The 115,343-nt window shown below is 35.5% G+C and carries 102 protein-coding genes, 1 tRNA gene and 1 pseudogene (2 of these 104 running past the window's edge); 64 read left to right on the forward strand and 40 right to left on the reverse strand.

Annotated features, from left to right (window positions below):
* The 3 genes from OZX61_RS04915 to OZX61_RS04925 form a co-directional block, all read left to right on the forward strand.
* On the forward strand, positions 1-1,048 hold the 3' portion of the coding sequence (locus OZX61_RS04915; RefSeq protein ID WP_277095483.1) for an MFS transporter. It extends 140 nt beyond the left edge of the window; 1,048 of the gene's 1,188 nt are visible here — the last part of the coding sequence; the start codon falls outside the window, past its left edge; the stop codon is at positions 1,046-1,048.
* Positions 1,049-1,095: 47 nt separating this feature from the next.
* A complete protein-coding gene (locus OZX61_RS04920; RefSeq protein WP_195772054.1) occupies positions 1,096-1,380 on the forward strand; it encodes a DUF1330 domain-containing protein in 285 nt (94 codons plus the stop codon).
* Between the two features lie 106 nt (positions 1,381-1,486).
* Positions 1,487-2,320, forward strand: a complete 834-nt coding sequence (locus OZX61_RS04925) for a helix-turn-helix domain-containing protein (protein ID WP_277095484.1) — start codon at positions 1,487-1,489, stop codon at positions 2,318-2,320.
* A gap of 52 nt (positions 2,321-2,372) precedes the next feature.
* Here OZX61_RS04925 and OZX61_RS04930 read toward each other — a convergent pair whose 3' ends face one another.
* The 11 genes from OZX61_RS04930 to tssH all read right to left on the reverse strand — a co-directional run bounded on the left by OZX61_RS04930 (position 2,373) and on the right by tssH (position 17,718).
* Positions 2,373-3,071, reverse strand: a complete 699-nt coding sequence (locus OZX61_RS04930; RefSeq protein WP_277095485.1) for an acetolactate decarboxylase — start codon at positions 3,069-3,071, stop codon at positions 2,373-2,375.
* A 9-nt stretch (positions 3,072-3,080) separates the two neighbouring features.
* Positions 3,081-3,374, reverse strand: a complete 294-nt coding sequence (locus OZX61_RS04935; protein WP_277095486.1) for a putative quinol monooxygenase — start codon at positions 3,372-3,374, stop codon at positions 3,081-3,083.
* A 590-nt stretch (positions 3,375-3,964) separates the two neighbouring features.
* Complete coding sequence (locus OZX61_RS04940; protein ID WP_277095487.1) at positions 3,965-6,697, reverse strand: type VI secretion system Vgr family protein; 2,733 nt, start codon at positions 6,695-6,697, stop codon at positions 3,965-3,967.
* A 67-nt stretch (positions 6,698-6,764) separates the two neighbouring features.
* Positions 6,765-8,435, reverse strand: coding sequence for an alpha/beta hydrolase (locus OZX61_RS04945; RefSeq protein ID WP_277095488.1), 1,671 nt, complete (start codon positions 8,433-8,435; stop codon positions 6,765-6,767).
* Positions 8,428-9,516 carry a T6SS immunity protein Tli4 family protein gene (locus tag OZX61_RS04950; RefSeq protein ID WP_277095489.1) on the reverse strand — a complete coding sequence of 363 codons (1,089 nt, stop codon included), beginning with the start codon at positions 9,514-9,516 and terminating at the stop codon, positions 8,428-8,430. The genes OZX61_RS04945 and OZX61_RS04950 overlap by 8 nt, the downstream gene beginning before the upstream one ends.
* Positions 9,517-9,659: 143 nt before the next feature.
* On the reverse strand, positions 9,660-10,739 hold the full coding sequence (locus OZX61_RS04955) for a T6SS immunity protein Tli4 family protein (RefSeq protein WP_277095490.1): 1,080 nt from the start codon (positions 10,737-10,739) through the stop codon (positions 9,660-9,662).
* Between the two features lie 3 nt (positions 10,740-10,742).
* Complete coding sequence (locus OZX61_RS04960; RefSeq protein WP_277095491.1) at positions 10,743-11,651, reverse strand: M15 family metallopeptidase; 909 nt, start codon at positions 11,649-11,651, stop codon at positions 10,743-10,745.
* A gap of 130 nt (positions 11,652-11,781) precedes the next feature.
* Positions 11,782-12,585 (reverse strand): type IVB secretion system protein IcmH/DotU, encoded by an 804-nt coding sequence (icmH, locus tag OZX61_RS04965; protein ID WP_195772384.1) that lies wholly within the window; start codon positions 12,583-12,585, stop codon positions 11,782-11,784.
* Between the two features lie 9 nt (positions 12,586-12,594).
* Positions 12,595-13,959 carry a type VI secretion system baseplate subunit TssK gene (gene tssK, locus OZX61_RS04970; RefSeq protein ID WP_277095492.1) on the reverse strand — a complete coding sequence of 455 codons (1,365 nt, stop codon included), beginning with the start codon at positions 13,957-13,959 and terminating at the stop codon, positions 12,595-12,597.
* 20 nt (positions 13,960-13,979) lie between these two features.
* On the reverse strand, positions 13,980-15,071 hold the full coding sequence (gene tssA, locus OZX61_RS04975; protein WP_277095493.1) for a type VI secretion system protein TssA: 1,092 nt from the start codon (positions 15,069-15,071) through the stop codon (positions 13,980-13,982).
* A gap of 1 nt (position 15,072) precedes the next feature.
* Positions 15,073-17,718, reverse strand: coding sequence for a type VI secretion system ATPase TssH (gene tssH, locus OZX61_RS04980; RefSeq protein WP_277095494.1), 2,646 nt, complete (start codon positions 17,716-17,718; stop codon positions 15,073-15,075).
* Positions 17,719-18,051: 333 nt separating this feature from the next.
* Here tssH and OZX61_RS04985 point away from each other — a divergent pair, with 333 nt between their 5' ends.
* The 18 genes from OZX61_RS04985 to OZX61_RS05070 all read left to right on the forward strand — a co-directional run bounded on the left by OZX61_RS04985 (position 18,052) and on the right by OZX61_RS05070 (position 40,275).
* Positions 18,052-18,621, forward strand: coding sequence for a hypothetical protein (locus OZX61_RS04985; protein WP_277095495.1), 570 nt, complete (start codon positions 18,052-18,054; stop codon positions 18,619-18,621).
* Between the two features lie 16 nt (positions 18,622-18,637).
* Positions 18,638-19,147 (forward strand): type VI secretion system contractile sheath small subunit, encoded by a 510-nt coding sequence (gene tssB, locus OZX61_RS04990; protein WP_195772379.1) that lies wholly within the window; start codon positions 18,638-18,640, stop codon positions 19,145-19,147.
* The gene (gene tssC, locus OZX61_RS04995; RefSeq protein ID WP_195772378.1) at positions 19,140-20,621 is read left to right on the forward strand and encodes a type VI secretion system contractile sheath large subunit; all 1,482 of its coding nucleotides are present in this window, start codon (positions 19,140-19,142) and stop codon (positions 20,619-20,621) included. Before tssB ends, tssC begins: the two co-directional genes overlap by 8 nt.
* Before the next feature lie 39 nt (positions 20,622-20,660).
* Entirely contained in the window at positions 20,661-21,164 is a 504-nt protein-coding gene (locus OZX61_RS05000) for a type VI secretion system tube protein Hcp (RefSeq protein WP_195772377.1), read from the forward strand.
* A gap of 62 nt (positions 21,165-21,226) precedes the next feature.
* Positions 21,227-21,700 carry a type VI secretion system baseplate subunit TssE gene (tssE, locus tag OZX61_RS05005; RefSeq protein WP_277095496.1) on the forward strand — a complete coding sequence of 158 codons (474 nt, stop codon included), beginning with the start codon at positions 21,227-21,229 and terminating at the stop codon, positions 21,698-21,700.
* 13 nt (positions 21,701-21,713) lie between these two features.
* Positions 21,714-23,522, forward strand: coding sequence for a type VI secretion system baseplate subunit TssF (gene tssF / locus OZX61_RS05010; RefSeq protein ID WP_277095497.1), 1,809 nt, complete (start codon positions 21,714-21,716; stop codon positions 23,520-23,522).
* Entirely contained in the window at positions 23,486-24,490 is a 1,005-nt protein-coding gene (gene tssG / locus OZX61_RS05015) for a type VI secretion system baseplate subunit TssG (RefSeq protein WP_277095498.1), read from the forward strand. Before tssF ends, tssG begins: the two co-directional genes overlap by 37 nt.
* Positions 24,484-25,884 carry a hypothetical protein gene (locus OZX61_RS05020; RefSeq protein ID WP_277095499.1) on the forward strand — a complete coding sequence of 467 codons (1,401 nt, stop codon included), beginning with the start codon at positions 24,484-24,486 and terminating at the stop codon, positions 25,882-25,884. Before tssG ends, OZX61_RS05020 begins: the two co-directional genes overlap by 7 nt.
* A gap of 21 nt (positions 25,885-25,905) precedes the next feature.
* Complete coding sequence (gene tssM, locus OZX61_RS05025) at positions 25,906-29,670, forward strand: type VI secretion system membrane subunit TssM (protein WP_277095500.1); 3,765 nt, start codon at positions 25,906-25,908, stop codon at positions 29,668-29,670.
* A 1-nt stretch (position 29,671) separates the two neighbouring features.
* The gene (gene tagF, locus OZX61_RS05030; RefSeq protein ID WP_277095503.1) at positions 29,672-30,625 is read left to right on the forward strand and encodes a type VI secretion system-associated protein TagF; all 954 of its coding nucleotides are present in this window, start codon (positions 29,672-29,674) and stop codon (positions 30,623-30,625) included.
* A gap of 17 nt (positions 30,626-30,642) precedes the next feature.
* Entirely contained in the window at positions 30,643-31,407 is a 765-nt protein-coding gene (locus OZX61_RS05035) for an OmpA family protein (protein WP_195772370.1), read from the forward strand.
* A 403-nt stretch (positions 31,408-31,810) separates the two neighbouring features.
* Positions 31,811-32,518: an AzlC family ABC transporter permease gene (locus tag OZX61_RS05040; protein WP_277095506.1), complete on the forward strand. Its 708-nt coding sequence runs from the start codon at positions 31,811-31,813 to the stop codon at positions 32,516-32,518.
* A complete protein-coding gene (locus OZX61_RS05045; protein WP_195772368.1) occupies positions 32,518-32,832 on the forward strand; it encodes an AzlD domain-containing protein in 315 nt (104 codons plus the stop codon). The genes OZX61_RS05040 and OZX61_RS05045 overlap by 1 nt, the downstream gene beginning before the upstream one ends.
* A gap of 53 nt (positions 32,833-32,885) precedes the next feature.
* Complete coding sequence (gene oxlT / locus OZX61_RS05050; RefSeq protein ID WP_277095507.1) at positions 32,886-34,127, forward strand: oxalate/formate MFS antiporter; 1,242 nt, start codon at positions 32,886-32,888, stop codon at positions 34,125-34,127.
* A gap of 45 nt (positions 34,128-34,172) precedes the next feature.
* Positions 34,173-34,547, forward strand: a complete 375-nt coding sequence (locus tag OZX61_RS05055) for a cation efflux protein, CzcI-like (protein WP_277095509.1) — start codon at positions 34,173-34,175, stop codon at positions 34,545-34,547.
* A 56-nt stretch (positions 34,548-34,603) separates the two neighbouring features.
* Positions 34,604-35,926, forward strand: coding sequence for a TolC family protein (locus tag OZX61_RS05060; RefSeq protein WP_277095510.1), 1,323 nt, complete (start codon positions 34,604-34,606; stop codon positions 35,924-35,926).
* Position 35,927: 1 nt separating this feature from the next.
* Positions 35,928-37,139, forward strand: coding sequence for an efflux RND transporter periplasmic adaptor subunit (locus OZX61_RS05065; RefSeq protein WP_195772364.1), 1,212 nt, complete (start codon positions 35,928-35,930; stop codon positions 37,137-37,139).
* Positions 37,129-40,275: a CusA/CzcA family heavy metal efflux RND transporter gene (locus OZX61_RS05070; protein WP_277095511.1), complete on the forward strand. Its 3,147-nt coding sequence runs from the start codon at positions 37,129-37,131 to the stop codon at positions 40,273-40,275. Before OZX61_RS05065 ends, OZX61_RS05070 begins: the two co-directional genes overlap by 11 nt.
* A 52-nt stretch (positions 40,276-40,327) precedes the next feature.
* Here OZX61_RS05070 and OZX61_RS05075 read toward each other — a convergent pair whose 3' ends face one another.
* Positions 40,328-41,038, reverse strand: coding sequence for a GNAT family protein (locus tag OZX61_RS05075; protein WP_277095512.1), 711 nt, complete (start codon positions 41,036-41,038; stop codon positions 40,328-40,330).
* A gap of 2 nt (positions 41,039-41,040) precedes the next feature.
* Complete coding sequence (locus tag OZX61_RS05080) at positions 41,041-42,231, reverse strand: Bcr/CflA family efflux MFS transporter (protein WP_277095513.1); 1,191 nt, start codon at positions 42,229-42,231, stop codon at positions 41,041-41,043.
* Between the two features lie 156 nt (positions 42,232-42,387).
* Between OZX61_RS05080 and OZX61_RS05085 the strand changes: the two genes are divergently transcribed.
* The 4 genes from OZX61_RS05085 (at position 42,388) to OZX61_RS05100 (ending at position 45,974) form a co-directional block, all read left to right on the forward strand.
* Positions 42,388-43,263 carry a LysR family transcriptional regulator gene (locus OZX61_RS05085; RefSeq protein WP_277095514.1) on the forward strand — a complete coding sequence of 292 codons (876 nt, stop codon included), beginning with the start codon at positions 42,388-42,390 and terminating at the stop codon, positions 43,261-43,263.
* Positions 43,264-43,406: 143 nt separating this feature from the next.
* Positions 43,407-44,450 (forward strand): 2-oxoglutarate and iron-dependent oxygenase domain-containing protein, encoded by a 1,044-nt coding sequence (locus OZX61_RS05090; RefSeq protein ID WP_277095515.1) that lies wholly within the window; start codon positions 43,407-43,409, stop codon positions 44,448-44,450.
* Complete coding sequence (locus tag OZX61_RS05095) at positions 44,437-45,297, forward strand: MetQ/NlpA family ABC transporter substrate-binding protein (RefSeq protein ID WP_277095516.1); 861 nt, start codon at positions 44,437-44,439, stop codon at positions 45,295-45,297. Before OZX61_RS05090 ends, OZX61_RS05095 begins: the two co-directional genes overlap by 14 nt.
* An 11-nt stretch (positions 45,298-45,308) precedes the next feature.
* Positions 45,309-45,974, forward strand: a complete 666-nt coding sequence (locus OZX61_RS05100; RefSeq protein WP_277095517.1) for an NAD(P)H-binding protein — start codon at positions 45,309-45,311, stop codon at positions 45,972-45,974.
* A gap of 340 nt (positions 45,975-46,314) precedes the next feature.
* Here OZX61_RS05100 and OZX61_RS05105 read toward each other — a convergent pair whose 3' ends face one another.
* The gene (locus OZX61_RS05105; protein WP_277095518.1) at positions 46,315-47,178 is read right to left on the reverse strand and encodes a DMT family transporter; all 864 of its coding nucleotides are present in this window, start codon (positions 47,176-47,178) and stop codon (positions 46,315-46,317) included.
* Positions 47,179-47,449: 271 nt separating this feature from the next.
* Between OZX61_RS05105 and dusB the strand changes: the two genes are divergently transcribed.
* Positions 47,450-48,424: a tRNA dihydrouridine synthase DusB gene (gene dusB, locus OZX61_RS05110; protein ID WP_277095635.1), complete on the forward strand. Its 975-nt coding sequence runs from the start codon at positions 47,450-47,452 to the stop codon at positions 48,422-48,424.
* On the opposite strand, the gene pgaD is transcribed toward dusB, so the two are convergent.
* The 6 genes from pgaD to rbsK all read right to left on the reverse strand — a co-directional run bounded on the left by pgaD (position 48,421) and on the right by rbsK (position 56,137).
* Complete coding sequence (gene pgaD, locus OZX61_RS05115; RefSeq protein WP_277095519.1) at positions 48,421-48,882, reverse strand: poly-beta-1,6-N-acetyl-D-glucosamine biosynthesis protein PgaD; 462 nt, start codon at positions 48,880-48,882, stop codon at positions 48,421-48,423. The genes dusB and pgaD overlap by 4 nt on opposite strands.
* Positions 48,875-50,131 (reverse strand): poly-beta-1,6-N-acetyl-D-glucosamine synthase, encoded by a 1,257-nt coding sequence (gene pgaC, locus OZX61_RS05120; protein WP_277095520.1) that lies wholly within the window; start codon positions 50,129-50,131, stop codon positions 48,875-48,877. The genes pgaD and pgaC overlap by 8 nt, the downstream gene beginning before the upstream one ends.
* Positions 50,128-51,924, reverse strand: a complete 1,797-nt coding sequence (gene pgaB, locus OZX61_RS05125) for a poly-beta-1,6-N-acetyl-D-glucosamine N-deacetylase PgaB (RefSeq protein ID WP_277095521.1) — start codon at positions 51,922-51,924, stop codon at positions 50,128-50,130. The genes pgaC and pgaB overlap by 4 nt, the downstream gene beginning before the upstream one ends.
* Entirely contained in the window at positions 51,924-54,308 is a 2,385-nt protein-coding gene (locus OZX61_RS05130) for a hypothetical protein (protein WP_277095522.1), read from the reverse strand. Before OZX61_RS05130 ends, pgaB begins: the two co-directional genes overlap by 1 nt.
* 211 nt (positions 54,309-54,519) lie before the next feature.
* A complete protein-coding gene (locus OZX61_RS05135; RefSeq protein ID WP_277095523.1) occupies positions 54,520-55,008 on the reverse strand; it encodes an Lrp/AsnC family transcriptional regulator in 489 nt (162 codons plus the stop codon).
* Positions 55,009-55,204: 196 nt separating this feature from the next.
* Positions 55,205-56,137 carry a ribokinase gene (gene rbsK, locus OZX61_RS05140; RefSeq protein ID WP_277095524.1) on the reverse strand — a complete coding sequence of 311 codons (933 nt, stop codon included), beginning with the start codon at positions 56,135-56,137 and terminating at the stop codon, positions 55,205-55,207.
* A gap of 403 nt (positions 56,138-56,540) precedes the next feature.
* Between rbsK and OZX61_RS05145 the strand changes: the two genes are divergently transcribed.
* The 8 genes from OZX61_RS05145 (at position 56,541) to OZX61_RS05180 (ending at position 63,309) form a co-directional block, all read left to right on the forward strand.
* Positions 56,541-57,791, forward strand: a complete 1,251-nt coding sequence (locus OZX61_RS05145) for a NupC/NupG family nucleoside CNT transporter (protein ID WP_195771599.1) — start codon at positions 56,541-56,543, stop codon at positions 57,789-57,791.
* Positions 57,792-57,946: 155 nt separating this feature from the next.
* Complete coding sequence (locus OZX61_RS05150) at positions 57,947-58,897, forward strand: nucleoside hydrolase (protein ID WP_195771600.1); 951 nt, start codon at positions 57,947-57,949, stop codon at positions 58,895-58,897.
* 119 nt (positions 58,898-59,016) lie between these two features.
* Positions 59,017-59,091 carry a pyrroloquinoline quinone precursor peptide PqqA gene (pqqA, locus tag OZX61_RS05155; RefSeq protein ID WP_081401732.1) on the forward strand — a complete coding sequence of 25 codons (75 nt, stop codon included), beginning with the start codon at positions 59,017-59,019 and terminating at the stop codon, positions 59,089-59,091.
* A 70-nt stretch (positions 59,092-59,161) separates the two neighbouring features.
* The gene (gene pqqB, locus OZX61_RS05160; protein WP_195771601.1) at positions 59,162-60,073 is read left to right on the forward strand and encodes a pyrroloquinoline quinone biosynthesis protein PqqB; all 912 of its coding nucleotides are present in this window, start codon (positions 59,162-59,164) and stop codon (positions 60,071-60,073) included.
* A 22-nt stretch (positions 60,074-60,095) separates the two neighbouring features.
* Positions 60,096-60,854: a pyrroloquinoline-quinone synthase PqqC gene (gene pqqC, locus OZX61_RS05165; protein ID WP_196337692.1), complete on the forward strand. Its 759-nt coding sequence runs from the start codon at positions 60,096-60,098 to the stop codon at positions 60,852-60,854.
* Positions 60,851-61,129: a pyrroloquinoline quinone biosynthesis peptide chaperone PqqD gene (gene pqqD, locus OZX61_RS05170; protein ID WP_277095525.1), complete on the forward strand. Its 279-nt coding sequence runs from the start codon at positions 60,851-60,853 to the stop codon at positions 61,127-61,129. Before pqqC ends, pqqD begins: the two co-directional genes overlap by 4 nt.
* A complete protein-coding gene (pqqE, locus tag OZX61_RS05175) occupies positions 61,126-62,250 on the forward strand; it encodes a pyrroloquinoline quinone biosynthesis protein PqqE (protein ID WP_195771604.1) in 1,125 nt (374 codons plus the stop codon). Before pqqD ends, pqqE begins: the two co-directional genes overlap by 4 nt.
* Positions 62,251-62,256: 6 nt before the next feature.
* Positions 62,257-63,309, forward strand: a complete 1,053-nt coding sequence (locus OZX61_RS05180; protein ID WP_277095526.1) for a dipeptidase — start codon at positions 62,257-62,259, stop codon at positions 63,307-63,309.
* A gap of 35 nt (positions 63,310-63,344) precedes the next feature.
* Here OZX61_RS05180 and OZX61_RS05185 read toward each other — a convergent pair whose 3' ends face one another.
* The 3 genes from OZX61_RS05185 to OZX61_RS05195 all read right to left on the reverse strand — a co-directional run bounded on the left by OZX61_RS05185 (position 63,345) and on the right by OZX61_RS05195 (position 66,670).
* Complete coding sequence (locus tag OZX61_RS05185; RefSeq protein ID WP_196337693.1) at positions 63,345-63,998, reverse strand: epoxyqueuosine reductase QueH; 654 nt, start codon at positions 63,996-63,998, stop codon at positions 63,345-63,347.
* Positions 63,999-64,143: 145 nt separating this feature from the next.
* Positions 64,144-66,222 carry a TonB-dependent receptor gene (locus tag OZX61_RS05190; protein WP_277095527.1) on the reverse strand — a complete coding sequence of 693 codons (2,079 nt, stop codon included), beginning with the start codon at positions 66,220-66,222 and terminating at the stop codon, positions 64,144-64,146.
* A 70-nt stretch (positions 66,223-66,292) separates the two neighbouring features.
* Positions 66,293-66,670, reverse strand: a complete 378-nt coding sequence (locus OZX61_RS05195) for a hypothetical protein (protein ID WP_277095528.1) — start codon at positions 66,668-66,670, stop codon at positions 66,293-66,295.
* 92 nt (positions 66,671-66,762) lie between these two features.
* Here OZX61_RS05195 and OZX61_RS05200 point away from each other — a divergent pair, with 92 nt between their 5' ends.
* The gene (locus OZX61_RS05200) at positions 66,763-68,133 is read left to right on the forward strand and encodes a PepSY-associated TM helix domain-containing protein (protein ID WP_277095529.1); all 1,371 of its coding nucleotides are present in this window, start codon (positions 66,763-66,765) and stop codon (positions 68,131-68,133) included.
* A gap of 29 nt (positions 68,134-68,162) precedes the next feature.
* Here the strand turns inward: OZX61_RS05200 and lptB are convergent, their stop codons facing one another.
* From lptB to OZX61_RS05225, 5 genes are read right to left on the reverse strand one after another with little or no spacing between them, the layout of a single operon-like run.
* Positions 68,163-68,906 (reverse strand): LPS export ABC transporter ATP-binding protein, encoded by a 744-nt coding sequence (gene lptB, locus OZX61_RS05205; RefSeq protein ID WP_195771610.1) that lies wholly within the window; start codon positions 68,904-68,906, stop codon positions 68,163-68,165.
* Entirely contained in the window at positions 68,903-69,490 is a 588-nt protein-coding gene (gene lptA, locus OZX61_RS05210) for a lipopolysaccharide transport periplasmic protein LptA (RefSeq protein WP_195771611.1), read from the reverse strand. The genes lptB and lptA overlap by 4 nt, the downstream gene beginning before the upstream one ends.
* Positions 69,474-70,022: an LPS export ABC transporter periplasmic protein LptC gene (gene lptC, locus OZX61_RS05215; protein ID WP_195771612.1), complete on the reverse strand. Its 549-nt coding sequence runs from the start codon at positions 70,020-70,022 to the stop codon at positions 69,474-69,476. Before lptC ends, lptA begins: the two co-directional genes overlap by 17 nt.
* A 34-nt stretch (positions 70,023-70,056) precedes the next feature.
* Complete coding sequence (locus OZX61_RS05220) at positions 70,057-70,596, reverse strand: HAD-IIIA family hydrolase (protein ID WP_277095530.1); 540 nt, start codon at positions 70,594-70,596, stop codon at positions 70,057-70,059.
* Position 70,597: 1 nt separating this feature from the next.
* Positions 70,598-71,590, reverse strand: coding sequence for a KpsF/GutQ family sugar-phosphate isomerase (locus OZX61_RS05225; RefSeq protein ID WP_277095531.1), 993 nt, complete (start codon positions 71,588-71,590; stop codon positions 70,598-70,600).
* A gap of 193 nt (positions 71,591-71,783) precedes the next feature.
* Here OZX61_RS05225 and cysS point away from each other — a divergent pair, with 193 nt between their 5' ends.
* The 3 genes from cysS to OZX61_RS05240 all read left to right on the forward strand — a co-directional run bounded on the left by cysS (position 71,784) and on the right by OZX61_RS05240 (position 74,466).
* The gene (gene cysS, locus OZX61_RS05230) at positions 71,784-73,205 is read left to right on the forward strand and encodes a cysteine--tRNA ligase (RefSeq protein WP_277095532.1); all 1,422 of its coding nucleotides are present in this window, start codon (positions 71,784-71,786) and stop codon (positions 73,203-73,205) included.
* Between the two features lie 46 nt (positions 73,206-73,251).
* A tRNA-Gly gene (locus tag OZX61_RS05235) sits at positions 73,252-73,327 on the forward strand.
* A gap of 254 nt (positions 73,328-73,581) precedes the next feature.
* Complete coding sequence (locus OZX61_RS05240; protein ID WP_277095533.1) at positions 73,582-74,466, forward strand: amino acid ABC transporter substrate-binding protein; 885 nt, start codon at positions 73,582-73,584, stop codon at positions 74,464-74,466.
* Between the two features lie 64 nt (positions 74,467-74,530).
* On the opposite strand, the gene OZX61_RS05245 is transcribed toward OZX61_RS05240, so the two are convergent.
* Positions 74,531-75,253 (reverse strand): 4'-phosphopantetheinyl transferase superfamily protein, encoded by a 723-nt coding sequence (locus tag OZX61_RS05245; RefSeq protein ID WP_277095534.1) that lies wholly within the window; start codon positions 75,251-75,253, stop codon positions 74,531-74,533.
* Positions 75,250-75,993 carry an alpha/beta fold hydrolase gene (locus tag OZX61_RS05250; protein ID WP_277095535.1) on the reverse strand — a complete coding sequence of 248 codons (744 nt, stop codon included), beginning with the start codon at positions 75,991-75,993 and terminating at the stop codon, positions 75,250-75,252. The genes OZX61_RS05245 and OZX61_RS05250 overlap by 4 nt, the downstream gene beginning before the upstream one ends.
* 236 nt (positions 75,994-76,229) lie before the next feature.
* On the opposite strand from OZX61_RS05250, the gene OZX61_RS05255 reads away from it, so the two are divergent.
* Genes OZX61_RS05255 through OZX61_RS05270 form a run of 4 tightly spaced genes read left to right on the forward strand, consistent with a single transcriptional unit; the run spans position 76,230 to position 82,135 of the window.
* Positions 76,230-78,383, forward strand: coding sequence for a TonB-dependent siderophore receptor (locus OZX61_RS05255; protein ID WP_277095536.1), 2,154 nt, complete (start codon positions 76,230-76,232; stop codon positions 78,381-78,383).
* Positions 78,384-78,411: 28 nt separating this feature from the next.
* Positions 78,412-79,635, forward strand: a complete 1,224-nt coding sequence (locus tag OZX61_RS05260; protein ID WP_277095537.1) for an MFS transporter — start codon at positions 78,412-78,414, stop codon at positions 79,633-79,635.
* 30 nt (positions 79,636-79,665) lie between these two features.
* A complete protein-coding gene (locus OZX61_RS05265; protein ID WP_277095538.1) occupies positions 79,666-80,781 on the forward strand; it encodes a siderophore-interacting protein in 1,116 nt (371 codons plus the stop codon).
* A 7-nt stretch (positions 80,782-80,788) separates the two neighbouring features.
* Positions 80,789-82,135, forward strand: coding sequence for an MATE family efflux transporter (locus tag OZX61_RS05270; protein ID WP_277095539.1), 1,347 nt, complete (start codon positions 80,789-80,791; stop codon positions 82,133-82,135).
* Between the two features lie 54 nt (positions 82,136-82,189).
* Here OZX61_RS05270 and OZX61_RS05275 read toward each other — a convergent pair whose 3' ends face one another.
* A complete protein-coding gene (locus tag OZX61_RS05275) occupies positions 82,190-83,116 on the reverse strand; it encodes an AraC family transcriptional regulator (protein WP_277095540.1) in 927 nt (308 codons plus the stop codon).
* Positions 83,117-83,418: 302 nt separating this feature from the next.
* On the opposite strand from OZX61_RS05275, the gene OZX61_RS05280 reads away from it, so the two are divergent.
* From OZX61_RS05280 to OZX61_RS05325, 10 genes are all read left to right on the forward strand, one after another.
* Complete coding sequence (locus OZX61_RS05280) at positions 83,419-84,567, forward strand: isochorismate synthase (RefSeq protein WP_277095541.1); 1,149 nt, start codon at positions 83,419-83,421, stop codon at positions 84,565-84,567.
* A gap of 19 nt (positions 84,568-84,586) precedes the next feature.
* Positions 84,587-85,216, forward strand: a complete 630-nt coding sequence (locus OZX61_RS05285) for an isochorismatase family protein (RefSeq protein WP_195771624.1) — start codon at positions 84,587-84,589, stop codon at positions 85,214-85,216.
* Between the two features lie 16 nt (positions 85,217-85,232).
* On the forward strand, positions 85,233-85,979 hold the full coding sequence (gene dhbA, locus OZX61_RS05290; protein ID WP_277095542.1) for a 2,3-dihydro-2,3-dihydroxybenzoate dehydrogenase: 747 nt from the start codon (positions 85,233-85,235) through the stop codon (positions 85,977-85,979).
* A 20-nt stretch (positions 85,980-85,999) separates the two neighbouring features.
* The gene (locus OZX61_RS05295; protein WP_277095543.1) at positions 86,000-88,444 is read left to right on the forward strand and encodes a condensation domain-containing protein; all 2,445 of its coding nucleotides are present in this window, start codon (positions 86,000-86,002) and stop codon (positions 88,442-88,444) included.
* On the forward strand, positions 88,441-91,515 hold the full coding sequence (locus OZX61_RS05300) for an AMP-binding protein (protein WP_277095544.1): 3,075 nt from the start codon (positions 88,441-88,443) through the stop codon (positions 91,513-91,515). The genes OZX61_RS05295 and OZX61_RS05300 overlap by 4 nt, the downstream gene beginning before the upstream one ends.
* Before the next feature lie 21 nt (positions 91,516-91,536).
* Entirely contained in the window at positions 91,537-94,650 is a 3,114-nt protein-coding gene (locus OZX61_RS05305; RefSeq protein WP_277095545.1) for a condensation domain-containing protein, read from the forward strand.
* Positions 94,640-96,256: an AMP-binding protein gene (locus tag OZX61_RS05310; protein ID WP_277095546.1), complete on the forward strand. Its 1,617-nt coding sequence runs from the start codon at positions 94,640-94,642 to the stop codon at positions 96,254-96,256. Before OZX61_RS05305 ends, OZX61_RS05310 begins: the two co-directional genes overlap by 11 nt.
* Positions 96,257-96,275: 19 nt before the next feature.
* Positions 96,276-97,577, forward strand: coding sequence for a SidA/IucD/PvdA family monooxygenase (locus tag OZX61_RS05315; protein ID WP_277095547.1), 1,302 nt, complete (start codon positions 96,276-96,278; stop codon positions 97,575-97,577).
* Between the two features lie 25 nt (positions 97,578-97,602).
* A complete protein-coding gene (locus OZX61_RS05320; protein ID WP_277095548.1) occupies positions 97,603-98,763 on the forward strand; it encodes a type III PLP-dependent enzyme in 1,161 nt (386 codons plus the stop codon).
* Positions 98,764-98,836: 73 nt separating this feature from the next.
* Complete coding sequence (locus tag OZX61_RS05325; RefSeq protein WP_195771632.1) at positions 98,837-99,421, forward strand: GNAT family N-acetyltransferase; 585 nt, start codon at positions 98,837-98,839, stop codon at positions 99,419-99,421.
* A 160-nt stretch (positions 99,422-99,581) separates the two neighbouring features.
* Here OZX61_RS05325 and OZX61_RS05330 read toward each other — a convergent pair whose 3' ends face one another.
* The 5 genes from OZX61_RS05330 to OZX61_RS05350 all read right to left on the reverse strand — a co-directional run bounded on the left by OZX61_RS05330 (position 99,582) and on the right by OZX61_RS05350 (position 102,305).
* A complete protein-coding gene (locus OZX61_RS05330) occupies positions 99,582-100,379 on the reverse strand; it encodes a thiazole synthase (RefSeq protein WP_195771633.1) in 798 nt (265 codons plus the stop codon).
* Between the two features lie 14 nt (positions 100,380-100,393).
* Entirely contained in the window at positions 100,394-100,594 is a 201-nt protein-coding gene (gene thiS / locus OZX61_RS05335; RefSeq protein ID WP_195771634.1) for a sulfur carrier protein ThiS, read from the reverse strand.
* A gap of 6 nt (positions 100,595-100,600) precedes the next feature.
* The gene (locus tag OZX61_RS05340; RefSeq protein WP_195771635.1) at positions 100,601-100,966 is read right to left on the reverse strand and encodes a DUF423 domain-containing protein; all 366 of its coding nucleotides are present in this window, start codon (positions 100,964-100,966) and stop codon (positions 100,601-100,603) included.
* 102 nt (positions 100,967-101,068) lie between these two features.
* Entirely contained in the window at positions 101,069-101,941 is an 873-nt protein-coding gene (rpoH, locus tag OZX61_RS05345) for an RNA polymerase sigma factor RpoH (protein WP_277095549.1), read from the reverse strand.
* 124 nt (positions 101,942-102,065) lie between these two features.
* Complete coding sequence (locus OZX61_RS05350; RefSeq protein ID WP_195771637.1) at positions 102,066-102,305, reverse strand: sulfurtransferase TusA family protein; 240 nt, start codon at positions 102,303-102,305, stop codon at positions 102,066-102,068.
* A gap of 352 nt (positions 102,306-102,657) precedes the next feature.
* Between OZX61_RS05350 and OZX61_RS05355 the strand changes: the two genes are divergently transcribed.
* From OZX61_RS05355 to OZX61_RS05400, 10 genes and pseudogenes are all read left to right on the forward strand, one after another.
* A complete protein-coding gene (locus OZX61_RS05355) occupies positions 102,658-102,870 on the forward strand; it encodes a cold-shock protein (RefSeq protein ID WP_023272199.1) in 213 nt (70 codons plus the stop codon).
* A 105-nt stretch (positions 102,871-102,975) separates the two neighbouring features.
* The gene (gene rhlB, locus OZX61_RS05360) at positions 102,976-104,127 is read left to right on the forward strand and encodes an ATP-dependent RNA helicase RhlB (RefSeq protein WP_277095550.1); all 1,152 of its coding nucleotides are present in this window, start codon (positions 102,976-102,978) and stop codon (positions 104,125-104,127) included.
* Between the two features lie 146 nt (positions 104,128-104,273).
* Entirely contained in the window at positions 104,274-104,852 is a 579-nt protein-coding gene (locus tag OZX61_RS05365; RefSeq protein ID WP_277095551.1) for a nitroreductase, read from the forward strand.
* Between the two features lie 9 nt (positions 104,853-104,861).
* Positions 104,862-105,947 (forward strand): NAD(P)H-dependent glycerol-3-phosphate dehydrogenase, encoded by a 1,086-nt coding sequence (locus OZX61_RS05370; protein ID WP_195771640.1) that lies wholly within the window; start codon positions 104,862-104,864, stop codon positions 105,945-105,947.
* A gap of 24 nt (positions 105,948-105,971) precedes the next feature.
* Entirely contained in the window at positions 105,972-106,436 is a 465-nt protein-coding gene (gene sixA / locus OZX61_RS05375) for a phosphohistidine phosphatase SixA (protein WP_277095552.1), read from the forward strand.
* 137 nt (positions 106,437-106,573) lie between these two features.
* Complete coding sequence (locus OZX61_RS05380) at positions 106,574-107,578, forward strand: quinone-dependent dihydroorotate dehydrogenase (RefSeq protein WP_195771642.1); 1,005 nt, start codon at positions 106,574-106,576, stop codon at positions 107,576-107,578.
* Positions 107,579-107,583: 5 nt separating this feature from the next.
* Positions 107,584-108,060: pseudogene (locus OZX61_RS05385) on the forward strand (CvpA family protein); the annotation flags it as partial.
* Positions 108,061-108,198: 138 nt separating this feature from the next.
* Positions 108,199-109,737: an amidophosphoribosyltransferase gene (gene purF / locus OZX61_RS05390; protein ID WP_195771644.1), complete on the forward strand. Its 1,539-nt coding sequence runs from the start codon at positions 108,199-108,201 to the stop codon at positions 109,735-109,737.
* A 95-nt stretch (positions 109,738-109,832) separates the two neighbouring features.
* Positions 109,833-111,722, forward strand: coding sequence for a peptidase M48 (locus OZX61_RS05395; protein ID WP_277095553.1), 1,890 nt, complete (start codon positions 109,833-109,835; stop codon positions 111,720-111,722).
* A gap of 65 nt (positions 111,723-111,787) precedes the next feature.
* On the forward strand, positions 111,788-112,438 hold the full coding sequence (locus tag OZX61_RS05400) for a hypothetical protein (protein ID WP_277095554.1): 651 nt from the start codon (positions 111,788-111,790) through the stop codon (positions 112,436-112,438).
* Positions 112,439-112,477: 39 nt separating this feature from the next.
* On the opposite strand, the gene OZX61_RS05405 is transcribed toward OZX61_RS05400, so the two are convergent.
* Together OZX61_RS05405 and rpsU are read right to left on the reverse strand one after the other, a co-directional pair.
* On the reverse strand, positions 112,478-112,924 hold the full coding sequence (locus tag OZX61_RS05405) for a GatB/YqeY domain-containing protein (RefSeq protein WP_277095555.1): 447 nt from the start codon (positions 112,922-112,924) through the stop codon (positions 112,478-112,480).
* Between the two features lie 27 nt (positions 112,925-112,951).
* Entirely contained in the window at positions 112,952-113,167 is a 216-nt protein-coding gene (gene rpsU, locus OZX61_RS05410) for a 30S ribosomal protein S21 (protein WP_001136722.1), read from the reverse strand.
* 144 nt (positions 113,168-113,311) lie between these two features.
* Here rpsU and tsaD point away from each other — a divergent pair, with 144 nt between their 5' ends.
* Positions 113,312-114,328 (forward strand): tRNA (adenosine(37)-N6)-threonylcarbamoyltransferase complex transferase subunit TsaD, encoded by a 1,017-nt coding sequence (tsaD, locus tag OZX61_RS05415; protein ID WP_195771648.1) that lies wholly within the window; start codon positions 113,312-113,314, stop codon positions 114,326-114,328.
* 35 nt (positions 114,329-114,363) lie between these two features.
* Here tsaD and OZX61_RS05420 read toward each other — a convergent pair whose 3' ends face one another.
* Positions 114,364-114,585 (reverse strand): DUF1653 domain-containing protein, encoded by a 222-nt coding sequence (locus OZX61_RS05420; protein WP_195771649.1) that lies wholly within the window; start codon positions 114,583-114,585, stop codon positions 114,364-114,366.
* A 36-nt stretch (positions 114,586-114,621) separates the two neighbouring features.
* On the reverse strand, positions 114,622-115,029 hold the full coding sequence (locus OZX61_RS05425; RefSeq protein ID WP_277095556.1) for a GFA family protein: 408 nt from the start codon (positions 115,027-115,029) through the stop codon (positions 114,622-114,624).
* Between the two features lie 143 nt (positions 115,030-115,172).
* On the opposite strand from OZX61_RS05425, the gene OZX61_RS05430 reads away from it, so the two are divergent.
* Positions 115,173-115,343, forward strand: partial view of a YigZ family protein gene (locus OZX61_RS05430; protein WP_277095557.1) — the beginning only. Its footprint extends 420 nt past the window's final position; the window shows 171 of its 591 coding nt (coding positions 1-171); it begins with the start codon at positions 115,173-115,175; the stop codon falls past the right edge of the window.

The raw sequence follows: 115,343 nt of genomic DNA on the forward strand, positions 1-115,343 counted from the left end.
TGTTGCAGGACATTTTATCAGTGCTTACGCACTTGGCGTTTTATTCGGTGCTCCAGTATTTGCGATACTCGGTGCTAGAGTACCACGCAAAGCCTTTTTATTAGGACTCATTTTATTTTATGGAGTTGCCAACTCTGTAACAGCATTTGCACAAAGTTATGAAGCAATTTTGTTTTCTAGATTTGTTGCTGGTTTACCCCATGGTGCATATTTTGGTATTGCCTCTTTGGTTGCAGCAGAATTAGCAGGTCCTAAAAGAAGGGCAACTGCAGTTGCTCGTATGATGTTAGGTTTAACTGTTGCAAATGTCTTAGGTGTACCACTTGCCACATGGATTGGCCAAAATTTTGGATGGCATGCAGGATTTGGCTTTTCTGCAACAATTGCTTTATTAACTGTAATCGCTATTATTTTATGTGTTCCACATGTTCCAACTCATAATGAAGCCAGTATCCGACAAGAATTAAAAGGTTTTAAAAATGTAGATATGTGGCTCACACTTGCAGTTGCAGCTATTGGTTTTGGTGGAATATTTGCAGTCTATAGTTATGTATCTCCAATACTTACACATTATACGCATTTAAAAACTGAAATGATTCCAATTGTATTGGCGATCTGGGGCGTTGGAATGGTATGTAGTAATTTTATCGCAGGTTATTTTGCCGATAAAAACAATACCAAAGCAATTATTGGTATTTTGGTTTGTTCGACTCTCGCTTTTGTACTGGCTTTCTTTATGATGAGTAATGTGTATACCGCCGTCATTGCTCTATTTTTTATTGGTATTACAGTTATGGGTTTAGCTGCGCCGTTGCAGACCAGATTAATGGATGTTGCAGGGAATGCACAATCTTTGGCAGCTTCTTTAAATCATTCTGCCTTTAATTTTGCCAATGCATCAGGTGCTTTTTTAGGTGGTTTGGTTCTAGAACATAACCTAGGATGGCTCTCACCATTTGGTGTGGGAATTTGTCTAAGTTTAGGTGGTTTACTCATGTTTTTTATTGCTTTAAAGGTTCAAAAGAGAAAAAATGAACAGCTTACTTAATTTCTGCTAATATAAGTGAATAAATTTTTCAAAGTGGGGAATATGATATGGCTGGATATTGGATCGCACACGTTAATGTAAAAGATGCAGAAAAGTTTACACGTTATATGGAAATTGCACCTAAAGTTATTCAGCAGTATGGTGGCAAGTTACTTGTGTGTGGTGGTGCTTCAGAGAGCTTAGAAGGGCAAGCATTTCAACAACACGTTGTGATTGAATTTGAAAGTTTAGATGCAGCAAAAGCATGCTACTTGTCTGAAGAATACCAAAAAGCAAAAGCCGTAAGAGAGGGTGCAGGTGAGGTAATGGTTACCTTACTTGAGTCACTTTAAATATTCAGTTTAATTCGCTATATACGTTTTAATCGATGTATATAGCGATCCTATCTATAAGTATCAGCTGTTGAAAGCGTAGCACGTATGTCATATGAGCTAAAATATGGTGCCTCATTTCTTTTATCCTTCTATTGCCCTTAAACAATATATTAGTAAATATTGGTACTGGATTAATATCGATGCTATGCCAGTATTGCCTCCTGGATCAGGTTCTGAAATTTTTATATTTAACAAGAAAATAGCCATTTATGATGCGTCCAGACCAAATAATGTTCATTATGTAGATAGTGTGTTAATTAGACCAAGATATGCACCTATACATTTTTGTTTAGATGAACCTGTCAGTTTTATATCTATACGTTTTCGGCTTGGAAGTATTAATACATTTATAAAAGATTTTGAAGCAGATTATGAAACGATTGTAAACCCTTATGATTTATGGGGGGATGCCATAACGCAACTAAGAGAAAATATTATTCAAACACAGCATCTTTATAATAAAGTAATGTATATAGAGGACTTCTTATTAAATCGTTTACAGTATCAGTGTCGACCAGTAGCTAATAAATTGAGCTTGACCAATGAGTTCTTAAATAGAGTTTACTATGGCATGGAAAGTGTTTCACTAAAGGAAATAGCTCAAGATATTGGATACAGTCAAAGACACTTGCAGAAAACAGTAAAATTAGTAACAGGACTGAGCCTTGTTGAAGTAAAACGTCTTATTCGATTTGAGCATGCGATGAAGCAAGTATTAACGCACAATACAATCTCATTTTCTAATCAAGATCATTTAAACCATTATTATGATCAAGCCCATTTTATTAAAGAGTTTTCTTATTTTACAGAAATGTCACCGAAAAAATTCTTATTAAAAAATAAAACAAGCTCTCATTTTTATAATCGTATTGCTTCAACTTTAGATGATAAACATTAAGTTAAACTACCTATACCATACCTATAAAGGTGATGGATATAGGCAGAATTTTTTATTGTTCAACTTTACGAATAACTTCATCCAAGCCTTCAATATCTATATTAAGGTTCTTAAATGCTGATGTTTTTGGATGGGTAATTTCTATTACATTTTTTTCTTCGCATTGTAAAAGAGCAGAGGAAAAATAGTAGTCTAGAACATGCCCACTCACATATTTGTCTTCACTTAAAAAATGGAAGTGAAAACCTGGTACAGAAATTCTTCCAAACATTTCAGGTGTCCAAAATCCAACAAGATGACCTTGAATTTCTTTGTAAGTTGAAACTTCCTGATGATCTGAAACCTCTTGAACACTTCTTGTTTCAGAGGATGCGTAAGGTCGTCTGAGTGTAAGCTCATGAAATGTCGCTTTAATACGTAGTGCAATAAAATTATTATTTAACGGTATGACTGCTTGAACAAATTGTTCGAGATTTTTTGTTGATGCCTCGCCAATATGATATTCCTGAAAATGATCAAAGCTTGTAACCTGATAAAAGGGTACTTCTAGAGGGGCTTCAGGTGTTTTAAGTGCCTCTTCTGCTGTTGCTGTATAGGGTGTACCGTTCAGGATTGTCATTTCTGCATTTAAATTTTCAGAGCAACCTAAGCCAATACTTGAACATGAGCATACTTTATATATATCTTGATCTGGTGAAAAATACCCAGACATAAGTGCACCGATGGTTGAAAACTGATAGATTTTAGACATTTTTATTTCCTATAGTTCAAATAATGAAAGATTTTTTATAGTGACATCTGTTGCATGTTTATTAACAAAAGCGAAAAAATCTTGAAAGTGCTGAGATGTTTTATGTGTATTCAATGTTGTTTCATCTTCCCATACTTCATAAAAGACGAAACTATTTTTATTTAATTGGTCTTGGTGTAGATCGTATCGGATATTTCCTGATTCTGCACGTGACAACTCAACAATAGATGAAAGCTCGCGATGTAATTCATCTTTATTTACATCCAAAAAATGCATTGTCGCAATAATATAAATGTTATTCATATAAATATACCTTTAAAAATATGGTTTTTTACCAAGTTCAGAGATGGATATTGGGAGAGAATGAATATCAGACTAAATAAGAATCAGAGTTACATATCGCTCCTGTAATACCTCTATCTATATGATGGACTAACTCAATAAAAGCCTTTCTTTTTTATGCCCATCTTTATCTTGAATAGTTAGAGTTCCATGTTATATCCTGCATTTGGATATGGATCATGATGTAGAGGCAGTATTGAGTTCGGTTTTAACTTAAAATGAAGAATGGATAATTCTGGAAATCCATTTGGATATTTGATTTACGATTCCAAGAGTGCTGAGTTTTTAAAAGAACATCTACTTTAGCTGGTTGTGTTTGCTCATAATGAGCATATAAAGGCACGCTGAATAGTACAGTGTATGTACCTAGAGCAAGCATAATTTTTTTCATTTGATATAAACTCAAAAGAGAACATGCTTAGACTATAATGGGTAATTATTTTTATTTATTGTAAAAATACGAACTCGTATCATTAAAAAATACAGCTAGTTTTTTAAATTATACTCACTTAAATCTTATATTTAAGTGAGTAGTTGAGTGTATAAATAACTTATAAAATTTCTAAATGAATTGCTGTCATTGCGTCTTTTGTATAAATATTTGTTTTGCCACTTTCATCAGAAATGCCTTCATGAACCTGACCATCTTCACTAGTCATTCTATATTTAATATTCTTTGCAGGTGTACCATCTGAATAATGCAATATAAAATGCTCGTCATAGCTAGCTTTGTGTTCAGGCATTTTAGGTAGTTGACTCGATAGTGTACTTCCATGAGTAACTTTAACTTGTCCTCCTTTAAGCTCGAGTGTACCTGGACAACCTATTTCAATATTTCCACCTTCTATTTTGATATAAGCATCTTGAGCATTAATAAGAACCCCTTTCCCACTTTCGATACGTAGTAGATCTTCTAATGCATAAATATGCATTTTTCTTCTGGAGGATAGGTTCATGTTCGATTTTTGTGAGCTTATATCAATATCACCCTCACCAGATTTGATTTTTATACCCGCATGTTTTGCAAAAATACTAATTTTATTTAGTGCTTTTGCAACCCAATTTTTACCAGTAAAAAACTGTAAATTTTCAGGTGTACTCATATCAATATTTTTCTTAGAAGATACAAATGTACCTTGTTGACTATCAATAAGAATACCTGACTCACTATGCAGTGCCATTAACCCTTCAGTATTTTTGTCATATTGATTTAATTTTTCATTTAATTGTGTTTGTGTTTCTAAATCTGGTTCATCAATATCGTGAGCTTTTGCTAACTCTTTAAAATGTTCATCAAATTTTGTATGGAACTCAATATTTTTTTTGATTTTATCTCTAGATAGTTGTGCACCTAAGGCTTGCCCATCTCCTTCAGTGGTAAATAGCATTCCTTTAGATGCACGAATCGCCCCCCAAGCATCTGTACGAAGTTCAAAACCATCACCACGACTTTCACTTTCCGAATTTTCTTTAGGATGACTTAAATGGCCTAAGTTTAATTGAGAAGTATTATGGCTACTTTGAATTTGTGCACTAATTTGCCCAGTCGTGTCGTCAAATCTAAGTTGGTTAAATCCTTGACCTAAAACCTCTTTTGAACGTATACCGCTAAGTTTTTTCGTATCGGGAAGTTTTCCTATAGTGTCAAACTGGGTAGGGGAGCGATGTGCCTCATGTAAACGTCCAATAACAAATGGACGATCAATGTTTCCTTCAAAAAAATCTATAGCTACGATTTCTCCTTTACGAGGAAGGAAACGCACACCATGACCTTCACCTGCCCAAGGTGTGAGGACATCGACCCACGCAGAGTCAGTATCGGTATTATTGGAACCTGCACCTCCATCATGTGCATGATCTTCAGGACGTGTAAATAAGAAACGTACTTTAATACGACCCCATTCATCTACATAAATTTCTTCATTGTCAGTTCCAACCACAATTGCACGCTGTATATGAGCAGTAGGGCGATGAACCAGAGGATTATATTCAGGAACTACAGGAATGTGGCGTCGAATGACTGTTAATTCGCTAAACTGGCGCTCTTCTTGGCGGTCTTTCGTGATATGCCAATGACTAAGTTTTAATAAGTGATCTAATTGATCTTGAATATCGGTAGGTAAATTATTTTGGTTATAGAATTTTTTATTTAAAATTAGAAACTCTTTATCGTGTTCGGCATGTTGCCAATTTAATTCAGGATGATTTTCCAACTTAAACCAATAGCCCACTTGCGCATCTCGTACACTGCTATGAGCAGTAAAATACTTAGATTGCAACTCATGTAGCTGAGAAAAATGCTGATTGGTTTTCTCAATTTGTTTATGTGTTGAAGACGTTGCCTGATCTTCTCCTTTTAAATCCGACACCCAAGCTGGAGATATAGACCAAGCTTGTTCTAAGCTGAGTGATACATTATCGAGTTGTTGGCTATGTACATGCGCACTTAAAACACTACCGCTACCATCTTCTTGTAATAACTCATCTGCCTGCCAACGTTGGATATAAGTTGAGGTAGGCTGTAATTCTCGTTGTGAGGTAAAGCTAGTAATGCAATCAAATTTTTCAGTAGCTTGGCTTCTGTTATGGTAGCGAATATTTCTTCTTTTTAATGATTGAAATTGATTATTTTCATCAATTAATTTGAGTTGTTGTGCTTCAATTTGTCGGGAAGCTATACCGAAATGGTTACTTTCGTCGACCAACCAACAAATTGCTTCTTCTCGCAGAATACGGGTAATAAAGTCATAGTCTGTTTCATTGTACTGCATGACAAATGGTCTGATATCATATGTTTTGGTTAGTCCGCTTAGATCTAGTAATAAGCTAGAAGCAAACAACGTACTTTTTGACTGCCATTCTTTAAATAAAATTTGAATAATTTCAGGCACACTTTTACTTACAAAAACACGGCTATTTCTTCTTTTATGCCATAAGCTTGTCGCATCTTGTAAAGTCAGACGATAAACTGCCATTCCACCATCGCTTTTGCCCTGACTTGCACCTGTAATAATGCCAGTAGTTCTTATAAGCTCATTTTGATCTGTAACTTGATCGACAGCAACCCTACAACCAATAAATTGTTTTAAAGATAGAAATGGATTTTTAGATAAACAAATTAATTCGGCAGACAAACCACTGTTAATACGATGCTGACCATGAATACGTTGCAACATGACTTGAGCATTGAGTTCAATATCTGAAAATTGAATTCGGATCGCATGATTTTGAATACCAAACCCAAGTTTGTTTAAGGTATTGAAAATAGTATCTGGATCTAACATGACTGTGACCTATATTTACATAAAATAAGATATGGCATATGCATAATTAACTAAAAGCAGTAAGAAACTATCGGTACTTCGGCTGAATATTGTTTGTATGAATAATTTTAACAATAGAGTAGAGAACCGAGCGTCGAACATGTGCGTTGTTATAAGAACCTTGATGGTCGAAACCTTCTATACGAAATACCTGCTGTACGCCTTTTTTACCTTGTGGTGCATTTGCAGATACGTGCGGTACGGTGCCGTCGCCAAAAGAGTCGGAAGAAGAAATAGAAAAGTGAGCCAGCTCGTCATTACCAAGTGCAATATAGCGTGTACCATTATTTTCCGTACCAAGATCACTGAGGGTTTGAGTTGGAGGTTCTTTATCTTGTTTTATGCTATCAACAAATACTTTAGCTTTTTTATGATAATTCGTTAATCGTTGCTGTAAACTAGCTGGGGGTGAGCACAGTAACTGCGTTTCATTTAAGCCTTTTACGGGTTGGCTCAGTGTCCAAGTTAAGCATTCAAAGCTTTTGTTTTTTTTGTCGTGGCCATAGTGAACATAACTACATGGATGGTAGTGGTCTGCGATTTTTGTATGAAATTTTTGAACCTTGTCAATTTTATTGAAATAAACATCTTTTAATTGTTGCCCTACTTCAAGCTTAATAATCTTTGCAGGGTCAATGAAGTCTTCTTTAACCATTTCCCACCATACCCGATCTGACTTATAAATTTCGCTATATGGGTCTTGTTTAGGTAGGGTAACCGTATAATTGTTTTGGTTGCTGTCTTGACCTTTTAAAAGTAACCAAGGTTTACCTTGGTTGTAGCGTGGGGTAGGGAGCAGCTCTAAGCTACCTGGCGAATTAGCAATCACGGCTGTAGTGTGTTCGGTATTGGGACCCATGACAAAAGAGGGTAAAAAACCAGCATCTCCACACCCCGAAACTATGCGTCTATATGCTAAAGAAGCTCCTTCTGCAGGCATAACGCCATGTACCACACCTGCAATATCTGCCTCTCTGAGTTGTACCAAGCGACGGGTAAGTAGCCCACCCATAGAATGCGTAACAATAATAAATTTATGAAACTTATCTCCCCATTCTTTTTTAATCTTATCTAGTTCTTTTGCAATATTTTGTGCGCCATCTTCATTCGATTGTAGCCAGTTATAGCCTTTGGCATATACGGGGAAATGGAATTTTTTTAAATGTTCAATTTCAGAAGCAGTTATAGGTTGTAAAGAAGAAGTTGTCCCCCAATTTTTCACCTCGTTGTCCTCTAAGAGTCGGACCCATTCTGAAACAGTAGGCTTTTCTAGAAAAATAGCTTCTTTTGTTTCTAAGTAAATATGATTTAATTTATTTTGTAAGTAGACTAAAATATCTCCATAACTTCCCCAATGCACTGTGCCCCAGCCACGGTCTCTCAGCGTTTTGTGGCTTAGGTTGTTATAATAGATATTAATGTCTCCGGTAGGGTCTACTTCTGTTGTAAGTGGGTTGAGCTCGGTTTCTAACTGAGCAGGTGTTTTTCTAGCCTGATTGTATAATGTAGCTGCTATTCCCAAACCATTTCCTAGCTGCCAAACAGGTTTTTTTGTTTTTTTTGTTCTGACATTAGAACCCATAATGCCGGGTATAAAAACAATAGGTATGGTATCTGGGTTTTGTACTTCCACAGGTGTACCAAGCTTATTAGAACTTGGACTGGTTACCGAAGATGCACGAATTGTACTCTCACTCATGAGTCTGCTCCTGTACACGTTTTTGGTTGGGTTCAGAGAGTCGAATACTATCGCGAATAAAATTGTACAAGCGCAGTACCGACTTTTGGCTTACAGTCGAGTTTAAATGTTCACTAGAGGGTGCATATTCACGATGTACCGCACTTTCAAGTTCTAATTGAATGAATGGGTCATTATTATTCTGTAGGTCACCTAAATATTGCCAAGTACCGAGTTCGTAGCCACGTTCAAAGTATCCACGTGTAGAAAGATGTTGAATAAGCTCTTCACCCGCAAAGCCATGAATAGTTTTTTTCTCCTCTTTTAGGGTATTGACCTTCATTAATGCACGAAGAGATAGAGGTATTTGAGCCGTACGTTTTTTAACAAGTTGAATAAGTGGCTCATCTGACTCAAGTCGAACACGATGCTCTAATGTAATATCTACTCGTGGATAGCTTGGAAATCGTAAATAAAGATGGCTACCGCCCCAAACATGATTTAAGGTCATATCATCGAAAATAAAGAAGTCTCCCCAACAGTATCCAGGTTGGTTGCGATTTTCGGCAGTACGTGGGTGAGTATTTCTGAGATTATAGTCTAAGTGATCTAAGACACGACTTAGTAGGTTTGTACTTGCCCCACTTTTAAGAACCAGCATTGTTCCGGGTCTAATATATATATAGGCTTCGATATTATAGATATTTTTGCTATATTCAGTACTACGATAAACAATAATATGGCTATTACTACGTCCTCTATCATCTTTAGTTGGGCCCGCCATTTCTTTGCTGAGTAACGTACCCTCTGTTTCATGCGGTTGGCTTTTAAATTCTTGAATACGGTTGGCAATAAAATTTTGATATTCAGCATAGCTTTGAATATCGGTATTTATACTGTAAGTACTGCCATTGTAGTTAAAATCATCGATAATGACCGTTGTTTCTTGCGGGACATCAATTTCAATTCGTCCTAAACAGAGCGTTTTAGGTTTATCAAAATTCATAGGTTGAATACCTTTTTGCTGTTTTTGCTCATTTGAACATGCAGTGAGAGAGAGTATTGCCATGAAGCAGAGCGTTAAATGTTTAAATCGGTTCATATATAAAGGTCATCTATATCGTTATTCACTTAATGATGCCTATTATCATTAAAGTATTAACTGGTTCACAATTTATTACTTAAATTGTACATTATATATATTTTTATTTGTATTTTTTAGAGTGGTTTTTACAGAAAAAAAGACTATTTGTATTGTTGTACACGTTTTTGGTTGGGTTCAGAGAGTCGAATACTATCGCGAATAAAATTGTACAAGCGCAGTACCGACTTTTGGCTTACAGTCGAGTTTAAATGTTCACTAGAGGGTGCATATTCACGATGTACCGCACTTTCAAGTTCTAATTGAATGAATGGGTCATTATTATTCTGTAGGTCACCTAAATATTGCCAAGTACCGAGTTCGTAGCCACGTTCAAAGTATCCACGTGTAGAAAGATGTTGAATAAGCTCTTCACCCGCAAAGCCATGAATAGTTTTTTTCTCCTCTTTTAGGGTATTGACTTTCATTAATGCACGAAGAGATAGAGGTATTTGAGCCGTACGTTTTTTAACAAGTTGAATGATGGGTTCATCTGACTCGAGTCGAACACGATGTTCTAAGTTGATATTTACTCGTGGATAGCTTGGAAATCGTAAATAAAGATGGCTACCGCCCCACACATGATTTAAGGTCATATCATCGAAAATAAAGAAGTCTCCCCAACAGTACCCAGGTTGGTTGCGATTTTCGGCAGTACGTGGGTGAGTATTTCTGAGGTTATAGTCTAAATCTTTTAATGCGCCACTGAGTAAGTCTGTACTTGCGCCACTTTTAAGAACCAGCATTGTTCCGGGTCTAATATATATATAGGCTTCGATATCATATATAGTTGAGTTAGAAAAGGTTCCTCTTGAGATGATAATATGGCTATTACTGCGTCCTCTATCGTCTTTAGTTGGGCCTGCCATTTCTCTACTGAGTAACGTACCTTCTGTCTTATGAGGTTTGCTTTTAAATTCTTGAATACGGTTGGCAATAAACTTTTGATATTCAGCATAGCTTTGAATATCGGTATTTATACTGTAAGTACTGCTATTGTAGTTAAAATCATCGATAATGACCGTTGTTTCTTGCGGGACATCAATTTCAATTCGTCCTAAACAGAGCGTTTTAGGTTTATCAAAATTCATAGGTTGAATACCTTTTTGCTGTTTTTGCTCATTTGAACACGCAGTGAGAGAGAGTATTGCCATGAAGCAGAGCGTTAAATCTTTAATTTTCATCTATTACTCAACCTCATTTGTCAATTTTTCAGCCATTTCAGCAGTTTTTTGAAGTCCAGGCATACGGTATTCTGTATGTCCGTAGTCATGAAGATTTTTCCAACGACCACCCCATGTAAGTCCAACTGATTCTGCAACTTCACCATAAGCCTGATAAGCTTGCCACGTCCAAGGGTCTCTTTCAGAAATTAAGACTTTTCCATCTTTCTTAAAAGCAATATCTGCTGCTAAACCAAATTGATGATAACTCTGATAAGCTTTAGCACGGGTGGTATTCATATTATTTGAAAGCATACTTTGCCTTTCTGGACTACGGTAGCCTTCAAGCAATACCAGCTCGTAGTTATATCTCTCTTTCATAATTTTAAATACCATCAGCAGTCGCTGTTTAAATCGTGGGTTCATGTGCTCCCACTTACGATCAATCAGTGTTTTACCTGTGGTAAAGCTGTCAAAAGTGACATGTGCATTTGTATTTTGATAACCTTTTTCAATTTGCATGGCTTGTACAATTGCTGCATCAACCAGTTGATCATCTACTTCTGGTGGTGGAGTAAGCATTTCACCATTGAGTAAAGCATATACTTGAGGGTCTACATTCTTTAAATAGCTTGCTTCGGTATGTATCGTATCTACAGGTCGAGTGATAACAAAAATAAGAATACTGAGAATAAGAAAAAGTCCAGCAATTAAAATCCACCATTGTTGTAAATACCAATGGGTTTGAAGCTTATTGGCTGTGGTTGCTTGATTTAATTGTCCGATAAACTGAAGACATTGTTGATAAATATTTTTACTCTGAGGTAAAAAATTTAAACGTGTAGAGAAGATTTTTTGTCGAAGATCTGGAAATAACAGTAAGCTAAGAATACAGATCAAAGCAATAAAACTAATAATAATAAATGTAATCATGTGCTTTTTAGACTGAAACAATGATTGATCAAATGGAAAGCTATGAAAAAGAAAGGTATTTTAATGAATACCTTTCTTAAAGTCGGAAATACGTTCATATAGATAAGCTTCATGGCATCTTTCACTATGCCTAAGGAAGACGTATTGTAATATGTGCTTGTTCAACTGGTGTGCTAATGACATTTTGATAAGGCGTTAAAGCACTTGTACTTTGCTTATTTAATGTAAATTTTAGACCTGCAAATGAAAGGATTGAAAATACAAGTAATAAGACCAGTATCCAAATAAATGGAAGCTCATTGTGTAAAATATTTCTTACTTGGTCAGGTAGGGCTGCAAATGGTGAAAACTCATGCTTTTTCCCTCGGAGAAAATCAATTTCGTCCCCAGTTCTAGAAATAAGATGGTTAATACTGTCTTGAGATGCTATGCGGTATTTACCTTGAAAACCAAGCAATAGGCAGTAATGAAATACTTCTAGTGCTTCTAATCTTTCTTTACCATGCATACGTAACTGTTCGAGTATTTCAAAGAAATGTCCTCCAGCAAGTTGATTACCAAAAAATTTAAGTTGTAATGGATCATTTAGCCAGAAGTTTTGTAAGTCAAAAAATGAACTATCCTGTTGAATCGCAATCGTTTCATCAATCAATGCACAAAATGCATATTTAGCATCTTGTATATCTTGGCTTGCATAATCTAGTTTTTTTGCGTGTTGTTCAAATTTTTCAAGTAACTGTATAACCTTGAATCTAAATTGTTCAGGTTGATGTGGTATATAGCCATTTCGAATTAAGAAAACCAGATAAAAACCATCGTAAAGTAAGTCTATTAAATTACGAGAGATGGTAGACGGAATATTCTGAGTATATTCCGTACCCGTACCAATCTGACCATCATCAAACAAGGATGGTGTACTATTTTGCATATTCATCTCTTCCTTTTAGTGATTGGTCACGGCAATCAGTTCTATACTAATGTCGTCAAAACCTTTAGGAACATAAATACAGATAGACTGCGCTGCTAACATGTCTTTATACAATTCGTCGTGTGGTTCTATTTCAAAGTAGCTGACGCCTGAACGAACAGGAATCGCTGTAGGAACTTGCACCAAATGATGTAGAGGAATGGCTGGAAGTGCGGCAATAACACGTTTTTCAACATCTGTGGTGTTGCCGACTTTAAAGCGTAAAGGTATGGTGCGAATAAGTTCGTGGGTTTGAATAGCCGTACTTGAAACAGCAATATATAATCTTGAATCTTTGGTAATTTTATCGCTTTCTAAACTACCCACCCAGTAAGATGGTCTATTTTCTTTCAAGGCAATATTTATATAACGACTTGATATAATCGTATCTAATAACTCTCTTAAAATAACATCTAATTGATAAAAGCTGTTGTGCAATTGATGATGATTATAGTGCGGGAGTTGATCAACCTCATATGCTGTTGTAAAGGTAAGCAAAGAGCCAGTTAGACGTAACAATTCACTAAATAATCGTTCTGGATGGATTTGTGGATTTAATGAAATATGGTTTAACGTTGCGTAGGCTGTATTTAATGCATTGACCAGCCAAAAAGAAACAATATCTCCAGAACGAAACTCAACAATCTTTTGTTCATTTTCTCTGTTGTTGGTCTGAATGGTTTTAATTTTAGCTTTAATAACATTTAACGTCTTCTTTAAATTGGTTTGAAGGCTGTTATTCGATTTTATATGCAAAATAGGTGGAATAAATGTAGGGTCTAACTCTAAATGGCCACCACTCTGAGGTTTAATTTTACCAATAGGCATATAAATAAAGCCATCAAGTACTTCACTTGGATGAACATCTATATCAAGTAACTTAAACTCTGCTCGACGACGTAATAAAGTAATCTGCGAAGGTGAAGCATTTGTAAAAATATCGTGCGTATCCGTTAAGTGTGAATAATAACGATGTGGTTGAGTCGTTTCTTCGTAGGCAACATTTTGTTTATTGGCTTGTAAAATAGGCAATGCCAAGTAGATATACATATCCCCTTGTAAATGAAGGTCATCTAATAGTAATGGCTCTGGAAGAAGATCTTGCATAGGTGCAGAATATACCTCCCCATCTTGCCAAATCATTTCTATACGTTCTAAAGCCAAAATACTTAAATTTAGCTGATTTTGGTCGAATACGAGTGTTTGTATTCCATATGAAAATGGAATAGTTGAACGAATAGTGTAGTTAAGGTGTTGTTCATGATATGTATCTTGAACTTGAAAGTGTTGAGGACGTAAAAATAAACCTTCGCCCCATAAGACTTTTTGCGCTTTAAACATAGCTATAACCAATACAATAATTAATAAGAATCGCGAGGAACATCTAACATATCTTGAAGTGATCCAAGATGATGATCATCTTTAATGACATGGGTGAGCCATTCGTGTAGTGGCATTTTGCTCCATTTAATGGTTTTCTGAAGCATATAGCTCACAGGACTATGAGGCTCATTTGTCTTAAAGTACTCGGCTATTTGTAAAAGCGCGGCAATAGCTTGTTCCCGATTTTCTAAGTGACTTTGTGGTGAAGGTTGAAATGCCCCAAAAGTTGGTTGCTGTTGCGAAATAGCTTGAGATCTCGCTTCTTCGTTGCCAAAAGTAGGCATATCAGTATTTTCTGTAATGCATTGTGCTTGCATTTGCTCAGTTTTATATACTTTTGAAAGAATTGTTTTGACACTTTCCAATTGGGAGTCGATTTGTGCAAAGCTTGGTGCATCTAAACCCATGAATTGATCAAGAACTGCTTTTAAAGTTTCCCAGTGCTCGAGTGCTTTTAGAAAATCTTGATAATTACTCAGTTGCTCATCGTGTGACATGGTAGCCAACGATTTTTCAAATAGCTCTAAGTCTTTGCTATGTTCATCATGTTCAAAGTTGTCGGGGTTTTTAAGGAAAGCATTTTGCTGATGCAACATTTTCTCATAATCAATAATTGAGTAAAAAGGTGCTGTATTAACCAAGGGTTGCTTTTTAAATGCTAGTGGAATTTGACTGACAAGCCCTTGTAATAGACCGAGACGTTGATCTAAATCTTCATCTTCAATCAGGGGGTGAATGTTAGACCAATATTGTTCGAGCATTCGATGTGACAATTCAAGGCTTTGCGTAATGCCACTAAATCCGTAAATATTTGCCCAAGCTGAAGAAAGCCAAGTAAGTAGACGAATATCTTTCGTGGTATTGGTCAACAACTCTACAGTTTTTGTGGAAACGAAAGACCAGTCGGCTTGTTTAGGTTCCGCAACCCACTCACCTAAATCAAGTAATGGATCATCTTCTACTTGTGCTTTTTTGAGCTCGTGAAAGTCATTTGAAAAAGAATGATCGTCCCCACATGGGTTTTCAGGAGAAATAGGTTGAAGTAGGGGAGCTAAATCGACATTTTGCATATTATTCATCTCCCACAACTTTACGTTTTACTTTCTTGGCTTGAGACTTTTGTTTAACGTCTAATTTATAGATGATGGTGTCCTCATCTACATCAATTAAAATGGTTTTTGGAAGTTTTTGTTCACTTAAAGCAACTAAAAGTTTAGTTGCAATGGCAGGTAAAACAGATGAGTTTAAAATGTTGTCAATGTTTCTTGCACCACTGTCGACTTCAGTACAGCGACTAAGCAGAAGTTCTGTCAGTTCATCGCTATATTCGACCTGTGTTTGATACTGGCTTTCAATTCGCTGAATAATCTTGTTCAGCTTATGTTCGATAATACGAACCAATAAATCATCGTGTAGTGGGAAGTATGGAACAATTTGCATACGCCCTAAAAATGCAGGTTTAAATTGCTGATATAAATTAGGTTTAAGTTGAGCAATAAGTGTATCTGCATCTGGCCACTCTTCAACAGGCTGATTAATACATGCCTGCATGGTTGTGCTTGACCCCACATTTGAGGTTAAAAGAATAATTGTATTTTTGAAGTCGATAATACGTCCTTCGCCGTCTTCTAGCGTACCTTTATCAAAGACTTGATAAAATAGCTCTTGAACATCGTTATGGGCCTTTTCAATTTCATCAAGCAAAATAACACTATAAGGATTACGGCGTACTGCTTCTGTAAGAACACCACCTTGACCATATCCAACGTATCCTGGAGGTGAACCTTTTAAAGATGATACAGTATGCGCTTCTTGATACTCAGACATATTAATTGTAATAAGATGAGACTCTCCACCGTAGAGTTCATTGGCTAAAGCAAGTGCTGTTTCTGTTTTTCCTACTCCACTTGGGCCAACCAGTAAAAAGACACCCTGAGGTTTATTAGGATCTTCTAGTTTTGCTCTAGAAGTTTTGATCCCTTGAGCAAGCTTTTCTAAGGCATAGTTTTGCCCCATTACACGTTCTTCTAATTTGTTTTCTAGGGTAAGAATTTGCTTAATTTCATCATTTACCATTTTTCCGACAGGTATTCCTGTCCAGTCTGAAATGATTTGGTTAATAATAGTGCTATTTACACGTTCAAAGACTAAAGGTTCATGCTGTTGTAAGTTTAATGTTTGACGGAGTTGAGCAATTTCTTGACTATGGCTACCATTGACATCGGTTTGTAATTCATTAATTTTATTTAATGTCTCTAGCTCATGTTGCCATTGGCTTCGAGTCACTTCAATTTCAGCATTTAGTTGTTGAATCTCAGATTCAATGTTTTTAATACGATCATTATGAATCGGATTTTGTTTTTGCTCATCTTGCAAAATTTGAAGCTCTAAGCCCAAATTATGTAATTTTGCATGAAGTTGATCAAGCTTTGCGGGTTGAGCGTTTTGTGATAATGCAACACGGGCAGCAGCAGTATCTAATACACTAATCGCTTTGTCGGGAAGTTGACGACCTGTAATATAGCGTTTAGATGATTTAACAGCAGTAATAATCGCATCATCATCAATTTTAATATTAAAGTGTTGTTCCATGACTGGGATCATGGCGCGTAGCATATCAATTGCAACGTCTTCAGAAGGTTCTTCAACTTTGACAACTTGGAAACGTCTACTTAAAGCGGCATCTTTTTCAAAGTATTGCTTGTATTCAGCCCAAGTTGTGGCTGCAATCGTTCTTAGCTCACCACGTGCAAGTGCTGGTTTAAGTAAATTAGCAGCATCATTTTGTCCTGCTTGCCCACCTGCACCAATAAGGGTATGTGCTTCATCAATAAATAGAATAATAGGATATTCAGCACTTTGTACTTCTTGAATAATTTGTTTCAGCCTATTTTCAAATTCACCTTTTACACTTGCACCTGCTTGTAATAGCCCTAAATCCAATGTGTGTAACTGAACATTTTTTAATGCATCAGGCACGTCATTGTGAGCAATTTTTAATGCAAGACCTTCGACAACTGCAGTTTTACCCACACCCGGTTCACCAGTAAGGATAGGATTATTCTGACGACGACGCATTAGAATATCTAGCATTAAACGTACTTCATACTCACGACCAATAACAGGGTCAATGCCACCATCTTGTGCTTTTTTAGTAAGATTAATGGTGTATTTAGCCAAAGCAGAAGCATCTACATGATGCTGATTTTTAGGTTCTGTTGATAATTCTTGTTCAGGCGAATGAATGTCTTCAGTACTTCCTTTACATACTTCGATAAAAGTATGCTTAATCGTATCGATAGGAATGTTTTGAAAAAGCTTAGATGCTCTTATAGCAATTTGATAAAGATCATCGGCTGTAAGCAGAGCGATGAGTAAATGACTACTACGTATAATAGGATTTTGATCGGCCGAGGCAATTAACCAAGCTTGTTCTAATAAACGAATAATAGAGGTTGCAAAAATAGGGGTTCTTGTATTGCCTTTGGGTAAACCAGAAATACTTTGATGAATGTCATTGAGTAGTGCATTTGAAGAAACTTTAGATTTTGTAAGTAATAAATGTAGGTCAATAGATGTGTCTCGAAGCAACTCACAAAAGAGATGCTCAATTTCAATTTCAAAATTTTGTTGTGATATACAATAGTTGGCTGATTTTTCTAAAGCTGCACGTGTTGGTGCAGATAGCTTTGTAATTAAAACTTTTAAACTGTTCACATCAATTCCCACTGAAATCTAAAGCACTTGCGCTGGTTAATTTAATCTGCTGCATGAAATTCCATTTATTCGCTACATAAAAAATGAATCACGTAATAAATAAAATATATATATTATGTTTTATTTTACATTAAAATTGTTTAAAAGTGTGATAAAATAAATTAAAATGTGAACAAATTGGCATTTTTGTTGGTTTTATATATTTTGTGTCATTTCCTGTAAGGCATTCTTTTAGGGAAGTTGGCAATCGTTCTGATGTTGTCACTATAGGTATGGGGAATTACCTTGAAAAAAGCATTTATTTTATCTTTATTTGCCGTCGGATGCATGGGAATGACCTGTGTTCATGCAGAAGACAATACTGAAATCACCTTAAAAAGAAAATGTCTGAAAAATAATCCTTTGGTTGTTGGGGAAACAGATCAAATCTTATTAGGTAAGTATGTTCAGGTCTGTGACAAGAATAATGAAGACCAGAAAAATGCCTATTTAGTACTGGCGGCAGAGCGTTTCTATCAAATTGGTAAAGCGTTCAAAGCATTGGAATTGGTGAACTATTTAGAGTCTCTACATGTCCATAGCAATACGTTAACAGATGTTAAATTTCTGGCTGCTACAAAAATTGCAAATGACTCTATTCAGCAGATGAGAAGCCAAGAGATGCGATACCTTGCATCAGAATCAACTTATCCAGCTGGAAAAGAGTTAGTTGCTAGCATTAATGCAGCCAAGCCTGCTTCTGTATTAAAGGAAGAAGTAAAGTCTGATGCAAAACCTGTGGTAAGACAGAAAAGACAAGAAACGCATATTGCTAAACCAGTGAAAGTTAAGCCAGTTACTACTAAACCAGTCGATTCACAACCTGCTTTACCAAGCAGTAATCCATTCGCAACACTAAATTAAAGCTGGGGAGTTAAACGTGGCTAAAAGAGAAAGTGCTCAAAAGAAATTACAACGAGTTCGACCACCTCGAGTACAACTGACATATGACGTGGAAGTTGGAGATGGCAAAGAAGTCAAAGAATTACCTTTTGTCGTAGGTGTAATGGGAGACTTTTCTGCAGCATCACAAGTTGAAAAGACGAAGCTCAAAGATAAAAAGTTTATTAATGTAGATCTAGAAAATATTGATGAGGTAATGACCTCTTTAGCACCACGCGCTGCATTTCGTGTAGAAAATACCATTTCTGAAGAAGGTGGTTCGATGGGCGTCGATTTAACATTTAAATCGATGGATGACTTTAGACCAGAGAATATTGCACAGCAAGTTGATCCATTAAAAAAACTTGTAGATGCACGTGAAAAATTAACGGATTTGCGTAATAAAATTTCGAACAGTGAAAAGCTTGAAGACTTGTTGGATGATGTTCTTAAAAACACTGCACAGCTACAGCAGTTAAGCAAAGAAGCTGGAGTAGACGATGAGTAATACATCATTAAGCGAAAATACTGCGAATTATCAAGAGAGTACTAATTTATTAGACTCAATCGTAGAGCAAAGCCGTATTGCACGTAGTGATGAAGAGCATACACGTGCAAAAAGTTTGATTGGTGAACTTGCTAAAGAAGTCATGGCAGGTACGGTAACAATTTCCGATAACATGACGCTTGCATTAGATAAGCGTATTGCTGAAATTGATGCAATGATCTCAAAACAATTAAGTAAGATCATGCATAACCCTGAATTTCAAAAGGTTGAGTCTACGTGGCGTGGTTTATATTATTTCTGTCAAGAGTCACCTTCGAATCCTTTAATTAAAATTCGTATTTTAAATACAACGAAAAAAGAATTAATTAAAGATTTTCAAAGTGCAACTGACTTTGACCAAAGTACTTTATTTAAAAAGGTATATGAAGAGGAGTACGGATCATTTGGTGGTGCGCCTTATGCGACACTTATAGGAGACTTTGAGTTCGATCGCACGCCTGCAGATATTTATCTACTTGAGCAAATGTCACATGTAGCTGCTGCTGCACATGCACCATTTATTTCTGCTGCGAGTCCTAACATTTTAGGCTTAGAGTCTTTTACAGATATCGATCGTCCACGTGATGTATCTAAAATCTTTGAAACTGCTGAATATGTACAGTGGCGTTCTTTCAGAGAAAGTGATGATTCTCGTTATGTGGCCTTGGCAATGCCAAGAGTACTCGGTCGTTTACCTTACGATCCGAAAGATGGTATTCAAACAGACGGATTCAATTTCGTCGAGCAAGTTTCAGGTCAAAACCATGATGAATACTTGTGGATGAATGCGGCATATGCCTTTGGAACACGACTCACTGATGCCTTCGATAAACATGGATGGTGTGCTGCTATTCGTGGTGTTGAGGGTGGTGGACTGGTTGAAGGTTTACCAGTACATACATTTAAAACAAGCGATGGGGAAGTTGCTTTTAAATGTCCAACCGAAGTTGCTATTACTGATCGTCGTGAGAAAGAACTGAGTGATTTAGGCTTTATTCCTTTAGTACATTGTAAAAATACAGATTATGCCGCGTTCTTTGGCGCTCAATCGACTCAAAAAGCAAAAAAATATGACAATGATGCTGCGAATGCAAATTCAGCATTGTCAAGCCAAATTCAATACATTATGGCAGTTTCTCGTATTGCTCATTATTTAAAAGCCATGATGCGAGATAAAGTGGGAAGCTTTGCATCTGCTGGAAATGTTGAAGCATTCTTAAATGAATGGCTTGCACAATACGTACTTTTAGATGATGGCGCATCCCAAGAAGCAAAAGCACAATTTCCGTTACGTGAAGCATCCGTAAAAGTAGTAGAAAATCCGGCAGAGCCTGGTCACTACAAGTCTGTTGTATTTTTAAGACCGCATTTCCAGTTGGATGAACTCTCTGTTTCATTAAGACTTGTTACCGAGTTACCTCAGTCTTCTAACTAATAGAAGGTAACATTTTTTTTGTTATAAAAGGCAATTGATATGAAAGATATATATATTGAATTTCGTGGAAAATATAAAGTTGACGGTGAGTCAAGAGATTCTGAGCACAAAGGTTGGTTGGAAGTAAATTCTTGGGCTCATAACATTCGTCAGCCTAAATCAGCAACATCATCGAGTGTAGGTGGTCATACTGCTGAACGTGTAGAACATTCAGATATGGTGTTTGTAAAAGATTTAGATGCAACAAGTCCTAAGCTATGGGAAGCATGCTCTGCAGGTTATACATTCGACGAAGTTCAAATCGATTTTTATCGTGCAAATGGCGATAAGCGTATTAAATATCTTCAAATTAAACTCAAGCACGTTCTTGTTTCAAGTGTGAACCCTGTTGTAGACAAAGAAGGGGTTCCAACAGAGTCATTTGGACTGAAATATGCTGCGGTTGAATGGACATATAACCAGCAAGATATTAACGGTACAGCGAAAGGAGCGGTAACGAAGAAGTGGTCGCTTTCAAATAATACAGCATCTTACGCTGCATAATGATGAGACAGCAAATCGGGAACAATTCGTTGTTTTCGGTTTGCTCTTTTTTAGAATTTAAAATGAACTCAGATCAATTATTTCCATTTGGATTTAGACCAACTTTGTTTGACCGATTAATTCCTCAGACGGATGAACTTCATGGTCTATCTTTACAAGAGCTTAGAGAGTCGATTGCTACAGATTTGGAAGACTTATTAAATAATCGCATGATTAGATTAAGGCAGGATCTTGAAGATTTTCCATTAGCAAAATCATCAATTGCTCAATTTGGCATTATTGACTTTGTGGGGCTGTCTACTGCCAATCCAAAAGATAGAGACAAAATTTGTTTGTCTATTGAAGAATCTATTGCTGCACACGAACCGAGATTACGTAATATTCAAGTTGAAATGCTAATGGATAGAAATAATGTCGGTTCATTATGTTTAAGTATTCAGGCATATCTGAATGTACATCCATTGTGCGAACCCATTGTTTTTGATGCATTACTAAATGCTGTTACTCAACAATATGTAATTTCTGCGAAAGGATAATACAGGAAAAAACATGATTGAAGATTTATTGCCTTATTATGAAAAGCAGTTACAAGAGTTTGGCCAACAATCAAGAGTATTTGCTGAAAAATATCCTAAAATTGCTCAAAGGCTATCTTTAAATCAAGAGCAAATAGATGATCCGCATATTGAAAGGCTCATTCAGTCTTTCTCATTAATTGCAGCAAGAATGGATAAGAAACTTGCTGACAGTTATGACATGTTTACGAAGTCTTTGTTTGAAATTATGTTTCCTCAATATTTGAGACATTTTCCTTCATGCAGTATTGTAAGTTTTGAAGATAAAAATAAAATAAAACAGCTGACAGAAGCCAGCGAAATACCAGCAAAGACTCTATTGAAGTCAAGAAGCTTAAATGGAATACAGTGTGAGTTTATTACCAGTACACAGGTAGATTTACTGCCTGTTCAATTAAATACAATTCAGTTTAGTACGAACCCTGGACAGCATAGAACAGCCGAACATAATGCAACGCTTACTTTAGGGTTTGAATTATTTAATCAGCCCCATATTTGGCTAAAAGAAAAGAAATTACCTATTTATTTAGATACGATTTCTAATTTTGCCTTGCATGTGCTTGACGGTATATTCCGTACAGGTACGCATTTTAGCTTAAAAATAGATCACAAAATTATTTCAATTCAAAACCCATTTGAAGTCATGGGTTTTTCAGAGTCAGAAAGCTTATTGCCTGTCGACCAATATACGCATCATGCATATAGATTGTTAATGGAGTATTTTTGCTTTCCTGAAAAGTTTAATTATATCAATATGAACCTAGATTTTTTAAAAAATCTACCACTAGGTAAGAGTTCTTTTCAAATACAAATTCATTTAAATCTTAATTTGAATGACGAGGCGATTGTTCATAGTTACTCAGATTTAAGTACGGAAAACTTTAAGTTATTTACTACACCAATTGTCAATTTATTCGAGAAAAAGGCTGAACCTCAGAAGATTAATCATAAAAAATTAGAATATCCATTAGTTACGGATGTTCATCACCCAGAATGTTATAAATTATATTCTGTTTTAAATATGACGATGATTCGCGAGAAAACGAATAAAAATGAAGTTGCTTTACCAGTATTACCATTTTTTGCACTAAGTCATTATGCCGACGACGGTAATCAGTTTTTTTATACGCTCAACCAAAAACAAAGTTATGGTAAAAAAATTGAAAATACGTACTCAATTATCTCAAAACAACTTAATCCAGATGAGGTAAGGTCTGATTTTATGAGTGCAACTTTACTTTGCTCGAATGGTGACTTACCACATGAGGTTTTAGTTGCAAGTAACAATATTTTTAATTTGAATGATACTGCAATTGCACGCCGTGCTTTTGCCTTAAAAAGACCTTCAAAAACACATCATTTTCAACAAACTAAACAAGAGCAGTGGCGTGTCATTTCCCATTTATCTTTAAATATGTTGGCGATTATGGGAGATAACGCTACTAATCAAATTAAAGAGTTACTACAACTTTATAATTTGCCTAAGACACAGGATAACTTTTTACTCATAGATTCGATTAAAAGTACCGAATTTAAAACTACCAGTCGAATGATGGGTGCAAATCCCTTTCCAATATTTGTTCGTGGAATTAAAGCATGTATTACCGTCGATGCATCTGTATTTAGAGGACATAGTCTCTATATTTTTAGTCAGCTTTTAAGTGAGATTTTTAATTTAAAAGTACAGATGAACAGCTTCGTTGAAGTTGTGGTGATTGATCAGAATTCTAGTCAGGAGTTATACCAATGCATACAGAGCGCTGGTGGCAAGAATCTTCTGTAATTGATGAATTATTTCATCACTCAACCAGTTTTGAGTTAATACAGTCTGTACGATTAATGAGAAATACTCCCTATGTGAAACAACATAGGTTTTGGGCAGATGCATTTCAATTTGAAAGCTCATTGAATTTGAAATTTCCGACTTCAGAAATTGAAAGTTTAAAAATTTCCGATTCTAAAATTGAGCTTATCAATCTTATGGTGGGCTTAACAGGTATACAGGGCGCTTTTCCTTATGTTTATACAAATAAGATTAGACAGGCTCCTCGAGCGTATCGAAATGAAGCACAAAAGTTTATCGGATTATTTAACCATAAGTTGGTATCACAATATATTGATGCAAGTTTGGCGTATAACTTACCTATAAAATATGAGATTAATGAAGAAAATCATTATCTTGATATTGTACATGCATTAAATGGTTATACCGTAAAAGATGAAGATAAGAAAACTCAATTTGAGCATTATTTTGCTGAATTTTCAGGGTTAATGCAGGGACAGAATAATAACTCACATGCACTGAATAAGGTTCTAAAAGCTATTTTTCATCCATCTATAGATGTGAAAGAGTTTGTAGAAGAGCAGTTTCAGTTAGAAAAAGATCAAAGAACCATACTTAGTTCTAAAAATAGCCATATGCAATTAGGCGTGAATACATTTTGTGGTGAATACATTACCCAAATTGGCGATAAGGTTGAAATTACGATTGGACCTTTGAGCTATGAAGATTATTTAGATTATCTCCCGTCTAAAGCACAGAGTCTAAAACTTAAAAGTATTTTACAGCAGTGGTGTAGTCCAACGTTGAAGGTAGATCTTCGACTGATTTTAGACCAACAGTCGATTAAACCACTGCAACTGAATATGACGGATTCGATTGGCTTAGGTTGGGGAGCTTCCTTAATGGCAGATCACTTTTCTGACAATGAGGAAACATGTTATACCTTGTTGGGTGATGTTGAATGTTAAAAATTATTTTAAGTACGGTATTAAGTATTTTTACGGCCACAGCACTACTTATGGTGTTTTACTGGAGGGATTTGCATTTTGATCCGACAGCAAAAGATATTCTTATTTATTTTCTATGGATACCTTTAGGTATTTCATGTTTGGTCTTAATGCCTTATTTGGCTTGGAAATGGTATCAACATAAGAAGCAAAAAGAAGAAATCGCTCAGAATGAGGCGAAAAATGCGGTTGAAGCCAATGAACCATTGCCTAAAACAGAAGTAGAGCAAATCGAATTAAATATATATTCAGCTTCACTTCTCAGCCAATTGGGAAGTAATGAAGAATTAGTCGCAAAAATAGCTAAAGGTGTAGCACCAGATCTAGATAAAGATCTTATTGGACACGATGGAGAACGTTTACTCAGTTACCGTATAGATGAAACATATTTTGAAGATGTCGCTGAACAACATTTAGATGTTTTACCTTTACAAGTTAGAATGATGAATCTAATCACTGCGCATTTCAAAGAAAATCGTAATATATTTTCTTCAATTGCAAAACAATTGAAGGAGTCTGCACTTTTTTATGATACTCAATTGGCATATCAATACAAAATGCATCCTGCTTGGATCGGTGAAGACTATGATGCTTCCGAAGATATTGAAGAGCCTATCGCAGAAAAAGTCCAAAAATTAGATCAATTAAACTTATTGATACTTCTTCCATCAACACTTCAACATTCGTGGAATGAGCTCGCAACAACGGAAATGTGTGAAAGCTATTTAGACGAGTTGGGTATCTTATCTGAACAAATCAATATTGAGTATCACTATTGCAGTGAACGCTCTGCTTATCACAACCTAGTGGAATTATGCCAATCAAACACACAAGATTTAAGTGAGATTTCTTTTATTTTGGCTGTAGAGTCTGAGATTGATCAAGACACATTGGACGGAGTAATGTCTGTTGGTGCAGATTACATACCATCTGAGTTTATTGGGAGTTGTTGTATATCTTCTGCGTCAATAGTATTTGAAAATATCCCAGTTTTAAAGCAAGTCTTTATTCAGCTTGAGCAAAAAGACTTGGCTCAAACATTAAGTACATTTCATCTTACTGATTTATCTCAGTATGAAGAGGATGAACCTTTTGTAATTATCCCTGATGATATGAGAACACCTAAGGCCAATAAAAAAGTCATTAAGAACTTTGAAAGTACGCCTATTGAGATTCATCATTTGATCTATACCAAATTCAGCTTAGGCAGTACTGAGCAACTATCAAAAGTTTTTGGATTTCTCGCGGGGTTACACATACCTCATACCCTTACTGGTTTTTTTTACAGTCTAGATCTGCCAGAGGTTCAGGTTGTGATTAAACCAAAACCTGAAGACGATCACGAACATATTTAACCCAATTTTCACGAGAGTAAAATGTACACAATTTTAGGATACCTTTGGCAGTACATCACTAATCCAAAGGCAATTATTGCACTTTCATTATTTATTTCACTTATATCTTCTTATAGTGTTTTACCACGCCGTATTTTTTGGCTGTTATTGGGGCTTTATCTTTTAGGTTTAATTGGTTACGGCATTTATTGGTTGATTGATCGTCGAAGAAATATTGCTAAAGGGGAAGACCTTTCAAACATTATTCAAAATGAAACAGAAAAAGAATATAGCAAGTCCAAAGACAAAGAAGAGCTGGCACAAATTCAGCAACAGATGAAGGAATCTATTCAGTTGATTCGTAAATCTAAGCTAGGTGATAAAAGTGGAAATGCTGCCTTATATGAGCTTCCATGGTATATGGTAATTGGTAATCCAGCTGCTGGAAAAAGTTCTGCAATATATAACTCTGGGTTAAATTTTCCATTCGAAGAAAAGCATCAGCAAGCCATTTCCTCTGGACAAAGCGGTACAAAAAATTGTGATTGGTTTTTTTCTACTGATGGAATTTTATTAGATACAGCAGGACGTTATTCAATTTATGCCGAAGATAAAGAAGAGTGGTTAGATTTCCTTGGCTTATTAAAGAAAAACCGTTCTAAAGCACCGATTAATGGATTATTAGTGGTGGTCAGTGTTGCTGAACTGGTTAGTCAAAGTCCTGAAAAATCATTACAACTTGCGAAAAATCTACGTGCCCGTATTCAAGATATTACCGAACGTTTAGAGGTAATCGTACCAATTTATGTAGTATTTACAAAAATGGATCTTATTGCTGGGTTCACAGACTTCTTTGAATGTTATGAAGGCAAAGAGTTTGATCAGGTTTGGGGTGCAACATTGGCTTATGATGCAGAATCATCTCAAAACGCAATGCAATTATTCGATGAACATTATACGATTTTGCATGATGGATTAAAGAACTTAAGTACAACGCATCTAAGTCGCAGACATGCGGATAATATTTCACCAAGTGTGATGACCTTTCCACTTGAATTTAAAATGATTAAACCTGCTTTAAAATCATTTATTGGTGCATTGTTTGAAGATAATCCATACCAATTCAAACCTGTGTTCCGTGGCTTTTACTTTACAAGTGCATTACAAGATGGCCATGTTGAAAGTCCAATGACAGACAAAATTTCAGAAGATTTTCAATTACAGCGTGTTGCTTTAGGCGAAAGTATAAATCGCAATAAAGCTGGTTTACAAACGCATGGTTACTTTTTGAAAAATCTTTTCTCTGAGGTTGTGCTTAAAGATAAGAATCTTGTAAAACAGCATATTAACTCAAATAGAAAACGCCAAAGACATATTTTATTTATTGTTGGATTACTGGCAGTTTCTACTGTACTTGGGCTTTGGGTTTGGTCTTATAAAAACAATCAACAACTGATTGCAGATGTTCAGGCAGATTTTAATAAAGTTGAAAAAATAGAAAAAGTGTCGAGTAGAGATTTACCTACTCAACTTGATGCATTATTGATTCTACAAAATAGACTACAGCAATTAGATGATTTAAATCAGCAATCTTCTTATAAGTTTTCTTTTGGTCTATACCAAGGCGAAAAGCTATATGAAAAAGTGAAAATTGAATACTTAAAGGGTATTCAAAAGATTATCTTGCAACCAACCAATGAAAGAGTTGAAGACTATTTAAAACGTGTAAAAGGGAAAGAAGATACATTACTTGCTAAACATCCCGAAGCATTACAAGTCACTCAGGTAAATAATCAGGCGAAACAATCATTAGATCCATCTGAAACTGACCCTCAAGATATTTATAATGCACTTAAGCTTTATATTATGATGGGGAATCCTCAATATATCGATCCAACACATTTGAGTGACCAAATTACTCGATTTTGGAGATCGTGGTTAGAGGAAAATAAAGGTAATGCGCCTAAAGCGGAAACGACCCAAAAGGCAGAACAAGTACTCAGTTACTTAATCACATTATCTACAGATAAGCATTTCCCTGTTTTACAGTCTAATCCACATTTGATAGATCAGACACGCCAATTACTTATTTCAGTTGTACAAGCAACACCAGCGATCAATCGTGTTTATAGCCAAATTAAAACACGTGCTGCTGTTCGTTTTCCTCCGTTAACTATTGCGCAAATTGTTGGTAACGACAATAAAAAAACAATTTTTGGTGGTTATGAGTTATCAGGTGCTTTTACGCAAAAGGCATGGGAAGAGTATGTTTCTAAAGCAATTGATGAAGCTGCAAATAAACCAACCGATACTAAAGATTGGGTTTTAAATAGTGTACGTGCAGATGATCTCACTCTAAGTGGTAGTCCAGACCAAATTCAAAAGCAATTGGTACAATTGTATAAACAGGATTATGTGAATGAGTGGAGAAAATTCTTAGGTGAGGTTCACTATGCGAAAACAGATGACTTTACGACTGCTGTTCAATTTATAGATGTTTTAGGAGAGCAAAAGCGTAGCCCAATCCGTATTTTAATGGAAAAAATTGCTCAGGAAACGAGTTGGGATAATCCTGTGGTTCAGGCTGAACTCGCGACACCTCAAACAGGATTTGTCGCATGGTTTAAACGCACAGTGCTTAATCAAACAAGTTCTAACGTAGTTGCACATGAGGTTGCCCAACAACCACAAGGTTATATTTCTCAAGAGTTTACGTTCTTTTATGAATTTGTGAGAAAACGTGATGATCAGCAAAACAAGTCATTGTTAGATGATTATTTAAACAATTTGGCACAGGTACGGAGTAAGTTTAATAACCTTAAGAATACTGGAGACATTGGGCCAAATGCTTTAATGACAGTGAGTCAAACGTTAAATGACCAAAACTCTATTTTTAATTCAGTTCAAAAAAATATGGATGAAAAATTAACGGTTGGCCTTAACTCACAAAATCAACAAATTGTGCATAAAATTATCGTGAGTCCATTTATACAGTGTTTTGAGAGCTTACTTGCACCTGCTCAAAATGAGGTTAATAAACTATGGGATTTACAGATCGTTCAGCCATTTAATCAGAACTTGGCGAAGAAGTATCCATTTAATGGCACAGCAAATATTCAGGCAACCAGTGCGGAAATTGGTCAAATATTTGGAGAAAATGGCAGTATTGCACGTTTTGTAAAAGAAACATTGGACCCATTAATTGTACGCCGTGGTTATGTTATTTCATCTAAAACTTGGAAAGATTTAGGGATTAATTTAAATCCACAATTCATTGCGAACTTCCAAAGTTACGTTGCACCTGCAAATGGTGTTGCTACGGGCGGAATTAATCAGGCACCTGTTGCAGCTAATCAATCTAACTTCCAATTTTATCCTTTACAGAATCCAAAACTTTTATCGTATACGTTAGACATAGATGGTCAACGTATGTTCTATGAAAATGGGATTCAACAATGGGTAAGTTTTGTTTGGCCAAATCCAGGTTCAACACCGGGCGTGCGTATCACAGTGGTTGATCTTGAAGGAAAAGTACATACTATTTTTGATGCACCGGGTGAATATGGGATTAATCGATTAATTGATTCTGCTCAGCGTAATCAACATGACGGTGTTATGGAAATGACTTGGGCAAATCCTAAAAACTCAGAGCTTTATGTGAAGTTAAATTTCCGTTTAATTAGTGGAAATACAACCAGTAATGTGGGTTCTGGGCGTGGTTATGCAGGGTTAAAACTTGTTGATCAAGTTACAGCGAATAAAGTGGCAAGAGTTGTTTCTGCACAGTCAGTGGTAGGAGCAAAGTAATATGCAAACTTTAAGCTCGACACCATTTTATTATGGAAAAAACCCATCTCGTGGAGATTTTATAAAGAGCAAAGGCCAAAATGCATTGACTCAAACTATTGATCAATGGATTACTCAAGCATTGGATGTCTGCATAAAATCAGATGATTTTTCAGTACGTTATAATAACCTTGCACCTTTAGATTTCTTTATTGCAAATCCTCAAGGTAAGAACTTTTTAGTTGCAAATTTAGTGGCGAGTGAAGACAGTTCGGGTAGAAAGTTTCCTATGGTTCTTGGACAGTTTCTAGAGGTGCAATCACCTCTAGAGAACATGTTATATGCACCATATGCTTATAAACAGGTACTTTTGAATTTGCTTCGAGAAAATATCTCACTGCGCAAAGTAACAAACTCAACAGAGTTATTAGAGCATTTGGCCGATCTGAATACACAGATAGAGGTTTTTACTGCGCATGGCCATACCGACTTTTTAGATGAACATACTGTCTATTCATTTGCAAAACTGATGAATATGACTATGGCTGAGCTTGCACAAATGATGATTGCACTTGGACTCCTATTACAACCTGTTATTCAGCATGGAACAGGTAAGCTGAATAAAGTGTTGGTGATTCCAATTTTTAATGACACATATAAATATGAAATTTCTGCTTTTTGGGTTGGTCTCATTAATCAGTTTATCGGCAAACAAAATACCGATGTTCTTATTGGAGTTCTACATCAAGAAAGCCCAGTATTATTATTTGGCTTTCAGGGAACAGACATTCGCGCATTAAGCGACATATTAATTCAGGATTTTTCAACATCACGATGGGTTGCTTTAAAAGATACAGCATGGATTGAGCAGTATCTCGACCAAAATATTGGGCTGGTTCGATTAAAACAAGCTTTGTGTGATCGTCAGATGAGTTTAAGACAAGGCATAAAAATGTTTATGCAGATATTTATATAAGATATGGCTGAAAGAAAATGAACAGATTAATGTTAAAGTCAGTAATTACAAATTGTATTATGATTGCAAGCTTAGGGTTAACCCAATTGGGTCATACACAGCCAATTATTATTGATGGTGTTGTGCCTAATGAAGCCAGTAAAAAAACAGTGCTAGATAAATTACGTAGTGTATACGGAAATGATCAGGTGGTTGATCAAATTGAGGTGAGATCGGTATCTGCCCCGCATGACTGGACAAGTGCTGTTGAAAAATTAATTAATACTGATCTTAAAAAAGTGAAACAAGGACAACTCACGGTTCAAGGTACACATGTTGAGTTAACAGGTAAAATATCTGATCAAAATGATAAAGCCATTCGTACGGCTTTTCAGTCCGTTGTAGACCCAATATTTGATTTTAATTCAAATTTATCTATAGATATGAAAGAACAAAAAATTGTTGATGATGCATTAAAGAATCGAATTATTGAATTTGAATCTGGCAGTGCCATTTTAACTGTAACAGGACAGCGCATTTTAGATGAAATGGCATTGGCTCTACAAAAACTAAATGGTAAGAGTATTAAAATTATTGGGCATACCGATAGCTCAGGCGATTTAAAGAAAAATACACTATTAAGCCATGATCGTGCTGAAGCAGTGAAAAAATATCTGATTTCAAAGGGAATTAATCCATCGAGTTTAAGTGCATATGGATTAGGTTCTGAAAAACCCGTGGCAGACAATACAACCGCAGAAGGCCGTAAGAAAAATAGACGTATAGAGTTTGAGGTCATCTAAAAGTACCATCACTTCAAAATAAGTGTAACCTATTGAATAGGTTACACTTGGTGAATGCTCTTTTAAATTTAAAGGGCGTAAGCGTTGCATTTTATTTAATTTTCATTTCAGGCTAACTTTGCTTTAAGAATAAAATGGATTGATGATTTACTTAAAATGACAAAGAGTTTTATTTAGACATATCATAAAAAAAATTTCACCAGTTTTATATTTAGGCTTGATTGATGAATGTAGTGTTAGATACTTTTCCACCTATTTAGAGCTAGTTTTAATTATTCTAATTTTTTCATAAACTTATAGTATGTCGTTTTTAAACAGTATATTTGAGAATTATTTGTTTTTAATATAACTAGAATTAAGACATAATAGCTCAAATATTCGCTTTACAAAGGATGAGAGTGAAGTGGCTTCCGACGAAAATAATTATACGATTAATAAGCAAGATGTATGGTTTGGTTTTAAAACATTACTACCTATTTCGTTATTTGTTGCGGTGTTTGGAGGTGCTTTTGGGCTATCTGCAACACAAGCAAATGTAGATCATATAACAGCTATTTTAATGAGTGCAACGGTCTTTGCTGGGTCTTCACAGTTTGCTACATTAGAACTTTGGAAAGATGGTCATATTCCTATTTTTTCTCTATTCATTACGGTATTTTTTATTAATGCTCGCCATATTTTAATGGGTGCATCTTTATACCCTTGGTTAAAACATATTCCTCCGATTAAACGATATACAATTTTATTAGTAATTTCTGATGCAAACTGGGCATCATCCTTCCAAGCATTTAACCAACAAAAACCAGGTGTAGGGTTATTGTTTGGAGGTGGGCTTGCGTTGTGGTTATTTTGGGTGTTGGGAACAACGCTAGGTATATATTTTGGCTATCTTATCCATGATCCTTATGCGTTTGGTCTAGATATGGTTATGGCTTGTTTTTTATTCACTATGGTGATTGGTGGTCAAAAAAACTATAGAACTGTAGCAATATGGATGACGGCAGCCATAACATCTTTAATCGCATATCTTTATTTGCCAAAAAATAGCCATGTAGTCATTGGAGCATTGTGTGGTGGTATCGTCGGATTTTTATGGAAGGTCAAAAAATAATGAATTTTGATATTAGTACCTCTCATCCATTTATTATTATTTTGATAATGGCGATAATTACTTTAATGACTCGTTGGGGTGGTGTTTATATTATGAACTACATTCCTATTAGTGATGGTACTCAAAGATTTATTACAGCCATGTCTAGTTCGGTATTGGTCGCGATACTGGCGCCTATTGCATTCGATGGAGATACTGCTGCACGTTTGGCTTTATTGATGACAGCGATAGTCATGTTAATTTTTAAAAAACCATTACTTGCAATTTCAATGGGATTACTTTCAGCTGCCTTATGTAGATATTACTTGTTATAAAATTGATTGGCATAATATATGCAGGTCTTTAGTAAGGATACTAGAGACTTTTAATGATGATAATAAAACAAGAAAAATGGCTACAGTTGATACTTGCAATCATCTGTATGGGTTCCATTTCAAGTGCACAGTATGTATGGACATTACTGACACAGCCATTTATGCATAAACTTGGTATCCAATTGCCATCACTTCAAGTGACATTTGCACTTTTTATTATATTTCAAACATTTTTTGCACCGTTTCAGGGGAAGTTAATTGATAAATTTGGCCCTAAGCGATTAATTGCCTTAGGTGTCGTGTTGTCAGGTTTAAGCTGGGTGTTTTCATCTCAGGCATCAAGTTTAATTGAGTTATATTTGATATATGGATGTATTGGAGGACTGAGCACAGGAATTGTATATATTGGTACCATTGGACTTATGGTGAAGTGGTTTCCTGAGCGTCGTGGTTTTGCAACAGGTATGGTCGCAGCAGGCTATGGTATTGGTGCAGTAGTAACCACATTTCCTATTCATGAGGCACTTTTAAACTGGGGATTAGATAAAACGTTAATTGTATTTGGTATTATTTTTTCTTGTATTGGATTACTCGCGAGTCTTCGTTTAAAAACACCCCAGATCACTGTTGTTCAGCATATACAACAGAGCCAATATCAGTTTAATTCTAAAGAAATGATCAAACAACCATTGTTTTGGTTAATGTTTGTCATGATGACCATGATGTCGACATCGGGTTTGATGGTTACATCACAAATGGCAAGCTTTTCTGAAAGCTTTGGTGTAAGTCATACAATGGTATTTGGCATGGCTGCTTTACCCCTTGCTTTAAGTCTCGATCGAGTTATGAATGGAATAACTCGTCCACTATTTGGTTTTGTTTCCGATATATGTGGTAGAGAAATAACGATGTTTGTTGCGTTCGCTTTAGAAGGCATTGCAATGTTTGTGTGGTTATTATGCCGTCATGATCCTGTATTGTTTATTCTTTTATCGGGTATTGTTTTCTTTGGATGGGGAGAAATTTTTTCTCTATTTCCTGCTACTTTAACGGATACCTTTGGTACGCAGCATGCAACAGCAAATTATGGTTGGTTGTACTTATCTCAAGGAATCGGTTCTATTTTCGGAGGGCCATTTGCAGCATTATTATTCCAATATACCCAAGATTGGAGCAATGTCTTTTATTGCGCTATTTTCTTCGATTTAATAACCGCATTCATTGCAATCATAATATTAAAGCCTTGGCGTTATTATTTTATGAACAAATATAAAAAAGGCTACATTGATCTTTAAGATATATTATGTTTTATTATACATGGCTATGACTGAGTGTATTGTGTGAAAAAGAAATCAGTATTTTTATTGATCTTATCAAGCTTACTGCTATTCCAAAGTATGTGGAATGTGGCAGCGGCTTTTTGCACACATGAAAAGGGTCTTGAAGTCTCTTATAGCACTCAGATGCATTTTGGCCATCATAATTCAGGTCATTCACTAAGCGTAAATAAAGTGAGCCAGCTTTTAAGTAGTCATGATGACCATAGTGATCATTTGCCTTCATTTTCTCCTCTGATTTTGGCAGAGGCTGTTGAGCATGTGCCGAATATCGTGAGCCGTCCTTCAGAAAGAGAAAATAAAACAGATTGGCGAAATTTATATACCTCTCCCGATTTAGGATTTAGTCCACCACCTCCAATGTTAACCCCGCTATAGGTGGGGTAGCCAAAAATAGCCCACCGTTTTAAATCTTATTTAATACGGGGCTTCTTATGTCTTTCTTATATAAAATTGCATTTCATGCAAAAAACATGAATGCAGTACGTCGTACTTGCATAGGTACATTCATTTTAATGACTTCTTATATGATACATGCTGAAGAGCCTGTACTCATATTTGGTCAGACGCTACAAAAAATACGAGATTATCAACAACCTGATATTTGGAATAATCAGGAAAATATTGCCAAATTAGCGATAAAGAATAGTCGTGTTTGGGATAATCCTACGCTTTCAATTCAACAAACGGGCTTCAATCGTGGTCAGGAAAATTCTTCTGAGATTTTACTAACACAGCCTATAGACTTGTTTGGAGAGAAAAGAAAGGCAGGACATCTTTCTGAGCTACAGTTACAACAGGTTGTTCTGAACAAAGAAGCTTATCAAGTACAGCAGTTTTTGGCAGTAAAGTATTTTTGGATGCAAATTCTTTTTCTAGAACAAGAAGTATTTATTTTGAAAAAACAATTTGAAGTTAGTCAGGCTAATCTTCAAGCTGCGAGCTCTAGGTTGGAAGCAGGAAGCATTTCTAAAGTAGATTTAGAAAGAATAGCGGTAGCAAACTTAGATTTAGAGTCATCTTATACTCAGAAAAATGTTGAACTAAGTATACTTGAAAATAAATTCTCAAAACTTTGGGGAGGAAAAGAAAGTACTTTCCATTTGAAAGATGTGTCAGATGAATCTTGGCAACAATATGCTCAAAATACATCGTTAATGAATGTGTATGAAAGTACAATGCAATTACAAAAACAACAGTTTGAAGCACAGTTAGACTATTTAAAAGCACAAGCAAAACCTAAGCCTACAGTCACTTTAGGTATAGTAAAAACGCAAGCTGAGTCTAATCAAGCTTCAGATCAGCAACTTCGAATTGGACTAGAAGTTCCATTAAATATTTTTAATCGTGGACAATATAGTCGACAGGTAGAGGAGATAAAATTAAAGCTCATTGCACAAGAGCGTATGCGTTATCAAAGAGAACAACCCAATGATATTCGAACCTTAGATGCCGAAATTAAATTGTTAGGTCATCAATTAAATATCTTAACTCAGCAACAAATTCCCTTATCTGAAAGTATTCAAAGCAAAATATTTATTGGCTTTAAAGCTGGTAAATATGCAGTTACGGACATACAGCTTGCTACTTCAGAGTTACAACAAAGACAGCTTCAAGCAGTAGAAATGAGAAGAAATATTTTCCAAAAGAACATGCAATTAGATTGTTTGAGATTGGGAATAGATTCTGAGGCAATTCTAAATGTAGATGCAATACAGCAGTTAAATAAATCTTTGGCATTGGGAATGAGTAATTAAGATGAATAAATTAAATCATAAAGTATGGATATGGGTTGGTCTTATTGTTGCATTTACAATATCTGTAATGGGTTTCCTTGTATTTAAAGGCTCTACATCTTCTTTAGAAGCATCTCATGATCATGACGGCGAGAAACAAGAACATGGTGAGGAAAAAGAAAAAAGTGCTACCCATGAAGAAAAAGAATGGAGTATGACGCTTACACCTGTAGAAGCTGTGAAATATGGTATTAAACTTGCTCAAGTTGAGCAAGGCGAAGTTAATACATCTTCTCTTTATCCAGCAAGAATTATACAAGATCCAAATCAGCAGGCACATGTTACATCTGGTTTTTCTGGTCGCGTAGAAAAGGTAGCTGTAGTTTTGGGGGAGTCTGTAAAAAAAGGGCAGACTTTGGCACTTGTGTCTTCACCAGAATTGATTGATCAACAGTCTAATCTAAATATCGCAGAAGAAAATTTAAAGCTTGCTCAGCAAGATTATCAACGTGAGAAATCACTTTTTCAACAGGGTGTTTCTGCTCAGCAAGATTATTTAAAAGCATTGAATACATACAAGCGTAGTCAAATTGAAGTACAAGCATTACGCCGTAAACTGTCTGTATTGGGGATCAATGCATCTTCGAATGCATATGCAATTAAGGCACCTTTAGATGGCATCATTTCTAAGAAAGATTTATTTGTGGGTGAATATGTTCAGGTGACCGATCAGATAATGGTTATTGAGAATAATCATCATCTATGGTTAGAGTTTGTGCTTCCAAGTCAATTTGCTCAATCTTTATCTCAGCTTTCAAATATCACATTTGAATCTACTCAAAAACAATATCAAGCGAAGATTAAAGCCATTTTACCTGAAGCTGATCAGCAAACAGGACAGCTTAAAGTTCAAGCTGATATTATCAGTCAAAACGATGTCTTAAAACCGAATATGATGGTGAATGTTCGTTTAGCAACGAACTCAGCATCTAAAGTAAATCGTATTTTGAAAACAGCTATTCAAAATGTAGACGGTAAAAATATTGTATTTACTGTGAGTGAAGAAAAGGGCAATTTAATTATTCAGCCTACTGAAGTGACATTAGGTTTAGCATCTGACCAGAATTGGGTAGAAATTATTGATGGTCTAACGATAAACCAGCGTTATGTATCTGAAGGTAGCTTTACTTTGAAATCTGATATGGAAAAAGGGGAGGCAGATCATGGACACTAAGCCTCTTGAAAATTTTCCAAAACCTAAAGGCCTATTCGATTCTATTATTCAATTTTCTATTCAAAATGCACTTTGGGTTATGCTCTTTACTTGTATTTGGATTGCAGTCGGTATTTTTAGTTATCAGAAACTTTCGATAGATGCCGTTCCTGATATTACAAATGTTCAAGTCCAAATTAACAGTGTAGCCAAAGGGTTTACAGCATTAGAAGCTGAGCAAAGAATTACTTATCCAATTGAAAATGAAATGGCAGGTATTCCAAACTTACAGCAGACTCGTTCCATTTCACGTTATGGGTTGTCTCAGGTTACTGTTATTTTTAAAGATGGAACAGATATTTATTGGGCAAGACAGCAAATTACAGAGCGTCTGCAAAAGGTTAGAGGTGAAATGCCCACATCTGTTGAACCTGAAATATCCCCAATCTCTACAGGGTTAGGAGAAATTTACCAATGGGTAGTGCGTGCTAAACCAGATGCTAAAAAAGCAGACGGCTCTACATATACCCCTATGGATTTACGAGAGATTCAAGATTGGATTGTAAAACCACAAATTCAGCGATTATCTGGTATTGCAGAGGTGAATAGCATAGGTGGATATGACAAGAACTATATTGTTTCTCCAAATTTGAGTCGCTTGCAACAATTGGGTATTTCTTTAAACCAGATTACCGATGTGTTATCACAAAATAATGAAAATCGAGGAGCAGGTTTTGTTGAAAATAATGGGCAACAGTTAACAGTACGTGTACCTGGGGTTTTAAAGACTGTTTCTGATATTGAAAATATTGTAGTTCAAAATAAGGGAACAACTCCTATTCGTATTTCAGATGTTGCCAGTGTTTCTATAGGTCATGATTTACGTACAGGTGGTGCTACCTACAATGGCAATGAAGCCGTTTTAGGAATTGCAATGATGATGATGGGCGAGAATAGCCGCACCGTTGCAAAAAATGTTCATACAAAAGTTCAAGAAATTCAAAAAAGTTTACCTAGTGGTGTAATGATAGAAACGGTATATGACCGAACCAACTTGGTTGATAAAGCCATTCAAACAGTTGCCAAAAATCTGATTGAAGGTGCCATATTGGTAATTGTTATTCTATTTATTTTTCTAGGAAATTTTAGAGCAGCACTGATTACAGCCTGTATTATCCCTTTATCTATGCTCTTCACCCTAACGGGAATGGCCGAGCAAAGGATTAGTGCAAACTTAATGAGTTTGGGTGCTTTAGATTTTGGAATTATTGTTGATGGTGCTGTCGTAATTATTGAAAACTGTATACGTCGACTTGCCAATGCACAGCATGAAAAAGGGCGCCTTTTAACGAAGAGAGAGCGATTTGAAGAAGTTTTTTTAGCTGCAAAACAAGCAAGACGACCTTTACTCTTTGGCCAACTGATTATTATGGTGGTCTACATTCCTATTTTTGCATTAACTGGGGTCGAGGCAAAACTATTTCATCCAATGGCAATGACGGTTGTGTTGGCACTGATTGGTGCAATGGTTTTATCTTTGACTTTTGTTCCAGCGGCAATTGCATTATTTGTAACAGGTAAAGTATCTGAAAAAGAAAGTCGTTGGATGCTCACCCTAAAAGCCTATTATTTAAAAATATTAGATTTAGCTTATTCATACAAAGTTGTACTTGTTGCGATAGTTATCTCTATTTTATCTATTACGGGCACAATAGCATTTAAAATGGGAACAGAATTTACACCACGATTAAGTGAGGGTGATTTTGCCATTCAATTTATGCGAGCACCAAGTACAGGAATAGAACAATCCTTACAAATGCAGGAAAAAGTTGAGCAACAACTATTACAAAATTTTCCTGAAATTAAAGCAATTTTTGCACGTACAGGAACAGCTGAAGTCGCGACTGATGTAATGCCACCCAATATTTCAGACAGTATTGTTTTGTTGAAGCCTCAATCTGAGTGGTCTAATTCTAAAGAAACGCTTACTGAATTAAGACAAAGAATGATGAATTATGTTGAACACATTCCTGGTAATGCGAATGAGTTTTCGCAACCGATTGAACTTCGTTTTAACGAACTTATTTCAGGTGTTCGAAGTGATATAGGAATTAAAATTTTTGGTGATGATCTCAATGTTTTAGCAACGGAGGCAAAGAAAGTAGAGAAGCGTTTAAAAGATATTTCTGGAGCAAGCGAAGTAAAAGTAGAGCAAACTCAAGGTCTACCTATGCTAAATGTAGATATACAGCATGACAAGATTGCACAGTATGGGCTATCTGTAAAAGCTGTACAGGATTGGGTGGCTATGGCAATTGGTGGACAATCTGTAGGTAAAATTTTACAAGGTGATCGTCGCTTTGACTTTGTGGTGAGACTCACGCCAACATTGAATAATGTAGAACAGCTTAAACAACTAGCAATTCCTTTGGATAATGGTGCAACAATTACTTTAAAAGACATCGCAAAAGTTGAAGAGTTGTTAGGTATGAGCCAGATTAGTCGAGAAGAAGGAAAACGCCGTATTGTTGTTACTGCAAATGTCCGTAATCGAGATTTAGGTTCTTTTGTACAAGAGGTACAACAAGTGATGGGACAGCAAAAACTTCCTTCGGGTTATTGGCTCAGCTATGGTGGTCAGTTTGAAAACCTACAATCGGCAACCCAACGAATGCAGATTGTAGTCCCTATTGCATTAATTCTGATTTTTATTTTGTTGGTTGCGGTATTTGGCCGATTACAAGAAAGCTTATTGGTATTTATGGGGGTTCCTTTTGCACTTTCTGGGGGGATCATTGCGCTTTGGCTAAGAGATATTCCATTATCAATGTCTGCAGGGATTGGTTTTATTGCTTTATCGGGTGTCGCTGTATTAAATGGTTTGGTTATGCTTACCTTTATGAAAGAACTGGCCCAAACCCATCCATTGGTACAGGCCATTTGGCAAGGTGCTATTTTAAGGCTGCGTCCAGTATTAATGACTGCATGTGTTGCATCTTTAGGATTTGTACCAATGGCATTAGCAACTGGTACAGGTGCAGAAGTTCAAAAACCACTTGCTACCGTTGTTATTGGTGGAATTTTATCTTCAACACTGCTGACACTTATTGTTGTTCCTATTGTGTACCGCTGGTGGAATGAACGTCGAAAATCATAGTTAAATACTGTCCTGTACATTAATTAATGTGCAGGACAGCGTATCTAAATACTTACAGTGCATTTCGTATTTGTTCAATAGATAAGATCTGTTGACCAGTCTCGTTGAAGTTCTTGGAACTTAACCATGTCTGAAGCTGAGTTTTAATATTTGGCCATTCTGTATCTATGAGAGAAAACCAATCGGTATCTCTACTTCTTCCTTTATATACCACCGCTTTTCGAAAAGTCCCTTCATAGGTAAAACCCAGCCTTAAAGCAGCTTTTCTTGATGGGGTATTTAATGAGTCACATTTCCACTCATAACGTCTATAACCTAGCTCATCAAAAACATATTGCATCAGTAAAAATTGTGCTTCCGTTGCAATTCTAGTTTTTTTAAGTAAAGGAGAATAAAGTACAAAACCCATTTCAACCGTACCATTTATTGGATCTATACGCATGAGTGCAATAGAGCCAATAGCTTGTTTGGTTGCGCTATCAATAATTGCATAATGAATAGGATCATGACTCTTTTCAAATGATTTTGCCTGTTGAAAATAGTCATCAAAATCTTTAAAAGGTCCTATGGGTAACCATGTCCAATCTCTATCATCCTCCGCATGGCTATAAGCTTTATATAAATCGTGAGCATGGCGATCTGCGCTATATGGTTCTAAAAGGCAGTATTTTCCTTTTAAGTTGTTTTTCTGTGGTAATTGTCTTGGTGTCCAGTGAGGAAGTAACTCTCCAATTTCTTGTTTATATTGATTTAAGTTTGACATTATTATCTCAATAGTTTGGTTTTCTTTAATATATCAATATATTGAAAGTTGAAAAAGAATAAAAAAATACAGAGTGTACTTAGGGTAAATATTGATAGGCTCAGTATAGAAATACTCTGTCCGATGCAATGGCTAATCCAATAAGAAATAAGCCCTGAACTACTAATTTGAAAAAATCCAACTAGTCCAGAGGCTGCTGCGGTATGTTCATTTGAACTGTGGATGGCACTCGCTACAGCGAGTGATAATGAAGAACCATTCGCAATACTTACGATAAACATGGAGAAAATAATTTTTGTTAAGGATGGCTGAGGTAAAAATAGATTACTCAAAAAAAGTATGCCGCCTATACAAAAGAAGATTAATCCTAGCCCAATAATTTGATCAATACTTAAGAACCTTAATAATTTCTTTGTTGTGATATTGGCAAGAATAATTCCTGCACTTAAGGGCAAATATAATAGTCCTGTTATCTCGGAAGATAGTCCATAGAATATTTTAAATACAAATGTTGATTGAGTTAGATAAATAAACCATGCTTGATAAATTAAACAAACAACTCCTGTATATCTCCAAAAATTTCTATTTTTAAGGATAGATATAAATTGAAAAAATACTATTGATTTTAAGTCACTTTTAGATTCTTTAATGGGAGTCTTAAATGTCATGTACAATGCAATTATTGCAAAGATGACTAAAAAATAGAAATTACTTTTCCAGCCAATATATGATGTGAGATAACCACCAATAAGTGGTGCTATAGCAGGAGATAATGAAACAAAAGGATAGACAATTGCATAAATCTGAACAGATTGATCTTTCGAGAATTGAGATGAAATAAGATATCTACCAATAACGAGTCCAGATGCAGCCCCGATGCCTTGAAAGAATCTAAAAAATAGAAAACTATAGATATGATTAGATAAAGCACAACCTATAGAAGCAATAATATAAATGATAATACCTAGAGTTAAAATACGTTTATAGCCATAAGAATTAACGATTACGCCGTAAATAATTTGTGATATTGCAAGTGCTATTAAATATATAGAAATAGAAAATGTAATTTCTCCACCTGAAATATGAAATTTTTGTGCAATGAATGGGAGTGATGGAATATAAATATCTGAAGAAATAAGTCCAAACATACTTAAAATAATAATAAAAATAACTAATTGGGTTTTGGTATTCATTTTCAATATCTATCTTCTTTTAAGTAAAGGAAATAGAAATCTTATCGTTTTTATTTATGATAAATAATCCATAAAAATACAGCAGGGTGATGTATGTGTGCATCATATATTTTTTAAAAACCAATTATAATATATATAATTGAGAGAGTATTTAATATGAATTGGAATCATCTAAAGGTCATTTTAAAGTTATATGAATTGGGAACAATAAGAGCTGCTGCCAAGGTCTTAGATGTAGATCAGGCGACGCTTGGGAGATATTTAAATGAAATAGAAGCAGAGTTGAATATGAAATTATTCGTTCGCTCTAGAAATGGTGTACAACCTACAACCGATATGATTGGGATTTTACCGTATATAAATACGATACAAGATCAAATCTATGCTTTAGATCGTACTATTCATCAGTCTAAAGAGCAGGTTGCAGGTGTTGTTAAAATTAGTACAACGGATAGCTTGGCTGTCGACTTCATAGCCCCCATGCTTGTTACACTTAAGGAAAAATACCCTCATCTTAAGGTTGAATTGATTACAACTATAGATACGCTCAGTCTAGATAGATCTGAAATTGATATTTCAATTCGTACATATAGAGCCACAGAATCTGACTTTATCGTACGTCATTTGGCAAGTTGGGAAGTGGGGTTATATGCATCTGAAAAATATCTATTAGATCATGGAATGCCTAATACCATAGACAATCACTCTATTGTGGCGTATCAGGAAGGTATAACAAGTAATTTAGACATAAATACAGTTGTTGGTGAGCCTATTCGAGCATCACAAGTGATCTCTAGAGTAAATTCAAGTCTTATATTGGCAAACTTAGTTCATTTAGGTGTAGGTATAGGGGAGTTGCCAACATATATTGCCAATAAACAGAAACTTATACGGATTTGGCCTGAGAAAAAAAGAAAAAACGATTATGAGGTTTGGTTAGCTTTGCATAAAGATACTTATAAAACACCTCGAGTAAGAGCAATTATTGATGAGTTAGTTTATATATTCGAAATGGAAAAATACTCATTTTAATTTATGATTTTAAGTAATAAGTATCTGAAAAAAATAGTTAAATAAATGTATAAAAAGAATAAGTAATCTATATTTTATTATTTAATTGAAAAAAATATTAGATGTAATCTCATGGTAGAAGATTTTATATGAGATACGTTTAAATGTACGATAAAAATAAGTTGCCTATTTTAGATATGAGAAAATTTTATAATATAGAAGAACGACATATCTTTCTAAAAGAGTTGAGATATTTGGCGCGACATATTGGTTTCTTTTATTTAATAGGTCATGGTTTAGACCAAAAGCGTATAGATGAAATAAAAAAATATACACATTTATTTTTTGCACTAGAACAAAAAGAAAAAGATGCAATTTCTATTGAAAATTCACCTCATTTTCGTGGCTATACTCAAATAAATGGTGAATATACACAAAATGCGCCTGACTTAAGAGAACAAATTGATATTGGTGCAGAGTTAGACTCAATTCCATTGACATCAGATCTTCCGATTTGGACAAGATTGCAAGGCCCAAATCAATGGCCTCAAGGGTGGCCAAATTTTCGAAATGTAGTGGAAAATTGGTTGTCAGATAGTCGCAGAATATCTATAGATTTGATTCATGCTTTTATGCTGGCATTAGGTGTAAAAGAAGATGTATTAGATCAATTTATTTTAAATCAACCAAACGAGTCTTTAAAGCTGATTCATTATCCCAAAATGGCATCTGACTCACAAAATCAAGGTGTAGGGGCACACAAAGATACAAATATTCTGACACTCTTATTACAAGATGAAGTAGGCGGATTACAAGTTCTTTCTGAGAATGTATGGGTAGATGTCCCTTATGTTGAAAATGCTTTCGTTATCAATATCGGTGAGACATTAGAGCTAGCAACGGATGGTTATCTTGTAGCAAATACGCATCGTGTCATCTCTCCTAAAAATAAAGATCGTTATGCAATTGCATATTTTATTTCCCCGAATATTTTTTCAGGTGATCTCCCAGTTCTAGCATTGCCACCAGAGTTAAAACTATTAGCAAACGGCACTACGAGTGATCCAAATAATCCACTTCTGAAAAATGTTGCTGAAAATAATATGAAAAGTCGACTTCGATCTCATGTAAATGTGACTAAGAAATTTTATCCCAATATTTATAAAAATTTAAATAAAGAACGCGGTGATTTATATGAAAAACATTAAATGGTTAATTGGTATTATTATTACTGTATTTCTAATTACGAGTTGCTCAAGTTATTTAAAACAAACAAATTCCAAAGAGAATATAAATACTCAAGTTATTACTGTAGGCTCGACGGGCTCGGATGCCCAAATTTGGAAATATATTGCACAATCTGAACAAGCAAAAAAAGCAGGTCTAGATATTCATGTCAAAGAAATTAATGATGGCGTTGCATTAAATCAGGCAACAGTTGATAAAGAAGTCGATGTAAATGCGTTCCAATCTTGGGGATATTTAAAGGCTTTTAATGAAATTAATCATCATCAATTGGCTGCAATTGCAACAACATATTTAGAACCAATGGGACTTTATTCAAATAAATATCATCATTTAAATGATATCCCTGATGGTGCAATTGTTGCTATTCCTAATGATGCTGCAAATACTGCACGTGCACTGAGACTACTTGAGCAAGCTCATTTAATTACATTATCAGAAAAATTTAATTCTATTCGAGGGAATATTTACGATATTATTGATAATCCTAAACATTTAGTATTTAAAGAAATACAAGGGTCAACGATCCCCCGTGTTCTTTCAGATGTAGATTTGGCAGCTATAGGTAATACGGTTGCTTTAGACAGTCACTTGAATGTATTGACACAATCACTTATTCATGAAAATGTAAGTGATAAGACAGCACAAAATATTAATGTCTTGGTTGTAAATAAAGAAAAAATAGGTGATGCAGGAATTAAGAAATTAGGCCAACTCTATCATGAGTCTTTTGTAAAAGAATATATAAAACAGAATTTTTCAGGGACTAAAGTAGACGTTGACCAACCTGTAGCCACATTACCTGAGTAATAGGAGTCAAAATGAGTCATGTATTTATTGTAGGTGGATCTGGCCAAGTCGCAAGAAAAGTAATTCAAAAGTTGCATCAAAGAAATGTAGCGGTCACTGCAATGTATAGAGATACTTCCCAAAAGGCCGAACTTGAGGAGTTAGGTGCAAGACCTGTATTTGCAGATTTAACAAAAAGCTCTCCTGATTCACTCAAAGACATATTAAAGATAAGTCAGGCCGACATTGTTGTATTTGCTGCGGGAGCTGGGGGAAAAGGTGGACAAGAAGCGACAAATTTAGTTGATGGCAAGGGATTGGAAATAACAGCATTAGCAGCAGAAAAGGCAGGCATAAGAAAACTTATTCTTGTATCCGCATTTCCTGAAGCAGGAAGAACCAAAGATTTAGGAGATAACTTTGAAAACTATATGCAGGTAAAGAAAAAATCTGAATATTTTCTAACAAAAACACAGTTAGATTGGATTGTTCTTAGACCAGGTACCTTGGTAAATGATATAGGGACTGGCCGTATAGAAGCTGGTGTAGCACTTCCATATGGTACGATTACAAGAGAGGATGTAGCACAAACTATTGTAAGTATTATTGAGACACCACAATTAAAAAGAAAAATTATTGAAATAATACAAGGAGAATATAATATTTCCGAAGCAGTTCATTCTTTAACTAAAGAATAAAACATAAAAAGCCGATTTATAAAAATAAATCGGCTTGAGGGATTATGGATCCGTTGAATAAATATAGTTTATAGAGTTAAAAAATAAAATAATACCTTGGTTGTATTTATTTTACTAAATGTTAATTTTAAGTTTCCGTTTTATATATGATAATATATTTAATATTAAGGTGATAATTATTATTATTTTAATAATTTTATTGTCAATGAATGTTAAATAAATATAACTATTAATTCTAAATATTAAAAGATTGGTTTAAATGATTGTCATAATTTTTTTAAATGATCGACTTAATTTTAACTTCAAAAGATCTATATAGATCTTCTGAAGTTATAGCTTTTTATCTGGCATAATTTTTTGCCCCAACCACACATATAACGGCAGCTATAGTTACCAATAACATTGCCCAACTTATAGACTCATTGAGAACCACACTCGCAAGTCCAAGTCCTATAAATGGTTGGAATAGCTGAAGCTGACTAATAGCAGCAATTCCTCCTTGAGCTAATCCTCGATACCAAAAAATAAAACCAATTAGCATGCTAAAAATTGATACATATGCTAAGCCAATCCAAGAAGATACTGATACATATTCGAATGATTTAGGCATGGTAATTATAGCTATAGGTAACATAATCGGAAGTGATATTAAAAGTGACCAACTGATGACTTGCCATCCGCCTAGCGTACGAGAAAGACGTGCGCCGTCTGCATAACCTAAGCCACATAAAATAATTGCCATTAGCATGAGTAAATCGCTATTTAAAGACGTACTATTACTGGCTAAAAATGAATAGCCTGCTACAAACATTGCACCCAAAAAAGAGAATAGCCAAAATAAAGTTTTTGGGCGTTCACCTCCGCGTATTACTGCGAAAATTGCTGTCGAAAGTGGGAGTAAACCGACAAAGACAATTGAGTGAGCTGAAGTTACATGTTTTAAAGCTAAAGCTGTAAATAATGGAAAACCTATTACAACACCTAGACTAGTTATAATAAGGGAAGGGAAGTCACTTGTTTTGGGTTTAGGTTGTTTTAAAATAATAAGTAGGAAAATTGCTAAAAATGCAGCAATTGTTGCCCGCATACTGGTTAGAAAAATTGGTGAAAAATCTTTAACAGCTATACGTGTTGCAGGAAGTGAACCTGCAAAGATGAGAATGCCAATAAATCCATTTATCCAGCCATTTGTAATATATTTCACTTTTGTTTTCCTGACTTAATTTCATGTCTAGAAGTGAAACATAGATAAAGATCATAGAATATGTACAATTCTATGCAGAGAGTAGTAACTGTTATGATCAGTTAAACATAACAGTGAGCTATAAATAATATATCACTGCTTTGACACAATATTTGTTAGTATTACGCTGAGTTTGCAATATGATTTGAAGAGGTTTTAAAAATTGAGTAAAAACAATGTAATTAGAGAATTGTTTGATAGATCAATAGATAAGAAGATTTGGGTTGCACCGATGGCAGGTGTAACAGATAGACCTTTTAGAACATTATGTAAATACTTTGGTGCAGGTCATGCAGTTAGTGAAATGATGACTGCAGATAAAACCTTACGAATGACAAAAAAGAGTTTATATCGGGCTAATTTTGATGGAGAAATTGCACCAATATCTGCACAAATTGCAGGCTCTGACCCATTGGAGCTGGCTGAAGCTGCCCGTTATCAGGTGGCAAATGGGGCGCAAATTGTCGATATAAATATGGGATGTCCCGCAAAAAAAGTGTGTAATAAACTTGCTGGTTCTGCATTACTTAAAGATGAAGACTTAGTAAAACGTATTTTAGATACTGTGGTAAATGCAGTAGATGTGCCTGTAACATTAAAAACCCGACTAGGTTTTTTAAATGGACATGAAAATATTTTAAGAGTTGCAGAATGTGCTGAAAATTCAGGTATACAAGCTTTGGCACTACATGGGCGTACGCGTGAGGATATGTATTTAAATACGGCACGCTATGACTTAATTACTGAAGTTAAAAAAATAATTAACATTCCTGTAATCGCGAATGGAGATATTGACAGTCCTGAGAAAGCAAAATATGTGTTAGATGCAACAAAAGCAGATGCAATTATGATTGGTCGGGCAGCGCAAGGAAGACCATGGCTATTCCGAGAAATTGCACACTACTTACGCACAGGCGAAAAACTCGCCGCACCTGAAATTATAGAAGTTCGTGATGTTCTTTTAGGCCATTTAAGTGAACTATACGAGTTTTATGGTGAATATTCAGGATGTCGGATTGCAAGAAAACATATTGCTTGGTATACCAAGGGATTACATTCAAGTAATGAGTTTAGACAGCGTATGTACAAAGTAGAAAATACTGCACAACAAGCACAGGTTGTAGCGCAATATTTCAATCAACTGTTGGAACACGGTCATATTATGAGTGATATACAAATAGAACAGGTAGATTTATTAAACCCCTAGTTTAAATGTGACTTAACTAAAACACCGTTCATATCGTATTCTAATGTGATATTCGAATGTTTTTGTAAACGTACCATCTCATTGGTTTTAAGATAGAACTGTCTTGCTAACTCATCATTTGATATGTTTTCTGGTTTCTTGCGCCGTTCATTTTTTCTAAATCGTAGCCAGTTATAACTTGCCCAACCGATTAAAGTAGAAGAGCAAATGAGAATAGCTAAACTAATTTTTAAAATATTATTTTTTTTTGCGACTAGGCCGTCAATAAAAATATAGTGCTGAATGGTTTTAATTTCAAAGAACCATAACAGTAAGGTTATCAAAGGAAAAAGAAGCAACATAAAACACAGCCATCCTAAGCACTGAAGCACATATCCACTAAGCTTATTTTTAACGAAATGTGGTTTATCGATATATTTAGGAATGTCGAGTGGAGATTGATCTGGGTGATTATGCATTGCTATTGTCTCCATTGAAACCTCGATCGGGACTTACCCAACGAGCACGCTTCTTTTTTTGTAATAGTGTTTTAGGGGTTGCAACGATCGTCGTAAGTGTAATGATTAACCAAAAAAAGAGGGGATACCAGATAATCCAAAAATAATTTCTGATAAAACGATTTGATCCATCATAGCGTTTATCGATCCATAAACTAATACTAAATTGAATTAAGCAGGTGAAACCTAACAGAGCTCCATACCATTCTGGGAAAAGTGTTTTGATATAAAGAGCATCGGGGAGATTAAAATATAAGCCAATAAAAAATAGAATAAAAATAAATAGTATTGTATATGACCAAAGAATACTAAGAAGACTTTCAAGTGCGATAGGCCACATACGGCGTAATCTCCATTTAAAGATTTTTTGAATATAATCTTTAAGCACTTCGACACCGCCTTGTGACCAGCGTAATCTTTGTTTCCACAATCCTTTGAATGTTTCGGGCATATAAATATAGCAGAGTGCCTGAGGAACATATTGAATGTCCCAATGATCAAATTGTAATTTCCAAGATATATCAATATCTTCAGTAATTTTATCATCTGACCAAAAACCAACACGCGCTAAAGCAGTTTTACGAAACCCTGCAATTACACCAGAAATTGTAAATACTCTTCCGTATGTTCGTTGAGCACGTTTAATGAGTCCAATAATAGAGGAAAATTCTCCAACTTGGAGTTTCCCTAAAAGGCTAGAACGATTTAAAATACGTGGATTGCCAGTGACGGCACCCACACGTGCCCCTGAAGTAAGTGGTTGCATCATCCATGTCACAGCATGCGGATGTAAAAGCGCATCACCGTCAATACAAATTACATACTCATATTGGCTAACCAATACACCTGATTTTAGTGCAATCGCTTTACCTTGATTTTCACTTAAATGAACAACTCTAAGTCTTGGGTGAATTTGCTCAAGTTCATCTAAAATTTGAGCAGTACGATCTGAACTTCCATCATTCACAGCAATAACTTCAAATGTTGGATAACTCGTTTGTACAGCATATTTTATAGTGTCTCGAATTTGAGACTCTTCATTAAAGCATGGAATAATAATACTGCATCCATCTAAGGTTGGCTGAGGTATGGGCTTGGATGTCTTTTCATGTTTAAAAAAGAACCATATACCACCAACAATCCAAATCCAAGCCATGAGTAATGGATAGAAGAATGCAAAATCAAATAAATATCCGAGCCATTGAATCATGGTTTGACTCCTTCTAAAAATGGATTTTTATACGTCAGTGGGCTCATATTTTGGCTTAAAGGATTATATAAATAATGATGTACACGTGCTGCATTGGCTAACGTATACGTATGAATACCAATATTTTGAAGACCAATTCTTTGTGTTTCTCTTAAAATATGCTGTACATTTTTCCATGCTTCTTCATTTTTTAAATTATTAATATTGATATGAATAATTAATTTATTTTTACAGGCCTGTGGTAGCACTTTTAAGTGTGAAAGGTATTCGGCCATCTCAACTTTATTCTCGGGTTGGTCAAAATCGAGATGAATATAGTCAAACTTCGTAATGAGTTGGGGAAGAGTTTGCTTTAAATATGGAAGAGCTTGTTTGTTTAGTTTTCCGTGAAGTAACAGTTTTGAGTCAATACTTACATTAGAGTGATACTCTGAAGAGCGCTGAATATTTTGGATTTCTTCTAATAGAGGGTGACTTTGACGAGCTTTTTCATCCATCATTACAATTTCGGAAAGTGTTTCACCTATATCAAAATCTAAACCTGAGATATTTGGATTATTTTTCATCAGATCGATAATGAAAGGCATTAAAGGCTGACCTGATGACTTAAACGTGCTTATTGGAATATGAGCATAGGTATTGATAAATAAGCGTGTTTTAGATTGCCAAATAAATCTGTTGAGTAAGTCTTGTTGAACGGGTAGTGTACGGTTTGGAAAAAAACTGACAACTCCCTGAGGTGTGTCCTTAATTACATCAATAAAAACACGATTGATAGATAGAGCCTGTATATTATTTAATAGTATGCCTAATTTTTGGTTACTTTCATCCTCTGTCTTGCCAACAAGGTCATCGAATCCAAGTGAAATACTGTGACCTTGCTCTATAAGTAAATCTTCGTGATAATCAATAAGGTTAGATAGCTCTTGCTTAAGCTCTTCAGCAGTTGAGTTGTTTGTGACCAAAATACGTTTAAGTGTGCCGTCAGAAATATGATTAATGCCAGATTTTCCCAGACTAAACGAAAATGGTAATCCTGCTTCTTGTGCAATTTTTTCTGATTCTGGGGTAACTGCACCATAAGGCCAAATAATGGTTTTTACATGAATACCTAATTCTTGATCGAGGCGTGCTTTCGATTTTTTTAAATCATTTAAAATGCGTGTTTTATATTCTATATCTGTTTCATAACGATTTTCATGAGATAAATATTGCCTAGTTGTCGCTGCAGGTTGTTGGTTGCCTTGAGGGTTGGATAAAACACCTTCATGTAGACTATCTGAATGACTTGCAAATTCGACCAATCCTGAGTTTTGCATTTCTCTCATTTGCGGCCAAGACATTAAGTTATTCGTACCATAAGCTATTTCGCCATTAGGATTTCTTTTATCAATCCAACTTGTAACAATTGCAAAAACAGCAGGAATTTTATATTGCTTTAATAATGGAAAAACATGGGTGTAGTTACTCAGTGTTCCATCGTCAAATGTAAGGAGAATTGCATTTGCGGGTAAAGGTCGTTTCCCCAATCTTGCTTGGTCAATATCTTCTAAACGGATAGGATGCCATTGTGAGCGGTGTAACCAATCAAAAAATGCGACTAAATTTTTTGTATTGACTGCATATGGATCTTTGTCGCCAAATTTTTCGACATCATCTCGGACATCATGAAAATTAAATGAAATAGATTGATTGCGATCAAGAATATAAGGATCGTCCATATGACTTGGCTGACTGCTGTAAGCCCAAAGCGGCAGCAATCCGAAAATAGCCGCAAGAATTAATGGTTTCATTAGAAGCTTCCTTGTAATGCCAATAGACCATAAAGTCTATTTTTATCTTGAACGTTAAAAGTGGATTCTGCGAAACCAAAACCATATTGGATGCGCCAAGTACGATCGAATGACCATTCATGTAAGTATTGAGCATTCCAAGATGCTCTCGTTCGGAGATATTTCTGATCAGACTGTCCAAAACCTATGTCTAAAAATTGTGTAAATTTTTGATCGTAGGATCTCCACGTTAACCATTCATGATGAACATTAACGTGTGTTGATAAGGAATGCTCAGAATCTGAAAACTGCATATTTTGTATATGGTTTGAACTTAGACAGAATTTTATTTGTGCTTCAGTCAGATGATGAGCTGAAGAAAATAGTTGCTGTGTAAGGTTTGTAGAGAGATCTTGCTGACGATTTCTATATGGAAGTTGAATGTATTGATATGCAACTGAAAGTGAACGGGACTCATTGGTTCTGAATACTGTATTGAGGACGTATTGATGTCCACGCATATAAGGAAGTGTGGTCGTGGCACTATTATAATTTAGTACATATTTAAAATAGTCGCTGAGATCTTGTTGCCACTCTAAATTAAATCCAATATTTTTTTGACCACGTTGCTGAAATATGCCTAAGTTTAAACTTTTTTGCTTTGAGGCCCATTCAAGACCTGCACCAGATTGCTTAGATAAGAATTGTTGATGTGGTGCATTGCTTGTGAATGTAGCATGTTGTGTATATAACCTATAATTGTCATAGATCCATGGAGAGTTCACTCTTAGATAGTGCTCAGGACGTTGGGTAGATGATTTTTGACTGAGTCCGAAGTTAGATGCATAACTCATTGTAAATTTTTGACGTGTTTTAAAGTCCTTAGCACTTTCTTGAATAGCCGTATCATCAGGGTAGAGTAAAGCCAAACTGCTGAGCTGTTGCTTCCATAACTGAATATTTCCTATAGCTTGTGAGTTTTGCAGTTTATTAATACGAGTTGTTTTATCTGTATTATTTTTTCCATTTAAACGTTCTAAGGTTTGCTGAGATGCTATGAATAAGCCTCTCCACCGTTGTACAGTGGCTAAGTTGTTAATATAAGCTTCATTATTTGGCGACTTTTCAAGAATGTTATAGAAATACTGTTCGGCCTGATTTAAATGATTCTGATATCCATAATTCAATCCTTTTAAACTAATATATTCATAACGATCAGGTGCTGTAGTTTTGTCCACACCTTTAGCATGGCTATAGCGAAACGTTGGAATGAGTGTATCTATTTGTTGAGCGAGCAAATCTGCTGATTTGTACTTCTCCTGCTCTAAATAGCTGTAATATAGACCTGAGTAAACCTCGATGTCTGCATAGTTTTTCTCTAGTAATAAACTCTGGTAGAGCGGTTCAGCCTTAGCAGGCTGTTTTAAATATAAATATGCATTTGCAATTGAATGTCTAACATAGGCAGGCATTTCAAGGAAAGATCTATTTAATTGATGAGCATAACGTAAAACGGCTGTGAAATTTTTTCTTAAGCCTAGTGCATAAATATAGTTATAGTAAAAGGGTAAAAACTGAGGGTTTTCAGGTGTTAATAATGATTTAAGTTGCTCGGCATTATTCAGTATTTTATCTAAAGATTGAAAGCTAAAACTTTCAGACTCGCCCTTATCCAATAAATATTTATAGTTTGAAAAAGCATTATTAATACCTTGATTAAATGCCGATAGTTGAATATTCAGTAAGAGTTCGGGGTGTGTTTTATTTAAAGATGATTGTTCAATCACTTGTAATGCTTGAGATAAGTTATCTAAAGCCATCAAGGTATAGAGATATTCTTCCGTAATTTGTGGATTATTTTTATTTTTTTCATAAAGAGGATAAATGAGGTTTAAGCTTTCTATAGCATGATGAGAAATTCTCCAAGCATAAGAAGACTGGATTTGTTGGTCTATACTTAGATGAGATAAACCAAGTTTACGTAAGTCTTGGATCGCATCTGAAAAATTTTGAGACTCGGCATTTAGAACAGCTTTTATGAGTAAAAGGTCATTGGATGGGAGATATAAATACATTTGTTCGGCAAGATGTTTAGCGAGTACAAATTGCTTTGCATTTCTTAAGCCTTGTAATGTTGGAATATATGCGTAAGTTGGATAGGTGCTTAGATTGATATAGTGAATATATTGGAGATCTTCTATACTTAATTGCTGATATTTAGATTTTAAAGTAAAGTAATCTGCAAGGAGGTACGGATCTGTCGAGTGCTGATTGAGCAGCGCATGAAGTTGAAATAGTCCGTTGTCCACCTCGCCGTTATATATCATACGCACAGCGTATTCACGTTGGCTTATAACTTGTTTATTTATAAGGCCTGTAGATGCTTCTACAGAAAAAATGGACAAGCTTAAAGAAACATAGATAAGAAGAAATAAAAATAATTTGAACGGGTAAAGTGAGTGACGCATTCGAAATAAATGTGATTTGTGTCACACAATTGTACTATATATATTACATTTTACTTAATAATAATATATTAAATGTATTTATTTCAAACTTAATGTGATTTATATATTTGAAATATAAATGAAAATTTTTTATGAAAATATGGGAGTTTTAATCGTTAAAGTGGGTTAGCTCAGTCGAATTTTCAACTTTTAGAGGTCTTAACGCAAAAATTGACCGTGTATGGCGAATACCTGCAATTGAATACAGTTTTTTTCTTAAGAATTTTTCATAATGTTCAGCATTCTTTACCGCAACTTTGACTAGGTAGTCATATTCGCCTGTGACTAAATGTGCTTCTATAATTTCTGGAATATCTGCCAAGACTTGGCTAAATTTCTCAAGCGTTTCATCATCATGTCTTTCCAATGTAATTTCAATAAAAAACAACTCATGAATGCCTAATGCTTTACGATTAATTGTCGCTGTATATCCTTCAATAACTTTAAGGGATTCTAAACGTTTTAAGCGTGTCCAACATGGGGAAGAAGACAATCCAATGGTCTCGGCAAGTTGTGCTACGGTTAATCTCCCATTGTTTTTAAGGGCAGATAATATTTTGTAATCAAGTTGGTCAAGTGTATATTCTGTACTGTTCATGAATTAAACTTTAGAAGAAATTCCTTTTAATATGCTAAATACTTTATTTTTGTTCTGTTGTGGTGTCAATATAAACTCAAATTAAGTAGATAATTTTCCTTATATTTATATAAAATAAATACATCACATTAGTTGTCTTCGACAGCATGATGTAAAATAGCACCCTTATGGAAGGGTGACATAAGGGTGCTATAATTTATTGGTTTTCTAAAAAGCTATCAATTTCTTGACGCCATGGTACAGAGGGTTGTGCCCCTGAACGAGTCACTGCAAGCGCGGCAGCAGCGTTAGCAAAGCGAGCAGCATTCTGTGCTGTTTTTTCTTCTAAGAGCGCGGTTACAAAAGCGCCATTAAAGGTGTCACCTGCGGCAATAGTATCGACAGCATCGACTTTGAAGCCTTGAATCAGCTGACCCTGTCCATTCTCACTGAGCCATACACCACGTGCACCCATGGTAATAACTACAGTTTTAATGCCTTTTCCATGTAAAATTTGTGCAGCTTCGTTGGCATCTTGCTCGTCATGTACAATTTTACCTGTAAGGCTGAGTGTTTCGGTTTCATTTGGTGTAATGATATCGACAAGATTTAATAGCTGTTCTGGAAGTTCACGTGCTGGCGCTGGGTTTAAAATGACACGTACATTTGATGCATTGGCAATTTTTGCAGCTTCAATAATACTTTCTAAAGGTGTCTCTAGCTGTAATAAAAGTGCGTCTGCATTTTGAATAACTGATTGATAACGATGAACATAAGATGGCGTTAAGCTTGCATTCGCACCTGCACAAATACCAATACAGTTTTCAGCCAATTGATTGACGAAAATAAGAGCAACGCCTGTCGACTCATTTGCAATAGACTCTATTGCAGAAATATCTATATGATCTTGCTGAAGTTGAGTTTTAACACTTGTTCCAATAGCATCATCTCCTACACATGCAATAAATGAAATATTTGCACCACTTCTACCGGCTGCAACAGCTTGGTTTGCACCTTTGCCACCGAATGCAACTTGATAGTCTTTACCTGTCAGTGTCTGGCCAGGGTGAGGGAAGTGATCTAATTTCAAAATATGGTCTGCATTAATACTGCCTAAGACAACCAATTTTTTTTGAGATGTAGAATTCATGAATAACTCAAAACAGAAAACGTTTGTAAATAATAACGTGTTTTAAGAGATTTTACTTTGCGTTTAAGTAGTAAATGCCCAAAAGATCATCCTTAAACAATCTAACAAAAAACTTACACGCCAAGATAACTAAAAAAGTATTCGATATTTTAGTAGAAATTTGTTACATTTGTCGCCAATGAGGTGGTCTAAATAAGTTTATGTTTAAATAACAGTGACTTAATTTTAACTACTTCTTTTTTGTGTCTATTGTTTGGCATAAATAGTCTGTTTAGGTAGGTTTCAAAGCAATCTACTGCAACATCCAGTTTAATCTAAGTTTTGTAATATAAGAAAATGAATCTCTAATTTTCATAACCTTTTGAAAGTTAGAGATTCATTTTCTTATATTACGGAGATAAGTATGTCTGAATACCGCGGCTTAATTGGTATATTAATTCTATTGCTCATTGGTTTTATATTTTCCAATAACAGAAGAATGATTAAGATACGCACGATTTTACCTGCATTGGGCTTGCAATTTGCATTGGGAATTCTAATTTTATATGTTCCTTTTGGTAAATATTTATTTGAACAGCTCGCGGTAGGCTTTAATAAAATTATTAGCTATTCAGATGCTGGAAGTTCATTTCTTTTTGGCCCATTGGTTGGAAACAAAATGAACACGGTATTTGATGGTGCAGGTTTTATCTTTGCTTTTAAAGTATTACCTACAATTATCTTCGTAACAGCACTTATTACTATTTTGTACTATCTTAAGATTATGAATGTTTTTATTCGTATTTTAGGTGGCGCATTTCAAAAAATTCTAAATATTAGTAAGGTTGAATCCTTTGCTGCAGTAACGACCATTTTTATTGGACAAAATGAACTGCCTGCTGCACTCCGACCATTTTTATTAAAAATGAATAAAAATGAATTGTTCACTGTAATGTGTAGTGGAATGGCTGCTGTTTCTGGTTCGGTACTTGTTGGTTATGCCGGTCTTGGTGTACCTATGACTTATTTACTTGCAGCTTCTTTAATGGCGATTCCAGGTGGTATCTTGTTTGCAAGGTTACTTAGTCCTGCTACGGAAGTTTCACAGGTAGAAGTTAAAGATATTTCGTTTGGTGAACATAAACCTACTAACATTATTGAAGCTGCTGCCAGTGGTGCAATGCTTGGGTTAAAAATAGCCGCAGGGGTTGGTACAGTCATCATGGTATTTGTTGGCTTATTGGCATTATTAAATGGTTTGGTCGGTGGTATCGGTGGTCTATTTGGATTCTCGGATTTATCAATTAACTCAATCTTTGGATATATCTTATCTCCACTTGCATACCTAATGGGGGTAGATTGGAACGATGCTTCTTTAGCAGGTGCATTACTGGGTCAAAAGCTTGCCATTAATGAGTTTGTTGCTTACCTAGGGTTAGCACCACATTTGGCAGATCATAGTATTTCACCACATACCGCAGCTATTATTTCATTTGGGCTATGTGGTTTTGCAAACTTTAGCTCAATCGGGATTGTTATTGGTGCTTTTAGTGTTGTTGAGCCAAGTTTAACGCCAGTGCTTTCTAAACTTGCAATGCGCGCTTTATTGGCTGCGACATTATCAAATCTTATGAGTGCGACTATTGCAGGTATTTGTCTTTCTTTTACAATGTAGCCATAAACAATAGATCTAAGCCAAGCTATTTCGCTTGGCTTTTTTTACGATAAATGTATTAGAATTATACAGCCTTAGGTTCACTTCATAGGGGCTTCAATGTATAGTGCCCCTCCAACAGTGATGTTGATTTTCTGCAAATTAAGGGTACTTACATGTTAGCTTCAGCTCAAAAAATTATTATTGATACTGATCCTGGTCAAGATGATGGCGTAGCAATATTACTTGCGCTTGCAAGTCCAGAGTTAGATGTAATTGGGATTACAACAGTTGCTGGCAATGTGCCATTAGATTTAACTACTAAAAATGCGCGTATTATTTGTGAACTGGCAAATCGTTCAGATATTAAAATTTTTTCAGGTTGCGACAAACCACTTAAAAAGCCGTTAGTGACTGCGGAAAATGTACATGGTAAAACAGGTTTAGATGGTATTGAATTGCCTGAGCCAACGATGCCATTACAACCTCAACACGCCGTAGATTTTATTATAGAAACATTTCGGAATGCGCCTGAGAAAACAATTACATTGTGTACATTAGGGCCAATGACAAATATTGCACAAGCTTTAATGAAAGCCCCTGATATTGCGACACGTATTCAGAAAATTATTTCAATGGGTGGAGGATTCTTTGAAGGAGGCAACATTACACCTTCAGCAGAATTTAATATGTTTGTAGACCCTGATGCGGCAAAAGTTGTATTTGATGCAGGCATCGATTTGACTGTTGTACCTTTAGATGTGACTCATAAAGCATTAACAAATGCACAGTGGATTCAACAATTACGTGCATTTAAAACGTCTGTGGGTGAAGCGGTCGCATCTTGGACCGATTTTTTTGAAAGATATGATAAAGAAAAATATGGTTCAGCAGGTGCACCGTTGCATGATCCGTGCGTCATGGGATATCTCATTCGCCCAGATCTATTTACAGGTAAACACATTAATGTCGAAATAGAAACAGAGAGTCCACTCACTGCAGGTGCAACAGTTGCTGACTGGTGGAAAGTGACGGGTCGAACACAAAATGCTTATTTTCTAAATACCATTGATCGAGATGGCTTTTTCGATTTGCTTACTGAAAGATTAGGTCGTTATCAGGGATAATTTACATTTTGTGAAACTTATAGACTATATATTTTGTATAAAGTTCGTTAGAATATAAGTTTAAATTAACCTTAAATGGATGTGCGACCAATTAGCACATAATGATTGGAGTATTGGACATGCAATGGACGAAACCTGCATACACTGATTTACGTATTGGCTTTGAAGTAACAATGTATTTTGAACATCGTTAATTTTAAAGTATTTATTGATAGGCCCTAGAATTTCTAGGGCTTATGTTTTTGTGGAATAGGTAAATAATATATGTACGTTTATGTGTTAGGTTCAGCAGCAGGTGGTGGTTTTCCTCAATGGAACTGTAATTGCGCAAATTGTGATGGTTTAAGAAAGGGGACACTCAATGCAAAAGCAAGAACACAGTCATCCATAGCAGTTTCTGAAAATGGTATAGATTGGGTTTTATTTAATGCTTCCCCAGATATTCGTCAGCAACTTTTTGACTTTAAAGCAGCACAACCAGCAAGAGCATTGCGAGATACAGGCATTAAAAGTGTTGTACTTATGGATAGCCAACTTGATCATACGACAGGTTTAATTACTCTTCGAGAAGGTTGTCCAATAAATGTATGGTGTACAGATATGGTACATCAGGACTTAAGTACCGGTTTTCCACTATTTAATATGTTAAAACATTGGAATGGTGGGCTAAATCATCATAAGATTGATCCAACAAAGCAATTTAAAATTGATGGGTTTGAAAATTTAGAGTTTATACCTTTAATTATTCGTAGTGCAGCACCGCCATATTCACCACACAGAAATGACCCACACGATGGTGATAATATTGCTATGATTATCAAAGATCGCAAAACACAGAAGCAATTATTTTATGCACCGGGTTTAGGAAAAGTCGATGATGAAGTCATGCAAATCATGCAAGCTTCTGACTGTGTGATGATTGACGGTACACTGTGGACAGACCACGAAATGCAAACGCGTGGTGTTGGTACGAAAACCGGTAAAGATATGGGGCATCTATATATTTACGGCGAGGGTGGATCTTTATCTTATTTAGACCAACTTGAAGATACTCGTAAGGTATATATTCATATTAATAATACAAACCCAATTTTGGACGAAGATTCAGAGCAATTCGCAACATTAAAGAAACATAATGTAGAAGTCGCATTTGACGGCATGCAAATTGAGCTCTAATACATAAGCGCAAGGAAAGAAAATGAGTCAGACGCAGACAGCTTTTACGACCGAGGAATTTAAGAAAGCTATTCTAGATAAGGGAAAATACTATCATATTTATCATCCATTTCATGTCATGATGCATGAAGGGCGAGCAACTCAAAAGCAAATTCAAGCATGGGTTGCCAATAGATATTATTATCAAATTAATATTCCTTTAAAAGATGCTGCGATTATGGCAAATTGTCCTGATCAACGTGTACGCCAAGAGTGGATTCAGCGTATGATTGATCAAGATGGTGAATATCCAGATGGTGGTGGGCGTGAAGCATGGCTGCGGTTAGCTGAAGCAGTCGGTCTAACACGAGAACAAGTGATTTCAGAAGAGCTTGTACTGCCGGGTGTACGTTTTGCTGTAGATGCATATGTAAATTTTGCTCGCCGTACATCTTGGCGTGAAGCAGCAAGTAGCTCTTTGACTGAGCTTTTTGCACCTAAGATTCATCAATCGCGTTTAGACTCTTGGCCTCAGCATTATCCTTGGATTAATGAACAAGGGTATGACTATTTCCGCTCAAGACTGGGACAAGCTCGCCGTGATGTTGAGCATGGTTTAAATATTACGTTGGATTCTTTTACAACATGTGAGTCACAACAACGTATGTTAGAAATTTTGCAATTTAAGCTTGATATTTTATGGTCAATTTTAGATGCGCTGACTTTAGCGTATGTGCACAATGAAGCACCGTATCATAGTGTGACAGACCAACCCGTATGGCATAAAGGACTATTTAAATGAGTTTAGATACAAGTATTGTACCCGTATGGCAGCGTGGCTATCGTTTTCAGTATGAGCCATCACAAAAGGCACATATCATTTTGTATCCTGAGGGAATGATTAAGCTGAATGAATCTGCCGCAGCGATTGCACAGCATATTGATGGTCAGCGTACGATTGCAGATATTATTGCAAACTTAAAACAACAGTTTGGTGATATTGAACAAATTGATACCGATGTGGTCGATTATATGCTTGTAGCGCAAAAAGAAAACTGGATTAAGTTAGACACATGAGTGAGGTTGGTTTACCGCTTTGGTTGCTTGCCGAGCTGACATATCGCTGTCCTTTACAATGCCCATACTGTTCAAATCCGCTTGAATTTGCATCTATGCAAAATGAGCTAACAACAGAGCAGTGGTTTAATGTATTTAAACAAGCACGCGAGATGGGCGCAGTTCAGTTAGGGTTTTCGGGTGGAGAACCCTTGGTTCGCCAAGATTTACCTGAACTTATTGAATATGCACATAAATTAGGTTTTTACACTAACCTGATTACTTCAGGCCTTGGGTTTAATGAAGAAAAAATTGCTCAGTTTAAGCAAGCTGGTTTAGATCATATTCAGGTGAGTTTTCAAGCCAGTGATCCTGTCATTAATGATATGCTGGCAGGTTCAAAACGCGCTTTCGAAAAGAAAAACGAAATTGCACGGCTTGTTAAAAAATATGAATATCCGATGGTTCTGAACTTTGTGATACACAGACATAATATTGATCAGATCGAAGATATTATTCAGCTTTGTATCGAACTTGAAGCAGATCAAGTTGAACTTGCAATTTGTCAGTTTTATGGATGGGCATACTTAAATAGACAAGGCCTTCTTCCGACTAAGGAACAATTGGTACGTGCCGAGCGGATTACTAATGAATATCGTAAGAAGCTCAGTGATGCAGGAAATCCATGTAAGCTTATCTTTGTAGTACCTGACTATTATGAAGAGCGTCCAAAAGCCTGTATGAATGGTTGGGGAAGTATTTTCTTGACAATTACACCTGATGGTACGGCATTACCATGTCATGCAGCGCGTCAACTCCCAATGAATTTCCCTAATGTCAAAGATGAAAAGCTCTCTGATATATGGTATCGCTCTACAGGGTTTAATCACTTCCGAGGTGATGCATGGATGCCTGAGCCATGTAAAAGTTGCCCCGAAAAGAAAAAAGACTTTGGTGGTTGTCGCTGTCAAGCCTTTATGTTGACAGGAGATGCATCTCAGCCTGATCCTGTCTGCTCAAAGTCAGACCATCATCATTTAATTTTAAAGGCAAGAGAAGAAAGTGAACGTGAGCTTGCATTACATGAGCTGACATTTAGAAATAAAAAGAACTCTAAGTTGATCTTGGTTTCTAAAGGATAGCTTTAAATGCAAAAACCAAAGATATTTGATGGTCATAATGATCTTTTGGCAAGACTTTGGTTGGCAGATGATGACGATCCATCATCTGCTTTTTTGCACACTACGCTTACAGGACAAATGGACTGGGAGAGATGTCAAAAAGGTCATCTCATTGGTGGTCTTTTTGCTATTTTTGTTCCGCCATTTGAATATGTAAAAAAGAACTATCCACATAAAATAAATGCAACTGCACATCAAACGACATATACAACGCAGCAAGTTGAACAGATTTGTTTTGCACAAATGTCGTATTTATTGCAAATTGAAGAAAAATCAGCAGGAAAAATTAAGATTTGTCGAACTGTTGCCGAAATTAATGCTTGTATTGCAAATGCGATTTTTGCAGTGGTTATGCATATAGAAGGTGCCGAAGTACTTGATACAGATTTTCATTTACTTGATATCTTTTATGCTGCGGGACTAAGAAGTATTGGTGCACTATGGAATATGCCAAACCAGTTTGGCCATGGTTTAAATGCACCTTTTCCTCATTCGCCTGATACAGGGCATGGCTTAACAGGATTAGGAAAAGAGTTGATTCAATATTGTCAGCATAAACGCTTGGTTGTTGATGTCTCTCATATGAATGAAAAAGCATTTTGGGACACTGCAAATATTTTACAACAACCCATTGTAGCGACGCATTCTAATGTACATGAAATATGTCCTCAAGCACGTAATCTAACAAATATGCAGCTAGAAGAAATTGCTTCATCTAAAGGTTTTGTTGGCGTGAATTTAGATACTGCTTTTTTACGTGAGGATGGGAAGCGTAATGCAGAGACACCATTTGACATTTTAATTCGCCATTTTGATCATCTTATTGAATATTTAGGAGAGGATCATGTTGGATTTGGCTCTGACTATGATGGTGGCTTTATGTCGAATAGATGGGCTGATATTTCTTGCTTTCCAAAAATTATAGATAAACTTTCAGCGCATGGATATAGTGACGATTTGATTGATAAAATTAGTCATAGAAACTGGCTAAGTGTTTTAGAAAATATTTGGGGAAAATAAAAAGAGCCTCAATCGTTTGAAGCTCTTAAATGTGATTATTCTTCGTTGCTCATTGCTGAGTAGAATTTTACACCGAGCTTAATTCGGTCTCTACCTTGGCTTTTACGGAAGCGGTTTGTGTCACGTAGAGAATAAACGCAACCACAATATTCTTGTTGGTAAAATTCTTCACGTTTACTAATTTCAATCATACGGCTTGAACCACCGCCTTTACGCCAGTTGTATTCCCAATATGTCATGTCGGGATAATGAGATGCGGCACGTACACCACAGCCATTAATCTGTTTCATATCTTTCCAGCGAGAGATACCTAACGAACTTGAAATGACAGGAAACCCATGTTCGTGTGCATAAAGTGCTGTACGCTCAAAGCGCATATCGAAACACATAGTGCAACGAATTCCACGTTCAGGTTCTTCTTCCATGCCTTTTGCACGTTCGAACCAGTTGTCTGTATCGTAGTCACAGTCGATGAAAGGAATATTATGTTTTTCAGCAAACCGAATGTTTTCTTCTTTACGAATGATATATTCTTTTACAGGGTGAATATTGGGATTATAAAAGAAGATTGAAAAGTCAATTTCAGATTCGATGAGTGCTTCCATCACTTCACCAGAGCATGGTGCGCAACAAGAATGAAGTAATAACTTATCCGCCTTATTTGGCAACTCTAGTTTAGGTCTTTGCATAATAAAAAATCGTAGAACAGTACATGATAGATAAGCGGGTCATTATACGAGAAAAATAAACATATGTTGATGGTTTTTTATGCTTTGACACTTTATTTTACGAAACAACGGCGTATCTAAGCACATAGGTACGCCGTTTGATGGTTTAGAAATTCCAGTCAAAAGATAACGTTGCTTTTAATGGCTCTCCGGGTTGTACCCAATAATTGGTATAACTCGATACATAGTAGGTTTTATTGAGTAAGTTAGTGATGTTTAGACGTGCTTTTAAATCAGGATTTATTTGCATACTTCCACCTAAGTTAATGGTGGTAAACGCAGGTAGGCTTGTGCCATTATCAATATAGTTTGCACTGCGTGTACCATAATAGTTGGCACTGAGTGATGCATCTATCGGATATTGTTTGATATTAAAATTATAATTTGCGGTAAAGTTGGCACTGTGTTTTGGAATGTTCTTTAGTCTTGCACCTTTAGCTTCTACTTCACTTTCTAAGATAGAGGCATTGGTAAAAGTATAGTTTGCGCTGATATTAAAATGATCATTAAAGTGATGTAAAAGGCTTGCGTCAATACCACGGCTTTGTGCTTTACCTGTATCTACATAACTGTCTGTAATCCCCTCTGTAAGTAGGTGCTTTTTCGTCATATCGAAGTAAGTCAGGCTCAATAAACTCATTGGATTAAATGAATACTTTCCACCTAATTCCCAGCTTCGTGTTTGTTCAGGGGAGTAAAGGGAATGGTTTTTATTTAAACCTGTATTCATTTCAAAAGCTTTTCCCCAATTGCTATAGAAAGCTAAATGTTGATTCACCTGATAGTTGAGACCTAATCTTGGGCTAAAAGGTGTATATGTTTTCTTTGCTTGTATCTGATTTTTCCGATCTATAATACGTTGCTGCATTTGATCAAGTCGTGCACCAAGTAAAAGACTCCATTGATCATTGAAGAAAATCTGATCTTGTAAATTAATACCTAAAGTATTCTGTTTTTCATCAGAATACTTTGTTGTTCTTCCAAGAGTTAAAGGTGTACTGTTGTTCGTAGGTGTATAAAAGTTAATTGAACTATTTGTTCCTGCAAGATTTCGTTTTTGGAGTTGGTGAATTTTATAAGTTCCAATTTCGGCATTAACTAAGACTTCGTGTTTTAAACCGAAAGTGTCATTGATATGTCCCTTTAGTACACTTTGTAGTAAAAGCGTATTTGTCGAGAAGTATCTATATCTTCGGAATCGATTAAGTGTTTGTAGGTCTGTAGCGACTGATGATATTTCAGTGGATGTACCAAAACGTTCGCCATCGTTGTAACTCAATGCAGTTGAGCTTTCCCAAGCTGGAGTAATTTGATGATTTAGCCTAATTTGATAAAAATTAGATTTTACCTGCATATTACCATCGCGAGGATCACCATAAAAATTTCTAATATCAGCAAATTTTCCATTAATGAGTGGTATGCCGCGATCAAATAATCCAGAATATTTTGCAAACTCAGTATCTAAAAAAAGTTGTGTGTGATCAGAAATTTTCCATGTCATTTGTGGTGCAATAAAATAATGCTTTTGAGTTACATCATTTCTAAAGCTTTGGTTATTTTCATAGGCAAGACCTAAGCGATAGGCAAGGCGATCATTAATTGGATCTGTAAGGTCAAGGGATGTTCGGTATTGTTGGTCTGTGCTAGTACTCAAAGAGAGAGTATGTGAAGATGTCCATGAAGGTTTCTTGGTTGTAATATTCATCATGCCACCAATAGCACTTTGACCATACATGGCTGCGACTGGGCCTTTTAGAAAATCAATACTTTCTACATTCACCATATCTTGTGGTGTGTGAATGCCACTAATTGTACTTAAACCATTTCTTAGACTATTTGTTCCCATATTCGGGTCTGTACTAAATCCTCTAAAGGAGTAGTTGTCCCAAAAACCACCACCATAACTATCTTGATAAAATACACCACTAACTTGTGAGAGTGCATCACTCACTCGTTGTATGTTTTGTTTTTCAATAACCTCTTGTGAGACGTGTGATTTATTAAAAGGAACCTCTAAGATGTCATGTTTAAAACCTGTAAGTGATTTACTTTCTAAGCTATTTTCCTGATTTACCTTTGCCGTTAACTGTATTGTAGGTAATCGTGTATCGTCTGCACAAGCGGTTTGTATTGTGATAAAACCCAACACAATGATATAAAATTTGGGTGAAAGAAACTGAGACATATATTGTCTAACTCTATTGAATATGTTTAGATTTTTCTGATTTAAATTTAATCAGTACCTGATTTTGTATTTATAAAAATAGAGGTGGGCCACGGCTTTGTGGGAATAAGAGAAGTTGACGTAAATAAAGAAATATATACGTAATACTGGCTAAGAACAGTAATTTAACCTGTATTTTATATGTCACTAGCTGAGGAGCGAATGTAGTCGTATTTGTGAAATATGAAAAAACTTGGCAAAAATGACAGTCATTGAAATTTGATATTTGCTTTTTTTCCATATACATGCGCATATCTTTTGCATGATTATGTATATGTGATGGAGTTACTTTTTCTATTTCTATACAGACTGCATTCATATGCATAGATTGAGGCATAAGTACCTGCCAAAACACAAGGCTTTGGAATATCAATGCAATGGTCGCAAGTGATAAAGCAAGTTTACGCATACACAGAAATATATTATCAAAATATGAAAAGCACACCTATATTACTCTATAATTGTTAATATATGTAAAGTAAAAATTATGTTGCTAATAAAATGCGCCGAAGCCTTCCGTTTAGAAATTTTTTAGATCAGACCTTAAGAGTCTTACATATTTATGTAGGTGTTTTGGTCGCGCCATTTATTTTTATTGCAGCACTTACAGGAACGCTTTATGGTTTAACACCTCAAATCGAAAAAACACTGTATGAGACCTATTTAGTTGCAAAACATCAATCTCACCAAGTACCTTATTTATTAAGTGAGCAAGTACAGCGTGCTCAGAAGTTTGTACCATCATCTGCGCATATTATTGCTGTTCGACCTGCAAAAGATGCCAATACAACAACACGCATATTGTATATGGATATGAATAACCCAAGCCAAACAACAGCTATTTTTATTAATCCTTATAATCTAACAATGCAAGGTAAATTATCTGTTTATGGTACAAGTGGGATATTGCCTATGCGAACGTTTTTAGATCATTTGCATAGGGATTTACTACTTGGTCAATATGGTCGCATTTATAGCGAGCTTGCGGCGAGTTGGCTAGGTATTTTTGCAATTACAGGACTTATTCAATGGTTAAGAATAAAAAGAAAAAATGTGGGTGAGCATATTAGGAGGCGTTCTATACATTGGCACAGTTTAATCGGAATTTGTGTTTTACCCATGCTTCTCTTTTTTTCGGTAACAGGGTTAACATGGTCAAACTGGGCAGGGGGGAATATTGCAAAATTTAGGCATTGGATTAATAGTGACACACCATCTTTAAATACTCAACTGGGTACACATCAAGGGGTACAGCCAGATGAACATGCTGAGCATCGTATGGGAATGATGATGCATCATAACAGTGAAATGAAATTAAAAAACCTTACTGATTTTGATGAAATATTAAATATTGCACGTGCAAGTGGATTAAATGCGCCCGCACTACAAATTAAACCAAGTTACGATGAAAAGCGTGCTTGGGTCATTGAAGAGTTGCAACACCAGTGGCCTATAAAAATAGATGCTTTAGCTGTAGATATAAAACAACAAAAGATTATAGATCGTATTTATTTTAAAGATTTTCCACTGTCTGCAAAGTTAACCCGTTGGGGAGTAGATTTACATATTGGTGTTTTATTTGGATGGATTAATCAACTATTTTTAGTCTTGGCAGGACTTGCATTACTGATGATTATTTTCTTTGCATATCGAGCTTGGTTTAGTTATATGAAGCCGTGGCAGACATTATATCAGTGTAACCATCAATTGATGCACTGGTGGCGCCGTGCAAGTTATATGCAGTTAAGTGTATGTATAGTCATACTAATAATGCTGTATTTTATCGTACCTGTTTGGGCTGTAAGTATCGTATTATTAAATATATTTGTGGCTATACACTGGTTATTTTTAAAAGATAAGAAGCAAAGTTAAGTTGGATTAACTTTGCTTGAAATAATGAACTATACTGTGAAGTCATCACCCAAATAAACTTCGCGAACAGTGCTGTTGGCAAGAACTTCTTCTGCTGTTCCTTCTGCGATGACAGCGCCTTCGCTGACGATGTAAGCCTTTTCACAAATTGCAAGTGTTTCACGTACATTATGGTCGGTAATAAGAACACCAATACCACGATCTTTTAATGTTTGAATAATATCTTTAATATCGCCTACAGAGATTGGGTCTACACCTGCGAAAGGTTCATCTAACAACATAAATTTAGGATCTGCTGCTAAAGCGCGTGCAATTTCTGCACGACGGCGCTCACCGCCTGAAACACTCATACCCAAAGAGTCTTTAATATGCGTAATTTTGAAATCTTCGAGTAATTCTTTTAAACGCTCTTCTCTCTGAGCTTTGTTTAAAGACTTACGTGTTTCCAAAATTGCCATAATATTTTCCCCAATCGTCAGTTTGCGGAAAATAGATGCTTCTTGAGGGAGGTAGCCTAAGCCTTTGCGTGCGCGCTCATGCATAGCAAAGTTTGATAAGTCTTGGTCATCTAAATAAATTTCACCTTTATCCATACGGACAAGACCAACGACCATATAGAAACTGGTTGTTTTACCTGCACCATTTGGACCAAGTAATCCTACAATTTGTCCACTCTGCATTTCAAATGAAACATCTTTTACAACCCAACGTTTACTATAGTTTTTTGCAAGGTGTTTAATTCGAAGTGTTTGTGGTGTCATTGCTGTATTCATTGACCAACAGCTCCAGGTGTTGCTTTTGATGTATTTGGTGGAATAACAATTTGTACACGGCCACGATTTTCAGAAGCACTGGTGTTCGTTGCGCTAGAGTTGCTACTACCAATAGCCTCGATGTCACCTTTGTTCATGCTGTAGCGTAAAGTTTCACCTTTAACACTTGCACCATCTTGATCAACAAAAGCATTTCCAGTGAGGGTAATAATTCCCGAGTCGGCATTGTAGACAATTTTTTGTCCTTGCCCTTTGGCGAGGCCTTTATTGACATCCATCTTTTGTTGGAAGCGAGCAGGGCTACCTGTTGCCGTTACAGTACTGATTTGGCGGTTTTTATTCAGTTGCGCAACGACAGAAGCAGCTTGTAGCTTCATTGTACCTTGTTCAATGATAACATTACCTGTGTAAGTCGTAACGCCTGTTTTGTCGTTATATGTCGCTCGGTCTGCGACTAGAGAAATGGGTTGGTTACGATCGCTAGGTAGAGCAAATGTTGCCATTGCTGTAAATGATATAGCTCCAGCCATGGCGCATTTTAGGAAAGTTTTATAATGAGATTGTTTTTTAGGATTTAGGTGCATACTTTCCTCGAATATTAAAAAACTCATATTGTCCTGAATTGAGATCTGCATTTAGACCCTGACTCACAAATTGACTTTGTGCAGAATCAACATGTACATCATGCTTTGTTTCTACACGTTTTTCTTTTGGATAACCTGTAAGTTCATCAGTTTTAAATGTGATCGTACCTTGAGGAGAGTTCCTATGAACGACAACATCATCTCTTAGAACAAGTTTTTGGTTGTCATTATAGCCATCACCACGTGGGGCATAATATGTACCATTTTCTTGTCCTTTGCTATAAGTTGTAGCATGTAAATTATACATTTGTGTGGTTGCATCTTGTTTATTTTGTATAATTTGGTCTACAGATGCGCGTACTGAAACATCTCCCTTCTCATCAGTTTGAGTCAGTTGAACGTTTTGTGCAGCGTACGTCATATTACGTGATGCATTGGTATCTAGCTTTTTACTATTTCCACTATAGTAATAGTAACCACCGCTTACGGTTGCAATCACAAGTGCTATAACATATAAGTTTTTTGTTTCCATAAGCGTAGTTTATCAAACTAAATCGTTAAGAGCTTTAATGAGATGTTGCTAAATATTTTTTTAGAAGCTGTTCGTAGTGACCATTTGCCTCAAGCAATATGTCGCATACTTCCCGTACAGCCCCTCGGCCACCCATGGCCTGTGTGACAAAATCTGCACGTTTACGAACTTCTATATGACCGTTAGGAACGGTTACTTTCATGCCTGCAATTGAGAAAGCGGAAAGGTCAGGCCAATCATCTCCCATATATAAACAGTCTTCAGGGTTTAAAGAAAGTCGTTTACAAGCTTCTTGTAAAGCAGTTCCTTTGTCTTCACGTCCTTGGTAAATGAGATCTACCCCCAAATCGGTCATTCTTTTAGTGACAATCTGGCTTTGACGACCTGTAATAATAATAACCTTTATACCTGCTTGTTGTACAAGCTTCATTCCAAGTCCATCACGAATATCAAAAGATTTAATTTCATCTCCTGAGTTTGTGAGAGTAACAAAGCCGTCGCTGAGGATACCATCTACATCTAGTACAAGTGCTCGTATATTTTTAGCTTTTTCAAATTGTACTTGAGAAGTCATATTATGCTACTCCCGCGCGAATAAGGTCATGCATACCCAATACACCAATGACTTTATTTGCATCATCTACAACAATAAATTGATTAATTTTTTTTGTATTTAATTGCGTAAGTGCTTCTACAGCACGCTCATTTTCTGAAATTGTTGCAGGATTTTGAATCATAACTTCAGAGATAGGTAAGTTTACATCAAAACCTTGTTGCTTATCGATTAAGCGACGTAGATCTCCATCTGTGAAAATACCAAGCAGAGTATTGTTTTTGTCAACTACTGTGGTTAATCCCAAGCGTTTTTCTGTAATCTCAAATAAAACCTGTCCCATTTTAGTTTCAGGAGCTACACGTGGGAGATCATTACCAGTATGCATGAGGTGTTTTACATGCAATAGTAAACGTTTACCTAGTGCACCTGCAGGATGAGATCTTGCAAAATCGTCTGAAGTAAAACCACGGGCATCTAATAGAGCAACCGCAAGTGCATCGCCAAGCACAAGCGTTGCTGTTGTGCTTGATGTAGGTGCTAGACCAAGTGGGCATGCTTCTTGTGCATGGCCAAGTGTAAGTGCTACATTTGCATTTTGGGGCATAGGACCTTGATTTGTTGCACTAATTGTAATGAGTGGAATTTCTAAGTGTTTAATCAAAGGCATAAGCATCATAATTTCATCACTTTTTCCTGAGTTGGAAATTGCAATGAGAACATCGCCTTTGACGAGCATACCTAGGTCGCCATGACCTGCTTCACCTGGGTGCATAAAGAATGAAGGGGTACCTGTAGAAGCAAACGTTGCTGCCATTTTTCTGCCAATATGTCCAGATTTACCCATGCCTGTAACGACCAAACGGCCTTTACATTCAAGAATAATTTGGCAGGCGCGAACAAAGCGATCGTCAATTTCATTGGCAAGAATGTCGAGTGCTTGTTGTTCTATTTTTAGCGTTTCTAACGCAACCTTTTTAAAATCAACTTCGTTGGGTAGATTTGGAAAATTCAAAGCAGATTACCTTATGCAACAACGGGTATGAGGATATACCAAAAAATCATGTGCATAGTATCATATAACAAACAAATACATGTTTTTAAATGTATATCTTTTCACAAACTTATCATTTTTATTGTATAAGCCTTTGTGAAAAACAGCGGATCAGTTATGATGGAATCTCTTTCGTTTAAACAAATTAAGATCTATGCAACCATTTGTTTTATATAACTCAGAGCAACGTAAAAAAGTTGAATTTGTCCCACGTAAAGATGGCCATATTGATATTTATGTCTGTGGTATGACAGTTTATGACTACTGTCATATAGGGCATGCTCGTACAGTGGTTGCATTTGACTACATTATTCGCTTTCTACGTAGCCAAGGTTGGAAAGTCCAATATATTCGTAATATTACAGACATTGATGACAAAATTATCCAACGTGCTAATGAGCGTGGAGAAAGTATTGGTGAGTTAACCAACAAGTTTATTGATGCAATGAATGAGGACTTTGCTGCATTAGGCTGTGTGCCACCAGACCAATCGCCAAAAGCAACTGATTATATTGATGAAATGCAAAATATGATTGGTACACTTGTGAACAATGGTACGGCTTATGCTGCAAATAATGGCGACGTATATTTTGAAGTAGATAAGTTTAAGCGTTATGGCCGATTATCGGGTCGTAAGCTTGAAGATATGCAAGCGGGTGCAAGTGACCGTGTAGATGTTGAAGTAGAGAAAAAGCATCCATTTGATTTTGTACTGTGGAAACATGCGAAGCCAAGTGAACCATTTTGGAATTCTCCATGGGGTAACGGGCGCCCAGGTTGGCATATTGAATGCTCAGCAATGTCTACATGCTGCTTAGGAAATCATTTCGATATTCATGGTGGAGGCGGTGATTTACCATTTCCACACCACGAAAATGAAATTGCACAAAGCGAAGCTGCAACAGGCGAGCAATATGTAAACTATTGGATGCATGTTGGGTTTGTTAATGTTGATGGCGAGAAGATGTCGAAGTCTTTAGGAAACTTTTTCACAATTCGTGATGTGATGAAGAAGTTTCATCCTGAAGTGATTCGTTATTTTATTATGTCTTCACATTATCGTAGTCCAATTAATTTTTCGGATACTGCACTAAAAGAGTCGAAGGCTGCACTGACACGATTTTACAATGCTTTTAAAGTATTTGAACAAAGCTATGGTATGGCGGTCTCTGAGTCTGTAGAGCAAACTTATATTGACCGCTTTAATCAGGTCATGAGAGATGACTTTAATACAGCTGAAGCACTTGCTGTTATCTTTGAAGTATCTCGTGAATTAAATCGTGCAGTGAAAGAAGAGGCTGAAAACGAGGCTCGTCGTTATCATGCTACGCTAAGATATTTAGTGGATATTCTCGGTCTAGTCCAACATTCTGTTGATGATTTCTTGAAGTCTGATATTGGTCAAACAGCACTTGAACTATCTGATGCTGAAATTGAAGAGCTCATTTCACAACGTGTAGATGCAAAAAAATCGAAAGATTTTGCAAAAGCAGATGAAGTTCGTCAGCATTTATTGGATAAAGGTATTGTATTAGAGGATACACGTCAGGGCACAGTATGGCGTAGAGCAGATTAAAAAATCCTTGACAAAGGTTTTTTAACTCCTATAATGTTTCTTCATTGCGGGAATAGCTCAGTTGGTAGAGCATAACCTTGCCAAGGTTGGGGTCGCGAGTTCGAGTCTCGTTTCCCGCTCCAAAATTCTAAAAGCCTCAAGATTTATCTTGAGGCTTTTTTTTATGTAATAAAACTTACTCTTTTCCGATTAAAAGATTAAATTGTCTTGACTATGAAAGGCTTATCTTAAGTATTAAACTTTATCTTTTAAAATAAAAAAATAGTTCTCTAAAAATAGTTCTTTTTAAGTTCCATTTCACATATTAATTTAGTATATTAACTCAAAATTTTAAAATAGAAATTTGATTTTTTATATCTTACTTTAGGGGAAAAACATGAGACTTTTATTGCTTACAACAGCAATTTTAACAGCCTTAACCGCAACACAAGTAAATGCAGAAAGTACTTTAGACCGTATAAAAACATCTGGAAAGATAACGATTGGTTATAGAGAAAATGCAGAACCTATTTCTTATACCGTTGATGGCAAAGCAATGGGGTATGCGATTGATGTTTGTAGTAATGTTGCAAATGAAATTAAGAAAACACTTAATAATCCAAATATTAAAATCGAATATAAAGTTGAACACCCAATGATTCGTATCCCTGATCTAATTACAGGTGCAATCGACTTAGAATGTGGAACCAGTACACATATCAAACAAAGAGATGAAGTTGTAGATTTCTCAACAACTTATTTTATTACAGATGTTGGCGTAGCAGTTAAAAAAAGCTCCAAGATTAATCACTTGAATGAGTTGAAGGGTCGTCCTATCGTGCTAACGAAGGGAACGACATCTGAAAAGTTTATGACATCTTTAAGACGCAATGATGAATTAGATTTTAAAGCAGTGTATGGTTCTGATAATAAAGAATCGGCAGAATTACTTGCATCAGATAGAATGGTTGGATGGGCAATGGATGAAGTGTCATTAACGACCTTTATTGCGAAATCTAAAAACCCAAGTGATTATAAAATTATTGATGGTGGGCTTTCAAAAGAACCATATGGCATTATGATGGCAAAAGATAGTCCTAAGCTCAAAGCAATTGCTGACCGTGTTATTACAAATATGTGGCATTCAGGTGAAATGAGTAAGCTCTATAAGAAATGGTTCCAATCTCCTATTCCACCAAGCAATATAAACTTAAATATTCAACCAAGTGCTTCTTTCAAAGATCTTGAAAAGAACCCGACAGACAAAGGGATTGATTTATAATAAAATTATTTTAATTTTATGACTTCAATTATAAAAAAGCTTCATTAAAAATGAAGCTTTTTTGTTAATTCACCATACAATAGGTAATAATTTCTAAACTTAAGATAAGATAGTGTACTTCTACTTTTATTATTAGATTTGACAAATTAATCTCAAAGTAAAGCTTCTTATTTTCCTTACAATAATCCATAAGCTGAATTTCAAGAAAGTTTAAAATTTTACCGTATTTACTATATACCACTTTGATGATACTTTCTTTTGCCGAAAAAATGATTAAATATAATAAAGAACTTATAGGGGAAAACACTTGAATATTTTTAATTTCTAAGCTATTCAAAAACTGATTTATCATATTTGGCTGTTGGTTGAATAAGAGTTGATTCTTTTTAAACTCAATATCTATACCAACATGTTGATTAGTGATGTTAATCGTTGCAATTGCACTGCCAAAGAAACTATTGTCGATAGTATGACTCAAACTACCATGTAACGGTTCTGGCCAAATAGGTGCACCTAATTTGTCATTTACTAAATTAAAGTATTTAATTCCTTGAGCATTCAAAGCAGATTTAAGTGCTAGACGCCCTATCAAAAATTCAAGTTTCCTTTTTTTAGCTGCTTGAATAATTCTATTTGGTATTTGAATTGCATAATATTGATATAGCTCTTCTATATTTTGATTATCATAACCTTCTATAGATACTTTATGTAATGATAAAGTATTAGATAAAATGACCTCTTTTCTTAAGTTGTAGTGTTTTATCTGTTTTGAGTTATCTGTGATCATTTTTTTATTAATTTAAAAATCTGTGTTGAAATAATGCTCAAAGATTCTTTTAAAATATTTTCATCTAGAAAATAAAAATGATCACCTTCTACAGTATAGGCATCTAGCCATTGAGATGTATAATTTTTCCAGTCTGTCATCATATGATGTTGTGAAATAAAAGGATCTTCTTTTCCATAAATACACATGACAGGTTTATTTGTAAGTAATGGCTGATCATTTAGCATAGCATCACTGAGTTTAAAATCGTTTTTTAGGATGTTGATAAAAAAATTCAGTGCATCTTTATTGTTTAGAATTTCTGAAGGAAAGTTATTATAAGATTTTACTTCTTCAAGAAGTTGATGGTCAGTCAGGTTGCTTTTTTTATGCATGTTTTTTAGATGAGAGGGTGCAGGTCGCCCACTTACAATGAGCATTGTGAGTTTTTGATAGAGTGCTGTATTTTTCCTTAATTGTTCTTCTATTCGCCATAAGACAGAACCACCGACACTATGCCCAAATATCGCATATGGTTTATTTGTATATTTCTCAATTTCATTGATCAGGTGCGTAGCAATGACACTAGGATCATAGCTGAGAGGGAATTTAATGTTTTTACCATGTCCCAGATAATCTAAAGGTATGATATTTATTTTTTGATGGCTGTATTCCTTCCAGCGAAAGTAGATAGATGAACTACTTCCAGCAGGCGGTAAGCAGAAAATATTAAAATCATCACAATATTGATTTATTTCCATAAATTTTTCACTATTTTTATAAAATTGGTATCTTGGTTTATATATTCCTTATATTATATCTTAATCCATGATTTTTAGTTAATAATTCTTATTCTCATTTATTTTTTTACTTAAATCTAATTTTTTCAATGACTTTTCTAATTTTATAAATTTATTTCCAATATTTTCTATAAGTTGATAATGATTATTAGTAAGCTTATGTAAATTTTTATGCTTGAACAGTTACAAGGCTCAAAATGAATAACGTATTAGGTTTTAAACTTTCGGTATTAGGGATAAGTATTACATGTGTGATGCTATCTCAAATAGTACAAGCATCAACAGAAGTAAATGATAACTATCAAGTTTTACCAGCAATTAATCTTGAAGCAACAAAAAATACAACAGATACAATTTCAGCGGGTCAAGTCAGTCGAAAAAGTCAAATTGGCATCTTGGGAAATAAAGATGCTATGGATACACCGTTTAGTACAGCAAGTTATACAGCAAAGTACATAGAGGATCATCAAGCAAAAAGTGTTGCAGAAGCATTGGCAAGTGAACCTTCTGTGCGTAACTATTTTGGTGCAAATGGCTTAGGAGAATACTTTAATATTCGCGGTTTAAATGTAACGACTGAAGAGTTTGCATGGAATGGCTTATATGGTTTAAGCCCACATAATCGTACGCCCACTGAGTTTTTAGAGCGTGTAGAGGTCTTACGTGGAACAAGTGCCATGCTTTATGGTATGTCCCTTGGTGGAAGTGTAGGGGGTACGATAAATCTGGTACCTAAACGCGCAACAGATGAGCCTATTACACGTTTGACAACAAGTTATACATCAAAATCTAATGTTGATGCGCATTTAGATGTTGGGCGTCGATTCGGTGAAGGTAATAAGTTTGGTATCCGTGTAAATGCAGTTAAAGGCCATGGAGATACGACGCTTAAGGGGCAAACTGAAGATCGAACACTCGGATCAATTGCTTTGGATTATCGTGGTGAAAAATTACGAACGTCACTAGATGCCTATTATATTAAGGAAAAGTATGAGGGTGGTATGCCATTAATGGCATACTTTAAAACATCATCTATTTTGACAGCACCTAAGGCCTCTACAAATATTATGCAGGGTGCATATGCAACCAGTGAAACCAAAGCAGTTATAGGACATGCAGAGTATGACTTCATACCGAATTGGACTGTATATGCAAGTGGAGGTACCAAAGAGCAAGAGTCGCATGGTGCAATTGCAAATAATGCGCTGTGTATAGTAACGAGTACAGATGGGAGTTGTACCGCAAATGGACGTAATATCACGAACATTACGCATACAAGTTCAGGTGAGTTAGGTGTACGTGGGCAGTTCAAAACTGGTGTTGTTGATCATAATCTTGTATTAAGCGGAAATGTTGAAAAACAAGATACCGATTCTGGATATAGTACTGTTTCTTGGAAATCTAATATTTATTCGCCAGTAAATAATACTTTATTTGCAAGTGACCCAACGTTTGTACCAAGAACAAAAGAAGTGACGCTTTCAGGTATTGCTCTTGCTGATAATCTATCTTTCGTAGATGGAAAGTATCAGCTAATGTTAGGCGCACGATTCCAAAATGTAAATACGCATAGTTGGACAAATAGCGGTACCGCAATTACAGGAAGCGCATCTTATAAGAAAAGTGCAGTTACACCTGCTGTAGGATTTGTAGTTAAACCTTGGAATAATTCAATTTCCCTTTATGGCAATTATATTGAGGGCCTTAGTCAAGGCGACCAAGTTACTGCAACAACAGCATCAAATTATGGTCAAGTGTTCGCACCGTATAAAACTAAGCAATATGAGCTTGGTACAAAATGGGAAAATGGGACATTCAGAAATACATTAAGTATTTATCAAATCGATAAACCAAGCATGATTTATGACAAATCAACCAATAGCTATAATGCTGATGGTGAGCAACGAAATCGTGGTATTGAGTGGACGACTGCAGGAAATATAACAAAAGATGTGCGTCTTTTAGGTGGTGTGACTTATATAGATGCAATTACAACCAAGACATCATCTGGAACATATAATGGAAACAGAGCTTATGGCGTTCCTCATTGGCAGTCTAACCTTGGTTTAGAGTGGGATGTTCCTCAGTTAGAGGGATTAACACTTATGACAAATACAATTTATACCGGTAGTGAATATGTAGATACAGCCAATACGCAAAAAATTCCAAGTTGGTTCCGTTGGGATTTAGGTGCACGCTATAACACGTCTATTGCAGGATATAAAACTACCTTTATGGGTAGTGTTGAAAATGTCATGAATAAGAACTATTGGACAGGCGTCTATGCTGGCTATTACGTAGGTGAAGGTGCACCACGTACACTCAAACTTTCTATGTCATTTAATTTCTAATAAACGCTTAAAATATGGAATGTTGTGTATGAATGATAATAAAAAACCGTGGCCACTATTAATTAGTGTGTATACCACACAATATATTGGTATTGCTTTTATTATTTCTGCAGCATTTGCGATTTTAAGGCAAAGTGGTATTGCACTGGATAAATTAGCTTTAATTAACTTAGTTGCATTACCACTGTTAGGAAAGGTGCTGTATGCGCCCTTGGTAGATAGTTTTCGTCTTTATTTCCAAGGGCAATATCGCTCTTGGTTGCTTACCGCACAATCGATGATGACGCTATTATTATTTATTTGTGGATTTTTAGATATACAGCATCATTTTTCTACCATTTTAATATTGTTTATTATTTATACTTTTTTTATGAGTGTGCAGGATGTTGCAGTCGATGCACTTGCATGTAAGATTTTTATTGCGTCTGAACGACAGTTTGCTAATAGTATTCAGTACTCAAGCAACTTAATGGGAAATATTATTGGTGGTGGGATATTACTTATTTTATATCCATGGTTGCAGTGGAAAGGGGCACTATGGATTTTAGCAATTTTGACAGCAGTATCAAATGTACAAATTGCACTTTATCGTGAGCCTGAAAGCGATTATAAAAATCCACATAAAAAAGCTTCTGGACAGTTTAAGAGCTTAGTTCAACAAATTCGAGTTTTTGTAAAACAACATAGAACATGGTTTTTTCTGTTGTTCATTTATCCAATTGGTTTTACCGCCGTTTTTGGCATGCTAAACCCTTTATTGGTTGATGCTAAATGGTCACTTATGGACATTGGTTTTGCAACAAAAATATTTGGTTCGATTGTTGGTGTTTTTTCAGCATTTTTGGCTAGTTTTCTAATTAATAAATTACGCCGTAAATTTGCCTTGCTCACATTAACTTTGCTACAGGGAGCTGCACTGCTGTTATTTGTTCCGATCACTTTGGGATATACACAAAAGTGGATGGTTTATACAGCAATCTTTGCCTATTTCATTGCAAATCCCGGATTAATGTCTGCATTGTCTACGTTAATTATGGATAGAGCATCTTTAATGCCTGCTAAAGCTACTTTCTTTAGCTTACAGTTTAGTCTTGTGGTGTTTATGGGATTTGCTTATTCAGCCATAGGCTTGGCCCTTGCACAGCATATTGGGTATACAACTGTTGTCATACTCACATTTATTTGTGCACTCATTGTGACGACACTGACATGGAAGCTATTGCCAGATCATACCGAAGGGTCACAGACCTAATCTAAAAATTTGGAAAGATGAAAATTAAATATGATTAAAAAGTATACCCCTATTCAGGAGAAAGACCGTAAGCTCGATATTGTTGATCATGTCAATCAGGATCATACGAAAGAACTACGTATGATTGCTCAGAGCTATGGAAAAAATATGCATATCGATCATGCATATATTGTTGATATTTTTGAAGAGGGCATTTTACTTAAGGTACACGATTCCGAGTTAAAAAAATACGCTGAATTATTCGTTACGTTTGAATTAAATGGCGATCTTGAGGAACAAATTTTATATTTGGCCTATAACTCATTTGTTAAGCAAAAAATTGAATTTAGTAATAATACCAAACAGTATTTTGAAGTCACTCAGAAGTCGCAAATCACTAAAAATATCACACGCTTAACCATTAAAAGTCAATTGCCTTTGCCTCATGACTATGCAGGTTATGCTTATGGTCTAGTATTGAAAGTTTTAGAGAAATCTCAGCCTCTAAAAGTGAAATCATCAAATAAGAGTGGTTTGATAAAAAATATTTTTGATCGAGGATTTTTATGGGTAATGAAACATCTATCGAGTCAAAAAAGACAAAAGCTATTAGAGACGATGAATAAAGATGTTCGTTTATATACGTTGCGAAAATCTTTTAGTCAGAGTGATGATACAGTATTGAATTATGGTTATATTGATATTTTTACGCATGGTAATAGCGCTGGCAGTGAATGGGTCAAACAACTAGATTCTGGCTCTATGATTTCGAGCCGAACTGAAACAGACGATAAACATACACATTTACATGACGGTCGTGCTGTATTAATTGCAGACGAAACAGCTTATCCCGCTCTCGCAGGTATTTTAGAATTTTGGAAAAATGAATACCCACCGACAGTGATTTTATTGTGTGCCGATGAGGCAGATCTTGACTATTTTAACAACTTTTCTTTTCCACGAAATACTGTATTAAAGCACGTTCATGGTGATGTGATATATCAAGCACAGCAAGTCATTCAAGTATTGGAAGAAGTTGAACATATAGAAAATGTTTGGGGTGCTTTAGAAAATAATGCAGCCAAAAGAGTAAGACATTATTTACGTAATCAGAGACAGCTTCTTGGAAAAAATAACCATATTAAAGGATACTGGCGTTTACAGTAAATATAAAATGAAAGTATTAGATCATATTTCTCTTCCTATTTTAAAATTGGCATTACCCCTAATCTTAATCCAGCTTTGTCAGGCTTCTCTTGGACTTATTAATACGCTTGTTGCAGGAAAATTTAATTATCAAGATTTAGCAGCGATTGGATTGGGTAGTAGTATTTGGACACCAGTATTTATTTTATTTACAGGTATTTTATATGTACTTGTACCTAAGACCTCAATGTTGCAACAGAATAATGAGCACTCCAAAATTCAGTATTTGTTTCAGCAGGGTAAAAATATATCGCTTCTCTTATCTATATTTGGCTTTGTAATTGTTCATATTTTGGCATTTTTATGCCCAGTGATGATTTCAGATCATTATGTTGCGCACATTACACAAAATTATCTTCATTGTGTTGCTTTTGCTATACCTGGATTGGTTTATATGACGCTTTACCGTTTTATGAGTGAGGGAAGTAGCCAATTAAAACCAATCATGCTTACATTTATTGTTTTACTTTTATCTGATGCAATTTTGAGTTATTTATTGGTAAATGGTATTGGTAATTTACCACCACTTGGTGGTGCAGGTACAGGTTTAGCGAATGTTTTTAGTGCGTATATTGCATGTTTTGTTATGCGATATTTGGTTAGAAAAGCTGTACCCGCAATAAAAAGAGATCATCATCAAGTCGTCAGTACTTCTGAAAGTTTACAAATTTTAAAGCAAGGATTACCTATAGGGGTAACACTCGTTTTACAAATTTTAGCTTTATCTACTTTAGCATTTTTTGCATCTGAATTAGGTACACGGACAATTGCAGCCCATCAAATTGTGATTAATATTGCAATGGTCATTATTATGATTCCTGTTGCTATTAGTAGTGCCACAACGATTCGCATAGCAACATTTTCAGCACAAAGGAATCAGAAGGGCAAACAACTGACAGGGCTTACGGTTGCTGTAATCACATTATGCTATGGCATGTTTATGGCACTTATACTCATATTATGTGGAGGTCAAATTACCGCACTCTTTTCGCAAGATGAACAGGTGATTGTATTGGCCACGGGACTCATTCATTATGTTGCAATTTTCTTAATCTTTGATGCATTACAAACTGTGGCAGCAGGCGTACTTCGTGGTTTACAGCAGTTTATGCAACCACTTGCCGTCATTCTATTTTGTTATTGGATTATCATTATTCCATTGAGCTATTTTATGGGTGTCAAAGGATGGTTACAGATCACTGCTAATGTGGATATTATTTGGCAAATTCTTGCATGTGGTATGTGTTTAGCTGCATTGGCAATGATTATACAAAGCTATAGGAAGGTACAAAGTAGTCATCTAGTTTCAGAGTAGGAGACTGATACGCAAGATGCTTTTTAAAAAGCATCTTGTTTTTACTTCAAAGATTTAAGGCTGATAGCCATAATATTCTTCATAGATACGTTTAAAATATTGAGAACTGCTATAACCAATTTTATTGGTCACACTTTCTATAGAAGCACCTTCTTTTAAGAGGATCTGTGCATATTTCATACGTATATTTAGTAAGTAATTTCCAATAGTATGACCTGTAGTTTCCTTAAATAAGCGTTTTAGATAGCACTCATTCATACCTACCTGTTTCGATAAATAGCGTATGGTAATTTTTTCTTCGAAATTTGTTTCTAAAATTTGGATTGCTTTTTTTATAGGTGGAGAAATTTTATCTTCTTTATTATTTTTTTGTAGTAATAAGCTCATCAGCTCAAGTGTTGCACCTTCTAAATGCAATAAATCTAACATCGTCTTTGCTGTGGGTAGATTAAGCAGATATTGTGCATGATGTAGTACATCTTTATGCGGAATATCTATTGCTTTTATTTCAGCGGTATCGTTGTCTAAAAAAAAATGAATAAGAGGGTTGTCTGACTTGGAGGGTTCCAAAGTTGTTAACAGACGTTCATCAAAATCTAAAGTGATGAGCGACATTTGTTTTTTTTCTTGTAAATAAATCGTTTGTGAACCGAGTACGCCTTTTCTTAAAATTAAAGTAGGGGATTCAAAAATATATTCCTGATTAATCTGATTATTTTTAAGCTTATGTGTTCCAGAAAGTAATAGTGTGATACCTAACGAAAACATTTTTCTGTTGCCGTTCAGTTGAATGGGATGGTCTAACCAGTAGCGACCTTTACCAACGCATAAACGTTCAAAATCATAAATTTCGGTATATCCCTGACCATCTGCTGGATTAAAGATATTCAAGTGATGATTAGGCAGCTTAGAACCTGTTTCTAAATATAAATCTCCTGCATCCTTCAAAATTGCTTTATGAATATCGATAAATTTAGACATCGTTGTCATCTACTATTATAAGCTTTTAATGATAATGATTTTTATTTAAGTTGCACTCGATTGTCAATCTTAAAATTGTGCTATGGCTAAAAAAATCTTTAGATATCATATATGTAAAAAATATATTGTATGTATAAAGTACGACTGAAAATAAATTTAAAATATTAAAAAACAATTACTTTCCTCTATGTTTATAAAATACTCCCTTTTTTTTCTATTAAATGAGAATGGTTATTATTACAATTCGAGAAATTGGTGATCTCCCACCAAAATTATACCTTTAAATTTAGAAAGGACGTTTTATGCAAAGCATCGATACAGAAAATGATGAGCTCTTTGACAATAAAACTGCTTGTTTTTTCACAAAAGAATATCATTTGGTCGCTAATGATTTATTTGAAACGCTATCTTTACCAGCAAAAAATCTTGATCAATTACAGCAACAAATTACACAATCTTTTAATAAGTTAAAGCACGAATCAGGGGCTAAGCCTATCCTGATTGGTGCAATTCCTTTTGATACCAGTCAACCATCATCTTTAAATATTTATCGTCAACATACAAAGAATACTGCACGGTTTGATACCGAAATTGCAAAGCTGAAGCCTTTAGAAGTAAGAAATAAAAAACAGGTTGTTGAGTATAGTTACTTTACTAAAATGATTGAAACGGCACTAAATCATTTTTCACAGCAACGTCTGGATAAAATTGTAATTTCTCAAGTAGCAGATTTTGAGTTATTAAATCAGAAAAAAGCAACAGATTTAGCAATGACACTCTCTGTTCAAAATCCATTTGCATATAGTTTCGTTGTTCCTGTCGATCAGGGGCGTTATTTATTTGGTGCAAGCCCTGAGTTACTGCTTGCAAAAGAGAATTTAAATGTTCGTAGCAATCCTTTAGCGGGTTCTAGACCCCGTAGTGAAGATAAAGAAGTCAATGAGTGTTTAGAAGAAGAGCTTAGAAATTCAGATAAAGATTTATATGAACATAAAATTGTTGTCGACAGCATTTTAAAAAATTTGACACCGTGGTGTCATCAACTGAATTATTCAAAACAACCTGAAATTTTAAAAACACCAACCATGCTGCATTTATCTTCTGTTTTTCAAGGAACTTTGAAAAATAATCAGAATCAAAATGATGCACTTAGTATTGCCTTAGCACTTCACCCAACACCTGCTATATGTGGTTCACCAACGCATCTTGCAAAGGATTTTATATTGGCGCATGAAGGTTACGACCGTGAATATTACGCAGGTCTTGTGGGGTGGATGGATGCTGAGGGAAATGGTGAATGGGTAGTAACCATTCGCTGTGGTCTACTAAATAAAAGCAGTATCCGTTTATATGCAGGTGCAGGAATTGTTGTTGGTTCAAATGCAGACCTAGAGTGGAATGAAACTGAAGCGAAAATGCAAACAATGCTAAATACGCTAAGTGGCAATTAATATTTTAGGAAAAATTATTATGACGATTAAAAAAATTAGTAATTATCATCTTCCATTGAAACAAGACTATGCTGAAGCTAAAGTAAATTGGGTGGTAGATAAAAAGCGAGCAGCTTTATTAATACATGATATGCAAGATTATTTTGTAGATTTTTATGGTCATGACTCCTCGTTAATTGAAATAGTCATTCATCATATTAGTCAGCTTAAAGCATGGTGTGTACAAAATGACATTCCCGTATATTACACAGCACAGCCTGCTATACAAGATGAAAAAGATCGCGCGTTATTAAACGATATGTGGGGCGCAGGATTAACGGCATTTCCAGAAAAAGCAGAAATTGTGAAAGCATTGGTACCAACCAAGCATGATGTTGTACTGACTAAATGGCGATATAGTGCATATTTTAGATCTGATTTGAAACAAAGACTTGAAGAACAAGGGCGTGACCAACTAATTATATGTGGTGTATATGCGCATATAGGTGTTTTACAAACTGCTGCCGAATCATTTATGCATGGTATACAACCGTTTGTTGTTTCAGACGCAGTTGCCGACTTTAGCCTAAAAGATCATATTTTTGCTTTGGACTATGTTCAGCGCAATTTAGGCGTAGTGAATCAAGCTCATCAACTTATTCGTTCTTAAAAAGAGGACGAAGCACATGAAAAAACAAAAAACCGCATGGGTTACTGGTGTTAATCAGGGTATTGGTGCAGCAGTAATGCAGCAATTACACGAAAGAAATATTCATGTAGTAGGGTTTGATCTTTCTACGGAACATGTTCCACCTATATATAAGTCACACGTTCATTGTTGTGATATTAGTGACGCATCACAAGTCGACACACTTTGCCAGCGTTTATTAGAAGTTGAACCACCAGATTATTTTATTCATGTTGCAGGCGTGCTTTATCTTTCTGAACATGAAAATTTGTCTATTGATGATTGGTTAAAGACTTTTGCAGTAAATGTTTATGCACCATTTTATTTTCTTAGATTTTTAACACCCTATTTTAAGAAAAAAAGAGCTGGCTCAATGGTTATGGTGTCATCTAATGCCGCTCATGTACCTAGAATAAATATGGCTGCTTATGGTGCTTCTAAAGCTGCACTAACGAGTTTTAGCAAAACGGTAGCATTAGAAATGGCTGAGTACGGTGTGCGTGTCAATATTGTTTCACCAGGGTCAACAGCTACACCGATGCAATATCAGCTTTGGCAAGATAGTTCAGGTGAAAAAGTAACAATTCAGGGCAATTTGAAAAATTATAAGGTTGGAATTCCATTAAAGAAAATTGCAAAACCAGAAGAAGTTGCAAATGCTATTTTATTTTTTATAAGTGATCAGGCAACACATATTACGATGCACGATTTAGTCGTTGACGGTGGTGCAACCTTAGGTCAATAGCCTAAGTAGTAGGTAAAGTTATGAAATTAGAGCACCAAATTGGAAAACATGTTCAACATGTGTTGGATCTTCCAGACAGTAAAATTTCTCCCCAAGATAATCTTATTGAATACGGGCTACATTCGCTAGCAATTATGCGTTTGGTAGATATTTTTGAAAAAGAATATGAGGCAAAATTATCTTATATTGATTTTGCTATGGCACCCTCTATTGAAGATTGGGTCAAAATTATTGATGATACAAAAGAGAGTAAGACAAAAAATTTAATTGATTTTCCAACGCCTTATGTAAATTTATCAGAAATGCAGTATGCACATTGGGTAGGGCGACAAGGCGAAAATGCATCTTCTCATTTGTATATTGAATTTGCAGGAAAATATTTAAATATAGAAAGGCTACAGCAAGCATATAGACAGTTATTACAGTGTCATCCCATGTTAAGTGTATCAATTGCACAAGGTCAGCAATCTATTCAAAAGTTGACTGAAACGGGTATACGTATAAATGACTTAACAAAAGTTGATGAAATAAAAGTTAGTGAGTTTCTAGCACAACAACGTCAAAACATGACACATCAAAAACTTGATATAGAGTCAGGTCAGATTATTGATGTTCGAGTGACAGTTCTACCTAATCAACATCATGTATTGCATATTGATACAGATATGTCAGCAATTGATCCACAAAGTTGCTTTATCTTAATTCAGCATTTATCTGATTTATATTCAGAAAATGAGAAAGATTTATTATTTATGAGTAATAAATCGAGTGTACCGTATTTTGAATATATTCAAGCAAAAGATACGCAGCGAGAACAACAAAAGAAATATGATGAAAAATGGTGGAAATCACGTTTAGAAAATATTTCAGACATTCCCGCATTACCTTATATTGCAGAAGGGTTAAGAGATCAGCCTAATTTATTTACAAGAGAGGCATTTAGTTTTAATGCCTCCGATACGCAAGTTTTAGTAAATATTGCCTCTGAATACAACATATCAGTAGAGTTAATCTGTTTAACATTATTTGCAGAAACAGTTGCTTTATGGTCATCTGAAAATCAATTTCGTTTGAATCTGCCATTTTTTTCTCGTGAGAAATATGGAACCTGTACTGACCAAGAAATAAGTCATATGGTTGGTGATTTTTCTAATATGTGCTTATTGGATATTCATGCAAAAGCAGGTGAAAAATTCTCGGAGAGTTTAAGTCGTATTAAACAAAATTTAGAAGAGGTGTATCTACATTCAACGTATACAGGAGTAGAGGTTTTACGTGATTTATCTAAATATCATCAACAATTAGAAACGGCACCGATTGTATTTACCTCAGGATTAAATTACGGCGAAATCATTTCAAATCAGGTACAAAAGCACTTTGGCCAACCTATTTGGTGTATTTCTCAAGGTTCTAAAGTTGATCTAGATGTACAAGTTGCGTTAATCAATGAGAAATTAGTCATTAATTGGGATATTCGAAAGAACGCATTTCAGCAAAAAGTTATTCCTGAAATGTTTAAATACTATATTTCAAGGATTCAGTCATTTATCTTAGATAAAGAGAAAATTCATTCAATTCCTGAGTATATATTACCTACACCTCACACACTGTTAAATGAAGATGAATTAAATTTACCCTTCAAAGGTGAACACTACAGTGTAATTCATGGATTAGATACATGTTGTCCATGTTGGGTGATTGGATATTTGGGTATCCAAGTTTCAGAAGAAAATTTATATAAATTTGATCCATCAGATCTTATAAATATTCATGGCCAATATTGGTATAAGACAACACATCAAGCTTACTTTAACGATCAAAAAGATATCTGTGTGGTTTCTGAACTTAACCCACAAATAAAGCGAAATGGCTACTGGTTAAATCCAAACGATATTGCAGAAAAAATTGCATTACACCCAGCAATTCAAAGAGTAAAACTATTCCCTATTAAGAAGGGTGAAAAAAATACACTTGTTGCATTGCTTGTATGTGCATTGGATGAATCTCTAAGCTATACAAACCTTTTGTCTATTTATACAGCATGTCTAAATACACAGGCACTTCAACCTGAGCAGTCGTATATCGTTTCTGAAGATGAAATTGATCAAGTAAACACTGAAAACATCGAAGCTCTTTTAGCAAAAAAAGTACCTATTGAAAGTCAAAAAGATATATCAGCTTTAGAAAAGGTTATTTATTTCATGATGTGTAGTGTTATTGGCATAGCTACTGAGCAAGAAGATGACATAAATATCGACTTTTTTGAATATGGTGGTGATTCATTATTAGCAACTCATTTAATTGCTGTGATCCAAAAATATTTCAAAGATAGTGGTTTGACGATCGTTGATATTTTTTCTCAACGTACCGTATGTAATATCGCTCATATTATTGAAGAAAATTTACCAAATACTGCACACAAGATTGCAAGTGTATTTTTACAAGTAATGGAGGGGAAAAAATGAGTAAACATATCCCTTTAACTGCAATGCAAAAAGCATATCTGCTTGGAAAATCAAAACAATTTCCATTAAGTCATTCATCTATGCATGATTTTAGAGAGTTTAGAGGTACGCTTAGCTATAAGGCATTTATTGAGTCTTTAACACGTTTAATTTCTTGCTTTTCAACACTTAGAACAAAAATTGATGAGAACTCTTTAACTCAAACAGTATTAGATAAGATTTCAATTAAAGATCACGTTGATTTCATTGATTTAAGTTTGCTGAATTCAATTGAAGCCAATAATAAACTAGATGTCATTCAGCATGAATATAAACATTATTTACATCAGCTAGGTACTCCACCATGGCGTATGGCATTTATACAAATGCCTCAAGATGCGGAAGATAAAACAGTTATTTTTACAAGTTTTGACGGACTGATTATTGATGGATTTTCAATTTCTTTATGTTTAGAGCATTTGTTTAATCCCAAAATAGAGCCATTGGAGATGGATAATGGTGAGATTACTCATTTAAAAACAGAAGTTAAAGAAATCGATAAACAGTTTTGGCAGACTGAGTTAGGACACTTAACAGATATACCGCAATTTCGATGGGAAATACCTTTAGAAAAAATTGCAAACCCTAGATATTTACGTTCTAGTACATACGTTGAATATCACATATGGCAAAAATTTTCAAAAATAGCGTCTCAGCAACGTATATTACCGAATGCATTATTGACGACGATCATTTTAGAAACTTTATCTAAGTGGAATGAAGATCGTGAAGTTTTAGTTTCTATACCTATTTCTAATACTGCTATACAAGATACAGTTTCAAATCATTCATCTTTTGTTGTCTTACACTATAAGCATGAAGAGCGCCTTTTCTTAAATAGTCAAAATGTGCAGAAAAAAATAATGCAGGCGATGGCACATAGCTCATTTTCAGGTGTAGATATTTCAAAACAACTCATTCAACAAACACAGGCCTCTATTGTTTTACCTATTGCGTTAACGAACGGCTTGGCTTGGAAGAAGCCTGTAGATTATCAAGAAATTCGTTATATTGCAGGACAAACACAGACACCACAATTGGCTTTAGATATTCGTTTAAGTTTTGCATCGAATAATGATTTAGTTATAGATCTAGACTATGTAGAACAAGCAATTTCAAAAAACACAGTGGATGAATTACGAAATGCTTTAAGAACGAGAATTATTGAGCTAACTGGTTTGGAAAGTTTAGAAAATGTTCAGGCTAAACCGCGTATTCTGCCGCCGTTAGAAATATCTGAGGTATCTCAGTTAGATATACCTTCTATAGAAAGTTATTTGGAACGTATTGAAAGAAACCTATTTACTTCTTCATTACATAAAACAGCATTGGTTTATAACGGCAAAAATATTTCTTATGAGGAATTGGCAAATAATATCTTAAAAATTCGTCAGGCCTTTGAAACACTAGGTTTAAAAGAAAAACAAGTCGTTGCCATTTGTTTATCTAAATGCCCTGAACATATTTATGTGACGCTTGCATGTGCACTTTCTAACATTATTTGGCTACCTGTAGACATGGATTCTCCAGAAGTACGCCGTAAATATATTTTAGAAAATAGCAGAGTTGATTTAGTGGTGGGGGAGCAACCATTTGAAAATCTACCATTTTTAAATATTCATGATGCTGTAGAGTTGCAACATAGTGGTTCTTATCCTCATTGGACGTATTTAAATGATAATTCTCCAGCTTATTATTTATATACTTCAGGAAGTACAGGCATACCAAAATGTGTCGTACTGAACAATTTAGCTACATCGAATACGATTCAACAATCTATTGATTTGTGGGCTATTGATTCTAAAGACGTCCATTTGGCTGCAACACCATTTCATCATGACATGTCATTGTTCGATATATTTGTACCTTTGTCTGTTGGTGGAACTTTAATTATTCCTACTTTAAAGCAAGCAAAAAGTGCCATTGATTGGGGGGTATTAATTGAACGATATTGCGTAAGTATCTGGTGTACTGTTCCTGCAATGGCAGACATGCTTTTGACAGCAACCGAGCCACATCAATTAAAAAGTTTACGTTTAATTAGTCAAGGGGGTGACTATGTTAAACCTTCTGTCATTCAAAAATTTAGACAAATATTGCCGACAGCGAGGCTAATTTCGATTGGTGGGCCAACGGAAACAACAATCTTAAGCATATGGCATGATATTACTCTAGAGGATCAAAATATTATTCCGTACGGTAAACCGATTGCTCACAATACTTATTATATTTTAAATGATCAAGGTGAACCTTGTCCTATTGGTGTTGTAGGACAGATGTATATGACAGGGGTAAATCTTTCAAATGGCTATTTATTAAATGGAGAACTTAAACAACAAGATTTTTGCCAACTTAATACAGAAGATGGTGAGTTTAAACGTGCATATCGTACGAGCGATCGTGGTTACGTAAATAAAGAGGGTGTCATTATTTTTGCAGGTCGTAATGACGGTTATTTAAAGATACGCGGGGTACGTATCGCTGCATCCGAAGTTGAAAATGCGTTGATGAAGCATACAAAAATTAAAGATTGTGTGGTAATGACGTGTACTAATCCAATGTTTGATGGTAATGAATTGGTTGCAGTTTATCAGTGTACTGATGTTGAAATACATGAAGCCAATACACTTCAATTGAGATCTTTTTTATTAAAAGCTGTACCTAACTCCCATGTGCCGACGCGTTGGTTATGCCTTACTGAGTTTCCTATCACTCGCAATGGTAAGGTCGATCGGAAAGAGCTACAAAGAATAGCGCAAGAGACTATATATAAGAAATACGTGCAAGATGAACCAACTAAAGATCATCAGCTCCATGAAGTGATTACTTTAATTGAGAGTGTAATTAAAAAGCCAATAGCAATGGATGAGCAAATTTTATCTGTAGGTTTAACGCCACAGTATATCAATCAAGTGGCAAAGCGTTGTACATCGCATTTTAACTGTTTTATCGACTATTACACTTTAGCGAAATCTAACACTGTAAATGAGGTTGTCACTTCTATTCGTCATCAACTTAAGTTAAACCACTAAAATTTTTAAGGTATGAATATTATGAATAACCATCAAATGATGATGAGTGATGATCTATTCGCACGCTTTGAAAAAGAGTTAAATATTCAAGGTCTATCCAAATCACCTGTAAATAATAATGATCTTAATGTCGATCTGAATTTAAATAACGTCTCTATTGCAGAAGAAAGAGCATGGATGTTACATCAACAGAATCCACTTTCTGGTTCTGGCCCATTTGTTACGGCATTTCATCTTAAAGGTAAGATCAATATTGACCGTCTGATACAAGGCATTAAGTCTTTATATCGGGGTAAATCAAATTTAAATCTTTCGTATTTTGTAGATGAATTGGGTCATCTTAAAAAACGACATCAAGATTTATCGCATCTAGAGGTTCGGGTTGAGCCGATTCAACATGACGTAGACGCAATTGATAGATTATTGGCCGAAATTGAAGTGCCTATGGATTTAACTACGAATCCTCCAGTTCGGTTTATTTTATTTCCTAAAACAGAACGCGAGCTTGTTTTAGGAATTGTAGGGCATCATATTTTATTAGATGATACCGCTTGGAAACCTATATTTGATCATTTAAGCTATTATTATTCATTACAAAAAAACCTGAAAGTTGAACATTTAGGTCATGTCAAAACATTTGAGAATGCTAATCTCGATCGTACATCCTATTGGCAGCAGCAATTCGAAAGTGGGTTAAAAAAAGTCTCTTGGCCCAGAATGTTTCTTCATTTGATGCAGCCTCAGAGTATCATCAAGACCTATGGCGTTCAGCAGGAAACCATACACAAGAAAGTAAATCGTGTTGTTACACATGTAGATGGAACAGAACTAAAGGCATTAAGTGATAAAGCCCAAGCATCTGTAGTACATACTATGACCTCATTATTTGGTTGTTATATCCAATCCATTTTAGGTTTAGATGATATAGATCTATTTATTCCTGTTGTAGAGAATTATGACATTACAGGATTGGATCAAATTTGTTCGAGCTCTAATGTTATTCCAATTCGTTTAAGTGGAGTTGAGCAGGGTATTGAAGCGCATATTAGAAATACACGTAACCAAATATTAGAAGGGATTTCGCACAATTTATCTATTGAACAAATTTTGTCAATTACAAAAACAAAACGTCAAGATATTCCCAATATCTTAGTTACACAGTTCACAGATGCAACAACCTACTTAAATCTAGAGGGTGTTGAAGCAATATCTATTCCGATTCCACCTATAGATGCTGACTATGACCTCACATTGGCATTCCAAATTCAGGGTAATCAATTACAAATTGAATTAACCACTGGAGAAAAACTATCTAGACATATTGCACCTTGGTTATTAGAGCAATTTATTCAGTTTTTTACCCAAAGTGATTATACAAAAAAAGATTCTATTTTTCAGTTAAATGCTTCTGTAGAGCCTGCGTCTAAAGCAGATATCTACCATGCTGTGCCTTTGCAAGAAAAATTGTTAACAGATAGTCAGACACGTATTGCAAATATTATTCTTGATGAGTTTAGGAATGTTTTGGCAATGCCTGAACTTTCACTACAAGATAATTTTTTTGATCAGGGCGGTCATTCTATTCTAGCGACACGTGTGATTGGAAAATTACAGAGCCAACATCAGATTGAAGTAAAAATAGCTGACTTTTTTAATGCACCAACTGCGTTTGATTTGGTGCAGTATGCTTCTTATCGTGAAGATGCAGATCAGAAAGGTCGACGTTATTTCGACCCCAAAGAGGAAATTCATGCACCCATTACAATATTACAAAAAGAATTTATGGGATTCTCTGATCAAGGGCGTGATGCCATTTTTAACATTCCTTTTGCATTTCGCTTAAGTGAATGGGTAAATGAAGATGCATTTGAGTTGGCATTTAAGGATATTTTAGAAAGACATCATGCCTTGCGCAGTATCTTTATTTTTCATACCCAAGATGATATTTCACAAACTGTTATTCCAATTACACAGTTAGATCAGTACCCTTGGTTCTTTAAATCTAATGCTCAGGGACAGCAAAGTGCGAATGATGTTCTTAAGCAGGAGGCTAATCATAGCTTTGATTTAGAAAAAGAGTTTCCAATTCGTGTTAGGTTTTTGAAAGATGAAGATGGTCAGCATATTCTATCTTTACTTATTTATCATATTGCAATGGATGAATGGTCTACAGGAATTTTAATTCAAGAGCTATTTGAAGCATATAAGAGCAGATTAGTCAATCAAGCGCCTATCTGGCAGAAAACTCCAAAGCAATTTCATGAGTATGCTGTAGAACAAGATGATCTAGAGTTAAAAGCACATTTGGCACATTGGGTTAAAACCATTGGTAAGTTAAAAAAACAACCACCTTTACTCCATGAAATGAATGTAGATACAGATTTTCTAGATGATGTCACAGGTTCAGCAGTCGAATTTAGCCTAAATAATTTACAAGTAGATGAGTTATATCAGCTTGCAAAACAGAATCAATCTTCAATTTTTTATGTTGTCTATGCCGCAATTGTTTTAGCAATTCACTTTATAGATGGGAATGAAAAAATACTAACAGGTACGTCTGTCGCATGCCGAGATCATGCGGATTACCAAGATACCATTGGATATTTTACCAACGTTGTTATGCATCATACTCAATTTGATGAAACCATGTCTATTTCACAGCTTATACAGCAAGTACAAAATAATATTTTTAATACGCTTCCTTATGCAGATGTTCCTTTTGCAATGGTAGAAGCCCATGTTCGTGATGAGAGCGAAACTTCCACAGATAGTCCTTATGAAGTTTATATACAACTTCATGCGAAAAACTTGCTCACAGGGACTTTTGCAACAGCAGATAATCATCAAATTGGTTTTGAGCTTATTGAACCTGAAAGAAGTAGTTCAAAGTTTGGTTTACATTTTGAAGTTTATGAAGAGCCACTGTCTGAAAAAGAGAGATTACGCGTTGTCATTAACTATCGTACACAGCGCTATAACAACGCACAAATTGAATGTATTCAGCAAGTAACGTCTCATGTATTAAACGGTTTTCTGCAAAAAACATCTATAGAAGAGCTGGATGTGATGCAATTAAGAAGATATTTAGCAATCCATATGACATCGCACGATCAAGGAGCACATCATGTTTCTTAAAGATGATATTAGTCATGGTTATGTTCCATTTCCAGAAAAACGAGCAGCATTTTATAAAGAGCAAGGCTGTTGGGAAAATAGGACTCACTTTGACCTTTTGAAAGAAAATGCAAATAAATTTAGCGATAAAGTAGCAGTCATACAAAATGAAAAACAGCTTACTTATCAGATGCTGTACGAATATGCCATACATTATGGCAGCTATTTAAAGCAAAAAGGTATTAAAGAAACTGATTTTATACTGGTGCAATCAGCAAATGTTATTGAAGTATTTGTTGTTATATTCGCCCTATATTATATCGGTGCACGTCCAGTCTTTTGTTTAGATGGCCATGGCTCGTATGAAATTGAAAATATTGCGAAACAAAGTCGGGCTGTCGGTTATATTCGTATTGTTGATCAGAATAATCAAAAAGATGCTCGCCTTATTACAACACAGTTTAAACAGCCTAATTTCTCTTTATGGTTTCGTCAAACAATAGTCAGTCAAAACACATTCTCTGAATCTTTTTCAATGTTGGCAGATATTCCTAAAGACTTTAATTTAGGTACTCAAGCGACATCTACAGATATTGCTTTTCTACAACTCTCAGGTGGCACAACAGGGTTACCTAAGTTAATTCCAAGGACGCATGCAGATTATATTTACTCTGTGAAAGAGAGTGTTATTGCTGCTCATTTGCATGATCAGATTAAACAGTTGATTGTGCTTCCTGTAATGCACAATTTTACAATGAGTTCACCAGGATTTTTAGGTGTATTTTATGTAGGTGGAACTGTTGTTCTCAGTCAGCAATCTCATCCTAGAGTATGTTTTGAAATTATTGAAAAATATAAGATTAATCAGGTTTCAGTTGTGCCAGCTATAGCAAATTTGTGGGTAAACTCTGAAAGTAGATCTGAATACGATTGTTCAAGTCTAAATGTAATTCAGGTCGGAGGTGCAAAATTATTACCTACACTTGCACAAAAGATTGTAGATATTTTTGATGTAAAACTTCAGCAAGTATACGGTATGGCAGAAGGACTTGTGAATTTTACTTCCTTAGATGACAGTTTAGAAATTATTTTAAACACTCAAGGCAAAAAACTTTCTATATACGATGAAATTCGTATTGTAAATCATAAGGATGAGATGGTCGAATTAGGGCAGCAAGGTCTGATTCAAACGAGAGGACCTTATACGATTAATGGTTATTATAATTTGCCTGAAATTAATCGCCGTGCATTTACGGAAGATGGTTTTTACAAAACAGGTGATATTGGGTATCTGGATAACTTAGGAAATATTATTGTTACTGGTCGAGAAAAAGAGCAGATTAATCGTTCTGGTGAAAAGATAACTCCAAGTGAAATCGAAGAATTTTTATTACATCACCCTGTCATTAAAGATGTTTGTGTCATTGGTGTTGAAGATCAATATCTAGGTGAGCGTATAAAAGCACTTATTATTCCAAAACAAAATGATGACCAAATTACACTACGAGATATTCGTAAGTTTTTGATCAATAAAAATATATCAAATTTTAAAATTCCAGATGAAATTGAGATTGTTACAGATTTTCAATATACCCATGTTGGGAAAGTTAACAGACAAAAACTGTAATAATCAGGATGAATACAAAATGAATAAAGAGATTATATATGACATTATCGGTGTCGGTATTGGCCCATTTAACCTAAGTCTAGCGTGCTTAACAGATGATATAGATGACCTAAAAACGGTTTTTTTTGATAGGAAAGAATGCTTCGATTGGCATAGTGGCATTATGCCAGAATGGAGTACGTTACAGATTCCTTTTATTGCCGATTTAGTGAGTTTTGCAGATCCTACAAATAGATTCTCCTTTTTAAATTATTTAAAAGAGACGAATAACTTATATCAGTTTTTTATTCGAGAAAGCTTTTATATGTTGCGATCTGAATATAATCAATATTGTAAATGGGCATCTCAACAACTGCATAATCTTCACTTTAAAACTAATGTTGAATGCATACAATACGATGCCGACCTTCAGCACTACATATTGACTGTGAAGCAAGAAAATAGTCAAAAGACTTCACAATATTATGCAAAAAATCTAGTTCTAGGTACTGGTACAACGCCTATTATTCCAGAGTTTTGTAAAGGAATGTCTCATAAAGTCCATTCAAGCGCAGACTATATGCATCATAAAGAAGATTATGGCAATAAAAAGTCAATTACCATTGTCGGTGGAGGACAAAGTGGTGCTGAGATTTATTATGATCTCTTATCGAGTATAGATACAAGCCAATATCAATTAAATTGGATGACACGATCTGCACATTTCTTTTCAATGGATTTAGGGAAGCTTACGTTAGAGTATACCTCGCCAGATTATACGAATCATTTTTATTCTCTTCCTCAGCAGAAAAGAGATGATGTCATCAAATCTCAAAGTGCATTGTATAAAGGCATTGAAATTGGTTTAGTCAATCGTATATATGACCAACTTTACTTAAAATCTCGTCCTTCACCATTATCGACACGATTAATGCCAAACAGTACTTTAGAGTCTGTAACAGAAACAGAAAATGGTTTGGCACTTGTTTTTTATAACTCAGATACAGATCAGAAATTTAAAATTCAATCGGATATTCTTATCTTGGCATTGGGTTATGAATATAAAATTCCTAAATTCTTAGAGCCTATTCACCATCTAATTTGCTGGGATAAAAAAGGCAGAATGGAGGTGAATCATCATTATGCAATTAACGCTATTGAAAATATTTTTGTTCAAAACGTAGGTCTATATTCACACGGATTTACAGTGCCAGATTTAAATATGGGTTGCTATCGTAACGCAATAATTATTAATCAAATTTTAGGGAAAACGGTCTTTCCTATAGAGCAAAGAATTGCTTATCAAGAATTTAAGCCATTACCTGAAGAAATTATTAATTAATATTTATTAACTTTTGGACCAACTTATGAAACTCCCATCTTATTTTTCACCTCATATTTATGATTTTATAGAAAATTTATCAGAAGAAAGAGAAACACCATTTTTAGTACTTGACTTAAATGTAATTGAAAGTCGTTATCATGAGCTCAGACAGGGTTTTAACAATACACATATTTATTATGCTGTTAAGGCAAACCCAGCAGATGAAATTATTGAGCGTTTGGTTCATTTAGGTTCAAATTTCGATTTGGCCTCAGTCAATGAATTAAATAAAGTTTTAAAATTTAAAGTAGAGCCATCTCGTCTTGCATACGGTAATACAATTAAGAAAAAACAAGACATTCAATATTTTTACGATCATGGAGTGAGGTTATTTGTAACAGATGCAGAGGCAGATTTACGAAATATAGCAACATATGCTCCTCATTCTAAAGTTTTTTTTAGACTCTCAATTGATTGTGCTGAAACTGCTGATTGGCCATTATCAAAAAAGTTTGGCTGTGATAGTGATGCTTTAATAGGACTGGCCATTTTGGCAAAAGAGTTAGGTTTAACACCTTATGGAATTTCATTCCATGTAGGGTCACAGCAAAGAGATATTCAGTCTTGGCAACATGCAATTACTGAAACAAAGGCCATATTCGATCAATTACGTGATAAACACGATATTCATTTAAGTATGCTTAATTTAGGAGGAGGTCTGCCTGCACATTATCGCCAGAAAACTGAAACTTTTAATAAATATACATCCGAAATAAATGAATATTTAAAAGTATTTGATGAATATGAACTTGAACAAATTATGATTGAACCTGGTCGCTCATTGGTTGGCGATGCGGGTATTCTTATCTCAGAAATTATTCTTATTTCTCATCGTCCGAAATTGGGCTGTAAGCGTTGGATTTATACCGATGTAGGTGTATTTAATGGACTCATTGAAACCATTGGAGAGTCTGTGGAATATCCTGTTTTATCTAACAGAACAGGAGAGGTTGGCTCAGTCATTATTGCAGGGCCAACTTGCGATAGCATGGATATTATGTATCAAGACAAGGATTATGCGTTGCCTACCTCATTAGAAATTGGAGACCATTTGTATTGGATGTCTACAGGCGCTTATACAACCAGTTATAGCTCAATTGAATTCAATGGATTTTCTCCTTTGAACTATTATGTATTGAAATAATGATATGACATTCGGAGGAAATAGTGACTCTCCCGGATGTCAAAGTTCTATGTTGTATTTAAGGATATTTTAAATGGAAACAATTTCTCAAAAATTACCTCAGCGCTTTATTTATCATGAAAAAAATATACGATATGGCCTAAGGGAGGTCGTTTTAAATCAGGATTTTCCACTTTTATATAAATGGATGCATGAACCTCATGTGATTCAACAGTGGCAAATGGATAAACCAGAGCTAGAATTAAAAGTATATTTTGAAAGAATGTCTGTAGATGACCATCAAAGGTTATATATTATTCAGATTAATGATAGAGATATTGGTTATTTAGAAATATATGAGGCAGCAAGAGATCGGCTGGGTTTATATTATTCTGCAGATTCATCCGATTTGGGTTGGCATATTTTATTCGGTGAAACTGATGTGGTTGGTCAGGGGCATTTTCGTGCAGTAATGCGTATGATGAGTTACTTTATTTTTGAAAATTCGTCTGCAAAAAAGATTGTAGGTGAACCAGACGAAAATGTGAAATCATATTCCTATGTTGAAAAAGAAATTGCGTTTGAACCTCAATGTAAAATTCAGTTGCCAGAAAAAGTAGCGGTTTTATATCATTGTTTTAGAGAGAAATTTTATCAAAAAAACGGCCATTTAAGTTGAAATTTAATTGTAGATATTTAAATGCAAGAAATTGAAGGACAGGTAAAGCGCATAACGATAAGGTAACATTCATTAGCTTTAGAATAATAAGTAATAATAAAGCTACTTTTGATAGAGAAAACATAAAAAGAGAGCAAGATAAGCTCTCTTTTTAGTTAGATTACTTAAAGAAATATCCAGTTTCTGGAGAGCTCGCATTTGCCATACGTTTTCTTTGCATGCGCCCAGCTAAATAAGCTTCTCGCCCAGCTTCCACAGCTTTTTTCATGGCAGATGCCATTAAAATAGGATGTTGTGCTTGAGCAATTGCAGTGTTCATCAATACACCATCACATCCTAACTCCATTGCAATCGCTGCATCACTTGCTGTACCTACGCCAGCATCTACCAACACCGGAACCTTTGCGTTCTCTTTAATAATTGAAATAGTATGTGGGTTAAGGATTCCCAACCCTGATCCAATCAGGCTACCAAGAGGCATAATGGCAACACAACCCATACTTTCAAGTTCTTGAGCAACAATAGGATCGTCAGATGTGTAGACCATGACTTCGAATCCATCATCAATCAGAGTCTGTGCTGCTTTTAAAGTATGTGTAATATTTGGATATAGAGTTTTTTCATCACCTAAGACTTCAAGTTTTACCAGATTATGGCCATCTAGCAGTTCACGAGCAAGCATACATGTGCGTATGGCTGTATCTGCATCGAAACAACCTGCTGTATTGGGCAAAATAGTATATTTTTCTGGTGGAATTACTGAAAGTAAGTTAGGTTGATTGGGATCTTGTCCAATATTTACACGGCGGATTGCTACGGTAACGATTTCTGCACCGCTCGCTTGAATTGCTAAATCTGTTTCTTGTAAATCTTTATATTTTCCCGTGCCAACTAGAAGTCTAGAGTTAAAAGTACGAGAGCCGATTTGAAGTGAAGTATCTTGAAATTGATTTTCCATGAATGAACCTTTAATTAACCACCACCAACTGCTTGAATGATCTCAATTTTATCTTGAGCCTGAATGGTAACGTATTGTAGTTTAGATTTGGGGATGATTTGTGCATTTACTTCAATAGCAAAGCGCTTTTTTTCAAGTTGAAGGGTATGAACTAGGTCTTGAAGTGTTTCACATGGTGTTTCAGTTGCTTCACCATTTAATATAATGTGTTTCATATCATCTTATCCTTTAAATTTAAGTGCATTCCATGCCAGTACAAGCCAGCCTGAAATCATAAATAGGCCACCAATAGGGGTAATTGCACCTAAGATACGGGGAAGTCCAAAACTCATAAGATAAAGAGAACCACAGAAAAAAATAATTCCAGTTTGAATAAGAATAAAACTTATTTTTATAGGGAACATGGGCGCTGCTTTTACTAAAATTCCCAAAGCAAGCAATCCCAGTGCATGGTAGAAGAAGTACTCCGTAGAAGTATGCCACCATGTAAGCTGTTCAGCAGTCGCTCTCGATTTTAAACCATGTGCACCGAAAGCACCGACAATTACAGCAAAGGCCAAATTAAATGCAGCAATTGCTAGCCACATAATAAGGTATCCTCTAAAGGTTATAATAAAGAATTATAACTCAATTTAGCTTTACCTTGGAGACATAAAAAAAGACCATCATAAAGACAGTCTTAAATAAAATTAATTCGAGGACATAGCAACTTTAATTTTTTCCATTGCATTTTTCTCAAGCTGACGTATACGTTCAGCAGAAACATTATATTCAGATGCGAGTTCGTGTAATGTCGATTTATCATCATCAAGCCAACGGCGCTGAAGAATATTTCTAGAACGGTCATCTAATTGTCCCATAGCATTCTGCAGGGCTGATGTACTTTGTTCTTCCCAATCTTCATCTTCAACTAAACGTGCTGGGTCGTAGCGATTATCTTCTAAATACAATGATGGTGAGTAAGATTGTGCTGAGCTATCATCTTCATCATCATTTTGAGTTTCAAAAGCTGCATCATAGGCGGTAAGACGACCTTCCATCTCTAAAACTTGTTCTGGGGTAACATTTAAGTCATTAGCGATAGATTGTGCTTCTTCTAATGTTAATTTTTTACTGGATTTTTTTAGGCTACGAAGATTAAAAAATAATTTTCGCTGAGCCTTTGTTGTTGCAATTTTAACAATACGCCAATTACGAATGACGTATTCGTGAATCTCGGCTTTAATCCAGTGTACAGCAAAAGAAACTAAACGAACGCCCATGCTTGGGTCAAAACGTTTTACTGCTTTCATGAGTCCAAGGTTTCCTTCTTGAATAAGGTCACCTTGGGGTAAGCCATAGCCTGCATATGTACGTGCAATATGTACGACAAAACGTAGATGAGACATTACTAGCATTTTTGCAGCATCTAAATCTTGATCGTAAAAATATCGTTCTGCTAACTCTTTTTCTTGGTCGGCAGAAAGTATAGGAATTTGATTGACAGTACTTATGTATGCACCGAGATTCACACCTGGTGCAGACAATGACAGGGGCATCAATTGATTGCTGCTGTCAGTCATGAACGCTCCTTATAAGGATTAGTCGTACCAATGGTAATTATGATAAATCTGTTTGTTGATAGAATTAAGACGAAAAGCGTAGAGAAATGTAAAAATATACATTCATATTCAAAATCGATACCAATTAGACTTTTCGTTGAATAATGTAGCAATATTCGTATTCGGAAATTTGTTGAGTATCACATATCAATTTATGAATTTGACAATACCTCAGAATATCTATTTCACTATTTGGATCGGAGGCATGTAAACGAATCTTTTGTTCTGGTAAAGCATGTTTTAATGCGCGTTTGAGCATAAGTAAGGGCATAGGACAGGGTTTGTCCATAGCATCGATATATAATGAGTCTTCGCTTAGATTCATACAGCATAATATGAATATTTATGGGTTGGCTTTTATCTTAACAAAAAATATAGCATTACAAAAGAGAGAAAATTAAAAGTATATCAGTATGTTGTTAGATATTTGAATATTTATTGAAAATATTGTACCAATTAAATGAGAAGCATGTTACTCTCGAAAAGTACTTAGGGGGTTGTTGTACGATTATCGTATACATAAGCTTAAGGCAATTTTGGATGTAACCGGATTTTGTTGATAGTTTTACAGAATGATTACAAGCTTAGAAATTATAAATTTTTTTAAACCTTGTTTTGTTTACTCTGCTGTTTGCAACACCGGGTGGTCCTTTTTTTATATCACTGAGGATTGACTTATGACAGTACGTGAACAAGGCGTAGTAAAATGGTTTAACGACACTAAAGGTTTTGGTTTTATCCAACGCACTGGTGGTGATGATGTATTTGTTCACTTCCGCGCAATTCAAGGCGACGGCCACCGTTCTTTACGTGACGGCCAACGTGTTGAATTCAGCGTTGTACAAGGTCAAAAAGGTTTTCAGGCTGAAGAAGTTCAACCTTTAGACTAATTCATATTTAGTAAATCACTAAATATAGCGCTCCAATTGTTATTTAATTGGGGCGTTTTTGCTATAATAAGGCTTTGTTTTTGCCGACTTAGGGATAAATGCGTAATGTCATCTGGTTTTGAAACCTTAAATTTACATCCACAGTTACAACAAGCGATTCATGCGCTTGGTTTTAAATCTATGACACCCATTCAGGAAAAGGTTTTAAAGTTTACACTTGCAGGCCATGACACGATTGGTCGTGCGCAAACAGGAACAGGCAAAACTGCTGCATTTTTAATAAGTATTATTAATGATTTACTGAATAATCCGATTCAAGAGAAAAGATACCGTGGTGAACCAAGAGCACTTATTTTGGCACCAACACGCGAATTGGCCTTACAGATTGAGCAAGACGCAAAAGACCTGATCAAGTTTAGCCAATTAAATGTAATGACATTGCTGGGGGGTGTAGATTTTGACAAGCAACGCAAACAGCTTGATGCAAACCCTATTGATATCATGGTTGCTACGCCAGGGCGTTTGATTGATTTTGCAGAGCAAAAAGAAATTTGGTTAGATCAAGTTGAATTTCTTGTGATTGACGAAGCAGATCGTCTATTGGATATGGGGTTTATCCCAAGTGTGAAAAAGATTGTCCGTTTCTCACCTAAAAAAGAGCAACGCCAAACTTTAATGTTTTCTGCAACATTTAGTTATGATGTTTTAAATTTGGCAAGACAATGGTTATTTGAACCAGTGACTGTTGAAATTGAGCCAGAGAAGAAAACAAATGCAGATGTCGAGCAACGTATATATGTAGTGGCGGTAGAAGATAAGTACAAACTTCTACAAGAAATTTTACACCAAGAACCCATTGAAAAAGTGGTTATTTTTGCAAATAGAAGAGATCAAGTCAGAACAGTTTACGATCAACTTAAAAAAGATAAATATAAAGTTGTTATGCTATCTGGTGAAATTGCACAAGATAAGCGTCTTAAGATGTTGGACCAGTTTAAAAATGGTCAGCACAACATTATGATTGCAACAGATGTCGCTGGACGCGGAATCCATGTAGATGGTGTATCTCATGTTGTTAATTACACACTTCCTGAACAATCTGATGATTATGTTCATCGTATTGGTCGTACAGGTCGTGCTGGGACTCGTGGCGTTAGTATAAGCTTTCTTTCTGAAGAAGATGCTTTTTACTTATCAGATATTGAAAAAGCGATTGGGCAGAAATTACCTCTAACTCGATTAGATGGTTATTGTTAATACATAAAATCCCAGAGAAATCTGGGTTTTTATTTTTAAATACATGTATTTATATTAAAATGTTTTTTCTTGCGAATTAGGGTAGAGTATATTTTTAGGAGTATGCTACTCTAAATTAATCAATTTATTTTCTCAAGATTTATAAAATGACATCAGCTATTGACGTAGTACATCAGAATATTCATGAACGCCAATCTATCGGGCATTTAGTAACGCCAGCACCAAATACACAACAGTTGGAAATGGCTTTTCAAGCAGCACTGGCTGCACCAGATCATCATCGTTTAAAACCAACGCGTTTTGTTATTGTGGAAGATGAACAACGTACTAAATTCGGAGAGTTGCTTTCACAGTCAATGGGCGACTTTGACGGTATAGATCCTGTTCAGGTTGAGCGTGTTAAAAATCATCCTTTTCGTGCGCCTACTTTAGTGTTAGCACTGACGGAATTGGTCGATCATCCAAAAGTACCACATTATGAGCAGATTCTAAGTACAGGCGCAGCAGTACAAAACTTTTTACTTTCGTTACAAGTACAGGGTTTTTCTACAATATGGCGTACAGGGGCAGTTGTTGAGTCAAGCACCCTGAAGCAAGCACTTGGACTTCAGGAGCGCGATTTAATTTCTGCAATTATTTATATTGGAACCACGGATAAAAATATCGCCCCACGTGGTGATATCGATACAGCACCTTTTGTATCAAAATGGAATTTAAGCGAGTAGAGCAAATATATGTCAGAGATTAATTTTTCTAATTTTGTAGTGCCTACGACTATACAAGACAACCATGATTCGAAAGTGAAGTTGCGTGTTACAGTCTTAGGTGGTGGAAGCTTTGGTACGGCTATCGCCAATACTGCTGCAAAAAATGGGTGTGATACAACACTTTGGATTAGAGATGAGCAGACTGCTCAAGAAATTAATCAAACGCATATAAATGCTCGTTATCTGCCTGATTTTAAACTTGATGAAAGTTTAAATGTATCTTCAGATATAGAAACTGCAATTCGAGAGAAAGACTTAATTCTTGTAACTATACCGAGTCATTCTTTCCGTACTGTGCTTCAGAAAATAAAACCTTTTATTACCTCTCAGGCAGTAATTTCGCTTACTAAAGGAATTGAGATTGATTCTTTTAAATTTATGAGCGAGATTATTCGTGAAGAGTTACCTCAAGTACCTTATGGCGTGCTATCTGGACCAAATTTAGCAAAAGAAATCGTTGCTGGCATGCCGGCAGGTACTGTGGTTGCAAGTCATTCTGAACTTGTACGTTATGCAGTACAAAAAGCTTTACATAGTGCATTATTTAGAGTTTTTGCAAGTGATGATGTGCATGGGGTTGAGTTGGGTGGAGCGTTAAAAAATATTTATGCAGTTGCAATGGGTATGGCTGCGGCACATAAAGTTGGTGAAAATACACGAAGTATGATTTTGACGCGGGCATTGGCCGAAATGAGTCGATTTGCGGTAAAACTTGGTGCAAACCCACTGACATTTTTAGGTCTGTCAGGTGTGGGTGATCTATTTGCAACATGTAATAGTCCTCTAAGTCGCAATTATCAAATTGGTTTTGCATTAGGCCAAGGTAAAACACTAGATCAGGCAGTAAAAGATTTAGGTCAAACCGCAGAGGGTATAAACACAATTATTCAGGTAAGAAAGCGCGCCCTTGAGTTAGATGTATATATGCCCATTACAAATGCTTTGTATGAAGTGATTTTTGAACATGCACCTCCATTAAATATTGCATTATCTTTAATGAAAAATGGTCATCGAAGTGATGTAGAATTTGTTTTGCCACATAGTGATGTGTAAGTATAATTTAAAAGGATTGAATATATGCAATTGACGCTCATTAGACATGGTGAGGCGAAACCACCAGTTTCAGGAAATGATATACAGAGACCTTTGACAAACAAAGGGCATCTTCAAGCGAAAGAAACAGCGAATTTTCTCAAAAAAATAATAAATCAACCCGATATTTTGATCGTAAGTCCATTATTGCGTGCACAAGAAACGTTATCTTATTTAGAAGAAATTTATCCTGCTGTTCCTATTCAGATTTGTGACTTTATTAAACCAGATGATGACGCAGGGGAAGCTATTGAGTGGTTGTCACATTTAACAGCTGAAAATATTGTGGTGGTCTGCCACATGAATGTTATTGGCTATATGGATGAAAAACTTACAAATGGTTCTTTCCATCCTTTTCATCTTGCAGAGGCTAGAGTTTATCAACAGGCAGTCGTTGCGCAAGGATTAAGTACATTAACGCATAGTTTTATTCCTCAGATCGGTGATTAGTAGAATGATTGAGTCTAAAAGCGCTTAATTGAAAGTACATATTTCATTTTTATGAAAATAAATGGAGCAGGGCATGGTATTTATCTAATGAGATGCCCTATAATAAAGCAGTTCAAAACCAATAGATTTGATAGCATATGATGTATTCACTGGCTCGCCCTTTGTTGTTTTCCGTAGCACCAGAGCGTGCACATGAACTTACATTATCTTGGTTACAGAAGGCTTACTCTTTGGGTCTCGTGAGTCCAAAACTTATTGAAAAACCTGTAACCTGTATGGGAATTGAGTTTCCAAATCCTGTGGGTCTTGCTGCGGGTTTAGATAAAAATGGTGCACATATTGATGCATTGGCCGCACTTGGCTTTGGTTTTATTGAAGTTGGCACTGTCACGCCAAGACCGCAAGCGGGAAATGAACAACCAAGATTATTTCGCATTCCAAAAGCAAAAGCAATTATTAACCGCATGGGTTTTAATAATGACGGTGTTGATCAACTGATCGAAAACGTGAAAGCATCAAATTATAAAGGTGTGCTAGGAATAAATATTGGTAAAAATGCGGATACGCCTGTAGAGCAAGCTGTTGATGACTATCTTCACTGCTTTGAAAAGGTATACAATTATGCATCATATGTTACAGTAAATATCTCTTCCCCAAATACGAAGAATCTTAGAAGCTTACAAAATGGCGAAGCACTTGCACATTTATTAGAAACACTAAAGCGTCGTCAAGCAGAGCTTGCTGAAGAACATCAACACTATGTACCTCTTGTTTTAAAAGTCGCTCCCGATCTCTCAACAGATGAAATTGCATTTATTGCAAAACAATTATTACACTATAAAGTGGATGGCCTAATTGTCACAAATACCACACTTGCACGTGATGGTGTTGTAGATTTACCTTTTGGAAATGAAGCAGGTGGGCTATCTGGTGCGCCTGTATTTGAAAAAAGTACAACTTGTTTGAGAAGTTTTTCGGCAGTTCTTAAAAATCAAATTCCACTTATTGGTGTTGGTGGTATTTTATCTGGCGAACAAGCTTTGGCGAAACAAAATGCAGGTGCAAGCCTTGTACAATTGTATAGTGGCCTTATATATACAGGACCTAAATTGGTAAAAGATTGTATTCACACTATGACATAATTTAAATGAATATTTTAGATGTTATTGTTGTCATTATTGTGGTGCTTGGAGGAATAAACGGTTTGCGACAAGGACTCATACAAGCCTTGGCGAACCTTGTAGGTTGGGTATTAGCGCTATTTATGGGTGCTAAATACGCCAATGACTTGGCGCCAATGATGTCAGGATTAAGTCACGATCTTGTTGTACAAAAAATTGCTGGATTTGCATTTGTTGTACTCGTAGTGATGTCATTGACATGGTTGGTCTCGACAATTTTAAACAAAATTCTGAAGTCGTTAAAGCTAGGCCCACTAAATAGGTTGGCTGGTGGTGCCTTAGGGTGTTTAAAAAGTTTATTTATTGTGCTGATTGCAATGCAAGGTGCTGAACCTTGGGTCTATACTGCACAAAGTTGGAAACAGTCTAAAATGGTACAAATGCTTATGCCTTATGCACCAATTGCGACGGAAGTTTCTAAAGAGGTTGCAACGGAGGCAATCCAACATTTTCATGATAATGAGGCTCAAGTAGAGCAACGGTCAAAGGAAATTGCTGAAAAAGTCTCTGCGCGAAAAGGTTCTACGGAACATTCAGCGCAAAACCCTTTTAATTAATCCAAGCTTGTCTGCGAGGTTGCTATGTGTGGAGTTGTTGGGATCGCTGGAAAATCACCAGTAAACCAATTGTTGTTTGATGCTTTGACGATGTTACAACATCGTGGACAAGATGCAGCAGGCATTGTTACCTGTGAAAATGATCGTTTATTCCTAAGAAAAGATAACGGCCTTGTTCGTGATGTTTTTCATACGAGACATATGCGTGCCCTACGTGGTAATTATGGAATTGGGCATGTACGTTATCCAACAGCAGGTTCTTCAAGCAGTGCAGAAGCACAGCCTTTTTATGTAAACTCACCTTATGGCATTACACTTGCTCATAATGGTAATTTAACAAATGCTGATGAAATCCGTCATTCATTATTTGAAACTGACTTACGTCATATGAATACTGATTCTGACTCTGAAGTCTTGTTAAATGTTTTTGCACATGAGTTGCAAAAGCTCAGAACATTACATCCAACAGCAGAAGATATTTTTTATGCTGTACATCGTGTTCACCAACGTTGTCGTGGTGCATATGGTGTAGTGGCAATGATTACTGGGCAAGGATTAGTTGCATTTAGGGACCCTAACGGAATTCGCCCTTTAATTTATGGTTCGCGTTTAAGCGATTGTGGCAAGACTGAGTATATTGTTGCTTCTGAATCTGTGGCAATTACTGCTTTAGGTTTTAAAGTAGAAAGAGATATTGAGCCAGGTGAAGCGATTTACATTGATGTAAATGGCAATTTATTCACAAAACAATGTGCTAAAGATCCAAAATATTTCCCTTGTATTTTTGAATATGTGTATTTTGCACGTCCAGATGCAATTATAGATGGAATTTCTGTTTATAAAGCACGTTTGAAAATGGGTGAAAAGCTTGCACATCACATTTTAAAAGAATGGGGTGAGGAGCATGATATTGATGTTGTGATCCCAATTCCAGATACAAGTCGTACTTCTGCCCTAGAACTTGCGAATGTACTTGGCGTTAAGTTCCGTGAAGGATTTATGAAAAACCGTTATATCGGTCGTACCTTCATTATGCCTGGGCAGCAACAACGTAAAAAATCTGTACGCCAAAAACTCAACCCTGTAGAGTTAGAGTTTAAAGGGAAAAATGTATTATTGGTTGATGACTCTATTGTCCGTGGTACAACCTGTAATGAAATTATTCAAATGGCGCGAGATGCAGGTGCTAAAAAAGTGTTCTTTGCTTCTGCAGCTCCTATGGTGAAATATCCAAACGTATATGGGATTGATATGCCTGCAAAAGCAGAGCTTATCGCGTCTGAACGCACAGTTGAAGAAATTCGTGAGATCATAGGTGCTGATCGTCTTGTATTCCAAGATCTTGATGATCTAAAAGATGCAATTCGTGTGCCTAAAGTTCCAGAGGTTCAAGAGTTTGATTGCTCTGTATTTGATGGTCACTATGTAACAGGTGACATTAACTTGCAGTACTTAACGGAATTAGAGCAAAGTCGTTCAGATCATGCAAAAAAAGAAGATAAATATATTGATGTCAATATTGATGCTTCATCTGTAGATTTAACAGGCGTCACAGAAGCATAACTTTTTGTTTTTTGTTATAAAAAGGTGGGATTTTCCCGCCTTTTTATTTTATGATAGGTTGAAGACTATTCGGTACGCTAGCAAGGCTATAGACATTGGCATCAAGTACATTTTCCTATAATCATCAGAAGAATTTATTTGTCGCAACAGTCATTTGCTTGTTCGCCATTTTTTTAACCATTATGGTTTTAAATTTTTCTTTTGGTCTCATCGTTTATTATTTAGATCAAGGTCAATCGATTTGGTGGAATGAGCATAGCCCTGTATTCTTAAGCTGTGTACTATTCATTATGATGATCTCTTTATGTTATGAACTCTATATTTTTAGAGAAGGTGGTCATTCTTTAGCAAAGCAAATGAGAGCAAGGCATCTTCATGCATTAGAATGTACACCGGAAGAGATTAGAGCTGTAAAATTAACTGAGCAGTTGGCAGATAAATTTCAGATTGAGATCCCCGCAGTCTATGTATTACCCGATGAAATAGGCGTAAATGCTTTAACTGCAGGAGAAAATAGAAAAGATACAGTGATTATTTTAACTTGGGGCGCCTTACAGAACCTAGATGAATTAGAGTTATATGGGCTACTCAGTTATGCTTTTAATCAAATTATTAGTGGTGAAACCAGACAGAATATCCGACTTAAAATTCTTTTTAGTGCCCTGACTAGCTTTAACCAGTGGGGAAGCAAAATTGCCCGAAGAGGATTTAAACCCTACCGTGGTAATGAGAAAAACAAATTTGAAACTGTATTGGTCGCAGTTGGCGGTATCATCTGGCTGATGGGGAGTTTAGGCCTTCTTATTTCTAGGTTGGTAAAGTTTCTTACCCTTTCAGGAAGAACGTTCAAAAATGATATTCATACTCAAGCATTAATAGAAAATAATACCAATTTACAAACATTACTTAGAATCTATGTGCATCATGCTGGTTCTCAAATTCATAGTTCGTATTCTGAGTCAATCGCTCATATGTGTTTTGCAAATTCATTAAGCCCTCAAAGTTGGTTAAATATTCATCCAAATATTGAAAGAAGAATTTATAGGTTAAACCCAAATGTGCTTCAAGAGATACAGCTAGAAAATTTAAGAAAAGTACAGCTACAACCTTTATTGGGTTTATTTAAACCATTTGGTGATGAACAAACAGAAATGAATATTTCATGGATGCCACCTCAGCCATTGCCGTTGATTCGTTTAACACCCATGGGATTTCCATCTAAAGATGAAATTAGACCACTGAATCCTTCAGTAAGAAAATCTATAAAACAACCTGAACTCGTTAAGCGAGCATTGCAAACCAATACAGGTGCAAGAGAAGTACTTGTTGCTGTACTTATGATTAGACAGTACAAAGAATTTATACCAAAAAATGCGTTAGTGAGTCATGCTATTATTGATGCTTTATTGGGCATCGATGCTAGATTACATGTACAAATCTTTCTAGATGCCTGTGATACATTAAGCACAATGCCACAGAGTATAGCTAGACAGTTCTTAACTAAACTTGCGCAGATTGCTCAATCTGATGGTAAAATTGGCCTATTAGATGCATTGTTATTAGATAAAGTAAAGAGCCAATTAAATTTACTACCTGTACATATGCCTACTGCTTATGATGATATTCAATTTAATATTGTTCGTTTAGTCGATGCTCTAGTGTATATCGATCAGATAGATATAGAAAATAGTCTTAGTCGTAGAAATAAAATTATTCAACAGCTAATCTCTGAAAAAGAGGCATATAAATATGAATTTGTCTCCGACGAGCATATCGATTTTGGAAATATATTGCATTCTATATCTGGGCTTTTATTGAGAGACCGATTAAAAATACTTGGTATCATAGAGCACTCTATTTGCAGTGATAGGGTAATGACTCAAGATGAGTTGGATGTACTGGCATTATTGTATTGGCGATTTGGATTTAAAAATGATGAAATTGTTGAACAAATTTTAAACCAAAATAGTTTGATGATTGTATAGGTTTTCTACATGTAAATAATTACATCAATGTTAGAATAGTCGTCTTCTTAAATTGAACCTTAAATATGAGTGAGCAGCAACAGTCATCAGTATATCATCGTAATATCCTTTCACATTTGGGAATTGATCTTTGGATTCCTAGAGATGTTGCCGTTGAAGAAAATGATGCGTCTGTTTTTTGGCGTGATCAAGTATCATGTGCTGAAATTAATTTAAATGAAGAAGCTGAATTAAATGTTGAGAGTATTTCAATTGAACGAGAAGTGAAGCTTGAAAATATAGAGCCTCAATCTATTATTTCTTTAGAAAAACTAGAAAAACTAGAAAAACTAGAAAAACTAGAAAAACTAGAAAAAGAGATAGATCCTTTTATACTTACCGTATTGGTTTCAGTAAAAAAAATTATTTTTATCAATACATTTGATATTTCTAGCGAAGAGAGAACTTTACTCAATAATATGATTCATACACTTGAATTGGTGCAATATGAGTTAAAGTGGCCAATACTTGAAACCTTAAAAGATTCAAATTTTCTTCAGTTTTATTTGAATGGTTTTATCGACGCGAAATGTAATGAGTTTGAATGTGCTGTTCTTTTAGGAAATAGACCGAAAGGCTTAGTATTTACCTTCAATAAAGAATTTCCATCTTTAAGTCAATTGTTGAATAGTGCTCAAGACAAAAGAGATTTATGGGAGTATTGGAAAAGCGTTTAGAAAACGTTAAACGCTTTTTACGAGTGATTTAGATAAGTGTTAGTTAAGTTTTGCTTTAACTTTAGCTGATGCAATTGCAGCATCGGCACGTCCGGCTATGATCGGACGTAGAGAATTCATCACCTTACCCATATCTTTCATGCTAGTAGCACTTTGATCAGCAATAGTCTGATCAATGACAGAATCAAGTTCTTCCTCAGTCATAGCGGCTGGTAGAAATTGAGATAGAATCTCAATTTCGGCTTGTTCTTTACTAGCTAAATCGTCTCGGCCAGCACCGGCAAAAGCCTTTACTGACTCTTTACGTTGTTTAACTTGCTTCTCAACAATTGCAAGGACTTGATTATCATCAAGTTCTATGCGTTCATCGACTTCAATTTGCTTAATTGCAGCTTGCAGACTACGAATAACAGTTACAGTTGCCATTTCTTTAGCACGCATGGCACTTTTAAGAGCATCAGTAATTTGGTTTTTTAAATTAGTCATAGTCTTTCAGCTTCAATCACAAATTAATTAGTAAAGGCGAGTAGTACGTACAGATTCGCGAGCCAATTTCTTTTGGTAGCGCTTAACAGCAGCAGCTTTTTTACGCTTACGCTCTTGAGTTGGTTTTTCGTAGAATTCACGTTTACGAACATCAGCTAAAACACCAGCTTTTTCGCAAGAACGTTTGAAACGACGGATAGCTACGTCTACTGGTTCGCCTTCTTTCAATTTAACTTGTGGCATGAAGAATCCTCAATATTTATGGATAAATCTAAAGCGGAATTGCTTTAGAAAACAAGTGAAGTGCAGTATTTTACTCATTTACTTCTCATATCACAAGTCTATAATGGTGATTGTCGTAAATTGGACTCATAAATAGGCACTTAAATGATTGTTTTAGGCTTGGAAACCTCTTGTGATGAAACAGGATTAGCACTCTATGACAGTGAGAAGGGGCTACTTGGTCAAGTGCTATATAGTCAAATTCAGTTACATGCTGAATATGGTGGTGTGGTGCCCGAGTTGGCATCGCGTGATCATGTGAGAAAGTTGATTCCTTTACTTGATGAATTGCTTGCACAGTCAAAGGTAACTAAAAAGCAAATTGATGCAGTAGCATATACACGTGGTCCAGGATTAATGGGTGCATTAATGACAGGCGCACTTTTTGGGCGCACGTTAGCATTTGCTTTAGATAAACCAGCAATTGGTGTACATCATATGGAAGGTCATATGTTGGCTCCTTTACTTTCTGAAACTCCACCTAAGTTTCCTTTTGTTGCATTACTTGTTTCTGGTGGACATACACAATTAATGGCAGCTTATGGCATTGGCGAGTATGAAATATTGGGGGAGTCGATTGATGATGCAGCTGGTGAAGCATTTGATAAAGTGGCTAAGATGATGGGACTGGCATATCCAGGGGGGCCAAACATTGCAAAACTTGCTTTAGATGGTAACCCACAAGCATTCGATTTTCCGCGTCCAATGCTACATAAAGATTTAGTATTCTCTTTTAGTGGTTTGAAAACTGCCGTTTCAGTGCAACTGAAAAAAATAGAGGGACAAGATAGAGATGCCGATATTGCAGCCTCTTTTCAAGAAGCAATTGTAGATACACTTGTGAAAAAGTCAGTCAAAGCCTTGAAGCAGACCAATCTAAAACGACTGGTGATCGCAGGTGGGGTAAGTGCAAATTTAAGACTGCGAGAAAAACTTGAAGCGGAACTGGCTAAAATAAAAGCACATGTTTACTATGCAGAACCCGCATTGTGTACAGATAACGGTGCAATGATTGCTTTTGCAGGTTATCAGCGTTTAAAAGGTGGAGCTAGTGATGGATTGGCTGTTACAACAACACCAAGATGGCCAATGACTGAACTTGAGGTACCTACACAGGTTTAAAAATAAGGTGAGTGATTGCTCACCTTAGTTACATGCTAGAAGTTTGGCTTCAAAAATGCAAAGCGAGGCTGTTTTGTTTGATCAGGTAAATTTACTTCTTCTAGAAACATACTTGCTGGGCGTACCCATAGAGAAAAGTCATCATATAAACATTGATACACAACTAAAACTTCTTGGGTTTCGCTATGTTTGGCTGTACCTATAACTTGGTAAAGTTGGCCTTTGTAGTGTTTATAAATACCGTGTGGAATTTGCATAATGCATCCCATAATAAATAATGGAATATAGTAAAGCTAAACGGTATGTTGAGTAAATAAATCCTCTTGTGTGAGTTTAATTATTATATTTGCAAAACTATAATAACTAGGCTTTTCTTCAATAAACACTTCGGTATCTAATGTGAGTTGATTGTGGTTCATTTCAAGTAAATTACAATTTACATTACAGTAAGAGCAGTCTTTTTTTTGCCAAAAAATAAATGTGCCACATCCTTTGCAGAAACCTCTGTGAGCCCATTCAGATGAGTTGAAAACACTAAGCATTGCTATGTTTTGTATAATTAAACTTTTCGGTTCGACTTCTATGGATAATGAAATACCTCCAGAGTGTTTTCGGCAAATTGAACAGTGACATGCTGTGACATTTAACGATTTGGGGGCTGCACTAAAAGTGATTTCTCCACATAAACATTTTCCTTCCATTAAATTATCTCATTCAACTTATATGTTTGAAGCTTAGCCTAATTCGTTTAAATCTACGATTATTTAACAGTATTCCATAAGTGACATTTTGTGTTTTGAGATAAAACGTTATAATTATTTGAAATTCAATGTAATGGGTGAGTATGCCATTTACCATTAACAAAACAGCTGTTTATGAAGAAGACGTGAAAAAAAGTCGTTTCCAAGCATTTGCGATTCCTGTTGAAACGGAAGAAGAGATCAAAACAGTTTTAGAAACTTATAAAGATATTTCGACAACACACCAGTGTTGGGCATGGAAGATAGGGCATAAT

It is taken from the genome of Acinetobacter sp. ESL0695 (assembly GCF_029392135.1).
GTDB classification, from domain to species: Bacteria; Pseudomonadota; Gammaproteobacteria; order Pseudomonadales; family Moraxellaceae; genus Acinetobacter; species Acinetobacter pollinis.

Bases quoted from the DNA above. Each gene is read 5' to 3' on its own strand.
- OZX61_RS05100 (WP_277095517.1), top strand. From the start codon at position 45,309: ATGAGTCATGTATTTATTGTAGGTGGATCTGGCCAAGTCGCAAGAAAA.
- dhbA (WP_277095542.1), top strand. From the start codon at position 85,233: ATGAAAAAACAAAAAACCGCATGGGTTACTGGTGTTAATCAGGGTATT.
- tssG (WP_277095498.1), top strand. From the start codon at position 23,486: ATGCATACAGAGCGCTGGTGGCAAGAATCTTCTGTAATTGATGAATTA.
- tssE (WP_277095496.1), top strand. From the start codon at position 21,227: ATGAACTCAGATCAATTATTTCCATTTGGATTTAGACCAACTTTGTTT.
- OZX61_RS05325 (WP_195771632.1), top strand. From the start codon at position 98,837: ATGGAAACAATTTCTCAAAAATTACCTCAGCGCTTTATTTATCATGAA.
- OZX61_RS05305 (WP_277095545.1), top strand. From the start codon at position 91,537: ATGAATAACCATCAAATGATGATGAGTGATGATCTATTCGCACGCTTT.
- tssA (WP_277095493.1), bottom strand. From the start codon at position 15,071: ATGCAAAATGTCGATTTAGCTCCCCTACTTCAACCTATTTCTCCTGAA.
- OZX61_RS05365 (WP_277095551.1), top strand. From the start codon at position 104,274: ATGACATCAGCTATTGACGTAGTACATCAGAATATTCATGAACGCCAA.
- OZX61_RS05420 (WP_195771649.1), bottom strand. From the start codon at position 114,585: ATGCAAATTCCACACGGTATTTATAAACACTACAAAGGCCAACTTTAC.
- rpoH (WP_277095549.1), bottom strand. From the start codon at position 101,941: ATGACTGACAGCAGCAATCAATTGATGCCCCTGTCATTGTCTGCACCA.
- OZX61_RS05195 (WP_277095528.1), bottom strand. From the start codon at position 66,670: ATGCGTAAACTTGCTTTATCACTTGCGACCATTGCATTGATATTCCAA.
- OZX61_RS05240 (WP_277095533.1), top strand. From the start codon at position 73,582: ATGAGACTTTTATTGCTTACAACAGCAATTTTAACAGCCTTAACCGCA.
- OZX61_RS05000 (WP_195772377.1), top strand. From the start codon at position 20,661: ATGAAAGATATATATATTGAATTTCGTGGAAAATATAAAGTTGACGGT.
- OZX61_RS05065 (WP_195772364.1), top strand. From the start codon at position 35,928: ATGAATAAATTAAATCATAAAGTATGGATATGGGTTGGTCTTATTGTT.
- OZX61_RS05285 (WP_195771624.1), top strand. From the start codon at position 84,587: ATGACGATTAAAAAAATTAGTAATTATCATCTTCCATTGAAACAAGAC.
- OZX61_RS05255 (WP_277095536.1), top strand. From the start codon at position 76,230: ATGAATAACGTATTAGGTTTTAAACTTTCGGTATTAGGGATAAGTATT.
- OZX61_RS04945 (WP_277095488.1), bottom strand. From the start codon at position 8,435: ATGAGTGAGAGTACAATTCGTGCATCTTCGGTAACCAGTCCAAGTTCT.
- sixA (WP_277095552.1), top strand. From the start codon at position 105,972: ATGCAATTGACGCTCATTAGACATGGTGAGGCGAAACCACCAGTTTCA.
- pqqC (WP_196337692.1), top strand. From the start codon at position 60,096: ATGAGTCAGACGCAGACAGCTTTTACGACCGAGGAATTTAAGAAAGCT.
- OZX61_RS05135 (WP_277095523.1), bottom strand. From the start codon at position 55,008: ATGAACAGTACAGAATATACACTTGACCAACTTGATTACAAAATATTA.
- lptA (WP_195771611.1), bottom strand. From the start codon at position 69,490: ATGCACCTAAATCCTAAAAAACAATCTCATTATAAAACTTTCCTAAAA.
- OZX61_RS05085 (WP_277095514.1), top strand. From the start codon at position 42,388: ATGAATTGGAATCATCTAAAGGTCATTTTAAAGTTATATGAATTGGGA.
- OZX61_RS04955 (WP_277095490.1), bottom strand. From the start codon at position 10,739: ATGAAAATTAAAGATTTAACGCTCTGCTTCATGGCAATACTCTCTCTC.
- OZX61_RS05250 (WP_277095535.1), bottom strand. From the start codon at position 75,993: ATGGAAATAAATCAATATTGTGATGATTTTAATATTTTCTGCTTACCG.
- rbsK (WP_277095524.1), bottom strand. From the start codon at position 56,137: ATGAATTCTACATCTCAAAAAAAATTGGTTGTCTTAGGCAGTATTAAT.
- oxlT (WP_277095507.1), top strand. From the start codon at position 32,886: ATGATGATAATAAAACAAGAAAAATGGCTACAGTTGATACTTGCAATC.
- OZX61_RS05260 (WP_277095537.1), top strand. From the start codon at position 78,412: ATGAATGATAATAAAAAACCGTGGCCACTATTAATTAGTGTGTATACC.
- OZX61_RS05090 (WP_277095515.1), top strand. From the start codon at position 43,407: ATGTACGATAAAAATAAGTTGCCTATTTTAGATATGAGAAAATTTTAT.
- tssM (WP_277095500.1), top strand. From the start codon at position 25,906: ATGTACACAATTTTAGGATACCTTTGGCAGTACATCACTAATCCAAAG.
- OZX61_RS05405 (WP_277095555.1), bottom strand. From the start codon at position 112,924: ATGACTAATTTAAAAAACCAAATTACTGATGCTCTTAAAAGTGCCATG.
- OZX61_RS05145 (WP_195771599.1), top strand. From the start codon at position 56,541: ATGTCTGAATACCGCGGCTTAATTGGTATATTAATTCTATTGCTCATT.
- lptC (WP_195771612.1), bottom strand. From the start codon at position 70,022: ATGGAAACAAAAAACTTATATGTTATAGCACTTGTGATTGCAACCGTA.
- OZX61_RS05355 (WP_023272199.1), top strand. From the start codon at position 102,658: ATGACAGTACGTGAACAAGGCGTAGTAAAATGGTTTAACGACACTAAA.
- OZX61_RS05245 (WP_277095534.1), bottom strand. From the start codon at position 75,253: ATGATCACAGATAACTCAAAACAGATAAAACACTACAACTTAAGAAAA.
- OZX61_RS05350 (WP_195771637.1), bottom strand. From the start codon at position 102,305: ATGAATCTAAGCGAAGACTCATTATATATCGATGCTATGGACAAACCC.
- tagF (WP_277095503.1), top strand. From the start codon at position 29,672: ATGCAAACTTTAAGCTCGACACCATTTTATTATGGAAAAAACCCATCT.
- pgaC (WP_277095520.1), bottom strand. From the start codon at position 50,131: ATGATTCAATGGCTCGGATATTTATTTGATTTTGCATTCTTCTATCCA.
- OZX61_RS05425 (WP_277095556.1), bottom strand. From the start codon at position 115,029: ATGGAAGGAAAATGTTTATGTGGAGAAATCACTTTTAGTGCAGCCCCC.
- OZX61_RS04935 (WP_277095486.1), bottom strand. From the start codon at position 3,374: ATGAATAACATTTATATTATTGCGACAATGCATTTTTTGGATGTAAAT.
- lptB (WP_195771610.1), bottom strand. From the start codon at position 68,906: ATGAATACAGCAATGACACCACAAACACTTCGAATTAAACACCTTGCA.
- pgaD (WP_277095519.1), bottom strand. From the start codon at position 48,882: ATGCATAATCACCCAGATCAATCTCCACTCGACATTCCTAAATATATC.
- OZX61_RS05020 (WP_277095499.1), top strand. From the start codon at position 24,484: ATGTTAAAAATTATTTTAAGTACGGTATTAAGTATTTTTACGGCCACA.
- thiS (WP_195771634.1), bottom strand. From the start codon at position 100,594: ATGAAACACATTATATTAAATGGTGAAGCAACTGAAACACCATGTGAA.
- tssC (WP_195772378.1), top strand. From the start codon at position 19,140: ATGAGTAATACATCATTAAGCGAAAATACTGCGAATTATCAAGAGAGT.
- OZX61_RS05275 (WP_277095540.1), bottom strand. From the start codon at position 83,116: ATGTCTAAATTTATCGATATTCATAAAGCAATTTTGAAGGATGCAGGA.
- OZX61_RS05380 (WP_195771642.1), top strand. From the start codon at position 106,574: ATGATGTATTCACTGGCTCGCCCTTTGTTGTTTTCCGTAGCACCAGAG.
- OZX61_RS04930 (WP_277095485.1), bottom strand. From the start codon at position 3,071: ATGTCTAAAATCTATCAGTTTTCAACCATCGGTGCACTTATGTCTGGG.
- OZX61_RS04960 (WP_277095491.1), bottom strand. From the start codon at position 11,651: ATGATTACATTTATTATTATTAGTTTTATTGCTTTGATCTGTATTCTT.
- OZX61_RS05190 (WP_277095527.1), bottom strand. From the start codon at position 66,222: ATGTCTCAGTTTCTTTCACCCAAATTTTATATCATTGTGTTGGGTTTT.
- OZX61_RS05295 (WP_277095543.1), top strand. From the start codon at position 86,000: ATGAAATTAGAGCACCAAATTGGAAAACATGTTCAACATGTGTTGGAT.
- OZX61_RS04940 (WP_277095487.1), bottom strand. From the start codon at position 6,697: ATGTTAGATCCAGATACTATTTTCAATACCTTAAACAAACTTGGGTTT.
- OZX61_RS05070 (WP_277095511.1), top strand. From the start codon at position 37,129: ATGGACACTAAGCCTCTTGAAAATTTTCCAAAACCTAAAGGCCTATTC.
- OZX61_RS04985 (WP_277095495.1), top strand. From the start codon at position 18,052: ATGACCTGTGTTCATGCAGAAGACAATACTGAAATCACCTTAAAAAGA.
- OZX61_RS05150 (WP_195771600.1), top strand. From the start codon at position 57,947: ATGTTAGCTTCAGCTCAAAAAATTATTATTGATACTGATCCTGGTCAA.
- OZX61_RS05080 (WP_277095513.1), bottom strand. From the start codon at position 42,231: ATGAATACCAAAACCCAATTAGTTATTTTTATTATTATTTTAAGTATG.
- OZX61_RS05310 (WP_277095546.1), top strand. From the start codon at position 94,640: ATGTTTCTTAAAGATGATATTAGTCATGGTTATGTTCCATTTCCAGAA.
- purF (WP_195771644.1), top strand. From the start codon at position 108,199: ATGTGTGGAGTTGTTGGGATCGCTGGAAAATCACCAGTAAACCAATTG.
- pqqE (WP_195771604.1), top strand. From the start codon at position 61,126: ATGAGTGAGGTTGGTTTACCGCTTTGGTTGCTTGCCGAGCTGACATAT.
- OZX61_RS05270 (WP_277095539.1), top strand. From the start codon at position 80,789: ATGAAAGTATTAGATCATATTTCTCTTCCTATTTTAAAATTGGCATTA.
- OZX61_RS04925 (WP_277095484.1), top strand. From the start codon at position 1,487: ATGGTGCCTCATTTCTTTTATCCTTCTATTGCCCTTAAACAATATATT.
- OZX61_RS05045 (WP_195772368.1), top strand. From the start codon at position 32,518: ATGAATTTTGATATTAGTACCTCTCATCCATTTATTATTATTTTGATA.
- rhlB (WP_277095550.1), top strand. From the start codon at position 102,976: ATGTCATCTGGTTTTGAAACCTTAAATTTACATCCACAGTTACAACAA.
- OZX61_RS05370 (WP_195771640.1), top strand. From the start codon at position 104,862: ATGTCAGAGATTAATTTTTCTAATTTTGTAGTGCCTACGACTATACAA.
- OZX61_RS04920 (WP_195772054.1), top strand. From the start codon at position 1,096: ATGGCTGGATATTGGATCGCACACGTTAATGTAAAAGATGCAGAAAAG.
- tssK (WP_277095492.1), bottom strand. From the start codon at position 13,959: ATGTTTAAAGCGCAAAAAGTCTTATGGGGCGAAGGTTTATTTTTACGT.
- pqqD (WP_277095525.1), top strand. From the start codon at position 60,851: ATGAGTTTAGATACAAGTATTGTACCCGTATGGCAGCGTGGCTATCGT.
- icmH (WP_195772384.1), bottom strand. From the start codon at position 12,585: ATGAATATGCAAAATAGTACACCATCCTTGTTTGATGATGGTCAGATT.
- OZX61_RS05265 (WP_277095538.1), top strand. From the start codon at position 79,666: ATGATTAAAAAGTATACCCCTATTCAGGAGAAAGACCGTAAGCTCGAT.
- OZX61_RS04950 (WP_277095489.1), bottom strand. From the start codon at position 9,516: ATGAACCGATTTAAACATTTAACGCTCTGCTTCATGGCAATACTCTCT.
- pqqB (WP_195771601.1), top strand. From the start codon at position 59,162: ATGTACGTTTATGTGTTAGGTTCAGCAGCAGGTGGTGGTTTTCCTCAA.
- OZX61_RS05095 (WP_277095516.1), top strand. From the start codon at position 44,437: ATGAAAAACATTAAATGGTTAATTGGTATTATTATTACTGTATTTCTA.
- tsaD (WP_195771648.1), top strand. From the start codon at position 113,312: ATGATTGTTTTAGGCTTGGAAACCTCTTGTGATGAAACAGGATTAGCA.
- OZX61_RS05300 (WP_277095544.1), top strand. From the start codon at position 88,441: ATGAGTAAACATATCCCTTTAACTGCAATGCAAAAAGCATATCTGCTT.
- OZX61_RS05220 (WP_277095530.1), bottom strand. From the start codon at position 70,596: ATGACTTCTCAAGTACAATTTGAAAAAGCTAAAAATATACGAGCACTT.
- rpsU (WP_001136722.1), bottom strand. From the start codon at position 113,167: ATGCCACAAGTTAAATTGAAAGAAGGCGAACCAGTAGACGTAGCTATC.
- OZX61_RS05340 (WP_195771635.1), bottom strand. From the start codon at position 100,966: ATGTGGCTAGCAATTGCTGCATTTAATTTGGCCTTTGCTGTAATTGTC.
- tssF (WP_277095497.1), top strand. From the start codon at position 21,714: ATGATTGAAGATTTATTGCCTTATTATGAAAAGCAGTTACAAGAGTTT.
- OZX61_RS05060 (WP_277095510.1), top strand. From the start codon at position 34,604: ATGTCTTTCTTATATAAAATTGCATTTCATGCAAAAAACATGAATGCA.
- OZX61_RS05280 (WP_277095541.1), top strand. From the start codon at position 83,419: ATGCAAAGCATCGATACAGAAAATGATGAGCTCTTTGACAATAAAACT.
- OZX61_RS05330 (WP_195771633.1), bottom strand. From the start codon at position 100,379: ATGGAAAATCAATTTCAAGATACTTCACTTCAAATCGGCTCTCGTACT.
- OZX61_RS05320 (WP_277095548.1), top strand. From the start codon at position 97,603: ATGAAACTCCCATCTTATTTTTCACCTCATATTTATGATTTTATAGAA.
- pgaB (WP_277095521.1), bottom strand. From the start codon at position 51,924: ATGAAACCATTAATTCTTGCGGCTATTTTCGGATTGCTGCCGCTTTGG.
- OZX61_RS05035 (WP_195772370.1), top strand. From the start codon at position 30,643: ATGAACAGATTAATGTTAAAGTCAGTAATTACAAATTGTATTATGATT.
- OZX61_RS05400 (WP_277095554.1), top strand. From the start codon at position 111,788: ATGAGTGAGCAGCAACAGTCATCAGTATATCATCGTAATATCCTTTCA.
- OZX61_RS05185 (WP_196337693.1), bottom strand. From the start codon at position 63,998: ATGCAAAGACCTAAACTAGAGTTGCCAAATAAGGCGGATAAGTTATTA.
- OZX61_RS05200 (WP_277095529.1), top strand. From the start codon at position 66,763: ATGCGCCGAAGCCTTCCGTTTAGAAATTTTTTAGATCAGACCTTAAGA.
- OZX61_RS05315 (WP_277095547.1), top strand. From the start codon at position 96,276: ATGAATAAAGAGATTATATATGACATTATCGGTGTCGGTATTGGCCCA.
- dusB (WP_277095635.1), top strand. From the start codon at position 47,450: ATGGCAGGTGTAACAGATAGACCTTTTAGAACATTATGTAAATACTTT.
- cysS (WP_277095532.1), top strand. From the start codon at position 71,784: ATGCAACCATTTGTTTTATATAACTCAGAGCAACGTAAAAAAGTTGAA.
- OZX61_RS05180 (WP_277095526.1), top strand. From the start codon at position 62,257: ATGCAAAAACCAAAGATATTTGATGGTCATAATGATCTTTTGGCAAGA.
- OZX61_RS05075 (WP_277095512.1), bottom strand. From the start codon at position 41,038: ATGTCAAACTTAAATCAATATAAACAAGAAATTGGAGAGTTACTTCCT.